General features: G+C 70.7%; 82 protein-coding genes, 2 tRNA genes and 1 pseudogene (1 of these 85 running past the window's edge). 39 read left to right on the plus strand and 46 right to left on the minus strand.

Annotated features, from left to right (window positions below):
- Nucleotides 1-434: 434 nt before the first annotated feature.
- From CSC64_RS02095 to CSC64_RS02110, 4 genes are all read right to left on the minus strand, one after another.
- Nucleotides 435-3,083, minus strand: coding sequence for a TonB-dependent receptor (locus tag CSC64_RS02095; protein WP_238389719.1), 2,649 nt, complete (start codon nucleotides 3,081-3,083; stop codon nucleotides 435-437).
- 205 nt (nucleotides 3,084-3,288) lie between these two features.
- On the minus strand, nucleotides 3,289-4,215 hold the full coding sequence (locus CSC64_RS02100; RefSeq protein WP_425501652.1) for a cation diffusion facilitator family transporter: 927 nt from the start codon (nucleotides 4,213-4,215) through the stop codon (nucleotides 3,289-3,291).
- Between the two features lie 181 nt (nucleotides 4,216-4,396).
- Nucleotides 4,397-5,602 (minus strand): dipeptidase, encoded by a 1,206-nt coding sequence (locus tag CSC64_RS02105; RefSeq protein WP_162433683.1) that lies wholly within the window; start codon nucleotides 5,600-5,602, stop codon nucleotides 4,397-4,399.
- 78 nt (nucleotides 5,603-5,680) lie between these two features.
- The gene (locus CSC64_RS02110; RefSeq protein WP_162433684.1) at nucleotides 5,681-6,640 is read right to left on the minus strand and encodes a DUF6624 domain-containing protein; all 960 of its coding nucleotides are present in this window, start codon (nucleotides 6,638-6,640) and stop codon (nucleotides 5,681-5,683) included.
- 154 nt (nucleotides 6,641-6,794) lie between these two features.
- Here CSC64_RS02110 and mutS point away from each other — a divergent pair, with 154 nt between their 5' ends.
- The 3 genes from mutS to CSC64_RS02125 all read left to right on the plus strand — a co-directional run bounded on the left by mutS (nucleotide 6,795) and on the right by CSC64_RS02125 (nucleotide 11,824).
- A complete protein-coding gene (gene mutS / locus CSC64_RS02115) occupies nucleotides 6,795-9,425 on the plus strand; it encodes a DNA mismatch repair protein MutS (RefSeq protein WP_238389720.1) in 2,631 nt (876 codons plus the stop codon).
- 77 nt (nucleotides 9,426-9,502) lie between these two features.
- Entirely contained in the window at nucleotides 9,503-10,135 is a 633-nt protein-coding gene (locus CSC64_RS02120; protein ID WP_162433685.1) for a DUF937 domain-containing protein, read from the plus strand.
- Nucleotides 10,136-10,315: 180 nt separating this feature from the next.
- The gene (locus CSC64_RS02125; RefSeq protein WP_162433686.1) at nucleotides 10,316-11,824 is read left to right on the plus strand and encodes a catalase; all 1,509 of its coding nucleotides are present in this window, start codon (nucleotides 10,316-10,318) and stop codon (nucleotides 11,822-11,824) included.
- An 89-nt stretch (nucleotides 11,825-11,913) separates the two neighbouring features.
- Here CSC64_RS02125 and CSC64_RS02130 read toward each other — a convergent pair whose 3' ends face one another.
- From CSC64_RS02130 to ffh, 7 genes are all read right to left on the minus strand, one after another.
- Nucleotides 11,914-12,321 carry an RNA-binding S4 domain-containing protein gene (locus CSC64_RS02130; protein ID WP_162433687.1) on the minus strand — a complete coding sequence of 136 codons (408 nt, stop codon included), beginning with the start codon at nucleotides 12,319-12,321 and terminating at the stop codon, nucleotides 11,914-11,916.
- Between the two features lie 127 nt (nucleotides 12,322-12,448).
- A complete protein-coding gene (gene rplS / locus CSC64_RS02135) occupies nucleotides 12,449-12,844 on the minus strand; it encodes a 50S ribosomal protein L19 (RefSeq protein ID WP_162433688.1) in 396 nt (131 codons plus the stop codon).
- A 228-nt stretch (nucleotides 12,845-13,072) separates the two neighbouring features.
- Entirely contained in the window at nucleotides 13,073-13,825 is a 753-nt protein-coding gene (trmD, locus tag CSC64_RS02140; RefSeq protein WP_162433689.1) for a tRNA (guanosine(37)-N1)-methyltransferase TrmD, read from the minus strand.
- Between the two features lie 135 nt (nucleotides 13,826-13,960).
- Nucleotides 13,961-14,491 carry a ribosome maturation factor RimM gene (gene rimM / locus CSC64_RS02145; RefSeq protein ID WP_162433690.1) on the minus strand — a complete coding sequence of 177 codons (531 nt, stop codon included), beginning with the start codon at nucleotides 14,489-14,491 and terminating at the stop codon, nucleotides 13,961-13,963.
- Between the two features lie 41 nt (nucleotides 14,492-14,532).
- Entirely contained in the window at nucleotides 14,533-14,790 is a 258-nt protein-coding gene (gene rpsP / locus CSC64_RS02150) for a 30S ribosomal protein S16 (protein ID WP_162433691.1), read from the minus strand.
- A gap of 152 nt (nucleotides 14,791-14,942) precedes the next feature.
- Nucleotides 14,943-15,764, minus strand: a complete 822-nt coding sequence (locus CSC64_RS02155; RefSeq protein WP_162433692.1) for an aminotransferase class IV — start codon at nucleotides 15,762-15,764, stop codon at nucleotides 14,943-14,945.
- Nucleotides 15,765-15,777: 13 nt separating this feature from the next.
- Nucleotides 15,778-17,163, minus strand: a complete 1,386-nt coding sequence (gene ffh / locus CSC64_RS02160; protein ID WP_162433693.1) for a signal recognition particle protein — start codon at nucleotides 17,161-17,163, stop codon at nucleotides 15,778-15,780.
- A 177-nt stretch (nucleotides 17,164-17,340) separates the two neighbouring features.
- Here ffh and CSC64_RS02165 point away from each other — a divergent pair, with 177 nt between their 5' ends.
- Entirely contained in the window at nucleotides 17,341-18,132 is a 792-nt protein-coding gene (locus CSC64_RS02165) for a cytochrome C assembly family protein (RefSeq protein ID WP_162433694.1), read from the plus strand.
- 36 nt (nucleotides 18,133-18,168) lie between these two features.
- Here the strand turns inward: CSC64_RS02165 and radA are convergent, their stop codons facing one another.
- Entirely contained in the window at nucleotides 18,169-19,566 is a 1,398-nt protein-coding gene (gene radA, locus CSC64_RS02170) for a DNA repair protein RadA (protein WP_162433695.1), read from the minus strand.
- A gap of 111 nt (nucleotides 19,567-19,677) precedes the next feature.
- A tRNA-Thr gene (locus CSC64_RS02175) sits at nucleotides 19,678-19,753 on the minus strand.
- Between the two features lie 141 nt (nucleotides 19,754-19,894).
- Here CSC64_RS02175 and CSC64_RS02180 point away from each other — a divergent pair.
- Nucleotides 19,895-22,252, plus strand: a complete 2,358-nt coding sequence (locus tag CSC64_RS02180) for a DUF3772 domain-containing protein (protein WP_162433696.1) — start codon at nucleotides 19,895-19,897, stop codon at nucleotides 22,250-22,252.
- Nucleotides 22,253-22,254: 2 nt separating this feature from the next.
- On the opposite strand, the gene ispH is transcribed toward CSC64_RS02180, so the two are convergent.
- The 5 genes from ispH to murJ form a co-directional block, all read right to left on the minus strand.
- On the minus strand, nucleotides 22,255-23,205 hold the full coding sequence (ispH, locus tag CSC64_RS02185) for a 4-hydroxy-3-methylbut-2-enyl diphosphate reductase (RefSeq protein ID WP_162433697.1): 951 nt from the start codon (nucleotides 23,203-23,205) through the stop codon (nucleotides 22,255-22,257).
- A gap of 62 nt (nucleotides 23,206-23,267) precedes the next feature.
- Complete coding sequence (gene lspA, locus CSC64_RS02190) at nucleotides 23,268-23,783, minus strand: signal peptidase II (protein WP_162433698.1); 516 nt, start codon at nucleotides 23,781-23,783, stop codon at nucleotides 23,268-23,270.
- A gap of 2 nt (nucleotides 23,784-23,785) precedes the next feature.
- Nucleotides 23,786-26,632, minus strand: a complete 2,847-nt coding sequence (gene ileS / locus CSC64_RS02195; RefSeq protein ID WP_162433699.1) for an isoleucine--tRNA ligase — start codon at nucleotides 26,630-26,632, stop codon at nucleotides 23,786-23,788.
- Complete coding sequence (locus CSC64_RS02200) at nucleotides 26,629-27,588, minus strand: bifunctional riboflavin kinase/FAD synthetase (RefSeq protein ID WP_162433700.1); 960 nt, start codon at nucleotides 27,586-27,588, stop codon at nucleotides 26,629-26,631. Before CSC64_RS02200 ends, ileS begins: the two co-directional genes overlap by 4 nt.
- Nucleotides 27,589-27,716: 128 nt before the next feature.
- Nucleotides 27,717-29,261: a murein biosynthesis integral membrane protein MurJ gene (gene murJ, locus CSC64_RS02205; RefSeq protein ID WP_425501653.1), complete on the minus strand. Its 1,545-nt coding sequence runs from the start codon at nucleotides 29,259-29,261 to the stop codon at nucleotides 27,717-27,719.
- Nucleotides 29,262-29,395: 134 nt separating this feature from the next.
- Between murJ and rpsT the strand changes: the two genes are divergently transcribed.
- Nucleotides 29,396-29,665, plus strand: a complete 270-nt coding sequence (gene rpsT, locus CSC64_RS02210) for a 30S ribosomal protein S20 (RefSeq protein ID WP_162433702.1) — start codon at nucleotides 29,396-29,398, stop codon at nucleotides 29,663-29,665.
- 106 nt (nucleotides 29,666-29,771) lie between these two features.
- On the opposite strand, the gene obgE is transcribed toward rpsT, so the two are convergent.
- The 3 genes from obgE to rplU all read right to left on the minus strand — a co-directional run bounded on the left by obgE (nucleotide 29,772) and on the right by rplU (nucleotide 31,617).
- Complete coding sequence (obgE, locus tag CSC64_RS02215; RefSeq protein WP_162433703.1) at nucleotides 29,772-30,839, minus strand: GTPase ObgE; 1,068 nt, start codon at nucleotides 30,837-30,839, stop codon at nucleotides 29,772-29,774.
- A gap of 187 nt (nucleotides 30,840-31,026) precedes the next feature.
- Nucleotides 31,027-31,287 carry a 50S ribosomal protein L27 gene (gene rpmA, locus CSC64_RS02220; RefSeq protein ID WP_162433704.1) on the minus strand — a complete coding sequence of 87 codons (261 nt, stop codon included), beginning with the start codon at nucleotides 31,285-31,287 and terminating at the stop codon, nucleotides 31,027-31,029.
- 12 nt (nucleotides 31,288-31,299) lie between these two features.
- The gene (gene rplU / locus CSC64_RS02225) at nucleotides 31,300-31,617 is read right to left on the minus strand and encodes a 50S ribosomal protein L21 (protein ID WP_162433705.1); all 318 of its coding nucleotides are present in this window, start codon (nucleotides 31,615-31,617) and stop codon (nucleotides 31,300-31,302) included.
- Between the two features lie 401 nt (nucleotides 31,618-32,018).
- Here rplU and uvrA point away from each other — a divergent pair, with 401 nt between their 5' ends.
- Together uvrA and CSC64_RS02235 are read left to right on the plus strand one after the other, a co-directional pair.
- The gene (gene uvrA / locus CSC64_RS02230) at nucleotides 32,019-34,943 is read left to right on the plus strand and encodes an excinuclease ABC subunit UvrA (RefSeq protein WP_162433706.1); all 2,925 of its coding nucleotides are present in this window, start codon (nucleotides 32,019-32,021) and stop codon (nucleotides 34,941-34,943) included.
- Nucleotides 34,940-35,362, plus strand: coding sequence for an acyl-CoA thioesterase (locus CSC64_RS02235; protein ID WP_162433707.1), 423 nt, complete (start codon nucleotides 34,940-34,942; stop codon nucleotides 35,360-35,362). Before uvrA ends, CSC64_RS02235 begins: the two co-directional genes overlap by 4 nt.
- On the opposite strand, the gene CSC64_RS02240 is transcribed toward CSC64_RS02235, so the two are convergent.
- From CSC64_RS02240 to CSC64_RS02250, 3 genes are all read right to left on the minus strand, one after another.
- The gene (locus CSC64_RS02240; RefSeq protein ID WP_162433708.1) at nucleotides 35,354-36,259 is read right to left on the minus strand and encodes a universal stress protein; all 906 of its coding nucleotides are present in this window, start codon (nucleotides 36,257-36,259) and stop codon (nucleotides 35,354-35,356) included. The two genes, CSC64_RS02235 and CSC64_RS02240, sit on opposite strands and share 9 nt — an antisense overlap.
- Nucleotides 36,256-39,000 carry an HAD-IC family P-type ATPase gene (locus tag CSC64_RS02245; RefSeq protein WP_162433709.1) on the minus strand — a complete coding sequence of 915 codons (2,745 nt, stop codon included), beginning with the start codon at nucleotides 38,998-39,000 and terminating at the stop codon, nucleotides 36,256-36,258. The genes CSC64_RS02240 and CSC64_RS02245 overlap by 4 nt, the downstream gene beginning before the upstream one ends.
- Before the next feature lie 210 nt (nucleotides 39,001-39,210).
- A complete protein-coding gene (locus tag CSC64_RS02250; RefSeq protein ID WP_162433710.1) occupies nucleotides 39,211-39,708 on the minus strand; it encodes a copper chaperone PCu(A)C in 498 nt (165 codons plus the stop codon).
- 44 nt (nucleotides 39,709-39,752) lie between these two features.
- Here CSC64_RS02250 and CSC64_RS02255 point away from each other — a divergent pair, with 44 nt between their 5' ends.
- On the plus strand, nucleotides 39,753-40,529 hold the full coding sequence (locus CSC64_RS02255) for an enoyl-CoA hydratase/isomerase family protein (protein WP_162433711.1): 777 nt from the start codon (nucleotides 39,753-39,755) through the stop codon (nucleotides 40,527-40,529).
- Nucleotides 40,530-40,591: 62 nt separating this feature from the next.
- Here CSC64_RS02255 and CSC64_RS02260 read toward each other — a convergent pair whose 3' ends face one another.
- From CSC64_RS02260 to CSC64_RS02270, 3 genes are all read right to left on the minus strand, one after another.
- On the minus strand, nucleotides 40,592-41,458 hold the full coding sequence (locus CSC64_RS02260) for a sulfurtransferase (protein WP_162433712.1): 867 nt from the start codon (nucleotides 41,456-41,458) through the stop codon (nucleotides 40,592-40,594).
- Nucleotides 41,455-42,267 (minus strand): NUDIX hydrolase, encoded by an 813-nt coding sequence (locus tag CSC64_RS02265; protein WP_162433766.1) that lies wholly within the window; start codon nucleotides 42,265-42,267, stop codon nucleotides 41,455-41,457. The genes CSC64_RS02260 and CSC64_RS02265 overlap by 4 nt, the downstream gene beginning before the upstream one ends.
- 137 nt (nucleotides 42,268-42,404) lie before the next feature.
- Nucleotides 42,405-43,106 carry an FKBP-type peptidyl-prolyl cis-trans isomerase N-terminal domain-containing protein gene (locus CSC64_RS02270; RefSeq protein ID WP_162433713.1) on the minus strand — a complete coding sequence of 234 codons (702 nt, stop codon included), beginning with the start codon at nucleotides 43,104-43,106 and terminating at the stop codon, nucleotides 42,405-42,407.
- A gap of 171 nt (nucleotides 43,107-43,277) precedes the next feature.
- On the opposite strand from CSC64_RS02270, the gene CSC64_RS02275 reads away from it, so the two are divergent.
- The 3 genes from CSC64_RS02275 to nth all read left to right on the plus strand — a co-directional run bounded on the left by CSC64_RS02275 (nucleotide 43,278) and on the right by nth (nucleotide 45,332).
- Nucleotides 43,278-44,060: an enoyl-CoA hydratase/isomerase family protein gene (locus tag CSC64_RS02275; RefSeq protein ID WP_162433714.1), complete on the plus strand. Its 783-nt coding sequence runs from the start codon at nucleotides 43,278-43,280 to the stop codon at nucleotides 44,058-44,060.
- 28 nt (nucleotides 44,061-44,088) lie between these two features.
- On the plus strand, nucleotides 44,089-44,562 hold the full coding sequence (locus CSC64_RS02280; RefSeq protein ID WP_162433715.1) for a hypothetical protein: 474 nt from the start codon (nucleotides 44,089-44,091) through the stop codon (nucleotides 44,560-44,562).
- A 131-nt stretch (nucleotides 44,563-44,693) separates the two neighbouring features.
- Nucleotides 44,694-45,332, plus strand: coding sequence for an endonuclease III (gene nth, locus CSC64_RS02285; protein ID WP_162433716.1), 639 nt, complete (start codon nucleotides 44,694-44,696; stop codon nucleotides 45,330-45,332).
- A 102-nt stretch (nucleotides 45,333-45,434) separates the two neighbouring features.
- On the opposite strand, the gene CSC64_RS02290 is transcribed toward nth, so the two are convergent.
- The gene (locus CSC64_RS02290) at nucleotides 45,435-46,733 is read right to left on the minus strand and encodes an OprO/OprP family phosphate-selective porin (RefSeq protein ID WP_162433717.1); all 1,299 of its coding nucleotides are present in this window, start codon (nucleotides 46,731-46,733) and stop codon (nucleotides 45,435-45,437) included.
- A 279-nt stretch (nucleotides 46,734-47,012) separates the two neighbouring features.
- Between CSC64_RS02290 and pstS (CSC64_RS02295) the strand changes: the two genes are divergently transcribed.
- The 10 genes and pseudogenes from pstS (CSC64_RS02295) (at nucleotide 47,013) to rnt (ending at nucleotide 55,973) form a co-directional block, all read left to right on the plus strand.
- Nucleotides 47,013-48,035, plus strand: coding sequence for a phosphate ABC transporter substrate-binding protein PstS (pstS, locus tag CSC64_RS02295; RefSeq protein WP_162433718.1), 1,023 nt, complete (start codon nucleotides 47,013-47,015; stop codon nucleotides 48,033-48,035).
- Between the two features lie 183 nt (nucleotides 48,036-48,218).
- Nucleotides 48,219-49,313: a phosphate ABC transporter substrate-binding protein PstS gene (gene pstS / locus CSC64_RS02300; RefSeq protein ID WP_162433719.1), complete on the plus strand. Its 1,095-nt coding sequence runs from the start codon at nucleotides 48,219-48,221 to the stop codon at nucleotides 49,311-49,313.
- Between the two features lie 64 nt (nucleotides 49,314-49,377).
- A complete protein-coding gene (pstC, locus tag CSC64_RS02305) occupies nucleotides 49,378-50,352 on the plus strand; it encodes a phosphate ABC transporter permease subunit PstC (protein ID WP_162433720.1) in 975 nt (324 codons plus the stop codon).
- A complete protein-coding gene (gene pstA, locus CSC64_RS02310; protein ID WP_162433721.1) occupies nucleotides 50,352-51,212 on the plus strand; it encodes a phosphate ABC transporter permease PstA in 861 nt (286 codons plus the stop codon). The genes pstC and pstA overlap by 1 nt, the downstream gene beginning before the upstream one ends.
- Nucleotides 51,205-52,068, plus strand: coding sequence for a phosphate ABC transporter ATP-binding protein PstB (gene pstB / locus CSC64_RS02315; protein ID WP_425501650.1), 864 nt, complete (start codon nucleotides 51,205-51,207; stop codon nucleotides 52,066-52,068). The genes pstA and pstB overlap by 8 nt, the downstream gene beginning before the upstream one ends.
- Nucleotides 52,069-52,200: 132 nt before the next feature.
- Nucleotides 52,201-52,908 (plus strand): phosphate signaling complex protein PhoU, encoded by a 708-nt coding sequence (phoU, locus tag CSC64_RS02320; protein ID WP_162433723.1) that lies wholly within the window; start codon nucleotides 52,201-52,203, stop codon nucleotides 52,906-52,908.
- A gap of 266 nt (nucleotides 52,909-53,174) precedes the next feature.
- Nucleotides 53,175-53,456: pseudogene (locus CSC64_RS14035) on the plus strand (HvfA family oxazolone/thioamide-modified RiPP metallophore); the annotation flags it as partial.
- 66 nt (nucleotides 53,457-53,522) lie between these two features.
- On the plus strand, nucleotides 53,523-54,386 hold the full coding sequence (locus CSC64_RS02325) for an HvfB family MNIO-type RiPP peptide maturase (RefSeq protein WP_238389723.1): 864 nt from the start codon (nucleotides 53,523-53,525) through the stop codon (nucleotides 54,384-54,386).
- The gene (locus CSC64_RS02330; RefSeq protein ID WP_162433725.1) at nucleotides 54,379-55,134 is read left to right on the plus strand and encodes an HvfC family RiPP maturation protein; all 756 of its coding nucleotides are present in this window, start codon (nucleotides 54,379-54,381) and stop codon (nucleotides 55,132-55,134) included. The genes CSC64_RS02325 and CSC64_RS02330 overlap by 8 nt, the downstream gene beginning before the upstream one ends.
- A gap of 242 nt (nucleotides 55,135-55,376) precedes the next feature.
- Nucleotides 55,377-55,973, plus strand: coding sequence for a ribonuclease T (gene rnt, locus CSC64_RS02335; RefSeq protein WP_238389724.1), 597 nt, complete (start codon nucleotides 55,377-55,379; stop codon nucleotides 55,971-55,973).
- Here the strand turns inward: rnt and rlmB are convergent.
- Both rlmB and rnr read right to left on the minus strand, forming a co-directional pair.
- Nucleotides 55,970-56,716, minus strand: a complete 747-nt coding sequence (gene rlmB / locus CSC64_RS02340; protein WP_162433727.1) for a 23S rRNA (guanosine(2251)-2'-O)-methyltransferase RlmB — start codon at nucleotides 56,714-56,716, stop codon at nucleotides 55,970-55,972. The genes rnt and rlmB overlap by 4 nt on opposite strands.
- 86 nt (nucleotides 56,717-56,802) lie before the next feature.
- Nucleotides 56,803-59,280 carry a ribonuclease R gene (rnr, locus tag CSC64_RS02345; protein WP_162433728.1) on the minus strand — a complete coding sequence of 826 codons (2,478 nt, stop codon included), beginning with the start codon at nucleotides 59,278-59,280 and terminating at the stop codon, nucleotides 56,803-56,805.
- Nucleotides 59,281-59,375: 95 nt separating this feature from the next.
- Between rnr and CSC64_RS02350 the strand changes: the two genes are divergently transcribed.
- The 4 genes from CSC64_RS02350 to CSC64_RS02365 all read left to right on the plus strand — a co-directional run bounded on the left by CSC64_RS02350 (nucleotide 59,376) and on the right by CSC64_RS02365 (nucleotide 64,435).
- Nucleotides 59,376-59,460, plus strand: a tRNA-Leu gene (locus CSC64_RS02350).
- Nucleotides 59,461-59,625: 165 nt separating this feature from the next.
- Nucleotides 59,626-61,446, plus strand: a complete 1,821-nt coding sequence (locus CSC64_RS02355; protein WP_162433729.1) for an SLC13 family permease — start codon at nucleotides 59,626-59,628, stop codon at nucleotides 61,444-61,446.
- Nucleotides 61,447-61,517: 71 nt separating this feature from the next.
- Nucleotides 61,518-63,764, plus strand: a complete 2,247-nt coding sequence (parC, locus tag CSC64_RS02360) for a DNA topoisomerase IV subunit A (protein ID WP_162433730.1) — start codon at nucleotides 61,518-61,520, stop codon at nucleotides 63,762-63,764.
- Between the two features lie 14 nt (nucleotides 63,765-63,778).
- A complete protein-coding gene (locus CSC64_RS02365; RefSeq protein ID WP_162433731.1) occupies nucleotides 63,779-64,435 on the plus strand; it encodes a thiopurine S-methyltransferase in 657 nt (218 codons plus the stop codon).
- A 90-nt stretch (nucleotides 64,436-64,525) separates the two neighbouring features.
- On the opposite strand, the gene bfr is transcribed toward CSC64_RS02365, so the two are convergent.
- Nucleotides 64,526-65,017, minus strand: coding sequence for a bacterioferritin (gene bfr / locus CSC64_RS02370; protein ID WP_162433732.1), 492 nt, complete (start codon nucleotides 65,015-65,017; stop codon nucleotides 64,526-64,528).
- Between the two features lie 175 nt (nucleotides 65,018-65,192).
- Between bfr and CSC64_RS02375 the strand changes: the two genes are divergently transcribed.
- Together CSC64_RS02375 and CSC64_RS02380 are read left to right on the plus strand one after the other, a co-directional pair.
- The gene (locus CSC64_RS02375) at nucleotides 65,193-67,577 is read left to right on the plus strand and encodes a penicillin acylase family protein (RefSeq protein WP_162433733.1); all 2,385 of its coding nucleotides are present in this window, start codon (nucleotides 65,193-65,195) and stop codon (nucleotides 67,575-67,577) included.
- Nucleotides 67,578-67,672: 95 nt separating this feature from the next.
- Nucleotides 67,673-67,990, plus strand: coding sequence for an I78 family peptidase inhibitor (locus CSC64_RS02380; protein WP_162433734.1), 318 nt, complete (start codon nucleotides 67,673-67,675; stop codon nucleotides 67,988-67,990).
- Nucleotides 67,991-68,044: 54 nt separating this feature from the next.
- On the opposite strand, the gene asnB is transcribed toward CSC64_RS02380, so the two are convergent.
- Nucleotides 68,045-69,760 (minus strand): asparagine synthase B, encoded by a 1,716-nt coding sequence (gene asnB, locus CSC64_RS02385; RefSeq protein WP_162433735.1) that lies wholly within the window; start codon nucleotides 69,758-69,760, stop codon nucleotides 68,045-68,047.
- Between the two features lie 316 nt (nucleotides 69,761-70,076).
- Between asnB and CSC64_RS02390 the strand changes: the two genes are divergently transcribed.
- Complete coding sequence (locus CSC64_RS02390; RefSeq protein ID WP_162433736.1) at nucleotides 70,077-71,789, plus strand: ABC1 kinase family protein; 1,713 nt, start codon at nucleotides 70,077-70,079, stop codon at nucleotides 71,787-71,789.
- 156 nt (nucleotides 71,790-71,945) lie between these two features.
- On the opposite strand, the gene dapE is transcribed toward CSC64_RS02390, so the two are convergent.
- The 5 genes from dapE to map are packed head-to-tail and all read right to left on the minus strand — an operon-like array spanning nucleotide 71,946 to nucleotide 77,833.
- A complete protein-coding gene (gene dapE / locus CSC64_RS02395; protein ID WP_162433737.1) occupies nucleotides 71,946-73,076 on the minus strand; it encodes a succinyl-diaminopimelate desuccinylase in 1,131 nt (376 codons plus the stop codon).
- A gap of 12 nt (nucleotides 73,077-73,088) precedes the next feature.
- Complete coding sequence (locus CSC64_RS02400; RefSeq protein WP_162433738.1) at nucleotides 73,089-73,445, minus strand: Spx/MgsR family RNA polymerase-binding regulatory protein; 357 nt, start codon at nucleotides 73,443-73,445, stop codon at nucleotides 73,089-73,091.
- Between the two features lie 4 nt (nucleotides 73,446-73,449).
- Nucleotides 73,450-74,352 (minus strand): 2,3,4,5-tetrahydropyridine-2,6-dicarboxylate N-succinyltransferase, encoded by a 903-nt coding sequence (gene dapD, locus CSC64_RS02405; RefSeq protein ID WP_162433739.1) that lies wholly within the window; start codon nucleotides 74,350-74,352, stop codon nucleotides 73,450-73,452.
- Nucleotides 74,352-77,006, minus strand: coding sequence for a [protein-PII] uridylyltransferase (gene glnD, locus CSC64_RS02410; RefSeq protein ID WP_162433767.1), 2,655 nt, complete (start codon nucleotides 77,004-77,006; stop codon nucleotides 74,352-74,354). Before glnD ends, dapD begins: the two co-directional genes overlap by 1 nt.
- Before the next feature lie 23 nt (nucleotides 77,007-77,029).
- The gene (gene map / locus CSC64_RS02415) at nucleotides 77,030-77,833 is read right to left on the minus strand and encodes a type I methionyl aminopeptidase (RefSeq protein ID WP_162433740.1); all 804 of its coding nucleotides are present in this window, start codon (nucleotides 77,831-77,833) and stop codon (nucleotides 77,030-77,032) included.
- A gap of 329 nt (nucleotides 77,834-78,162) precedes the next feature.
- On the opposite strand from map, the gene rpsB reads away from it, so the two are divergent.
- From rpsB to bamA, 9 genes are all read left to right on the plus strand, one after another.
- A complete protein-coding gene (gene rpsB / locus CSC64_RS02420) occupies nucleotides 78,163-78,996 on the plus strand; it encodes a 30S ribosomal protein S2 (RefSeq protein ID WP_162433741.1) in 834 nt (277 codons plus the stop codon).
- Nucleotides 78,997-79,162: 166 nt separating this feature from the next.
- Nucleotides 79,163-80,041 (plus strand): translation elongation factor Ts, encoded by an 879-nt coding sequence (tsf, locus tag CSC64_RS02425; protein WP_162433742.1) that lies wholly within the window; start codon nucleotides 79,163-79,165, stop codon nucleotides 80,039-80,041.
- 212 nt (nucleotides 80,042-80,253) lie between these two features.
- Nucleotides 80,254-80,976, plus strand: a complete 723-nt coding sequence (gene pyrH / locus CSC64_RS02430) for a UMP kinase (protein WP_162433743.1) — start codon at nucleotides 80,254-80,256, stop codon at nucleotides 80,974-80,976.
- Between the two features lie 139 nt (nucleotides 80,977-81,115).
- On the plus strand, nucleotides 81,116-81,673 hold the full coding sequence (gene frr, locus CSC64_RS02435) for a ribosome recycling factor (protein ID WP_162433744.1): 558 nt from the start codon (nucleotides 81,116-81,118) through the stop codon (nucleotides 81,671-81,673).
- 16 nt (nucleotides 81,674-81,689) lie between these two features.
- The gene (uppS, locus tag CSC64_RS02440) at nucleotides 81,690-82,445 is read left to right on the plus strand and encodes a polyprenyl diphosphate synthase (RefSeq protein ID WP_162433745.1); all 756 of its coding nucleotides are present in this window, start codon (nucleotides 81,690-81,692) and stop codon (nucleotides 82,443-82,445) included.
- Nucleotides 82,442-83,311 carry a phosphatidate cytidylyltransferase gene (locus CSC64_RS02445; RefSeq protein ID WP_162433746.1) on the plus strand — a complete coding sequence of 290 codons (870 nt, stop codon included), beginning with the start codon at nucleotides 82,442-82,444 and terminating at the stop codon, nucleotides 83,309-83,311. The genes uppS and CSC64_RS02445 overlap by 4 nt, the downstream gene beginning before the upstream one ends.
- A 20-nt stretch (nucleotides 83,312-83,331) precedes the next feature.
- The gene (dxr, locus tag CSC64_RS02450; RefSeq protein ID WP_162433747.1) at nucleotides 83,332-84,534 is read left to right on the plus strand and encodes a 1-deoxy-D-xylulose-5-phosphate reductoisomerase; all 1,203 of its coding nucleotides are present in this window, start codon (nucleotides 83,332-83,334) and stop codon (nucleotides 84,532-84,534) included.
- Between the two features lie 24 nt (nucleotides 84,535-84,558).
- A complete protein-coding gene (rseP, locus tag CSC64_RS02455; RefSeq protein ID WP_162433748.1) occupies nucleotides 84,559-85,917 on the plus strand; it encodes an RIP metalloprotease RseP in 1,359 nt (452 codons plus the stop codon).
- 65 nt (nucleotides 85,918-85,982) lie between these two features.
- Nucleotides 85,983-88,436 (plus strand): outer membrane protein assembly factor BamA, encoded by a 2,454-nt coding sequence (gene bamA, locus CSC64_RS02460; protein ID WP_162433749.1) that lies wholly within the window; start codon nucleotides 85,983-85,985, stop codon nucleotides 88,434-88,436.
- Between the two features lie 125 nt (nucleotides 88,437-88,561).
- On the opposite strand, the gene truD is transcribed toward bamA, so the two are convergent.
- The 7 genes from truD to CSC64_RS02495 all read right to left on the minus strand — a co-directional run bounded on the left by truD (nucleotide 88,562) and on the right by CSC64_RS02495 (nucleotide 94,894).
- Nucleotides 88,562-89,608, minus strand: coding sequence for a tRNA pseudouridine(13) synthase TruD (gene truD, locus CSC64_RS02465; protein ID WP_162433750.1), 1,047 nt, complete (start codon nucleotides 89,606-89,608; stop codon nucleotides 88,562-88,564).
- Nucleotides 89,609-89,651: 43 nt separating this feature from the next.
- A complete protein-coding gene (gene ispF, locus CSC64_RS02470; protein ID WP_162433751.1) occupies nucleotides 89,652-90,143 on the minus strand; it encodes a 2-C-methyl-D-erythritol 2,4-cyclodiphosphate synthase in 492 nt (163 codons plus the stop codon).
- A 122-nt stretch (nucleotides 90,144-90,265) separates the two neighbouring features.
- The gene (gene ispD, locus CSC64_RS02475) at nucleotides 90,266-90,961 is read right to left on the minus strand and encodes a 2-C-methyl-D-erythritol 4-phosphate cytidylyltransferase (protein WP_202922300.1); all 696 of its coding nucleotides are present in this window, start codon (nucleotides 90,959-90,961) and stop codon (nucleotides 90,266-90,268) included.
- Nucleotides 90,958-91,359, minus strand: a complete 402-nt coding sequence (ftsB, locus tag CSC64_RS02480; RefSeq protein ID WP_162433753.1) for a cell division protein FtsB — start codon at nucleotides 91,357-91,359, stop codon at nucleotides 90,958-90,960. The genes ispD and ftsB overlap by 4 nt, the downstream gene beginning before the upstream one ends.
- A gap of 16 nt (nucleotides 91,360-91,375) precedes the next feature.
- Nucleotides 91,376-92,668, minus strand: a complete 1,293-nt coding sequence (gene eno, locus CSC64_RS02485) for a phosphopyruvate hydratase (RefSeq protein WP_162433754.1) — start codon at nucleotides 92,666-92,668, stop codon at nucleotides 91,376-91,378.
- A 138-nt stretch (nucleotides 92,669-92,806) separates the two neighbouring features.
- The gene (gene pyrG, locus CSC64_RS02490; protein WP_162433755.1) at nucleotides 92,807-94,468 is read right to left on the minus strand and encodes a CTP synthase; all 1,662 of its coding nucleotides are present in this window, start codon (nucleotides 94,466-94,468) and stop codon (nucleotides 92,807-92,809) included.
- Between the two features lie 165 nt (nucleotides 94,469-94,633).
- A complete protein-coding gene (locus CSC64_RS02495; protein ID WP_162433756.1) occupies nucleotides 94,634-94,894 on the minus strand; it encodes a hypothetical protein in 261 nt (86 codons plus the stop codon).
- A 242-nt stretch (nucleotides 94,895-95,136) separates the two neighbouring features.
- Here CSC64_RS02495 and parE point away from each other — a divergent pair, with 242 nt between their 5' ends.
- A complete protein-coding gene (gene parE, locus CSC64_RS02500; RefSeq protein ID WP_162433757.1) occupies nucleotides 95,137-97,026 on the plus strand; it encodes a DNA topoisomerase IV subunit B in 1,890 nt (629 codons plus the stop codon).
- Between the two features lie 78 nt (nucleotides 97,027-97,104).
- Here parE and CSC64_RS02505 read toward each other — a convergent pair whose 3' ends face one another.
- Both CSC64_RS02505 and CSC64_RS02510 read right to left on the minus strand, forming a co-directional pair.
- A complete protein-coding gene (locus CSC64_RS02505) occupies nucleotides 97,105-98,718 on the minus strand; it encodes a ShlB/FhaC/HecB family hemolysin secretion/activation protein (RefSeq protein ID WP_162433758.1) in 1,614 nt (537 codons plus the stop codon).
- Between the two features lie 38 nt (nucleotides 98,719-98,756).
- Nucleotides 98,757-115,343: the 3' portion of a leukotoxin LktA family filamentous adhesin gene (locus tag CSC64_RS02510; RefSeq protein WP_162433759.1), read on the minus strand. The gene runs 972 nt beyond the window's last position; only the last 16,587 of its 17,559 coding nucleotides appear in the window; its start codon lies beyond the right edge, outside the window — the gene reads right to left on this strand; the stop codon is at nucleotides 98,757-98,759.

The raw sequence follows: 115,343 nt of genomic DNA on the forward strand, positions 1-115,343 counted from the left end.
CCGGCGGGGGCCGCCGCACCTTGGGTATATGGCCCACCCTTCGGGACGACATCCTGTCTTTACGAAGGGCCGTGGCACATCCATGTGCCACTTGGGCCATATACCCAAGGTACGGCGTCCTTCGCGATCTTTTGGGGCGTGGCTTCTATTGGTCGAACGAAGCCACGAACTCAACGCCGCGAGAGGACGTCGTTCTGCCGCATTGGGGGTCGAGCGGCACATGGATGTGCCGCGCTCGCGAACTGAGGCAGGGACGCCGACGTGAGCGACGACCCCCAGTGCGGCAGAACGGCGGCCCCCACCGGAGCCGGGGCTCCTGCTCCTGCTTCCGCGCTCCTGCCCCTGCTTCGCTCCTGGATCGTGCAGAGTCCAGCCAAGCCTAAAAGAAACGGGGGCCGCCGAAGCAGCCCCCGCGTCATAGATTTCCGGTCCGCTCAGTAGCGGGCGCGGAACGTCACCCCGTACATCCGCGGCGCGCCGAGGAACGCGTTGTAGGTGTTGGCCGGGTCGTTGGGCACCGAGCTGGCGACCTGCAGCGGGCCGTCGAAGCCCACCTGCACGTAGTCGGTGTCGAACAGGTTGGTGCTCCACAGCTCCACCATCCAGCGCTGGTCGCGCGAGCCGAAGCCGATGCGGGCATTGGCCACGGTGAACGCGTCCTGCATCTTCTCCGGGTCCAGGTCCGAGCCGGTGTTGTACTCGGACATGTACTTGGCGCCCACGTTGAAGCGGCCGACCAGGTTGCTGCCGAAATCCCATTCGTAGGTCACCGCGGCCGAGCCGGACCACTTCGGCGCGAAGCTCATCTGCGCCCCCGGCAGCTTGTACAGCGCGCCGGTGGGCTCGATGAAGTCCGAGCCGGGGATGTTGCTGCCGTAGCGGGTATCGGCGTACATCAGGCCGCCCTGCAGCATCAGCCCGTCCATCGCCTGCCACATGAACTCGGTGTCCACGCCCTTGGACACCACCTCGGGGATCGAGCGCACCACGAAGCTGGTGCCGAGGAAGCTGTTGAGCTGGAAGTCGGTGTACTCCTGGTAGAACAGCGCTGCGTTGAACAGCAGGTTGCCGTCGGCCCAGGTGGTCTTGGCGCCGAGCTCGTAGCTGTCGACGAACTCGCCCGGGAACGAGGTGTCGTCGGCCGGGACGATGCCCGGCGCGCCGGCGGAGGTGCCGTCGGCCGACTGCACGCGGTCCAGGTTGAAGCCGCCACCCTTGTAGCCGCGCGCGTAGGACGCGTAGCCCATCACCTCGTCGTTCCAGCGGTAGGCGGCCTTGAGCGTGCCGGACCATTCCTTCTCGTCGTTCTCCTGCGACACCACGCGCCCGTTGTGTAGCACGTTGGTCCACGGCAGGCACATGCGGCCGACCAGCGCCGGCACCGCCGTGGGCAGCAGCTGGGCCATGATCGCCGCCTGGGTCGCCGGCGGCAGCGAGCCGAAGCCGTTGATGCGCTGGGCCAGGGCCGCGCCCACGCGTGCGGTCGGGTTGGCCAGGGTGGCCGCGCAGCCGGCGCTGCCGTTGGGGTTGCTGTAGACCGAATCGAGGGTCTTCTTCTCGTGGGTGTAGCGCAGGCCCAGGGTCAGGTCCAGCGCGTCGGTCGCGTGCCAGGTGTTGTTGGTGAACAGCGCCGTGCTCTTCGCGTTCTGCTGGTGGTGGTCCAGCGCGCCGAGGCCGGCGAAGTTGGTGCCGAACGGACGGCCGCTCACCTGCGACATCAGCAGCGCCGGGTTGGCGGTGTTGACGGTCAGGCCCAGCGGCGCCAGCGCGGCGGCCATCTGCCCCAGCAGCTGCGAGCCGACCAGGGTGGACAGGTAGGGCTCGTAGCCGGCGCCGACGCGGTAGCTCTCGGTGCGGTCCAGGTCCTCGTCCGAATAGAACGCGCCGACCATCCAGTCGACCCGGTCGGTGGAGCCGGTCAGGCGCAGTTCCTGGCTGAAGGTCTCGAAGCCGGTGAACGACTCGTTCGCGTCGGCGTTGCGGTAGATCAGGTCGGCGGTGCTGAAGTCGTAGTCCAGGCCGTTGATCGCCTCCCACTGGCGCCAGGCGGTGATCGAGGTCAGGGTGGCATCGCCCAGCGCGCCGGTATCCCAGTCGACCTGCAGCGCGACGCCCTTGTCCTTGATGTCCTGGGTGGTGGCGCGGTTGCTGTAGGCCTGGCGGTCGAACGGGTCGTCGCCCGGCGCGGCGATCGCCTTGCCGCCGCCGGCCACGCCGTTGATGATCGCCGAGGTGGCGCCGACCGTGGTCTGCACCGCGGTGCAGCAGTTCTCTTCGCGGCTGGTGTAGTCGGTGCTGACCAGGATGTCGAGCGTGTCGGTCGGCTCGAACAGCAGCTTGGCGCGCACGGTGTGGAAGTTCTGGTCGTAGTCGTCGGTCTCGCGGCGCGGGCCGTTGCCGGTTTCCACGTCCATCCAGCCGTCGCGCGAGCGCTTGGCCGCGTAGACGTTGAACGCGGCCGTGTCGCTGAACGCGTCGTTGTAGCTGCCGGCCACGCCCCAGGCGCCGCCGTCGCCGAGGGTGAGCTCGCCCTCCGCGCTCTGGGTGTAGCTGGGGTTGCGGGTGACCACGTTGATCACGCCGGCCGAGGTGTTCTTGCCGAACACCGTGCCCTGCGGGCCCTTGAGCACCTCGATCCGCTCGAGCTGGCCCAGGTCGCCGAAGCCGACGCTGTTGCGCGGCCGGTACACGCCGTCGATGACCACGCCCACCGACGACTCCAGGCCGACGTTGTCGCCGACCGTGCCGATGCCGCGGATGCGCGCGGTGGTGATGGCTTCACTCTGGGTGCTGGTCACGGTCATGCCCGGAACCAGGATCTGCAGGTCCTTGATGTCGCGCACGCCGGTGTCCTGCAGCAGCTGCTCGGAAATGGCCGTGACCGAGATCGGCACGTCCTGCAGCGCTTCCTCGCGCTTCTGCGCGGTCACGGTCAGGCCGGCCAGGGTGGTCGGCTCCTCCTTCTCCGCGGCGGGCTGCGCCGCGGCCTCCTGTGCATGCGCCGAAGGAGCGGCGGCCATGCACGAGAGCGCGGCGACCACCGCGATCGCCAGTCCAGTGTGCTTCAAGGTTGCGCAGGCCATGACTCCCTCCCCAGGTGATTTGATGGCGGACGTTCTTGTTTTTGCTGTGCTGCCGGTACTCGAAAAGGCGGTGGAACGGTTCCATTCGGGGCAGTATCCCCACCCGAAAGTTAAACCGGCTTCACAAATACCGCATTTTGCGCTGCGGCGATACGCCCGGGGTCATTTAAGGATGGAGTGCCGGAAAGGGGTCTCCCCCCTCCCCTCACCCGTGGCCAGGACCGCAATCGCCACCCTCGCAGGGGTCCTCGCCCGCCACCTCCATCTGCAGGGTCACGTGCACGATGCGGTGGCGCTGGTCCAGCATGTGCTCGAGTTCGCGGCGCACGGCCGGCCCTTCCGTCCCGTCGGCCATGACCACGTGCGCGGTCAGCGCCGGGGTGCGCGACGCCAGCGCCCACACATGCAGGTCGTGCACGCCGACCACCTGCGGATGCGCGCCCAGGTCGGCGCGCACCGCGGCCAGGTCCACGCCCTGCGGCACGCCCTCCATCAGCACGTTCAGGGCCTCGCGTACCAGCACCCAGGTGCGTGGCAGCACCCACAGGCCGATCAGCACCGCCAGCAACGGGTCGACCCACAGCCAGCCGGTGAAGCGGATCAGCAACGCCGCCACGATCACCGCCAGCGAGCCGAGCATGTCGCTCCACACTTCCAGGTAGGCGCCCTTGACGTTCAGGCTCTGCCCGCTGCCCGCATGCAGCAGGCGCATCGCCACGAGATTGCACGCGAGCCCGACGACGGCCACCGCCAGCATGCCCAGGCTCGCCACCGGCAAGGGGGTACGGAAGCGCTGCCAGGCTTCCCAGAGGATCCAGCCGGCCAGCGCGAACAGCAGCGCGCCGTTGACCAGCGCGCCCAGCGCCTCGAAACGGACATAGCCGTAGGTCCGCTTCGCATCGGCCGGCAGGCGCGCCAGGCGCACGGCGACCAGGGCGATCGCCAGGGCCAGGGTGTCGGTGGCCATGTGCGCGGCATCGGACAGCAGCGCCAGGCTGTTGGTCAGCCAGGCTCCGACCACCTCGGCCACCAGTACCGTCGCGGTCAGTCCCAGCGCCCACCACAGCGGCTTTTCGAAGCGGATCTCCGACGGCACGTGGGTGTGCCCGCCGGGACCGTGGTGGTGGCCGATGTGACCGTGTGCATGCCCGTGCGCATGCCCGGGCGAGCTGGCAGGGTGGTGGTGGTGGTCGGCGATGTCGCGGGGATCGTGGGCCATGGCCGCTACTATCGCGCCGGGCCCGCGGGGAAACTATTACATCCCGACCCTGCGACTGGCGCGGTCGTGCGCGCCGCGCAACGGCGCCGCACGCTCATTCCCTGGCCTCCGCGGCGCCGGCCTCCACCGCCGACCACACCCGCAGCAGGTTGCCGCCGAGGATCTTCGCCAGGTCCTGGTCGCTGTAACCGCGCGCCTGCAGCGCCGCGACCAGGTTGGGATAGTCGGCGACGCTGCGCAGGCCGTCGGGGAGGTTGCCGGACACGCCGTCGAAGTCCGAGCCCAGGCCGATGTGGTCGATGCCGATCAGCTTCACCCCGTAGTCGACCTGCTCGACCACCGCATCGATCGCGGTGGGCCGCGGCGGATGCGTGCGCTCCCATTCGGCCTCGAACGCGGCCCGGTCCTCCTCCGGACGGCCGGCGGCGCGGGCGGCGGCGTTGCGTTCGTCCAGCGCGGCGCGGGCCTGGAAATAGGCCTGGGTGTCGGCGGCCATCTGCGGATTGACGAAGGCGCTGCCGAAGGTGACCTGGACCACGCCGCCGCGCGCCGCGATCTCCCTGGCCAGGTCGTCGTCCACGTTGCGCTCGAAGCCCGGGGTGAAATGGCGGAAACCGGAATGGCTGGCGATCACCGGTACCCGGCTCAGCTCGATCGCCTGGCGCGCCGCGTCGTCGGACAGGTGCGACACGTCGACCATGATCCCGAGCCGGTTCATTTCCTCCACCACCTTGCGGCCGAACGGGCTCAGTCCGTTCCACTGGCGCTCGAGGCCGTAGGAGGAATCGCTGATGCGGTTGCTCTCGCTGTGGGCCAGGGTGATGTAGCGCACGCCGCGCGCGTGGAAGCGCGCCAGCTCGGCCAGGTCGTCGCCGATCGGTGCGCCGTTCTCCATGCCCAGTGCCAGTAGCACGTGGCCATCGGCCCGCAGGCGCTCGACGTCGCGCGGCGAAACCAGCTTGGCGAAGCGGTCCGGGTGGCGGCCGACCATCGCCTCGACCGCGTCGATCTGCTTGTGGGCGATTTCGCGCGCGGTGCCGGCCCGGTCCTGCCCGGGCGAGGTGTAGATCGACATGAACGCCACGTCCAGCCCGCCCTCGCGCGCACGCGGGTAGTCGAACTCGCGGTCGGGCGTGAGCTCGCCCAGGTCCCTCCATCCGTCCAGCAGCTCGCCGGGTGCATCGATGTGCGTGTCGACCACCACCACGTCGCGGGCCAGCTGGCGCGGATCGGTGGCACCGGCGGCAAGCACGTGGCCGGTGGCGAGCAACAGCAGGAAGGCGGAATGGCGGATGGGCATGGGCGCTCCGGCGCGGTTCGGGATCCGTCGATCGTACGGCCCGGCGGAGGCAGGTCAACAGGCCGGGGCCGGATCGGCCTACTTCACCGGACGCCTGTAGATCTCCGACAACGACTTCCTGTATTCGGCGATCGGGGGCAGGCCCATGGACGCCCGGCGATCATCCAGTCCGTCCGGGTCGGCGGTCGGCTGCATCGACATGCTGCCGTCTTCGTTGAAGGTGAACTGGGTTCCGTAGACCTGCGGCTTTCCCTGCTGGCGCAGGACGCGGTCGGTGAGCAGGGCCAGGTCGCCCGGTTCCGCCTCCTTCCGCTCCACCGCCGCCTCCAGTTCGACCAGCACCTGTTCCTGGAACGCCTGGTCGAAGCTGGCGTGCTGCGCGATCAGGAACGCCGCCTGTGCCCCGTCATGGCCCACGGTCGCCAGGGTCGGCCAGCCCTTTTCCGCGACGACACCCTTCAGCCAGGCCGCGTTGTCCCGGTCCACGGCGGCCGTCTGCTCCCAGGCCCTGGCATCGCCACCTTCGTCGATGGCCTGCTGTCGCACGGCCTGGTCCTTCGCGCCCCGGGCAACCAGCTCATCGCGCAGGGGCTGGTCGATCTTCGCCTGCCGGTCGGCTTCCAGCTTCGCGGCTTCGGCCAGGGCAGGCGCCCACCCGGCCGACGCGCGCAACCGGTTGAGTCCGGGACGGTCCTTGGACTTCAGCTCGGCCAGGTCGATCCGCCCGTTGGGCAATTCCCTGCGCACGTATGCGAACGCTTCATCGATGCGCCCGGCGGCGGCAAGGCACTCGACGTAGAACAGGTCGACACCCTGCGGCAGAACCGGTACCTGGCCCTGCATGGCGGTGAGCGTGTCGGCGCACTTGGCGTAATCCCCTGCCTGATACGCTTCCAGCGCAGCGTCCACGGTCGCGGAAGCGGCTAGGGCATGGAACGGCGCGAGGACCGCCAGGGCCACGGCGGCAACGTTCGCGAAGTGGGTCTTCATGATCGGCAACGCTCCCTGTCGGCTCGACCGGGGGATGTCCCCGTGCATAACCACAGCCTACTCCCGGACCGGGCAACTTCCCCCGGGTCATCCGATAATCTCTCCATCGTCGGCGTGCGCGCCCGCGGTGCACCCCGGACAAAACGACAATCGCGAACGGCCGGCACAAGGGCGGCCACTGATGAAGCGGCCCTGATAACAGATGAATCAACAGGTTAAGACCGAACACACGCCGCTGATGAAGCAGTTCTTCGCAGCCAAGTCCGACTACCCGGACCTGCTGCTGTTCTTCCGCATGGGCGACTTCTACGAGCTGTTCTACGACGACGCGCGCAAGGCCGCGCGGCTGCTCGACATCACCCTGACCCAGCGCGGCAGCTCCGGCGGCGCGCCGATCCCGATGGCCGGCGTTCCGGTGCATGCCTACGAAGGCTACCTGGCGCGGCTGGTGGCGCTGGGCGAGTCGGTGGCGATCTGCGAGCAGATCGGCGACCCGGCGCAGGCCAAGGGCCTGGTCGAACGCAAGGTGGTACGCATCGTCACTCCCGGCACGGTCACCGACGAGGCGCTGCTGGACGAGCGCCGCGACACCCTGCTGATGGCGGTGGCGCGCGGGCGCAGCGGCTACGGCCTGGCCTGGGCCGACCTGGCCGGTGGCCGCTTCATGGTCAACCAGGTCGACAACGACGACCAGCTGCTGGCCGAACTGGCGCGGCTGGAGCCGGCCGAGCTGCTGGTGCCCGACGAGGAAGGCCTGCCGCCGATGAGCGCCGGTGCGCTGCGCCGGCGCCCGCCGTGGCTGTTCGATCCGGACAGCGGCCGGCGCCAGCCGCTGCGCTTCTTCGGCCTGCACGACCTCACCGGCTTCGGCATCGAGGACAAGCCGCTGGCGGTGGCCGCTGCCGGCGCGCTGCTGGGCTACGTCGAGGAAACGCAGAAGCAGCAGCTGCCGCACCTGACCTCGATCGCGGTGGAAACCGCGGGCGACGCGATCGCGATGAACGCCGCCACCCGCCGCCACCTGGAACTGGACACGCGGGTGGATGGCGACAGCCGCCACACCCTGCTCGGCGTGCTCGACTCCACCATCACCCCGATGGGCGGGCGCCTGCTGCGGCGCTGGCTGCACCGGCCGCTGCGCGACCGCGACGTGCTCGGCCAGCGCCACCACGCGGTGGCCACGCTGTCCGAAGGCGGCGCCGACGCCGACCTGCGCGATGCCTTCCGCGGCCTGGGCGACCTCGAACGCATCCTCACCCGCGTCGCATTGCGCTCGGCGCGGCCGCGCGACCTGTCCACCCTGCGCGACGGCCTGGCGATGCTGCCGGCGCTGCGCGCGCAACTGGCGCCGCTGGATTCGCCGCGGCTGGCGGCGCTGGCCGGCGCGCTCGGCGGCGGTGACGACGAACTGGACGAAGCCGCGCACCTGCTCGCCTCCGCCGTCGCCCCGCAGCCACCGCTGAAACTGGTCGACGGCGGCGTGATCGCCGAGGGCCACGACGCCGAACTGGACGAGCTGCGCCGCCTCTCCACCCACGCCGACCAGTTCCTGGTCGACCTGGAGGCGCGCGAGCGCGAGAGCAGCGGCATCGCCACGCTCAAGGTCGGCTACAACCGCGTCCACGGCTACTACATCGAGATCAGCAAGGGCCAGGCCGCGCGCGCGCCGGTGCACTACACCCGCCGCCAGACCCTCACCGGCGCCGAGCGCTACATCACCGAGGAACTGAAGGCGTTCGAGGACAAGGTGCTGTCGGCGCGCGAGCGCGCGCTTGGCCGCGAGAAGTTCCTGTACGAGGCCCTGCTCGATTCGCTCAACGCGCTGCTGGAACTGCTCAAGCGCTGCGCCGCCGCGCTCAGCGAGCTGGACGTGCTGGCCGGCTTCGCCGAGCGCGCGCAGGCGCTGGACTGGTCGCGCCCGGAACTGGTCGATGCGCCCTGCCTGCGGATCGAGCGCGGCCGCCATCCGGTGGTGGAAGCGGTGCGCACCGAGCCGTTCGAGCCGAACGACCTGGTCCTGCACGTCGACGGCGACGACAACCCTGACGTCCCGCCGCGGCGGATGCTGGTGATCACCGGCCCGAACATGGGCGGCAAGAGCACCTACATGCGCCAGAACGCGCTGATCGTGCTGCTCGCCCACATCGGCAGCTTCGTGCCCGCCGCGCGCGCGCAGATCGGCCCGATCGACCGCATCCTCACCCGGATCGGCGCCGGCGACGACCTCGCCCGCGGGCAATCGACTTTCATGGTCGAGATGGCCGAGACCAGCTACATCCTCCACCACGCCACCGCGCAGTCGCTGGTGCTGATGGACGAGATCGGCCGCGGCACCTCGACCTACGACGGCCTGGCCCTGGCCGACGCGGTGGCGCGCCACCTGGCCACCGCCAACCGCTGCTGGACCCTGTTCGCCACGCACTATTTCGAACTGACCGCGCTGGCCACCGAGCCCGGCGACCACGGCATCGCCAACGTGCACCTGGACGCGGTGGAGCACCGCGACCGGGATGGAAGCGAGACCCTGGTGTTCATGCACGCGGTCAAGGACGGCGCGGCCGACCGCAGCTTCGGCCTGCAGGTGGCGGCGCTGGCCGGCCTGCCGAAGGCCGCCCTGCAGCAGGCCCGGCGAAGGCTGGCAGAACTCGAACAGCGCGGCCGCGAGACCCACGCCTCGCAGATGGCGCCACAGGCGCTGGACGCGCCCCAGCAGTTCGGCCTGTTCGCCGCCGCACCGTCGGCCGCGCAGGAAGCGCTGGCGGCAATCGATCCCGACGAGCTGACGCCCAAGCAGGCGCTGGAAGCGCTATACCGCCTCAAGTCGCTCCTGTAGAGCCGGGCTCGCCCGGCTGCACTGCGCTACATTGACCCTCCCACAGGCCCCATCCTCGCCCCCCGAAGGAGTGCCGTATGAGCAACACCCTGACCGACCAGCTGTTCTCCCAGTTGTCCGGCGCACCGCTGCAGCAGATCTCGCAGCAGCTCGGCGTGGGCCAGGCCCAGCCCGCCGGCGCCATCGGTGCGGCACTGCCGCTGCTGCTCGGCGCGATGGGCCGCAACGCCAGCCAGCCGCAGGGCGCCGAAGCCCTGTTCGGCGCGCTGCAGAACGATTTCGCCGGCGGCCCGGATCTTGGCGGCCTGCTCGGCGCGGTGCTGGGCGGAACCCAGAGCCGGCAGACCAACGGCGCCGGCATCCTCGGCCACGTGCTCGGCGGCCAGCAGCCGCGCGCCGAAGCCGCGCTGGGCCAGGCCACGGGCCTGGGCGGCGACAAGGCCGGGCAACTGCTGAAGATCCTCGCCCCGATCGTGCTCGCGTTCCTGGCCAAACAGATGTTCCAGGGCCAGGGCAACGCCGCCGGCGCCAGTCCCGATGCCAGCCTGCTCGGTTCGATCCTGGACCAGGAGCAGCAGCAGGTCCGCCAGCAGGGTGGCCTGGGTGGCGGCCTGCTCGGCGCGGTGCTCGATCAGGACGGCGATGGCCAGCTCGGCATCGGCGATCTGCTGAAGATCGGTGGCGGCCTGTTCGGCGGCGGCCGCACCTGAGCTGTTCCCGGCGGCAGCCGGCGATGCCCTGGCTTGCCTTTCGCCATCGGCCCGGCCGATGATCGTGCGGCCGTCAAATCAATAGTCTGAACCTATACATCAGTTTCTTTTATTCGATTTAATCAATCGTCTGCCGGCCGATATGCTGACCCGGCCATCACATGCGCAGGAGCGCCAGCCATGAGCACGCCATCCGACAAGAAGTGCCCGGTCACCCACCTGACCACCCAGTTCGGCGCCCCGGTGCCGGACAACCAGAACAGCTTCACCGCCGGCCCGCGCGGCCCGCTGCTGTCGCAGGACGTGTGGCTCAACGAGAAGCTGGCCAACTTCGTGCGCGAGGTGATCCCGGAGCGGCGCATGCACGCCAAGGGCTCGGGCGCCTTCGGTACCTTCACGGTGACGAACGACATCACGAAGTACACCCGCGCGGCGATCTTCTCCCAGGTCGGCAAGAAGACCGAGATGTTCGCGCGCTTCACCACCGTGGCCGGCGAGCGCGGCGCGGCCGACGCCGAGCGCGACATCCGCGGCTTCGCGCTGAAGTTCTACACCGAGGAAGGCAACTGGGACATGGTGGGCAACAACACCCCCGTGTTCTTCATCCGTGATCCGCGCAAGTTCCCGGACCTCAACAAGGCGGTCAAGCGCGACCCGCACACCAACATGCGTTCGGCCACCAACAACTGGGACTGGTGGACCCTGCTGCCCGAGGCGCTGCACCAGGTCACGATCGTGATGAGCGATCGCGGCATCCCGGCCAGCTACCGCCACATGCACGGCTTCGGCTCGCATACCTACAGCTTCTGGAACGAGAAGGGCGAGCGCTACTGGGTCAAGTTCCACTTCCGCACCCAGCAGGGCATCAAGAACCTGACCGATGCCGAAGCGGCCGAGGCCGTCGGCAACGACCGTGAAACCCACCAGCGCGACCTGTTCGAGGCGATCGAGCGCGGCGATTTCCCGAAGTGGAAGATGTACATCCAGGTGATGCCGGAGACCGACGCGGAGAAGGTGCCCTACCACCCGTTCGACCTGACCAAGGTGTGGCCGAAGGGCGACTATCCGCTGATCGAAGTCGGCGAGTTCGAGCTCAACCGCAACCCGGAGAACTTCTTCGCCGACGTCGAGCAGAGCGCGTTCGCGCCGGGCAACCTGGTCCCGGGCATCGCGCCGTCGCCGGACAAGATGCTGCAGGCGCGCCTGTTCAACTACGCCGATGCGCAGCGCTACCGCCTGGGCGTGAACTACCACCAGATCCCGGTCAACGCCGCGCGCTGCCCGGTCAACAGCAACCACCGCGACGGCTACGGGCGCATGGACGGCAACTACGGCCGCCTGCCGCACTACGAGCCCAACAGCTTCAACCAGTGGCAGGAGCAGCCGCAGTTCCGCGAGCCGCCGCTGAAGATCAACGGCAATGCCGACTGGTGGGATTTCCGCGACAACGACTCCAACTACTACAAGCAGCCAGGCGACCTGTTCCGGCTGATGAAGCCCGAACAGCAGCAGGCGCTGTTCGACAACACCGCCCGCGCGATGGGCGATGCACCGGACTTCATCAAGCGCCGCCACGTGGAGAACTGCACCAAGGCCGATCCGGCCTACGGCGCCGGCGTGGAGGCGGCGCTGCGCAAGCTAGGCGCGTTTGCTGCGGAGCAGTCGCCGAACAGCCTGGGCAAGGAGTAAGCGCCGTTCTCCGGCCCGGGGTTTCCGGGCCGGAGGATCGGCGGTGTTCAAACGACGGCCGCCTGTGATGGGCGGCCGTTTTTTCTGCCTCAGCTGGCGTCGATGTCGCCGAGGGCCTGGATCAGGCGGCGGGCGCGCTTGTCGGGGCGGTGTTCCGGCGGGCGGTAGCCGTCGCGCATCGCCGCGCGCTGCAGGCGCTGATCCTCGCGGCGCGCCTTCGACGCCTCCGTTTCCCGGTACAGCGCCTGCGCCACCGGCGCCGGGCCGCGCGTATCGCTGAGCCCGAGCACGACCAGCTCGTATGTTTCCCCGCCGCGCACCACGCTCAGCGCATCGCCGCCGCGGATCGAGCGCGAGGCCTTGGCGCGCTGGCCACCAACCTCGACCTTGCCGGTGTCCACCGCCTGCCGCGCCAGGCTGCGGGTGCGGAAGAAGCGCGCGGCCCACAGCCACACGTCGAGGCGGACGGAATCCTGCGAAGGGTTGGAATCGTGCATCAGCGCCTGCCCGGGGTCGTCCCGGTTACATGCGGCATCGCCCGCAGCGGTTCAAGCCCCGCGCCGGCATCAACGCAAACGGCCGCCCTGCGGCGGCCGTTGCGATGACACCAGGGATGCGCGGCGATCAGCCGGCGGCCTTCTCGGCCTTGGCCTTGGCCACGGCGGCCAGGTCTTCCTTGATGCGGGCGGCCTTGCCTTCCAGGCCACGCAGGTAGTACAGCTTGCCGGCGCGGACGCGACCGATGCGCTTCACTTCGACCGAGTCGATGGTGGCGCTGTGGGTCTGGAACACGCGCTCGACGCCGTAGCCGTGCGAGATCTTGCGCACGGTGAACGAAGAGTTCAGGCCGGCGTTCTTGGTGCCGATGACCACGCCTTCATAGGCCTGGACGCGCTCGCGGTTGCCTTCCTTGACCTTGACGTTCACCACGACGGTGTCGCCTTGGCTGAACTTCGGCAGTTCGCGGGTGATCTGGGCGGATTCGAATTCCGCGACGATGGACTTGTTCAGCTTGCTCATGGTGACCGACTCTGGGTTCGGGTGGGCGTGTCGTATCCGACAACTCGGAATGACGCAGTCGCAGGATTACGCTGCGCGTCTTGTTGTTCTGGGTCCTGCCGCCGGAGCCCGGCCGGGCGCTCGGCCCACAGGAACCCGGCATTGTAGCCGCTCCGCCGGGGCCGTGGCTACCTGCCCCCCTCTCGGCCCTCCGGGCGCCCATCCGGGGCATCCACGGGGCCACGGGCCTCAGGGGCTGCCCGGCTCGCCGCGCTCGCGGCGCCAGGCGTCGAGCAGGGCCTGGTCGGCCTTGGACAGGGTCCGGCCCTGCAGCAGGTCCGGGCGCCGTTCCCAGGTCCGGCCCAGGGCCTGCTGCCGGCGCCAGCGGGCGATGGCCGCGTGGTTGCCCGAGCGCAGCACTTCCGGGACCGTGCCGTACGCGTGCTCGACCGGGTGGCTGTAGTGCGGGCAGTCCAGCAGGCCGTCTTCGAAGCTGTCCTGCTCGGCCGAGCCGGCGTCGTTCAGGGCGCCGTCCTGGAGCCGCGCCACCGCATCGACCACCACCGCCGCGGCCAGCTCGCCGCCGGACAGGACGTAGTCGCCGATGGAAACCTCCTCGTCCACCTCGGCCTGCACCAGGCGCTCGTCCACGCCTTCGTAGCGCCCGCACAGCAGGGCCAGGCGCGGCAGCGCGGCCAGTCCGCGGACCCGGGCCTGGTCCAGCGGACGGCCCTGCGGACTCAGGTAGACCACGTGCGGCGGCACCGGGTCGGCCGCGCGCATCGCCTGCAGGCAGCGGCGCAGCGGCTCGACCAGCATCACCATGCCGGGGCCGCCGCCGAAGGTGCGGTCGTCGACCTTGCGGTAGTTGCCCTCGGCGTGGTCGCGCGGGTTCCAGCCATGCAGCGACAGCAGGCCGCGCTCGCGCGCACGCCCGGTCACGCCGAAACCGGCGCACTGGTCGACGAACTCTGGAAACAGGCTGACGATGTCGATGCGCATGGGTGGTCCGTCGCTGTTACGCCGCCATCCCCGCGGATATGCGGGTTTCGGCAGCCGGAAGACTGGTGCCGCCGGCCGCCAGAGTCGCTGGATCCCCGCCTGCGCGGCGATGACGCAAGGGCGGCGGCGATCCGCTCAGAACTCCGGATCCCAGTCCACGGTGATGGTGCCGCTGTCGAAATCCACCGCGGTCACGTAGTCGGGCTGCACGAACGGCAGCATCCGCTCGCGCTCGCCGCGCACCACCATCACGTCGTTGGCGCCGGTGGACAGCAGGTGCGAGACCTCGCCCAGCGCCACGCCCTCGACGGTGACCACGCGCAGGCCTTCCAGGTCGACCCAGTAGTACTCGCCGGGCGCCGGCGGCGGCAGCGCCTCGCGCGGGACCCAGACCTCGGTGCCGCGCAGGGCCTCGGCGGCATCGCGGTCGTCGATCCCGGGAAGGGTGGCGACCACGCCCTTGCCGGCGTCGCGGCCGCGGGCGCCGGTCAGTTCGCGCTGGGCGCCACTGGCCGTGCGCAGGATCCACGGCTGGTAGCGGAAGATCTGCGCGCGCGGCTCGGTCCAGGACTCGAGCTTGACGTCGCCACGCACGCCGAAGGCGCCCGTCACCCGGCCCAGCAGAACCAGCTTCTGCGGTGGAGTGGGACGCCCTGCGTCGTTCATGTCGGGGGCGGCCACCGGGAATGCCCCGGCGGCCTGCCGGCTCAGGCGGCCGCCTGGGCCTTGGCCGCTTCCTTGTACAGGCTGCGGACCTTGTCGGTCAGCTGGGCGCCATTGCCGACCCAGTGGTCGACGCGGGCGATGTCCAGCACCACGCGCGGCTCGGCGCCGGCGGCGACCGGATTGTAGTAACCGACGCGCTCGATGTTGCGGCCGTCGCGGGCGCTGCGCGAGTCGGTGACGATGATGTGGTAGAAGGGACGCTTCTTCGCGCCGCCGCGGGTGAGACGGATCTTGACCATGGTGTCTTCGTGTTGCCCAGTCGCCAGGATGGCGAGGTAAGCCGGCAATTCTAGCCGATCGGGCTGGTCGGGGGAACCTGTGCCCGCGGCGCCGGGGTTCCGGCGCTGAACGGCCCCTGACGCCCCCGTCCTCAGCCCCCTGAAGTGGGCTCCTACAGGGGCTGCCAAGGGGGCTGGGCGGCTGCGGCCGCGAGCAGGTCCAGCAGTTCCGGCGCCGCGGCATATTCCACCGCATCGATCGCGGCGATCGGCTGCACCCCATTGGCATTGGCCGCGAAGGCGGCGCGGAAGGACGCGGCCTCGGCCAGCGCCACCGGGCGCACGGCCTGGGCCACGCCGATCGCATCCAGGCCGGCCTGCAGCAGGCGCTCGGTGGTCCCGCGCAGCGCGGGTGCCTGCGGCCAGACCACGCCGGCGCCATCCCAGAAGCCGATGTTCCACACCGTGCCTTCGACCACGCGCGCGCCCTCGCCCTCGCCGTCCACGAACAGCGCGTCGTCCCACCCGGCCAGCAGCGCCTGCCGGCGGTGGTGGTGCAAGGGGAAGGTGCCGGTGTGCTTGAGGTGCGGCACCGGTCGCAGGAACCGGCAGCTGCGCACGCGCAGCGCACGCAGCGGCGACGGCGACGACGCGGCCGCGGTCACCAGCACGTCCACTGCCACCTCGCGCGCCGGCTGGCGATGGTCGAACCCGCGCGCGAACAGCACCACCCGCATCGCGCAATCACGACCGGCCGCTTCGGCGGCCTGGCGCATCCAGCCGCGCACCGCCGCCTCGTCCAGTGCGGCGCCGAACAGCTCGGCGTTGCCTTGGCGCAGGCGTTCGAAATGCAGGTCCAGGCCCTGCGCGGCGCCGTCGCGCACGCGCAGCGCGGTGAAGTGGCCGTAGTTGGATTGCGCCAGCGCGCGCAGCGCCGCCGGCTCGGCGTCGGCGGGCGCGCCGTTGAGCAGGGCCACCGGCAGGCTCGCGCTCACGGCCCGGTGCCGCTCAGCGGAACGGCAGGCCGCCGCGGCCGCCCATGCCACCGCCGCCCATCATCCCCTGCAGGCCGCGCATCATTCCCTTCATGCCGCCGCGGCCCAGCTTGCCCATCATCTTTTCCATCTGCTGGTACTGCTTGAGCAGCTTGTTGACGTCGGCCGGGGTGGTGCCGGAGCCGCGGGCGATGCGCGCGCGGCGCGAGCCGTTGAGCAGGTCCGGGTTGCGCCGTTCCTTGGGCGTCATCGAACCGATGATCGCCATCATCCGCGGCACTTCGCGGCTCTGCGAGACCTGCGCCTTCAGGTGCTCGGGCACCTGGCCCAGGCCGGGCAGCTTGTCCATCAGGCCGGCAATACCGCCCATGTTCTGCATCTGCTCGAGCTGGTCGCGCATGTCGTTGAGGTCGAACTTCTTGCCCTTGGCGACCTTGGCGGCGAGCTTGGCGGCCTTCTCCTGGTCCACGTTCTGCTCGACCTGCTCGACCAGCGACAGCACGTCGCCCATGTCGAGGATGCGCGCGGCGACGCGGTCGGGGTGGAACACGTCCAGGCCGTCGAGCTTCTCGCCGGTACCGGTGAACTTGACCGGCTTGCCGGTGATGTAGCGCACGCTCAACGCCGCACCGCCGCGCGCGTCGCCGTCGGTCTTGGTCAGGACCACGCCGGTCAGCGGCAGCGCCTCGGCAAAAGCCTTGGCGGTGTTGGCCGCGTCCTGGCCAGTCATCGCGTCGACCACGAACAGGGTTTCGGTCGGGCTCACCGCCGCGTGCAGGGCCTTGATCTCGGCCATCATCGCCGCGTCGATGGCCAGGCGGCCGGCGGTATCGACGATCAGCACGTCGGCGAAGGACTTGCGCGCGTCGGCAATCGCGGCGCGGACGATGTCCTCCGGCTTCTGCCCGGCGTCGGAGGGGAAGAACAGCACGCCGGCCTGTTCGGCCAGGGTCTTGAGCTGCTCGATCGCGGCCGGACGGTAGACGTCGGCGCTGACCACCATCACCTTCTTCTTGCGCTTTTCCTTCAGGTGCTTGGCCAGCTTGCCCACGGTGGTGGTCTTGCCGGCGCCCTGCAGGCCGGCCATCAGGATGATGGCGGGGGCCGGGACATTGAGGTTCAGGTCGTTGGCCTGCGAACCCATCACCGCGGTCAGCTCGTCGCGCACGACCTTGATCAGGGCCTGGCCGGGGGTGAGCGAGCGCAGCACTTCCTGGCCAACCGCGCGCACCTTGATCCGCTGCACCAGGGCCTGGACCACCGGCAGGGCGACGTCGGCCTCCAGCAGTGCGATGCGCACCTCGCGCACGGCCTCGCTGATGTTGGACTCGGTCAGCCGGCCACGGCCGCGCAGGCGCTCCATGGTGCCGGACAGGCGCTGGGTCAGGGATTCGAACATGGACGGACCGGGAGACGGGAAGCGGCCGCCGATTATAGCCGCCCCCCGCATCCGTCCCCCTGCGGGCGTAAAGAGGACGCGTAAGGGGACGGAGGCCCCCGCTTTCGGGGGCTTAATTCCCTCCGTCCCCTTTACGCTCCTTTACGCTGACTCTGCCGCTTATGCGAAACTCATCCGATGACAATTATTCTCATCGCCGTTCTCGCCTATCTGGTCGCGACTGCGCTGCTGCTGCGCTCGGTGTCGCGCGACCGGCCGGACGGCGGCGCGGGCTGGTTCTGGGTGGCGCTGGCAGCGGTGCTCCTGCATGCCGGCTACCACGCGCAGGTTGCCTGGCGCACCGCCGGCGGCGCGGACCTGCACTTCTATTCGGCGCTGTCGCTGGTCGGGCTGGGCATGGCAGCGATGACGGTGCTGGTCGGTCTGCGCGGGCGTACCGCGGCGGTGGGCGTGGTGGTGTTCCCGCTGGCCTCCACCCTGCTGCTGGTCTACCACGGCCACGGCCATGCACCCTCGCCCGCGCTGGACTGGCGCCTGCAGTTGCATGCCTGGCTGGCGCTGCTGGCCTACGCCACCCTGGCCATCGCCGCGCTGCTGGCGGGCATGCTCTGGCTGCAGGAGCGCGCGTTGCGCCGGCGCGAATTCCACGCCTGGCTGCGCGCACTGCCGCCGCTGACCCAGCTGGAAACCGTGCTGTTCCGCACGATCACCGTCGGCTTCGCCCTGCTGACCCTGACCCTGCTCACCGGCGTGCTGTTCGTCGAGGACCTGTTCTCGCAGCACCTGGTGCACAAGACCGTGCTCAGCGTGCTGTCGTGGCTGGTGTTCGGCGGCCTGCTGCTGGGCCGCTGGCGCTACGGCTGGCGCGGCGCGCGCGCCGTGCACTGGACCCTGACCGCGATGGCGCTGCTGCTGCTGGCGTTCTTCGGCAGCAAGTTCGTGCTGGAGCAGGTGCTGCAGCGCAGTTGAAGCCCCGCTCTACGGGGGAGCAGCGCGGCGGCGGGCTTACGCCTGTTCCAGCGCGTCGGACAGCCGCTCCACCGCGATCACTTCCATGTCCTTGTAGCGGGCGGTCTTGGGCACGTTGGCCTTCGGCACGATCGCGCGGCGGAAGCCGTGCGTGGCCGCCTCGCGCAACCGCTCCTCGCCGTTGGGTACCGGCCGGATCTCGCCGGACAGGCCGACTTCGCCGAAAGCCACGGTCTTGTCGGCCAATGGCCGGTCGCGCAGCGAGGACAGCACCGCCAGCAGCACCGGCAGGTCGGCCGCGGTTTCCTGCACGCGGATGCCGCCCACCACATTCACGAACACGTCCTGGTCGCCGACCACCACCCCGCCGTGCCGGTGCAGCACCGCCAGCAGCATCGCCAGCCGGTTCTGCTCCAGGCCCACCGCCACGCGGCGCGGGTTGGACAGCGGCGAGGCATCGACCAGCGCCTGCACTTCCACCAGCAACGGGCGGGTACCTTCGCGGGTGACCATCACGCAGCTGCCCGGCTGCTGCGAACTGCCGGAGAGGAAGATCGCCGACGGATTCGGCACTTCCTTCAGCCCCTTGTCGCCCATCGCGAACACGCCCAGCTCGTTGACCGCGCCAAAGCGGTTCTTGAACGCGCGCAGCACGCGGAAGCGCGAACCGGATTCGCCCTCGAAGTACAGCACCGCATCGACCATGTGCTCGAGCACGCGCGGGCCGGCGATGCCACCCTCCTTGGTCACGTGGCCGACCAGGAACACCGCGGTGCCGGTCTCCTTGGCGTAGCGCACCAGCCGCGCCGCGCTCTCGCGCACCTGGCTGACCGAACCGGGCGCGGCGGTGAGCGATTCGGTCCACAGGGTCTGCACCGAGTCGGCGACGATCAGCTTCGGCTGCGCTTGCGCGGCGTGCTGCAGGATCGATTCGATCCCGGTCTCGGCCAGGCCCTGCAGGTTGTCCAGCGGCAGGTCCAGGCGCACCGCGCGGCCGGCGACCTGGGCCAGCGATTCCTCGCCGGTGACGTACAGCGCCGGCAGCTGCCCGGCCATCTTCGCCAGCGCCTGCAGCAGCAGGGTCGACTTGCCGATGCCCGGGTCGCCGCCGACCAGCACCACCGCGCCCTCGACCAGGCCGCCACCGAGCACCCGGTCCAGTTCGCCGATGCCGGTGGATACGCGCACCTCGGCGGCCTGGCTGACGTCCTTGAGCGCGGTGACCTTGGGCGGGTCGACCTTGCCGGCCCAGCCCGAGCGCCGCGCCACCGCAGGCCCCGCGCCGGCGCCGGAGGCCGGCTCGAGCACGATCTGCGACAACGTGTTCCAGGCCCCGCACTCGCCGCACTGGCCCTGCCACTTGCTGTATTCGGCGCCGCAGTCGCCGCAGACGAAGGCGATGCGGGCGCTGGACTTGCTGGAGGGCTTGGCCACGGCGTGTGAAGTGGTGGGAACGGGAGGCCAATGTAGCCGCGCCCGGTCTCCGCTGGCGAGACGCGATGCCGTGAACGACAAGGCCCCGCCGGAGCGGGGCCTGTCGGAGTCTGGTGCCGGAAACAGGAGTCGAACCTGCGACCTACGCATTACGAATGCGCCGCTCTACCAACTGAGCTATTCCGGCGATGTCCCGGCCGCGCAGGCGCGACCGGGGGCGGAATTCTAACGGTTCGACGCCGGGCAGGCCAGCACGGCAACCATCGCGCAGACAGGGCCTCCACTCCGTGGTGTTAACTTGGCACCCTGCCCACGCCTCCCCCACCGCATGCCTCTGCGCTCCCCGTCCCGCCTTGCCGTCGTCCTGGTCCTGTTCGCCGCCCTGCTGGCTGCCTGGCCGGCGCTGGCACAGGCGCCGGCACCGTCACCGGCACCGGACAAGGTCCGCCAGCAGCTGGAGCGGATCGGCGCGCAGCTGGACGGGCAGCAGGACGCCGCCGCGCTGCAGTCCTCGCGCGAAGCGACCCTGAAGATCCAGGCCCAGCTCGAGAAGTCCGTCGCCGAACTCACCCCGCAGCTGGAAAGGCTGGACGCGCGCCTGGCCGAGCTGGGCGACAGCCCCGCCGCGAAGGGCCAGGAAGCACCCGAGGTCACGCGCGAACGCCGCGACCTGCAGCAGCAGCGCAACGACATCGACGCCACGCTGCGCCAGGCCAGGCTGGCGCAGGTGGAAAGCGGACAGCTGCTGGACCGGATCGCCGCCGCGCGCCAGGACACCTTCCACCGGACCCTGTCCGAACGCACCACCCCGCCGTGGAGCCCGCGCTTCTGGCGCGACCTGGCGGCGAACCGGGACCGCGATTCGGTGCGCCTGCGCGGGCTGTGGCAGGACACGCGCGACGCGGTCACCGAGCGCTGGCAAGCCGCTCCGCTGCGCTCGGCGATCTACCTGGCGCTGGCGCTGCTGGTGGCGGTCTTCGTCGGCTGGTTCGGTGCGCGCAGCGTGCCGAAGCTGGTCGGCCGCCACATCCCGCCGGGGCGGCTGCGCCGCTCGGCGCCGGCGGTGGCGCGGGTGCTGCTGTCCACGCTGGCGGCGATCTGGATCGCCGGCCTGGTGCACGCGGCGCTGTTGCCGGCCAACCCGCCGGCGGCGGTCGACCAGTTGGCCAGCCTTGCCGGCGGCCTGCTGGTGTTCGGCACCTTCATCACCACCCTGGGCGCGGTGCTGCTGGCCGTGCGCCACCCGTCGTGGCGACTGCCGGCGATCTCCGACGCCGGCGCGCGCGCGCTGCGCCCGCTGCCGCTGGCCGCGGCACTGGCGATCGTGACGGCCACCCTGCCGCAGCAGGTCGGTGCACTGGTCAACGCCAGCCTGCCGCTGGTGGTGGCGCTGACCGCCCTGGCCGCGCTGGTCTCCACCGCGGTGGTGCTGTGGACGCTGCTGCGCGTGCGCCGGCTGCAGGCCAAGACCTCGCAGGCGGAAGCCGAAGCCGCCGCGGCCGGCACCGGCACGGCTCCGGGCAAGCCGCATTTCAAGCCATGGATGAACATCGCCACCAGCATCGGCTGGGTCGCCGTGTCGCTCTGCCTGCTCGGGCTGCTGACCGGGCACGTGGCGCTGTCGGGCTTCATCGCCATGCAGGTGCTGTGGACCGGCGTGGTCGTCGCCACGCTGTACCTGGGCATGCGTTTCGTCGACGACCTGGTCTGCGCGGTGCTGGGCGCCGGCGGCGTGGCCGGGCGCCGGATCAATGGCCGCTTCGGCCTTGACCCGCTCCATGTCGAACGGCTGGCCGTGGTGCTCTCGGCGGTGCTGCGCACGCTGCTCGCGCTGGTGGGACTGATCGCCCTGGCCATGCCCTACGGTGCCAGCGGCGAAGACCTCGTCGACCAGGCCACGGGCCTGGCCCACGACGGCATCACCATCGGCCAGCTGGTGCTCAGCCCGGCCAGCCTGGTCCGCGCGATCGCGGTGTTCCTGCTGGCCAGCGGCGTGTTCCACCTGCTCAAGCGCTGGCTGGCGCGTCGCTACCTGCCGACCACGCGCATGGACGAAGGCATGCGCGCCTCGGTGGTCACCCTGTTCGGCTATGCCGGCGTGGTCGCCGCGATCGCGATGGCGCTGGCCGCGATCGGCGTCGGCCTGGAGCGGATCGCGTGGATCGCCAGCGCGCTGTCGGTCGGTATCGGTTTTGGCCTGCAGGCGATCGTGCAGAACTTCATCTCCGGCCTGATCCTGCTCGCGGAGCGGCCGGTGAAGGTCGGCGACTGGGTGGTGGTCGGCGATGCCGAGGGCGACATCCGCCGGATCAACGTGCGCGCCACCGAGATCCAGACCGGCGACCGCACCACGGTGCTGGTGCCCAACTCCGAACTGATCACCAAGACGGTGCGCAACCGCACCTTCTCCAATGCCGAGGGCCTGGTGAAGATCGTGCTGCCGATGCCGATCGCCACCGATTCGGACCTGGTCCGCGAGCTGCTGCTGGAAGCGTTCCACGCGCATCCGGGGATCCTGGAGGCGCCGGCGCCGTCGGTACTGATCGACGGCATCTCCGACAAGGGCCAGGTGCTGTTCAGCGCGACCGGCTTCGTCTCCACGCCACGGCAGGCGGCAACCACGCGCAGCGCCCTGCTGTTCGAGATCCTGCGCCGGCTGCGGCAGCTGGACATCCGGATGGTCTGAACTCAACCCACCAGACGCAGGCGCAGTTCCTTCGGCAGGGCGAAGACCATGCTTTCCGGTTCGCCGTCCAGTTCGCTGACGCCGGCGGCGCCCAGTTCGCGCAGGCGCGCGATCACGCCGTCGACCAGCACCTGAGGCGCCGAGGCGCCGGCGGTGAGGCCGATGTGGCGCTTGCCGCGCACCCATTCCGGGTCGATCTCGTGGGCGCCGTCGATCAGGTACGACTCCACGCCCTCGCGCCGCGCCAGTTCGGCCAGGCGGTTGGAATTGGAGCTGTTGGGCGAACCGACCACCAGCACCAGGTCGCAGCGGCCGGCCAGTTCGCGCACCGCGTCCTGGCGGTTCTGGGTGGCGTAGCAGATGTCGTCGTGGCGCGGCCCCTGGATCGCCGGGAACCGGGCCTGCAGCGCCTCGATGATGCCGCGGGTGTCGTCCACCGACAGCGTGGTCTGGGTGGTGTAGGCCAGGTTCTGCGGCTGGCCTACCTGCAGGGTGGCGACGCCATCGATGTCCTCGACCAGGTGGATGCTGCCCGTCGCACCCTCGCGGGCCCACTGGCCCATGGTGCCTTCGACCTCCGGGTGGCCGGCATGCCCGATCAGGACCACGTCGCGGCCGGCGCGGCAATGGCGCGAGACCTCCAGGTGGACCTTGGTCACCAGCGGACAGGTCGCGTCGAATACCTTCAACCCGCGCCGCTCGGCTTCCTCGCGCACCGCGCGCGACACGCCGTGGGCGCTGAAGATCACCGTGGAATCGTCCGGCACCTCGTCCAGCTCCTCGACGAACACCGCGCCGCGCGCCTTGAGGTCGTCGACCACGAAGCGGTTGTGCACCACCTCGTGGCGCACGTAGATCGGTGCGCCGAGGGTCTCGATCGCGCGCTTGACGATCTCGATCGCGCGGTCGACGCCGGCGCAGAAACCGCGGGGATTGGCGAGGATGACGTCCATGGATGAAGTCTACCGGAGAGACATGCCCGTGGAGGCTGAACGCGCGGAACGAAGTCGGCGGTCTATTCTTCCGCCGGCCCCTTGTTTTTCCGCTTACCGTCGAACACGCCGAACAGCGCGATCCCTACCGCCCCGCCCACGATCGCCGCGTCCGCCAGGTTGAACGCCGGCCAGTAATGCCCCCGCCAGTACCACTGGATGAAATCCACCACGTGGCCGTGGACCAGCCTGTCGATCACGTTGCCCAGCGCGCCGCCGATCACCAGCGCGTACGGCATCGCCTGGCGCCAGTCGCCGCGCGGGGTGCGCCACAGCCACCAGCCCAGCAGGCCGCAGATGGCGAACGCCAGCGCGGTGAAGAACAGCGCCTGCCAGCCGCCGGCATCGGCCAGGAAACTGAAGGCCGCGCCGGTGTTGTAGGTGCGGTACCAGTTCCAGAACCCGTCGACCACCGGCACGGCGGTGAACTCGGGCAGGCTGGACAGCACCCACGCCTTGCTCCACTGGTCCAGCACGATGACCGCCACCGACAGCAGCAGCCAGGCCATCGCGTTGGGACGGGGACGGGTTGTCGCCATACTCAGAACCACCTGCGCTCCTCACCCGGGCCTTCGACGTTGGACACGCAGCGGCCGCACAGCTCCGGATGCGTCGCGTCGCTGCCGACGTCGGCGCGGTGGTGCCAGCAGCGCACGCACTTGGCCCGGGTCGTCGGCTGCGCGCTGACGAAGATGTCCTCGGTCTGCGCCGGCACCACCGTCACGTCGCCGCTGATGAACAGGAAGCGCAGCTCATCGGCCAGCGGCTGCAGGTGCGCGGCGGTGTCGGCGCCGGCGGTCAAGGTGATCTCCGCTTCCAGCGCCGCACCGATCTGGCCGCTGGCGCGCAGCGGCTCGAGCACCTTGGCGACCTGTTCGCGCAGCGCCAGCAGGCGCTCGAAGTCGGCCGCGTCCAGCTCGGCGCCTTCCGGCAGCGGTGCCAGGCCGTCGTACCAGGTCGCGAACAGGACGTTGCCCGCGCGCTCGCCGTCGCCGGTGGCCCGCGGCAGGTAGCCCCACAGCTCGTCGGCGGTGAAGCTGAGCACCGGCGCGATCCAGCGCACGAAGGCTTCGGCGATGCGGTACATCGCGCCCTGCGCGCTGCGCCGGCCGCGCGAATCCTCGCCCATCGTGTACAGGCGGTCCTTGGTCACGTCCAGGTACAGCGATCCCAGATCCACGCTGCAGAAGTTCAGCAGCGCCTGCACGATGGCGGCGAAGTCGTAGCGCTCGTAGGCGTCCTTGATCTTCTCCTGCACCTCGAAGGCGCGGTGCACGATCCAGCGGTCCAGCGCGACCATCGCGTCGAGCGGGAGCAGGTCGCGCGCCGGATCGAAACCGTCGAGGTTGGCCAGCAGGAAGCGCGCGGTGTTGCGCAGCCGCCGGTAGGCATCGGCATTGCGCTTGAGGATCTCCTGCGACAGCGACATCTCGTTGCTGTAGTCGGCCGAGGCGATCCACAGGCGCAGGATGTCCGCGCCCAGGGTCTTCATGATGTCCTGCGGCTCGATGCCGTTGCCGAGCGACTTGGACATCTTGCGGCCGTGCTCGTCCACGGTGAAGCCGTGGGTCAGGCACTGCCGGTACGGGGCGGCCCTGTCGATGGCGATGCCGGTGAGCAGCGAGGACTGGAACCAGCCGCGGTGCTGGTCGCTGCCTTCCAGGTACAGGTCGGCCGGCTTGCCCAGGCCGCGCTCCAGCAGCACGCCCTCGTGGGTCACGCCCGAGTCGAACCAGACGTCGAGGATGTCGGTGATCTTCTCGTAGTCGGCCGCCTCGGCACCGAGCAGTTCCGCCGCATCGAGGGTGTACCAGACGTCGACGCCATCCTGCTCCACCCGGTCGGCGACCTGGCGCATCAGTTCGCTGCTGCGCGGATGCGGCTCGCCGGTCTCGCGGTGCACGAACAGCGCGATCGGCACGCCCCAGGTGCGCTGGCGCGAGATCGTCCAGTCCGGGCGTCCTTCGATCATGCCGGCGATGCGCGCCTGGCCCCACTCCGGATACCACTTCACCGTCTCGATCGCGGCCAGCGCGTCGGCGCGCAGGTTGGCCTGCTCCATCGAGATGAACCACTGCGGCGTGGCCCGGAACGCGATCGGGGTCTTGTGCCGCCAGCAGTGCGGGTAGCTGTGTTCCATCTTCGTCGCCGCCAGCAGCGCACCGCTGCCGCGCAGCAGCTCGACGATGGCGTCGTTGGCCTTCCAGATGTGCTGGCCAGCCAGTTCGACGCCGTGCGCGGCGGGCGTGGACGGCAGGTACACGCCGCGCCCGTCGACCGGGTTGAGCTGGGCCGCGGTGTACCTGTCGATCAGCCCGTAGGCCTTGCCGACCACGTAGTCGTCCTGGCCGTGGCCGGGCGCGGTGTGCACCGCGCCGGTGCCGTCCTCGGCCGAAACGTGGTCGCCGAGGATCGCCGGGATGTCGCGTCCGTCGTAGAACGGATGGGCGAACAGCAGGTGTTCCAGCGCCGCGCCCTGCACACGTCCGTGCACGGTCACGCCGGCCACGCCGTAGCGCTGCAGCGCGCGTTCGGCCAGCGCGTCGGCCAGCACCAGCCAGCGGCGGCGTCCGTCGTGCGCAGGGCCTTCGACCAGCGCGTATTCCAGGTCCGGACCCAGCGACACCGCCAGCGAGGCCGGCAGCGTCCACGGTGTGGTGGTCCAGATCGGGATCGCGACCTCCACGTCCGCCGGCACGTCCACGCCGAACGCCTTGCCCACCGCCTGCGCGTCGCGCGCGGCGTAGGCCACGTCCACCGCCGGCGAGACCTTGTCCTGGTACTCGATCTCCGCCTCGGCCAGCGCCGAGCCGCAGTCGAAGCACCAGTGCACGGGCTTCACGCCACGGCTGACGTGGCCGTTGTCGTAGATCTTGGCCAGCGCGCGGATCTCGTTGGCCTCGAAATGGAAGTCCAGGGTCCGGTACGGGTTCTCCCAGTCACCGATCACGCCCAGGCGCTTGAAGTCCTTGCGCTGGATCTCGATCTGCGACTGCGCGTACTCGCGGCACTTCTGCCGGAACTCGGTCGCGTCGAGCTTGACCCCGACCTTGCCGAACTTCTTCTCGATCGCGATCTCGATCGGCAGGCCGTGGCAGTCCCAGCCCGGGATGTACGGCGCGTCGTAGCCGGCCAGGTACTTGGACTTGACGATGATGTCCTTGAGGATCTTGTTGACCGCGTGCCCCAGGTGGATCGCACCGTTGGCGTACGGCGGGCCGTCGTGCAGCACGAACAGCGGCCGTCCCTTGGCATTGGCGCGCAGCTGCGCGTACAGGTGCTCCGCCTCCCAGCGCGCCAGGGTGTCGGGCTCGCGCTTCGGCAGGTCGCCCCGCATCGGGAAATCGGTGGCGGGCAGGCGCAGGGTGGCTTTGTAGTCTCGGGTCACGGATCTACCATTGCGGTTTCTTGCGAGGGACTCGCGTTCAATATCCGACGGGCCCCGTCCGCGTCGCGATGCATCTGCGCGGTCAGTGCCGGAAGGTCTGGGAACTTCTCTTCGTCGCGCAGCCTGGCGACGAACTCGACTTCGATATGGCGCCCGTACAGGTCGCCGTCGAAGTCGAACAGGTGCGCTTCCAGCAGCGGCTCCACGCCATCGACCGTGGGCCGGGTGCCGAAGCTGGACACCGACGGCCACGGCTGCGCGCCGATGCCGTGCACGCGGGTGGCGTAGATGCCCGACAGCGCCGGTGTCTTCGGGAAGCGCAGGTTGGCGGTGGGATAGCCCAGGGTGCGGCCGAGCTGGCGCCCGCGCACCACCCGCCCGCCGATCGTGTACGGCCGCCCGAGCAGTGCCGCCGCCTGCACGAAATCGCCGGCGCGCAGCGCCTCGCGGATCCGCGTGCTCGACACCCGTTCGCCGCCCACGTGCACCGGCTCGATCTCGCCGGCGGCGAAACCCAGTTCCTCGCCCATCGCCTGCAGCAGGGCCAGGTCGCCGCCGCGGCGGTTGCCGAAGCGGAACTCCGGCCCGATCCAGACTTCGCGCGCACCCAGCCGCCCGGCCCGCACGCGGCGGGCGAAATCCCGCGCCCGCACCGCCGCCAGCGCCGCGCCGAAGCGCAGCAGGCCGAGCTGGTCCAGGCCGAGCCCGAACAGGCCTTCGATGCGGTCGCGCGGCAGGGTCAGCCGCGGCGGCGGGTTGCCGCGGGCGAAGAACTCGCGCGGCAGCGGCTCGAAGCTCAACGCCACCGCGGGCAGCCCGAGCGCCTGCGCGCGCGCCACCGCGTGGCGCACCAGCGCCCGGTGGCCCAGGTGGAGGCCGTCGAAGGCGCCGATGCAGACCACGCTGCCGCGCGGGCACAACGACCCGCCATCGACGTCACGGAACAGCCTGCTCATCTACTCGTCTGGTGCTCGCCGGAACGCCCCGCGGCGCCCCGTGGCGCCGGCCCGGGGCCGAACGCGGAAGTATAGCCGGCGCACCCGCCCGCCGGCGCCGCCTCGGCTTCACCGTCGCCGGCCGACGCTCAGTGCCGCAGGTCGCGCGGACGCAGGCCCAGCGCCAGCAGCACCAGGCCGTAGCTCGCCGCCCCCAGCGCGATCACCAGCAGCAGCCAGGCCACCCGCAGCGAAGCACCACCGATCCCGGTCCACTCGCCGATCCATCCGCGCGCGGCCAGCACCACCGCGGCCATCGCCACGCAGGCCGCCAGCAGCCGCAGTGCGAACCGGCCCCAGCCCGGCTGCGGCCGGTACAGCCCGGACCTGCGCAGCACCCGCCACAGCAGCGCGGCGTTGACCATGCCGGCCAGCGCCGTGGCCAGGGCGATGCCGGCATGGCCGCCCTCCACGTCGCCTCGCCACAGCGGGGTCACGATCGCCACGGTCAGGGCGACGTTGGCGGCCACCGTCCAGATCGCCGCGCGCATCGGCGTACGCGTGTCCTGGCGGGAGAAGAAGGCCGGTGCCAGCACCTTGCTCAGCATGAAGGCCGGCACGCCCAGGCTCATCGCCGACAGGCTCATCGCCGCCATCCGCGTGTCGAAGGCGCTGAACTGGCCGTAGTTGTAGACCGTGGCGGTGATCGGTTCGGCCAGCAGCAGCAGGCCCAGGCCCGCCGGCACGCCGGCCAGCAGGGCCATGCGCAGGCCCCAGTCCAGCGAAGCGTTGTAGCCCTCGGCATCGGCGGCCGCATGCCGGCGCGACAGGTGCGGCAGGATCACCGTGCCCAGCGCCACGCCGAACAGGCCCAGCGGGAACTCGATCAGGCGGTCCGAGTAGTACAGCCAGTCGACGCTGCCGGCCGCCAGCAGCGAGGCGAACGCGGTGCCGACGATCAGGTTGATCTGCGCCACCGAGGAGGAGAATAGGGTCGGCAGCATCAGCCGGGCGACCTTGCGCACTTCGGCGTGGTTGAAGCCCGGGCGCAGCCGCGGCCGCAGCCCCAGCCGCCCGAGCGCGCCCCACAGCAGCACCAGCTGCAGCACCCCGGCCACCAGCACGCCCCAGGCCAGGCCCTGCGGCGGCACGTCGAAGCGCGGCGCCAGCCACAGCATCGCCGCGATCATGGTCAGGTTGTGCAGCACCGGGGTGAACGCCGGCAACGCGAAGCGGCCGTGGCTGTTGAGGATCGATGCGGCCAGCGACATCATCGAAATGAACAGCAGGTACGGGAAGGTGACCCGCAGCATCTGCGCGGTCTGCGCCAGCAGCTCCGGCTCCCCTGCCCAGCCCGGCGCGAACAGGCGCGCGACCAGCGGCGCGGCGAGCATGCCGAGCGCGCAGACCACCAGCACCACCGCGCACAGCGCGCCGGCCATGTGGTCGATGAACGACTTCAACGCGGCCTTGTCGCCGCGCTCCTTGATCTCGTTGAGCACCGGCACGAAGGCCATCGCCATCGAGCCCTCGGCGAACACCCGGCGCAGGAAGTTGGGCACCCGGTAGGCGACGATGAACGCACTCATCGCCCCGCCGGTGCCGAACAGGGTGGCCTGGAGCATGTCGCGGGCGAAGCCGGCCAGGCGCGAGAGCAGGGTCATCGCGCTGAACACGGCGGTGGAACGCAGCAGCCGCGGGCCGCTCATCGGCCGGTCCCCGCCGCGTTCAGGGGGTAGTTGACCCAAGTCGTTGAATCCGCCATAATTTCGCGTTCGCTGTACCCCACCATACCGTTTCCGCACCCGTTTTCCAGGAATCCACTGCCGTGGCCAACATCAAGTCCGCCAAAAAGCGCGCCAAGCAGACCGTCGTGCGCAATGCCCGCAACGCTGCCCAGCGTTCGCAGCTCCGTACCGCCGTCAAGAAGGTCCTCAAGGCGCTGGACGCCAACGACGCCCCCGGCGCCGAGGCTGCCTTCGCCACCGCCCAGCCGATCCTGGATCGCTTCAGCGCCCGTGGCCTGATCCACAAGAACAAGGCCGCCCGCCACAAGGCCCGCCTGAACGCCCGCATCAAGGCGATCAAGGCCGCCTGATCCCGGCATCCCGGCGCGCGGCACGGCCGCCGCGCCGGCACGCTGCCAGGCACGCACAACGAAAAACCCGGCTCCGGCCGGGTTTTTTGCCGTCTGCCGCACGGGCTCAGCGCCCGGCATCGCGGGCATCTTCCGCCGCTTCGGCCTCGGCCAGGCGCTGCCGGTCGAGGAACGCCATCACCTCGAGCATGATCGGCCAGGTGCCCTCGCGGCCCAGCGCCGAGACCAGGAACCAAGGCTGCTCCCAGCCCAGTTCGGCCACCACCTGCGCGGCGCGCTCGGCGGCCTCGTCCTCGAACATCAGGTCGGCCTTGTTCAGCACCAGCCAGCGCGGCTTGGCCAGCAGCTCCGGATCGTGCTTGCCCAGCTCGTGCTCGATCGCGCGGACCTGCTCGGCGGGCGAGACGCCCTCGACGCCACCCTCCATTGGCGCCAGGTCGACCAGGTGCAGCAGCAGCCGGGTGCGCTGCAGATGGCGCAGGAACTGCGCGCCCAGGCCGGCGCCCTCGGCCGCGCCCTCGATCAGCCCCGGGATGTCGGCGATGACGAAGCTGCGGTGCGCCTCGACGCTGACCACGCCCAGGTTCGGGTAGAGCGTGGTGAACGGATAGTCGGCCACCTTCGGCGTCGCCGCGGAGACCGCGCGGATGAAGGTGCTCTTGCCGGCGTTGGGGAAGCCGAGCAGGCCGACGTCGGCCAGCAGTTTCAGCTCCAGCTTCAGCAGGCGCTGCTCACCCTGCTCGCCCGGCGTCGCCTGGCGCGGCGAGCGGTTCACCGAGCTCTTGAAGTGCATGTTGCCGAGTCCGCCCTTGCCGCCGCGGGCCACCAGCAGGCGGTCGCCATGGCGGGTCAGGTCGCCGATCACCTCGTCGGTGTCGACGTTGGTGATGACGGTGCCGACCGGCACGGTGACGACCTTGTCCTCGCCGCCCTTGCCGTACATCTGCCGGCCCATGCCGTTCTCGCCGCGCTGGGCGCGGAAGCTGCGCTCGTGGCGGAAGTCGACCAGGGTGTTGAGGTTCTCGTCGGCCAGCAGCCAGACGCTGCCGCCGTTGCCGCCATCACCGCCGTCCGGCCCGCCGAGCGGGATGAACTTCTCGCGGCGGAAACCAATACAGCCGTTGCCGCCGTTGCCGGCGGACACTTCGATTTCAGCTTCGTCTACGAGCTTCATGGGATCGGGGTTGGAACGGGAAATTGGAACCGGGGAAGCGTAACCGCATTCCGTCGTTCCCGCCTTCGCGGGAACGATGATCGGCGGAAACGACGACCCGGAGAAACGGAAAGCCCCGCCGAAGCGGGGCTTTCGCGGCGACATCGCGGAGCCTGGGCGTGCCGCGCACAAGGCGCGGCGCGCGGGATCAGGCTTCGCTGACGACGCTGACGGTGCGGCGCTTGGCCGCGCCCTTGGTGCCGAACTGGACCTTGCCGTCGACCAGCGCGAACAGGGTGTGGTCGCGGCCCAGGCCGACGCCGGCGCCCGGGTGGAACTGGGTGCCACGCTGGCGGACGATGATGTTGCCGGCTTCGACGGCCTGGCCGCCGAACAGCTTCACGCCCAGGTACTTCGGGTTGGAGTCGCGGCCATTACGGGTCGAACCACCAGCCTTTTTATGTGCCATGACTGCTTCTCCTTACTTGTTGCCACCGGCAATGCCGGTGATCTCGATTTCGGTGTAGTACTGGCGGTGGCCCTGCCGCTTCATGTGGTGCTTGCGGCGGCGGAACTTGATGATGCGGACCTTGTCGGCGCGGCCATGGGCCACGACCTTGGCGGTCACGCTGGCGCCCTGGAGCGCGTCACCGACCTTGATCCCGTCGCTGTCACCCAGCAGCAGGACGTTGTCGAACTTGATCTCGCTGCCGGCATCGGCCTCGAGCTTCTCGACGCGGAGCGTTTCGCCCTGCGCCACGCGGTATTGCTTACCGCCGGTTACCAGTACTGCGTACATGTCTAGCCTCTTGGTTCTGTAGTTATTCTTGGTATCTGCCGCCGTCGAGGGCGGACAGAAGCGGGATTATAGAGAATTCAGTCGGTTACGCGCAACCGCCGCCCACTCCGCCCGCCGGGCCGTTCAGCCACTGCCCCCCTGGGGCCTCGCGGGGGGTGCGGCGGCGGCCTTCAGGCCCGGCTACCCGCGGAAACGGCCGCCCGCCGCCGCCGCAGTGCCCGCCCGGGGCGAGTGCCCCGGGCGCCCGCCGGGAGGCCACCTGACCGGCGGCCAACGGCGGGCGCGGCGCGGCCCGCCGCCGCTGGCAATACGGCGCATTGCCCCCAAATCGGGAGGCCGGTAGGCTGATCGATTGGTCGTCCCCGGCCTCCCCCACAGCCCACCAACGGACCCCCTGCCCGATGGCGATGGACACGATCCGCATCCGCGGCGCCCGTACCCACAACCTCAAGAACATCGATCTCGACCTGCCGCGCGACAAGCTGATCGTGATCACCGGCCTGTCCGGCTCCGGCAAGTCCTCGCTGGCCTTCGACACGATCTACGCCGAGGGCCAGCGCCGCTACGTCGAGTCGCTGTCGGCCTACGCCCGGCAGTTCCTCAGCGTGATGGAGAAGCCCGACGTCGACCATATCGAGGGCCTGTCGCCGGCGATCTCGATCGAGCAGAAGTCGACCTCGCACAACCCGCGCTCGACCGTCGGCACGATCACCGAGATCTACGACTACCTGCGCCTGCTCTACGCGCGCGTGGGCACCCCGCGCTGCCCGGACCACGGCTACCCGCTGGAAGCGCAGACCGTCGGCCAGATGGTCGACCAGGTGCTGGCGCTGGACCCCGAGCAGCGCTGGATGCTGCTGGCGCCGGTGGTGCGCGACCGCAAGGGCGAGCATGCGCAGGTGTTCGAGCAGCTGCGCGCGCAGGGCTACGTGCGGGTGCGGGTGAACGGCGAGCTGCACGAGATCGATGCGGTGCCGGCGCTGGCGCTGCGCCAGAAGCACACCATCGAGGCGGTGATCGACCGCTTCCGCCCGCGCGAGGACATCAAGCAGCGCCTGGCCGAGTCGTTCGAGACCGCGCTCAAGCTCGGCGACGGCATGGCCATGGTCATGTCGCTGGACAATGCCGACGCGCCGCCGCAGCTGTTTTCCTCGAAGTACTCCTGCCCGGTCTGCGACTACTCGCTGCCCGGGCTCGAGCCACGGCTGTTCTCGTTCAACGCGCCGATGGGCGCCTGCCCGGAATGCGACGGCCTGGGCATCGCCGAGTTCTTCGACCCGGCGCGCGTGGTCGCGCACCCGGAACTGTCGCTGGCCGCCGGCGCGGTGCGCGGCTGGGACCGGCGCAACGCCTACTATTTCCAGCTGGTCAACTCGCTGGCCCGGCATTACCGCTTCGACGTCGACACGCCCTGGCAGCAGCTGCCCGAAGAAGCGCGGCAGGCGGTGCTGTACGGCAGCGGCGAGGAGGCGATCGCCTTCACCTACCTCACCGAGAGCGGCGGGCGCAGCCAGCGCAAGCACCGCTTCGAGGGCATCATCAACAACCTGCAGCGCCGCTACAGCGAGACCGAATCGGCGGCGGTGCAGGAGGAACTGGGCAAGTACATCAGCGAGCGCGCCTGCCCGGAGTGCGGCGGCGCGCGCCTGAACCGCTCCGCGCGCAACGTATTCGTCGCCGACAAGCCGCTGCCGTCGCTGGTGGTGTTGCCGATCGACGAGGCACTGACCTTCTTCCGCTCGCTCAACCTCAGCGGCTGGCGCGGCGAGATCGCGGCCAAGATCGTCAAGGAGATCAACGAGCGGCTGGGCTTCCTGGTCGACGTGGGCCTGGACTACCTCACCCTGGAGCGCAAAGCCGACACCCTGTCCGGCGGCGAGGCCCAGCGCATCCGCCTGGCCAGCCAGATCGGCGCCGGCCTGGTCGGCGTCATGTACGTGCTCGACGAGCCGTCGATCGGCCTGCACCAGCGCGACAACGAGCGCCTGCTCGGCACCCTCACCCGCCTGCGCGACCTGGGCAACACCGTGATCGTGGTCGAGCACGACGAGGACGCGATCCGCGCCGCCGACCACATCCTCGACATCGGCCCGGGCGCGGGCGTGCATGGCGGCGAGATCGTCGGCGAAGGCTCGCTGCAGGACATCCTCCGGTCGCCGCGCTCGATCACCGGCCAGTACCTGTCCGGCAAGCGCGAGATCGAGGTGCCCAGCAAGCGGCACAAGCCGAACCCGAAGATGACCCTGCACCTGCGCGGCGCCTCGGGCAACAACCTCAAGGACGTGGACCTGGAGATCGCCGCGGGATTGATGACCTGCATCACCGGCGTCTCCGGTTCGGGCAAGTCGACCCTGGTCAACGACACCCTGTACGCGCTGGCCGCCAACGAGATCAACGGCGCCTCGCACGCGCCGGCGCCGTACCGCGAGATCGACGGCCTGGACCTGTTCGACAAGGTCGTGGACATCGACCAGTCGCCGATCGGGCGCACGCCGCGCTCCAACCCGGCCACCTACACCGGCCTGTTCACCCCGTTGCGCGAGCTGTACGCGCAGGTGCCGGAAGCGCGCGCGCGCGGCTACTCGCCGGGCCGCTTCAGCTTCAACGTCCGCGGCGGCCGCTGCGAGGCCTGCCAGGGCGACGGCCTGATCAAGGTCGAGATGCACTTCCTGCCCGACGTGTACGTGCCCTGCGACGTCTGCCACGGCAAGCGCTACAACCGCGAGACCCTGGACATCCTGTACAAGGGCCACAGCATCCACGACGTGCTGGAGATGACCGTCGAGGACGCGTTGACGCTGTTCGAGCCGGTGCCGGCGATCGCGCGCAAGCTCGAGACCCTGGTCGACGTGGGCCTGAGCTACGTCAAGCTCGGCCAGAGCGCGACCACGCTGTCCGGCGGCGAGGCGCAGCGGGTCAAGCTGTCCAAGGAACTGTCGCGGCGCGACACCGGACGCACGCTGTACATCCTCGACGAGCCGACCACCGGCCTGCACTTCCACGACATCGAGCACCTGCTCGGCGTGCTGCACCGGCTGCGCGACGAGGGCAACACGGTGGTGGTGATCGAGCACAACCTGGACGTGATCAAGACCGCCGACCGGGTCGTCGACCTGGGCCCGGAGGGCGGCCACCGCGGTGGCCAGATCATCGCCACCGGCACGCCGGAAGAGATCGCGGCCAATCCCGCCTCGCACACCGGCCGCTTCCTGTCCAAGCTGCTGCCATCCGCGAAGGCGGCCAGGGGCAGCAAGCCGGCGGCGGTCGCAAGGCCCGACGTGCTGCCACCACGCAAGTCCGCGACGAAGAAGAAGGCGACACGATGAGCGACACCCCCGCGCAGGCCTCGCCGAAGCAGCTGGCCCGGATCCCGATGAGCGTGCGCTGGCGCGACATGGACGCGATGGGCCACGTCAACAACGCCAAGTACGTCTCCTACCTTGAGGAGGCGCGCGTGCGCTGGATGCTGGGCGTGCCCGGCGCGACGATGACCGGCCGCATCGCCCCGGTCGTCGCCGCGACCAACGTCAACTACCGCGCGCCGATCGTGTGGCCGAACGACATCGTGGTGGAACTGTTCGTCGAGCGGCTGGGCAACAGCAGCGTGACCATCGGCCACCGCATCGTCGACCAGAAGGACGAGAGCGTGCTGTATTCGGACGGGAACGTGGTCGTGGTCTGGATGGATACGCAGACCGGCCGGAGTGCGCCACTGCCCGAGGCGATCCGCGCCGCGTCAAGCTGAGCGCACCCGCGGATCCGGCACCACCAGCGTGTCCACCGGCGACTCCTCGAGCACCCTCCGGGCGACGCTGCCGAGCATCACCCCGGACAACGCGCTGCGGCCATGCGTGCCGACCACCGCCAGGTCGACCGGGAACTGCCCGGCATAGAGCCGCAGCAGCGTCGCCGGATCGCTCCGCTCCACCACCAGGCTGACGCTGCCCGCACCGCTCGCCGGACGGCAGCGTTCGACGAAGGCACGACCCTCGGCCATGGCCTCGTCGCGCACGCGGGCGATGGTCTCGTCGCGCGCGGTGTCGAGCAGGCCCACCATCGGCACCTCGAAGCCATGCAGCACGCTGGTCGCCGCATCCGGGAACAGCGACGTCGCCGCCTGGAACGCGCGTTCGGCCGATGCGGACCAGTCGCTGGCCACCACCATGCGCCGGTACGGCGCATGCGCGCGGTTGCGCACGACCAGCACCGGCACCGGCGATCGCCGCGCCAACCGGTCCACCGTCGAGCCCAGCACCATCCGGCCCAGCGCCTCGTGGCGCGCCACGCCGGTGACGACCAGGCCACAGCCCTCCTCGGCCGCCACCTGCAGCAGGCACTCGGCGGGCTGGCCACGCTCGACCCGCAGCGATACCTGCACGCCCCGCGCGGAAACATCCTCGAGCAATCGCCGCTCGGCCGCATGCGCCGGGTCCTCGGCGCGGTACCAGCCGGGCGGATCGCGCAACAGCATCGCGCGCTCCTCCTCGGCCGTATGTTCGACCACCGTGGCCACCACCAGCCGCGCATCCCAGTCGCGCGCCAGGCGGATCGCCCGGTCCAGCGCGCGGTCGCTGCGCGGACCCAGGTCGCTGGCCAGCAGGATGGCGCGCGGTTTGCCGCCCGTGTCCTCGTTCGTGTTCATTCCCGCCTCCTCCCGTCCAAGCCGCCCCCCAGTTCCTCGAACCAGCGCAGCCGGCGCAACAGCGCCTTCTCCGTCTCCAGCACCAGCATAAGCGCCACCCCGACCAGGATCGCCAGCAGCCCGTCCTGCCAGGCCACCGGCCGCGTGTCGAACAGGCGCTGCATGAACGGCGCATAGGTGAAGGCCAGCTGCGCCAGCACCACCGCGCCGACCGCCCACAGTACCGCCGGCGTGCCGCGCGCGCCGCGCCAGGTGAAGGAGGTCATGTGCAGGTAGCGCACGCTGAACAGGTAGAAGATCTCCATCACGCAGATGGTGTTCACCACCAGGGTGCGCGCGGTGGCCACGTCCTGGCCGCGATGCATGGCCCAGGCGAAGACGCCCAGCGCGCCCGCGGTGAACAGCACCGACACCAGCAGGATGCGCCAGAGCATGAATGGCGATACCAGGGTCGCATCCACGCGCCGCGGTGCACGCCGCATCACCCCCGGCTCGGGCGGCTCGAACGCCAGCACCAGGCCCAGGGTGATGGTCAGGACCATGTTGATCCAGAGGATCTGCACCGGCGTCATCGGCAGGGTCAGGCCGAGGAACAGCGCGACCACGATCGCCAGGACCTCGCCGCCATTGGTCGGCAACGTCCACGCCACCACCTTGCGGATGTTGTCGTAGACCGTACGCCCTTCGTTCACCGCGGCCACGATCGAGGCGAAGTTGTCGTCGGACAGCACGATTTCCGCGGCCTCCTTGGCCGCCTCGGTGCCCTTGCGTCCCATCGCGATGCCGACGTTTGCCTGCTTCAGCGAGGGCGCGTCGTTGACCCCGTCGCCGGTCATCGCCACTACCGCGCCGCGCGACTGCAGCGCGCGCACCACCCGCAGCTTGTGCTCGGGGCTGGCGCGTGCAAAAACGTCGGCCTGCAGTGCCAGGGTCGGCAACTCGGCGTCGTCGACCGCATCCAGGGCGCGGCCCTCCACCACCATCGGCGCATCGGCAAGCCCCAGCTGGCGCGCGATCGCCGCGGCGGTGGCGGCGTGGTCGCCGGTGATCATCTTCACCGCGATGCCCGCGTCGCGGCAATCGGCCACCGCGGCCATCGCCTCGTCGCGCGGCGGATCGATGAAGCCGATGACGCCGAGGAACAGCAGCCCGGACACGTCGGCCTGGCGCAACGGCGCCGGCGCCTGCGCGAAATGGCGCATGGCGAAGCCGAGCACGCGCTCGCCGCGCGAGGCGGCCGCGGCGATGGCCGCTTCCCAGAACGCCGGGTCCAGCGGCTCGGCCACGCCGGACGCGCCGAGTTGCCGCGACGACAGCGCCAGCAACTGCTCGGGCGCGCCCTTGACGTACAGCTCGATGGCCTCGCCCGCGCCCCGGTGCAGGGTGGCCATGTAGCGGTAGCTGGCGTCGAACGGGATCGCGTCCAGGCGCGGGCGGTCGGACGCGGCAACCGCCGTCTCGAAGCCCGCCTTCGCCGCCAGCGCCAGCAGCGCGCCTTCCATCGGATCGCCATCCACGCGCCAGTGGCCGCCGCTCTGGCGCAGCTCGGCGTCGTTGCAGAGCAGCCCGCACAGCAGCAGCCGGCGCATGCCGGCGTCGGGCTCGGTGCCCTGCTGCATGCCCAGCTCGCCCGTGGGGTCGTAGCCGCCGCCGCTGGCGGTCGCCGCGGCGGTGGCGGTGACGACATGGCGCGCGGTCATCTCGTTGCGGGTCAGGGTGCCGGTCTTGTCCGAACAGATCACCGAGGTGGCGCCCAGCGTCTCCACCGCCGGCAGCCGGCGCACGATGGCGTGGCGCGCGGCCATGCGCCGCACGCCGATCGCCAGGGTGATGGTGATCACCGCCGGCAGGCCTTCCGGGACCACGCCCACCGCCAGGGCGACCACCACCATCAGCGCGTCCAGCCAGGCGAAACCGCGCGCCAGCACCGCAAACACGAACAGTGCCGCGGCGGCGGCGATGGCCAGTGCGGTGAAGCGGCGGCCGAAGCGGTCGATCTGGCGCAGCAGCGGCGTGGCCAGCGCATCGACCGAGCCGATCAGTGTGTTGATCCGGCCGATCTCGGTGCCCGTGCCTGTAGCCACCACCAGTCCCAGGGCCTGGCCCGCGGCGACCAGGGTGCCCGAATAGGCCATGCCGGTGCGGTCGCCGAGCGGCGCATCGGCGGCCACGGCGGCGACGCCCTTCTCCGCCGCGACCGATTCGCCGGTCAACGCGGCCTCGTCGAGCAGCAGGCCGCGCGCCCGCAGCAGGCGCAGGTCGGCCGGCACGCGGTCGCCGGCCTCGAGCAGGACGATGTCGCCGGGCACCAGTCGGGCCACGTCGACCACCCGCCGGGCGTTCCCGCGCAGCACGCGCGCGGTCGGCGCGAGCATCGCCTGCAGCGCCGCCAGCGCCTGCTCGGCCTTGCCTTCCTGGACGAAGCCGACCACTGCGTTGACCAGCACCACGGCGGCGATCACCGCCGCGTCGATGCGATGGCCCAGCAGCGCGGCCACAACGGCGGCGGAGAGCAGGAACAGGATCAGCGCGTTGTTGAACTGCCCGAGGAAGCGCCGCAGCGGCGAACGCACCGGCGGCGGCGGCAACGCATTGGGGCCGAAGACGGCGAGGCGGTTGCCGGCATCGGCATCGGACAACCCTTCCGGCGTGGACTGCAGCCGGTCCAGGGCCGAGTCGGCCGGGAGCGCATGCCAGGCGGTCGCCGCGTCGACCGGCGACGGTGGGGGCGCGACGGACATGGGGCGGGCAACTCCTCGCGGCGTCGTTGCCCGGCAACCATACCGTCAAAGGGCGGCGGCTGGCTTGCGCTGGATCAAGAGGCTCGAGCTGCGCGCCATTGCGTGGCAGGGGGAGCAAGCCCGGCTCGATGTTGCGTTGGGGACCCTTGCGTGGGCAGCCGGGCAAGCCCGGCTCTACGTAAAGCGGGGGCTTGCCCCGCTGCGCCTCCGTTACTCGCCGCCGGTCCGCTGCGGAGCCTGCCCGGCGACCACCAGGATGGCATCGACCTCGTGTCCACCCTCCAGCACCAGCACCAGTGGCACGCGTTCGCCATTGGCGAGCGCGGCATCGGGCTGCATCAGCATCAGGTGCAGGCCGCCGGGCTGCAGCAGTGCCTCGCCCGCGGGCGCGACCACCAGCCGCTCCAGTTCGCGCATGCGGCTGACGCCGTCGACCACACGCGTCTCGTGCAGCGACACCTCGCCGAAGCGCGCGCTGCGCGCCGCCACCACCACCTGGACTTCGCTGCAGCGGTTGGCGATGCGACCGAAGCCGGCGAGCATGGGACGCGGCGCCGGCGGCAGGCGGATCCAGCCATCCTCGACGGACAGGCAGGCCGCGGCTTTCGCGGCAGGCGGCGCCACCGGGCCGGCGGCGGTCGCGCGCGGCGCCGGCAGGAGCACGGCGGCCAGCAGCACGGAAACGGAGAAGATCGGAAGCGTGCGCATGCGCCTATGATACCGGCACGCCCGATCGCCCGGATGGACCGTCCATGACCAGCCACGTGCAGACCTTCGACCACGGCCGCATCCGCGAACTGCGGCTGGCGCGGCCGCCGGTCAACGCACTGGATCCTGCGCTGTGCCGCGCGCTGATCGCCGCGCTGGACGCGGCCGTGGCCGGCGATGCCGATGCGGTGGTGCTGTCGGGCTCGCCGGGGATCTTTTCCGCCGGCCTGGACGTGCCGCACCTGATGTCGCTGGGCGAGGACCGGCACGCGCTACGCGCGGCGTGGGGCACGTTCTTCGGCGCGGCGCGCGCGCTGGCCGGGCTGCGCATCCCGGTGGTGGCCGCTATCACCGGCCACGCCCCGGCCGGCGGCTGCGTGCTGTCGCTGTGCTGCGACTACCGGGTGATGGCGCGCTCGCAGGATCCGCAGAAGCCCTATGCGATCGGCATGAACGAGACCCAGGTCGGCCTGGCCGTGCCGGACGGCGCGCAGCAGCTGATGCGGCGCGTGGTCGGCCGCCACCGCGCCGAGCGGCTGCTGGTCGCCGGCAGCATGGTCCCGGCCGAGGAGGCGCTGCGGATCGGCCTGGTCGACGAACTGGCCGAAATCGAGCACGTGCTGCCGCGCGCGATCGCCTGGCTGGAAAGCCTGCTGCGGCTGCCGCGCTCGCCGATGCTGCAGACCCGCGCGCTGGCCCGCGCCGACCTGGTCCAGGCGCTGGACCCGGAGCACCTGCACCTGGACCGCTTCGCCGACGACTGGTACGACCCGGACACGCAGGCCGGCCTGCGCGCGCTGCTGGCCAGGCTGGGCAAGTAGAGCGGGGCTTGCCCCGCTCTACGGAAGCGGCGGCGTCGGGTGGGGCGTTATGTCCGCAGGGATTATGCGGCGCCGGTGGCCACCGGCCGCGACGGATCCGAGATCCAGCCGCTCCAGGAGCCGGCATACACCTTCGCGCCGGGCAGGCCGGCGTGTTCCATCGCCAGCAGCAGGTGGCAGGCGGTGACGCCCGAGCCGCACATCAGCACCGTGTCCTGTGGCACGCGGCCATGCAGCAGCGGCTGCAGTTCGCCGCGCAGTTCCTCCGCCGGGCGGAAGCGGCCCTCGCGCAGGTTCAGCGCGAACGGACGGTTGAGCGCACCGGGCACGTGTCCCGCGACCGGATCGATCGGCTCCACTTCGCCGCGGTAGCGTTCGGCTCCGCGCGCGTCGAGCAGCCAGCCTGGCGCTTGGCCGAGACGCGCGGCGACGTCGGCCGCATCGGCGATCCGCGAACGGTCGAAGCCCGAGGACGGCCAGGCCGGCAGCGGCACGGGCGACGCGGCCTCCGCCGTTTCCGGCAGGCCTGCCGTGCGCCACGCGGCGAGCCCACCATCGAGCACCGCGACGCGCTGGTGACCGAGCAGCTTCAACAGCCACCATGCGCGCGCGGCGGCCATGCTGCCGTCGCCGGCGTCGTACACCACCACCTGGTGCGCCGGGCCGATGCCCCACTCGCCGACGCGATGGGCGAACGCCGCGGCATCGGGCAGCGGATGCCGGCCCTGGCCCCGGGCCGCGTGGTCGGACAGGTCACGGTCCAGGTCGGCGTGCACCGCGCCGGGCAGGTGCGAGGCCGCATGCGCGGCGCGGCCGGCGGACGGGTCGCCGAGCACGGCGCGTGCGTCGAGCAGGCGCAGGGCCGGCTCGCCCAGCGCCGCGGCCAGGTCTTCCACGGAAACCAGGGGGGTCCAGCTGCCGATGCTCATGCGCCCTCCTCGAGCCTGCGCCGAAGGTTGTACAGGATCGCCGCGGTCGCGCCCCAGATGCGCTGCCCCGGCCAGTCGTATTCGAGCACGCTGCGCGGGCGGCCGCGGAATTCCATCTCGACCTTGCGCAGGTGTGCGGCCGACATCAGGTACTCGAACGGTACTTCGAAGACCTCGGCCACCTCGCCCGGATGCGGCTGCGGCACGTAGTCCGGATCGATCGCCGCCACCACTGGGGTGACGCGGAAGCCACTGACGGTGAGGAACGGATCGAGGTAACCCAGCGGCGCCACCTGGCGTTCGCCCAGCGCGATCTCCTCGTGGCTCTCGCGCAACGCGGCGCCGAGCACGCCGGCGTCGTCGGCCTCCACCCGGCCGCCGGGGAAGCTGACCTGCCCGCCATGGTGGCGCAGCGCGTCGGTGCGGCGGGTCAGCAGCACCTGGGTGCCGGTGCCAGCGCGCGGCACCAGCCCGACCAGCACCGCGGCCTCGGCCAGGCGTGCGGTCGCCGGCAGCAGGTCGTCCAGTTCGGAACGGTTCCAGCCTTCGCCGGCCGGTGGTTGGCGCAACGGATAGAGCACGCCGCGCAGGCGCTCGCGCTCGCCCAGCCGTTCGAGGAAGGCGAAGCGCTCGCGCCCGCGTTTGGCCAGCACGCCCTCCATCATCTGCCTGCGCCCGTCTTCGCCCAGCCCCGCCCAGCCGGCGATCTCCGCGCGCGTGCGCAGGCAGCCCGTGCACAGGCCATCTCCGGGCTCGATCCGGCACACGCGGATGCACGGGCTCGACGCGGCGCCGGTGGCAGCATCGATGGCGGCATAAGCGGACGGGAAGCGGAGCGGCAGCACGATGGTTCAGGCATGGGATGGAGCGTAGCGCGATGTGCGCGCCGCAGAAACGCCTGCGCCGGCACGAGGCCGGCGCAGCAGCGGAAAACTGGCGGGGACGGTTACTTGACCGAGGCCAGCTTGATCTCGAACCCCACCGCCACGTTCGGCGGGAAACCGGTGCGCGGGTCGGCGCCGTAGGCCTTCTCCGACGGCAGCGCCACTTCCCACTTCGAGCCGGCCGGCATCTGCAGCAGCACTTCGCGCATGGCGGCCATCTCGACTTCGCTGAGCTTGATCGAGGGGATCTGCTGGGCCGGGCGCGCCTGCTCCGGACGCTGGCCGAACGGGAACGGGCCGGCGACTTCCAGCGCGACGGTGCTGGCCTGGGTCGGCTTGGCGCCCTTGCCGGCCTCGATCACGCGGTACTGCACGCCGCTGGGCAGGGTCTGCACGCCGGCCTTGGCCTTGTTCTGCGCCAGGAACTGGTCGGACTTGGCCTTGTTCTCGGCGGCGACCTTGTCGAACTGGGCCTTGGCCTGCTGGGCACGGGCCTGCTCGCGCTTCTGGAAGGCTTCCAGCGCCGGCTTCAGCTGCTCGGCGGTGAGCGCCGGCTGCTTCTTGGCCATCGCGTCCTGCAGGCCCTTGACGACGGAGTTGACGTCGACCTGTTCGCCACGCTCGGCCAGCTCGGCCAGGTTGTTGCCGTAGTCATAGCCGAAGTAGTAGCTCAGCTTGCCCTTCTCGGACGTGACGTCCTGGGCGAAAGCGTTGCCGGCCAGTGCCAGGGCGGCGACGGCGACGGCGATCGGGCGAAACTTCATCTGGGTCGTTCTCCGGGAAGGTGGTGGCGCCGGGCGGGAGTTCCGGCCGTAGCGGACGCGCTAGGATAGCCGCCGCACCGGCGGCCCGCCAGCGCGGATCGGGGGCTCTGACTGGCCTTCAGGGCCGGAAGTTCCCGCCGCCGCCTTCACATTCCCGACCAGGAGCCCGACATGACGGCCAGCCCCGTCCTCAGCCGCGATGCCGATGGCGTCCGCACCCTCACCGTCGACCGGCCCGACAAGCTGAACGCGCTGGACCGCAACACCCTGCAGGCCCTGGACCAGGCCTTCGCGGCGGCCGCGGCCGACCCGGCCGTGCGCGTGGTGGTGCTCACCGGCAGCGGCGCCAAGGCCTTCGTCGCCGGCGCCGACATCGCCGAGATGAACACGCTGACGGCGATCGAGGCGCGTGAGTTCTCCCTGCTCGGCCAGGGCCTGATGCGCCGGATCGAGCGCATGCCCAAGCCCGTGATCGCCATGGTGAACGGCTACGCACTGGGCGGCGGCCTGGAACTGGCGATGGCCTGCCACCTGCGCATCGCCGCCGACAGCGCCCGGCTCGGCCAACCGGAGGTGAACCTGGGCCTGGTCCCGGGCTTCGGCGGCACCCAGCGCCTGCTGCGCCTGGCCGGCCGTGCCGCGGCGCTGGAACTGTGCCTGGGCGGGGCGCCGGTGGACGCTGCCCGCGCGCTGCAACTGGGACTGGTGAACCGCGTGGTGCCGGTGGCGGAGCTGGAGGCGGAAACGATGAAGCTGGCCGCGCAGCTGGCCAACGCGGCGCCGCTGGCGCTGCGCGGCGTACTCGACGCGGTGGTGCTGGGCGGCGAATGCGGGATGGAGGAAGGCCTGCAGTTCGAGACCGCGCAGTTCGCCCTGCTGTTCGCGAGCGAGGACATGCGCGAGGGCACCGCCGCCTTCCTCGGCAAGCGCAAGCCGCAGTTCCGCAACCGCTGACCTGCCCTTGCATCCGCCGGTAGCGACGATGACGCGCACGCCCGACTCCAGCGCCGCCGATGCCGGCCTGCAGGCACGGCTGCTGGCGCTGCTGGGCGATGGCGACGTCGATGCCGCTCTGCAGGCGGGGCTGATGGAGTACCCGGTTTCGGCGGCGGCGGCTGACGCGCCGATCCGCGCCGCGCAGGAGCGCCTGCGCACCGCCTGGGACGCGCGCGCGCGCCATCGCGCACGCGACGCGCGGTTGGCGCGGCAGGCGGCGGAACTCAAAGAGCGCCGGGCCGCGCCCCTGGCTTCCGCCGCTGACGTGCCGGCCGCGTCCGCGACGCCTGCGACCGCGCCGGCATCCGGCGCTGATGCACCTGCATCGTCTGTGTCGCCTGCATCGTCCATGTCGCCCATGTCGCCTGCGACTCCGGCACGAGCACCGGCGCTGCCAGCCGCCGCCGCGGCCGCCCTCGCCCGCGCGCGCGCCAGGGCCGCGGGGAAGCCACGGGAATGAGTCCTCCACGCCCGTCGAAAGTGGCGAAGAAAGCCGCAGCGGCAAAGCCGGTCGCGAAGAAACGCGCGCCGCAATCCAACAAGGCCGCAGCCCCGCCCCCGCCTTCGCCGGTCCTGCGCCAGGGCCGGCCAATGCCCCGCGCCGACGTGCAGGAAATGTTCACCCGCCTGCGCGAGCTCGATCCACATCCGACCACCGAACTCGAGTACTCGAGCCCGTTCGAGCTGCTGGTCGCGGTGATCCTCTCGGCGCAGGCCACCGATGTCGGCGTGAACAAGGCCACCCGGCGGCTGTACCCGCTCGCCAACACCGCGCAGGCGATCCTCGACCTGGGCGAGGAAGGGCTGAAGAAACACATCTCCACCATCGGCCTGTTCAACGCCAAGGCGAAGAACGTGATCGCCACCTGCCGGATCCTGGTCGAACAGCATGCCGGCGAGGTCCCGCGCGAACGCGCCGCACTGGAAGCGCTGCCGGGCGTCGGCCGCAAGACCGCCAACGTGGTCCTCAACACCGCCTTCGGCGAGCCGACCATGGCGGTGGACACCCACATCTTCCGCGTCGCCAACCGCACCGGGCTGGCACCGGGCAAGGACGTGCGCGCGGTCGAGGAAGGCCTGCTGCGACGCGTGCCGGCGGAGTTCCTGCACGACGCCCACCACTGGCTGATCCTGCACGGCCGCTACGTCTGCAAGGCGCGCCGGCCCGATTGCCCGCAATGCGTTATCCGCGACCTGTGCCGCTACCCGGCCAAGACGCCGCCACAGTAGCGCCGGGCTCGCCGGCTGCCCCACCCTCGCCGGGCCGGCACCCGGCACCGGAAAAGACGACGCCCCGCGGTGTGGGGCGTCGGTTCGGTTGCTGCAGGCGGCTTACCAGGAGAACTGCGTACGCAGCGCGTACTGGCCGGTCTCGTCGCCGTTGACCTCGTTCTCGCCCTGCGTGTAGTTGAACATGAAGCGCAGGTTCGGGTTGACGTAGTAGTTCACGCCCAGGATCACGCTGGTCGCCTCGCGGTTGGCGATGTCCTTGTTCTCGATGGTGTCGTAGCGGGCAGTCAGCTCCCACAGGCCCTTGCCCGCGACCTTCGGCGCGGCGAACACGCCGGTGCCCGACTTGTACGCCTTGTGCCCGCCGTTGAGCAGCCAGCTGCCCTGCAGGTACCAGGTGGTCACGTCCTGGTCGCTGCCCAGCGGCTGGCCGAAGGTCGCGTTGACGTACTCGCCCTGGAAGAACAGCGGGCCGAACGAGCCGGCAGCTTCCAGTCCGTACGAGGTGACCTGGTTGCGACTGGCGCCGGTGGTGGTGGCGATGGCCTGCGCCGGGCCGCGGCGGCCGGCGTAGGTGGCGGTGGCGGTCAGGTCGGACGAACCCTGGTTGGCGTTCTCCTGGCTGGCCCAGCCGCCGAAATGCAGGGTGTTGTTGTCGTTGTTGATGGGCGCGTACGTCACGCGGCCGGCCGCGCCCATGCCCTCGTTGCGGCTGCCCGAGGCGCCGCGCAGGTTGAACACGGTGAAGCCGGCGGTGTAGTTGGCACCGGCGCGCTGGTAGCCCACGCCCTGCTGGAACTGGCGGCCGCTGAACAGGCCGGTGGCCGAGGCGAACGGACGCTCCATCATCAGGATCTCGTTGGAGCTGGTCAGCTCCTCCATCGAGCGGTACGGCTTGAAGTGGCCGATGGTGGCCTTGCCGCCCCACAGCGCGTGGGCGATGTAGGCGTCACGCAGGCCGTCCAGGTTGGTGCCGGCGGCGAAGTCCTGCTCGAGCTTGTAGTCCCAGCCCAGCGCCTTGCCGGCCAGGGTCAGGCGCGCGCGGCGGAACTCGCTGGTGCCGGTGGTGGCGGCGATATCGCGGTCGAAGGCATAGGCGTCGAAGTGGATGCGGCCACCAAGCGAGGCCTCGAACTTCTTGTCCGGCGAGGTGACCTTGATCCCGCCCTTGGTCTCGACCTTGGGCGTGGTCGCGGCGATGTTCTCGATGCTCTGCTGGGTGCCGACGTTGATGTCCGACTGCGCGTCGGTGCGCGTCTCCAGCTCGGTCACCTTGGCCTGCAGCGCGGCCAGCTGCGCCTTCAGCTCGGCCAGTTCGGCGCTGTTGTCGGCGGCGGCGGCGTCGAAGGTCGCGGTGCCAAGGGCCGCGGCCAGCGCGACGGCGAGGAGGGAATAACGCATGGAGGACTCCGTTGAGTGGTTGGTAGCCAGGTGGCGGATGCGCCTCCCGATGTGGAAGGTGAAGCACCCGTTAAACGCCGCGCAGCTTGCTACCCCGGTCTGACAGAAGCGCGACCGCCACATGACAGGACGATGAAGGAGGTCCGCCGCGCCCCGTCATGCCCCTGTCACATGCGCTACGCGCTGTTGTCATCGACCCGTTATGGAATGGCGGCCGATGGAAGCGGGTGCTGCCCGCGTCCCGCCACCACCCTTCCACCGCTTAACGGAGCCTTTCCCGTGAACTCCAGGTTCAAGTTCCGCCTTGCCGCCGCGCTGATCGCGGTGTCCTCCTCGATTTCCCTCGCCCACGCCAACGACGTGACCGGCGCCGGCGCCTCCTTCATCTATCCGGTGATGTCCAAGTGGTCGGCCGACTACAAGGGCGCGACCGGCAAGCAGGTCAACTACCAGTCGATCGGTTCCGGCGGCGGCATCGCCCAGATCAAGGCGGCCACGGTGGACTTCGGTTCCTCCGACGCCCCGCTCAAGCCGGAAGAGCTTGCCAAGTACGGCCTGGCGCAGTTCCCCTCGGTGATCGGCGGCGTGGTGCCGATCGTCAACGTCGCCGGCATCGCCCCCGGCGCGCTCAAGCTCGACGGCCCGACCCTGGCCAACATCTTCCTGGGCAAGATCAGCAAGTGGAACGACCCGGCGATCGCCGCGCTGAACCCGGGCCTGGCGCTGCCGGACCAGAAGATCACCGTCGTGCACCGCTCCGACGGCTCGGGCACCACCTTCAACTTCGTCAACTACCTGTCCAAGGTCAGCCCGGAGTGGAAGCAGAAGGTCGGCGAAGGCACCTCGGTGCAGTGGCCGGCCGGCATCGGCGGCAAGGGCAACGAGGGCGTGACCGCCTACGTCAAGCAGATCAAGGGCGGCATCGGCTACGTCGAGCTTTCCTACGCCCTGCAGAACAAACTGTCCCACGCCGCGCTGAAGAACGCCGCCGGCAAGTTCGTGCAGCCCAGCGAGGAATCCTTCGCCGCTGCCGCCGCCAGCGCCGACTGGGCCAAGTCCAAGGACTTCTTCCTGGTGATGACCAATGCGCCGGGCGAGGCCTCCTGGCCGATCACCGCGACCAACTTCATCCTGATGTACAAGCAGCCGAAGAACGTGGCCGGCGCGAAGAACGCCCGCGACTACTTCAAGTGGGTCTACGCCAACGGCGACGCCCAGGCCCGCCAGCTGGACTACGTGCCGCTGCCGGACGCCCTGGTCAAGCAGATCGAGGCCTACTGGGCGCAGAACCTGAAGTTCTGAGCGACGGGACTCTCTCCCCCCGTCTGTTCAGTGGAGCGCGGACCCCTGGTCCGCGCTCCATTTTCTGTTTCCGGAGCGCACCCGGCGCGGCAATCCAGCGGGGCCGGCGTCATACGCCTGTCACAAAAACATCATTTCATGTAGCGACCCGCCGGCACCCCCGGCCCGACGCAGCTGAGAGCCATGAACCCCTCCCCGGTCCGCCTCCTCGCCCTGTCCCTCGCCGCCACCGTGGTCCTCGCGGCCTGCAAGCCTGCCGGCGACGCCAACACCAGCGCCACCCCCACGACTGCCCAGGGCGAAGCCGCCCCCGCCACCGGCGAGCAGGTCGCCGCGCAGATCTCCGGCGCCGGCGCCTCCTTCATCTTCCCGCTGGTGTCGAAGTGGTCGGCCGACTACAACGCCGCCACCGGCAACAAGGTCAACTACCAGTCGATCGGTTCGGGCGGCGGCATCGCCCAGATCAAGGCCGGCACGGTCGATTTCGGCTCTACCGACAAGCCGCTGCCCAGCGACGAGCTGGCCGCCGCAGGCCTGGGCCAGTTCCCGTCCGCGATCGGCGGCGTGGTGCCGGTGTTCAACCTTGATGGCGTGGAGCCGGGCGCGCTGCGCCTGACCGGCCCGCTGCTGGCCGACATCTTCCTCGGCAAGGTCGGCAAGTGGAACGATCCGGCGATCGCCGCGGCCAACCCGGGCGTAACGCTGCCGGACGAGAAGATCACCATCGTCCACCGCTCCGACGGCTCGGGCACCACCTTCAACTTCAGCAACTACCTGTCCAAGGTCAGCCCGGAGTGGAAGGACAAGGTCGGCGAAGGCACCTCGCTGCAGTGGCCGTCCGGCGTGGGCGGCAAGGGCAACGAGGGCGTGGCCGCCTACGTCAAGCAGATCAAGGGCGGCATCGGCTACGTGGAGCTGGCCTACGCGCTGCAGAACGCGATGCCCTATGCCTCGATGCGCAACGCTGCCGGGCAGTGGGTGAAGCCGGACGCGGCCAGCTTCGCCGCCGCCGCGGCCAGCGCCGACTGGGCCAATGCCAGCGACTTCAACCTGGTGATCACCGACGCGCCCGGCGCGCAGGCCTGGCCGATCACCGCGACCAACTTCATGCTGATGCACAAGCATCCGCAGGACCCGGCGCGCAGCCAGGCCGCGCTGGAGTTCTTCAAGTGGGCCTTCGAGCAGGGCCAGCCGCAGGCCGAGGAGCTGCACTACGTGCCGCTGCCGCCGGAGCTGGTGCAGCAGATCGAGGCGTACTGGGCGGCCGAGTTCAAGTGATGCAGCGGTGCGGGCGCCACGCGCCCGCATTTGCCGCTGCGCCATCCCCCACTGGATTCCCGCGATGAATACCACCACCACCGTGCACGCACTGCCCGCCCCCGGCGGCCACGACCTGCGCGACGCGCGCAACGACCGCCTGTTCCGCTACGCGCTGGTCGCCTGCGTGGCCTTCGTCCTGGTCGCCCTGGCCGGCGCGGCGCTGTCCATGCTTTGGGGCGGCCGCGAGGCGCTGCAGAGCCAGGGCCTGGACTTCTTCCTTTCGGCCGAATGGAACCCGGTGGAGAACAGGTTCGGCGCGCTGGCGCCGATCTACGGCACCCTGGTCACCGCGCTGATCGCGATGCTGATCGCGGTGCCGGTGAGCTTCGGCATCGCCTTCTTCCTCACCGAGGTGGCGCCGCGCTGGCTGCGCGGGCCGGTCGGCACCGCCATCGAGCTGCTCGCCGGCATCCCCTCGATCATCTACGGCATGTGGGGCCTGTTCGTGCTGGTGCCGGTGATGACCGAGCACGTGACCCCGTTCCTCAACGACACGCTCGGCGAATGGCCGGTGATCGGCCCGCTGTTCCAGGGCCCGCCGCTGGGCATCGGCATGCTCACGGCCGGCTTCGTGCTGTCGATCATGGTCATCCCCTTCATCTCCTCGGTGATGCGCGAGGTGTTCCTGACCGTGCCGACCCGGCTGAAGGAATCGGCCTACGCGCTGGGCTCGACCCGCTGGGAAGTGAGCTGGGACATCGTCCTGCCCTACACCCGCTCGGCAGTGATCGGCGGCATCTTCCTCGGCCTGGGCCGCGCCCTGGGCGAGACCATGGCGGTGGCCTTCGTGATCGGCAACTCGGTGCGGCTGACGCCGTCGCTGCTGGAGCCGGGCACCACCATCGCCGCGCTGATCGCCAACGACTTCGGCGAGGCCACCGAGACCTACCGCTCGGCGCTGCTGCTGCTGGGCTTCGTGCTGTTCATCGTCACCTTCGTGGTGCTCGCCATCGCCCGCTTCATGCTGATGCGGCTGTCGCGCAAGGAGGGCAACTGATGGCCGCCGCCGACCGCCTCTACACCCGTCGCAGGGTCACCAACGCGGTGGCCGTGCTGCTGGCCTGCATCACCGCCCTGTTCGGCCTGTTCTTCCTCGGCTGGATCCTGTGGACCCTGGTCGCCAAGGGCGTGTCCGGCATCAACCCGGACCTGTTCACCCGGATGACCCCGCCGCCGATGGAAGAAGGCGGCCTGGCCAACGCCTTCTTCGGCAGCATGGTGATGTGCCTGATGGCGATCGCCATCGGCACCCCGCTGGGAGTCGCCGCCGGCACCTGGCTGGCCGAGTACGGCAATGCGCGCAAGGCCGGCACCGTGGTGCGCTTCGTCAACGACATCCTGCTGTCGGCGCCGTCGATCGTGCTGGGCCTGTTCGTCTACACCCTGTACGTGATGCAGACCGGCGGCAACTTCTCGGCCTTCGCCGGCGCCCTGGCCCTGGCCTTCATCGTCCTGCCGGTGGTGGTGCGCACCACCGACGAGATGCTGCGCCTGGTCCCGGTGCAGATGCGCGAGGCCGCGCTGTCGCTGGGCATCCCGCAGTGGAAGGTGACCGTGCAGGTGCTGTACCGCAGCGCCAGCGCCGGCATCGTCACCGGCGTGCTGCTGTCGCTGGCGCGCATCTCCGGCGAGACCGCGCCGCTGCTGTTCACCGCGTTCGGCAACCAGTACTGGAACGCCAACATCTTCCAGCCGATGGCCTCGGTGCCGGTGGTGATGTACCAGTTCGCCGGCAGCCCGTACGAGTCCTGGCAGGTGCTGGCCTGGGCCGGCGCCCTGGTGCTGACCGTGTTCGTGCTGCTGGTGAGCCTGGCCGCGCGCGCCCTGCTCCTGCGCAACAAGATCTCCCATGACTGACTTTTCCCGGAACCTGGCCATGAACGAGCTCCACTCCGCAGCCACGCCCATGCAGCGCATCGCCGTGCCGGCGGCGCCGGCCGCGGCCACCGCCGCCCAGGCGCCGGTCAAGCTGTCCGCGCGCGGCCTGGATTTCTACTACGACCGGTTCCACGCGCTGAAGAACATCAGCCTGGACATCCCCGAGAGGCAGGTCACCGCGCTGATCGGCCCGTCCGGTTGCGGCAAGTCGACCCTGTTGCGCGTGTTCAACCGCATCTACGCGCTGTACCCGAAGCTGGAGGCCCGCGGCGAAGTGCTGCTGGACGGCGAGGACATCCTCTCGCCGAAGTACCCGATGAACCGCCTGCGCAGCAAGGTCGGCATGGTGTTCCAGAAGCCGGTGCCGTTCCCGATGACGATCTTCGAGAACGTGGCCTACGGCATCCGCCACCACGAGAAGCTGTCCAGGGCCGAGATGGACGTGCGGGTGGAGCAGGCGCTGCGCCAGGCCGCGCTGTGGGACGAGGTCAAGGACAAGCTCGGGCAGTCCGCGCTGGGCCTGTCCGGCGGCCAGCAGCAGCGCCTGTGCATCGCCCGCGCCGTGGCCCTGCGCCCGGACGTGCTGCTGCTGGACGAGCCGACCTCGGCGCTGGACCCGATCTCCACCAGCCGCATCGAGCAACTGGTGGAGGAACTGAAGAAGGACTACACCATCGCCATCGTCACCCACAACATGCAGCAGGCCGCGCGCGTGTCCGACTACACCGCGTTCATGTACCTGGGCGACCTGGTCGAGCACGACCGCACCCAGGTCATCTTCTCCAGCCCCTCGAAGCAGCAGACCGAGGACTACATCACCGGGAGGTTCGGGTGAGGCAGGCTGCTTGCGCGGCACTGCCGCGCAGCCTGCCGAACGCCCGGCCATGGATGGCCGGGCCGGGCTCTCCGGAGCCAGCGCCGTGACGCCAGGGACGGCCACCACTCGCATCACTATTCGGGAACCGCAATGACCACCCAACACGGACACATCGTCAAGAGCTACGACGAAGAGCAGCGCCAGCTGGTCGAGGAGATCGTGCACATGGGCCAGACCGCGGTGGCGCAGCTGGAAGCGGCGCTGGACGTGGTCGAGCGCCGCGACGACAACGCCGCGCGCCGGATCGTGGCCAACGACGAATCGATCGACGAGGCCGAGCGCCGGATCAGCCACGACGTGATGCTGCTGGCGTTGCGCGGGCCGATGGCGCGCGACCTGCGCGAAATCCTGGCCGGGCTGCGCATCCCGGCCGACATCGAACGCATCGGCGACTACGCCGCCAACGTCGCCAAGCGCTCGATCGCGCTCAATGCCGCGCCGCCGATGCCGCACGTTTCCGGCCTGCGCGCCCTGGGGCTGCTCGCCGCCGGCCAGGTCCGCCAGGCCCTGCGCGCCTACAGCGACGGCGATGGCGAGCTGGCCCTGCAGGTGCGCGAGAACGATGCCCGGCTTGACCAGCAGCACACCGCGCTGTTCCGCGAGCTGTTGACCTACATGATGGAAGACCCGCGCAACATCACCCCGTGCACGCACCTGCTGTTCATGGCCAAGAACCTGGAGCGGATCGGCGACCACGCCACCAACATCGCCGAGAACGTCTGGTTCCTGCTGCACGGCGACCAGGCGCTGCCACCGCGCGACAAGCGCGACGAGACCAGCACCACCAGCGTGACCTGAAGCGGGGCGGCGACGCCCGCCGCCGACGGCACGGCGGCGCCCCGTACGGGGCCCGCCGTCGCCCTTCCACGCAGCGATAACGAGCCCCGGAGCGGGCGGCGTTAGACTGGCGTCCCCACGACGGCCGGCGCGCCGCTTCGCGCCCCCATTCCGGAGCAATCGCCATGTCCAAGCAGAAACCCGCCGCCATCGCACTCGGCACCGCCCTGGCAGGCCTGGCCCTGGGCGGCGGCGCGTTCGCCATGGAGCCGCTGGCCCAGGGCTACATGCTCGCCGCCGGCGAAGCCGCCAAGGCCCAGGAGGGCAAGTGCGGCGAAGGCAAGTGCGGCATCGAGAAGGTCGATACCGACAAGGACGGGCGCATCTCGCAGGCCGAGTTCGCCGCCGCCCATCCCGACAAGGCCGACCAGTTCGCGAAGATCGACGCCAACGCCGACGGCTTCATCGACGAGGCCGAGCGCAAGGCGCACCACGCGGCCAAGGGCAGCGAGGGCAAGTGCGGCGAGCAGACCGGCAAGGCCAGCGAGGGCAAGTGCGGGGAAGGCAAGTGCGGCGAGGGCAAGTGCGGCGGGACGGTGGGAATTTTCCCGGTTGGAGTTTCTCACCGACTGCCGATGACTTTGCCTGACGCCAGCGCCGGACTGGGACTGCGGCGCGCGATGCTCGACGAGCTGCGCGCCGCGCCCGCCGGTGCCTTCGATTTCCTCGAATGCGCGCCGGACAACTGGATCGGCGTGGGCGGGCGGCTGGGCGAGGCACTGGACGACCTGTCGGCGCGGCATCCACTGACCTGCCACGGCCTGTCGCTCTCGCTCGGCGGCCCCGCGCCGCTGGACGAGGTGTTCCTGGCCAAGACCCGCCGCTTCCTCGACCGCCACCGGGTGTCGCTGTACAGCGAGCACCTGAGCGCCTGCAGCGACGCGACAGGCCACCTGTACGACCTGATGCCGGTGCCGTTCACCGAAGCGGCCGTGCGCCACGTCGCCACGCGCATCGGCCGGGTGCAGGACCTGCTCGGCCGCCGCATCGCGGTGGAGAACGTCTCCTACTACGCCGCCCTGCCGGTGGCGCCTGCGCAGGCGCTGGAGGAGGCGGACTTCGTCAACGCGGTGCTGGCCGAGGCCGACTGTGACCTGCTGCTGGACGTGAACAACGTCTACGTCAACGCGGTCAACCACGGCTACGACGCGCGCGTCTTCCTGGCGCGGATGCCGTGCGCGCGCATCGCCTCGTACCATATCGCCGGCCACTACGACGAAGCCGACGACCTGAAGGTCGACACCCACGGCGCGCCGGTGAAGGACGCCGTCTGGAGCCTGCTCGCCGAGGCCTACCGCCTGCACGGCGTTCGCCCCACCCTGCTCGAGCGCGACTTCAATCTGCCGCCTCTTCCGGTGCTGCTGGACGAGGTCGAGCGCATCCGCCAGCTGCAGCGCGAGGCCGCCGGCGTGGCGCCGGCGGGCGTGGCCCATGCCTGAGCCGGCGGACCCGCCGGCGGCGTTCGCCGCGCCCCTGCGCGATCCGCAGGGGCATCCGGCGCCGCCGGGCATCGAGCCACGGCGGATGGCGGTGTACCGCGAGCTGTTCTTCAACAACATCACCGGCCTGCTCGGTGGCAATTTCCCGGTGATCCGCCGGACCCTGGGTGAGGACGCCTGGCGGGCGCTGGTGCGGCGCTTCTACGCCGGGCACGCGGCACGCACGCCGCTGTTCCCGGAACTGGCGCGCGAGTTCATCCGCTTCCTGGAAGCCTGCGGCGACGACGCCGGGCCGCCCTGGCTGCTGGAGCTGGCGCACTACGAGTGGATCGAACTGGCGGTGCAGGTCGACGACAGCCCGTTGCCAGCGCACGATCCCGGCGGCGACCTGCTCGAAGGCGTGCCGGTGGTGTCGCCCTGGATCCGCGCCCTGGCCTACCGCTGGCCCGTCCACACGATCGGGCCGCAGCACCGGCCCGATGAAGCGCCGGCGACACCGACCCTGCTGCTGGTCCGCCGCGACCACGATGGCCAGGCCCGTTTCGCGGCGATCTCGCCATTGGTCTACCGGCTGCTGGAGCTGCTGGGCGAAGGCGGGCGCAGCGGCCGCGCGCACCTGGCCGCACTGGCGGAGGAAGCGGGCGTGCCGGCCGACACCGGCTTCATCGACCAGGGCGCGGCGATGCTAGAACGCATGCGCGGCGAAGCCACCCTCCTCGGCACCCTCCCCCGCAGCAGCCCCCTGTAGGAGCCCACTTCAGGGGGCGACCCGATGCGGCCGGGATACGCGGTGTCCAACGCGCAGCCTCCGGAGCGGCCGCGTGCAACACCGCTGCGTCCGCCCCCGTCGGGTCGCCCCCTGAAGTGGGCTCCTACAAAAGGCATCGCGGCGGGCGGCCGGGCCGGCCGCTCTGCTAACCTTTCCGCATGAGCGAAACCGACCTGGAAACTCCTGCCGAGATCGAGGCGCCGACCGGCCCGCCGGGCGCGATGGCGCGCCGTTTCCGTGGTTTCCTGCCGGTGGTGGTGGACGTGGAGACCGGCGGCTTCGACTGGAACCGGCACGCGCTGCTGGAAATGGCCGCGGTGCCGATCGAGCTGGACGAACAGGGCCTGTTCGTTCCCGGCAAGACCGCCAGCGCGCATTTCATCCCCGCGCCGGGCACCGAGATCGACCCCAAATCGCTGGAAGTCACCGGCATCGTCCTGGACCACCCGTTCCGCCTGGCCAAGCCCGAACGCGACGGCCTGGGCTACGTGTTCAACCACGTGCGCGCCGCGGTGCGCCGGCACGGCTGCCAGCGCGCGATCCTGGTCGGGCACAACGCCCACTTCGACCTGAACTTCGTCAACGCCGCGGTCGCGCGCAGCGGGCACAAGCGCAACCCGTTCCATCCCTTCAGCGTGTTCGACACGGTGACCCTGGCCGGAATCGCCTACGGCCAGACCGTGCTGGCGCGCGCGATGCAGGCCGCCGGCTTCGACTGGAACGCGGACGACGCGCACTCGGCGGTGTACGACGCCGAGCAGACCGCGAAGCTGTTCTGCCGCATCGCCAACGCCTGGCCGTCGCCGCTGCCGGGCTAGCCGCGCTGCCGCACCGCCTCGAACAGGCACACGCCGGCGGCCACCGAGACGTTGAGACTCTCGATCTCGCCCGGCATCGGGATCCGCACCAGGCCGTCGCAGTGCTCGCGGGTGAGCCGGCGCAGGCCTTCGGCCTCGCCGCCCAGCACCAGCGCGACATTGCCCTTGAGGTCCAGCGAATACAGGTCCGGCTCGGCCTCGCCGGCCAGGCCGTAGATCCACACGCCCAGCTTCTGCAGCTCGCGCAGCGTGCGCGAGAGGTTGGTCACCGACACCACCGGCAGGCGGTCGGCGGCGCCGGCCGAGGTCTTGCGCACGGTGGCGTTCACCGGCGCCGACTTGTCCTTGGGGATCACCACCGCGGTGGCGCCGGCCGCCGCCGCGCTGCGCAGGCAGGCGCCGAGGTTGTGCGGGTCCTGCACGCCGTCGAGCACCAGCAGCAGCGCCCGGCCTTCGGCCGCTTCGACCAGGCCAGCCAGCTCGTGCTCGTCCCAGGTCTTCGCCGCGGCGTAGCGCGCGGCCACGCCCTGGTGGCGGACGTTGCCGCCGATCCCGTCCAGCGCCTGGGTGGCGACCCTGCGCACCTCGATCCCGCGGCGCCGCGCCTGCTCCTCGATCTCGACCAGGCGCGGGTTGCGCCCACCGGACTCGACCAGCACCTCACGCACGTGTTCGGCGTCGTGCTCGACGGCCGAAGCCACGGCGTTGACGCCGACGATCCACTGGTTCTGCTTGCTGCTCATGCTGCGCGTGCCGCCGGGGGAAGGCCGGCATTATCGCACCGGCCGCGCATCCCGACGCTACGGCCGCAGAACCGGACGCCCCGCGCTCAGTATTTCTGCTTGGCCCGCTTCGCCGGCTGGCCGCGGGGTGGCAGCGGCGGCAGCCCGCCACCGTCCTTTTCCTTGTCCTCGACCAGGCGGAAATCGATCTTTCGGTCCTCCATGCTCGCCTTGAGCACGATGATCCGGACCCGGTCGCCAAGCCGGAACTGCATCCCACGGCGCTCGCCCGACAGCGTCTTGCGCACCGCGTCGAAGTGGTAATAGTCGTGCGGCAGCTGGGTCACGTGGACCAGGCCGTTGACCTTGGACTGGTCCAGCTCGACGAACAGGCCAAAGCTGGTCACCCCGCTGATCACCCCGTCGAACTGCCCGCCGACGTGCTTTTCCATCCACGCGGCGCGGTAGCGCTCGTCGACCTCGCGCTCGGCCTCGTCGGCGCGGCGCTCGCGCTCGGAGCACTGCAGCGCCAGCGCGGCCATGTCGCGCGCCGAATAGCGGAACGCCTCCGGCTTCTGCTTCGACAGGCCGTGCTTGATCGCGCGGTGGACCAGCAGGTCCGGGTAGCGGCGGATCGGCGAGGTGAAGTGGGCATACGCCTCCAGCGCCAGGCCGAAGTGGCCGGCGTTGTCCGGCGAATACACCGCCAGGCTCTGGCTGCGCAGCAGCACCGACTCGAGCAGGGTCGCGTCGGCGCGGTCACGGACCTTCTTCAGCAACCGGGTGAAATCGCCCGGGGTGACCTTGCTCCACGCCGGCATCGACAGCTTGAATTCCTTGAGGAACTCGAGCAGGTCGGCGTACTTGGCCTCCGGCGGCTTCTCGTGGATGCGGTACGGCGCCGGGATGTGCGCCTTCAGCAGGAACCGCGCCGCCTCGACGTTGGCCGCGATCATGCATTCCTCGATCAGCTTGTGCGCGTCGTTGCGCAGCAGCATCCCGGCCTGGGTGACCTCGCCACGGTTGTCCAGGACGAAGCGCACCTCGGAGGATTCGAATTCGATCGCACCGCGCCGCGCGCGCGCCTTGGCCAGCACCTGGTAGAGCTGGTGCAGCCGCTGCACGTGCGGCAGCAGCGCGCCGACCTGCGCCTGGGCCTCGGCGTCGTCCTCGCCCACCGCCTTCCACACCTGGGTGTAGGTCAGGCGCGCGTGCGAGTTCATCACCGCCTCGTAGAACTTCGAGCGGGTCACCTCGCCGTCGTGGTCCACCTGCATGTCGCAGACGAAGCACATGCGGTCGACCTTCGGGTTCAGCGAGCAGATGCCGTTGGACAGGGTCTCCGGCAGCATCGGCACCACGAAGCCGGGGAAGTACACCGAAGTGGCGCGCTTCTGCGCCTCCTCATCCAGCGGCGCGCCGGGGCGCACGTAGTGGGAGACGTCGGCGATGGCCACGACCAGGCGGAAGCCGGCCTTGTTGACCTCGCAGTACACCGCGTCGTCGAAGTCCTTGGCGTCCTCTCCGTCGATCGTCACCAGCGGGGTGGCGCGCAGGTCGACGCGGTCGCCGATCATGTCCGGCTCGACCGTGAGCGGCACCGCGGTGGCCTCGTCCAGCACCTGCGGCGGGAATTCGTGCGGCAGGTCGTGGCCGTGGATCGCCGCCTCGACCACCAGCGAAGGAGTGAGGCTGTCGCCCAGCACCGCCACCACCTTGCCGATCGGCGGGCGCCGCGCATCCGGCGCCTGGACCAGTTCGCACACCACCAGTTGGCCTTCGCGCGCGCCGCCGGTGCCGTCCGGCGGCACCTGCACGTTGCGCTGCATGCGGCGGTCGTCGGGGACCACGAAGCTGATCCCGGCCTCGCTGCCGAAGCGGCCGATCAGGCGCGAGACGCGGCGCTCAAGCACGCGGGCGATGCTGCCCTCGCGGCGGCCGCGGCGGTCGATGCCGGTGACGTTGGCCAGCGCGCGGTCGCCGTGCATGACCTTGCGCATCTCGTACGGCGGCAGGAACAGGTCGTCGCCGCCACCGGCGTCCGGGCGCAGGAAGCCGAAGCCTTCCGGGTTGGCGATCACCGTGCCGGCGATCAGGTCGGTGGCCTCGACCGGGGCGAAGCCGCCGCGCCGGTTCTGGATCAGCTGGCCGTCGCGGACCATCGCGCCCAGGCGCTTGCCGAGGGCATCGAAGCGATCGGCCTCGGTGAGGCCGAGCAGCCGCGCCAGGTCCTCGGCCGTCTGCGGGCCTTCGGCCTGGTCGAGCGTGGCCAGGATGGCCTCGCGGCTGGCGATGGGATTGGCGTAGCGGTCGGCTTCGCGCGCAGCGTGCGGGTCGTGGAAGCGGCCGCGCGGCTGCGACGGTGCGCGTGGCGGTGGCGCGGTCTTCGCCGTGCGTCCGGAGCCCGCGCCAGGCGGCGGTTCCGGCATCCACGGGGGCAGCTTTGGCGCCGCCTGGCGCTTGCCCGCCGCCTTGCCGGCCTTCGCTGCACCCTTGCCTGCGCCCTTGCCCGTGCCCGTGGCGCCGGCGCCCTTGCGGCCGGAGCCGCCCGCGGCCTTCCCGCCGCGATTGCCGTTGTTCTTCATGCCACGATCCTACACCCCCGCTCCGCCTCCGCCGCGCGCAGCCGCCGAGGCGTTGACAAGATTTCGCCGACCCCCCAGAATGCGCGGCCTCACCTGCCCAGGTGGCGGAATTGGTAGACGCACTAGTTTCAGGTACTAGCGGGTAAAACCGTGGAGGTTCGAGTCCTCTCCTGGGCACCAAGACAGAGTTCCGGAACGTCCCGAGGGACAGCACGGAACAGCAGGAACCCCGCTCCGGCGGGGTTTTTTCGTTTCCGGGACCGGCATTCCCGCGCCAGCGGCGCCACGGCGACCGCCACGGCCGGCTACGATGTCCGGTTCCAGCCCCGTGTCCCGCGACCACGCATGGATCCACAGCAGATCGTCTTCCTCCTCATCCTGGGCACCGCGCTGGCGCTGTTCGTCAGCGGCCGCCTGCGCGTGGACGTGGTGGCGATGCTGACCCTGCTGGCGCTGGCGCTCACCGGCATCCTCGATGCGAAGCAGGCGCTGGCCGGCTTCTCCAGCGAGCCGGCGATCATCGTGGCGGCGGTGTTCGTGCTCTCGGCCGGGCTGTCGGCGACCGGGATCAACGACCGCATCGGCGCCGCGATCGGCCGCGCCGCCGGCGGCAGCGAGTGGCGCACCATCGCGGTGGTGATGCCGGCCACCGCGCTGCTGGCCGCGTTCTCGCACCACGTGATGGTCACCGCGATGATGCTGCCGATCCTGATGCGGCTGGCACGCGAGCAGAAGCTGGCCGCCTCGCGGCTGCTGATGCCGATGTCGCTGGCCGCCTCGCTCGGCACCACCCTGACCCTGTTCAGCGCGCCGGCCTTCCTGCTCGCCGGCGACCTGCTCAAGCGCGCCGACGGCTCCGGCCTGGGCATCTTCGCCATCACCCCGATCGGCCTCGTGCTGGTGCTGCTGGGCACGGCCTACATGCTGCTGGGCCGCTGGCTGCTGCCGCGGCGCATGGGCGAAGCCACCCCGTCCGACCCACTGCGCCTGGACCGCTACTACACCGAACTGCTGGTCGAGCCGGGTTCGCCGTGGATCGGCCGCACCCGCGAAGCGTTCGAGACGACCTTCGCCGGGCGCCTGCAGGTGGTGGACTGGCTGCGCCACGGCGTGCGCCGCCAGCGCCAGGAAGCCGGCAGCCCGCTGGAAGACGGCGACGTGCTGCTGGTGCGCGCCTCGCCCGACGGCATCGCCTCGATCAGCGGCGAACCCGGGCTGGCCCTGTACGCGGTGGCCAAGTACGGCGACAAGCCCAGCGACGACCGCCGCACCGAAGTGCTCGGCGAGGAACAGCTGGTGCAGGCGGTGGTCGCGCCGAACTCCGAATTCATCGGCCGCAGCGTGGCCGACATCGACTTCCTGCGCACACTGGGCGTGGTCGTGGTCGGCCTGTGGCGGCGCGAGGGCTGGCTGCACGGCGAACTTTCCGGTGTGCGCCTGGCCGAAGGCGACCTGCTGGTGCTGTGGGGCCGGCAGCTGGACTTCGCGCCGCTGGCCACGCACCACGGCTTCCTGATGCTGCTGCCGTTCGAAGGCGAGCAGAAGCCGCGCCGGCGCGCGCCGGTGGCGCTGGCGATCATGGCCGCCACCGTGGCCGCCGCCGCCACCGGGCTGCTGCCGCCGCAGATCGCCTTCCTCGCCGGCGCGGTGGCGATGGTCCTGAGCCGCTGCGTGCCGATCGAGCGCGCCTACCAGCAGATCGACGTGCGCATCTTCGTGATGATCGCCGGCGTGATCCCGCTGGGCATCGCCATGGAACAGACCGGCACGGCGAAGCTGGTGGCCGACCTGCTGCAGGGGCACGCGGCCGGGTGGCCGGTGTTCGTGCTGCTGCTGGTGATGTTCGGCGCCGCCGCGCTGCTGACCCAGGTCCTGTCCGACGCGGCCACCACCGTGCTGCTGGCGCCGATCGCCCTGGCCCTGGCGCAGGGCCTGGGCCTGCCGCCGACCCCGTTCGTGGTCTGCACCGCGATGGGCGCGGTGGCCTCGTTCCTGACCCCGATCGGCCACCACGGCAACCTGCTGATCCTGGACCCGGGGCAGTACACCTTCGGCGACTTCCTGCGCGTGGGCGTGCCGCTGACCACCGCCATCGCCCTGGCCACGGCCTGGATGGCGCGCTGGCTGTGGCTGGGCGGCCCGCTGCTGCCGGGCGCGGCCGGCTGAGAGCGGCGGGCGGCAAGGCGGACGGGCAGGACGGGTAGAATCGACGCCCTGTCCCGCCGCTTCGCCCTGCAATGACCGAAACCATCCGCCCCACCTTCCACGGCTTCGAACAGATCCCGCTGCGCGAGTACGCCGAACGCGCCTACCTGGACTATTCGATGTACGTGGTCCTGGACCGCGCCCTGCCCTTCGTCGGCGACGGGCTCAAGCCGGTGCAGCGGCGCATCATCTATTCGATGAGCGAACTGGGACTCAACGCCGCGGCCAAGCCGAAGAAGTCCGCGCGCACCGTCGGCGACGTGATCGGCAAGTACCACCCGCACGGCGACTCGGCCTGCTACGAAGCGCTGGTGCTGATGGCCCAGCCGTTTTCCTACCGCTACCCGCTGATCGAAGGCCAGGGCAACTTCGGCTCCACCGAGGACCCCAAGTCGTTCGCGGCGATGCGCTACACCGAATCCAAGCTGACCCCGATCGCCGAGGTGCTGCTGGGCGAGCTGGGCCAGGGTACGGTGGACTGGGTGCCGAACTTCGACGGCACCCTGGAGGAGCCGAGCTGGATGCCGGCGCGGCTGCCGCACCTGCTGCTCAACGGCACCACCGGCATTGCAGTCGGCATGGCCACCGACGTGCCGCCGCACAACCTCAACGAAGTGGTCAGCGCCTGCGTGCGCCTGCTCGACGACCCCGACGCCAGCGTCGCCGACCTGTGCGAACACGTGCGCGGCCCGGACTACCCGACCAGCGCCGAGATCATCACCCCGGCCGCCGACCTGCGCGCGATGTACGAGAGCGGCAACGGCAGCGTGCGCGCCCGCGCCACCTGGACCAAGGAAGCCAGCGGCAACTTCGTGGTCACCGCCCTGCCCTACCAGGTCTCGCCATCGAAGGTGATCGAGCAGATCGCCGCGCAGATGCGCGCCAAGAAGCTGCCGTGGCTGGAGGACATCCGCGACGAGTCCGACCACGCCAACCCGGTGCGGGTGGTGCTGGTGCCGCGCTCCAACCGGGTCGACGCCGGGCAGCTGATGGGCCACCTGTTCGCCACCACCGACCTGGAGCGCAGCTACCGGGTCAACCTCAACGTGATCGGGCTGGACGGCAAGCCGGCGGTCAAGAACCTGCGCACGCTGCTGGACGAATGGCTGGCCTTCCGCACCGACACCGTGGTGCGCCGGCTCAAGCACCGCCAGGAACGCGTCGAGCGCCGCCTGCACCTGCTGCAAGGCCTGCTGGTGGCGTTCCTCAACCTGGACGAGGTGATCCGGATCATCCGCACCGAGGACGAGCCGAAGGCGGCGCTGATCGCGCGCTTCGGGCTGTCCGAGGAACAGGCCGACTACATCCTCGAGACGAAGCTGAAGCAGCTCGCCCGCCTGGAGGAGATGAAGATCCGCGGCGAGCAGGACGAACTGGCGAAGGAGCTGGAGCGCATCGTCGCCCTCCTCGACAGCAAGGCGAAGCTGAAGAAGCTGGTCAAGGACGAACTGCTGGCCGACGCGAAGAAGTTCGGCGACGGGCGTCGTTCGCCGCTGGTGCAGCGCGACGCGGCCCAGGCGATCGACGAGACCGAGCTGGTGCCGAGCGAGCCGATGACCGTGGTGCTGTCGGAGAAGGGCTGGATCCGCGCGGCCAAGGGCCACGACGTCGATGCGGCCGGGCTGTCGTACCGCGAAGGCGATTCGCTGCTGGCCGCGGTGAAGAGCCGCAGCACCCAGCAGGTGGCCTTCCTCGACTCGCAGGGCCGCAGCTATTCCACCGCGGTGCACACCCTGCCCTCGGCGCGCGGCAACGGCGAACCGCTCACCGGCCGCTTCTCGCCGGCCGCCGGTGCCGGCTTCCAGGCCATGGCCAGCGGCGACAACGACACCCGCTTCGTGCTCGCGTCCTCGCACGGCTACGGCTTCGTGACCCGCTTCGAGAACCTCACCGGCCGCAACAAGGCTGGCAAGGCCATGCTCAACCTCACCCCGAACGCGAAGGTGCTGCAGCCGGCCGCGGTGGCCAGCATGGAGCGCGACCGGATCGTGGCGGTGACCAGCGCCGGCCACCTGCTGGCGATCCCCGCCGGCGAGCTGCCGGAGCTGGACAAGGGCAAGGGCAACAAGCTGATCGACATCCCCAAGGCCAAGCTCGGCACCGAGCGCGTGGTCGCGGTGGCCGCGGTGGCGCCGGGCCAGACCCTGCAGGTGCGCAGCGGGCAGCGGACGATGTCGCTCTCGTTCAAGGACCTGGACGAATACCTGGGCACGCGCGCGACGCGTGGCGGGCTGCTGCCGCGGGGATGGCAGAAGGTGGACGGCCTGGCCGTCGACTGACGCGAGGAACCGCGATGGAATCCGATTTCTGGTTGCAGCGCTGGAACGAGGGCCGCATCGGCTTCCACCTCGACCAGGTGATGCCGCTGCTGCGGAAGCACTGGGCCAGCCTCGGCGTGCCCGCCGGCGGCCGCGTGTTCGTGCCGCTGGCCGGCAAGACCCTGGACATGCACTGGCTGGCGGCGCAGGGGCACGAAGTGCTGGGCGCGGAGTTGTCGCCGCTGGCGGTGCAGGCGTTCTTCGCCGAGGCGGGGCTGCAGCCTGCCATCCACGCGGACGCCGAAGGAGTGCACCATCGCGCCGGCACGCTCGACCTGGTCGCGGGCGACGTGTTCGCACTGTCCGCGGACCTGCTGGGCACGATGGACGCGGTCTACGACCGCGCCGCGCTCGTCGCCCTGCCAGCTGAAATGCGCCGGCGCTACGTGGCCGAGGTGTACGCGCGGCTGCCACGCGGCTGCCGCGGGCTGCTGGTCACCCTGGAGTATCCGCAGGCGGAAATCGAAGGCCCGCCGTTCTCGGTGGAAGAAGCGGAAGTGCGCGACCTGTTCGCGCGGGACTGGGAGGTCGAACTGCTGGAACGGCGCGACATCCTCGCCCAGGAGCCGCGCTTCCGCGAAGGCGGCGCCAGCGCGCTGACGACCGCGGTGTACAACTTGCGGCGGCGCTGAACGCAGATCGCACCACCCGGTCTACCGCACCGTCCGCAACCGCCCCCCGTAGAGCGGGGCTTGCCCCGCCGTTCCCCTGCCCGGTTGCAGTCAGCCGTGCGCCGGCCCGCCGTCGCCGTCGATCTTCGACAGCTGGTAGTTCTCCAGGCCGATGCGCTTGATCAGGCCCAGCTGCTGCTCCAGCCACCAGGCGTGGTCTTCCTCGGTGTCCTTCAGCTGGGCCAGCAGCATGTCGCGGCTGACGTAGTCCTGCTCCTGCTCGCACAGCTTCATGCCGGCGGCGAGGTTGGCGCGGACCTGGTATTCGACCTGCAGATCGGCCTCGAGCATCTCGACCACGGTCTTCCCCGGCGTGAACGCATGCGGACGCATGTCCGGGTCGCCTTCCAGGAACAGGATCCGGCGCAGGATCGCGTCGGCGTGTTCGGTCTCTTCCTGCATCTCGTGGCTGATGCGCTCGTACAGGGCTTTCAGGCCCAGGTCCTCGTAACGGCGCGAATGCAGGAAATACTGGTCGCGTGCGGCCAGTTCGCCGCGCAGCAGTTCCTTCAGGCAGTCGATGACTTCGGGATGGCCTTTCATGGTCGCCGGCTCCGGGTATGCACGGCGCGCAGTGTGCCGCAAAGCGCGGTCCGGTGTTTCAATCGGAATCACTCGCAACTGGCCGCGGGCGGGCGCGCCGGCGTGGCCCGCGCACGCCGTGGAATAATCCACGGCAGCGGAGCCCGCCGGCCCGCGGCCATGCAAAGGGGAAACCATGCTCCGCTGGATCCGACGCCTCGTCGTGTTGTCGCTGCTGCTCGTCCTGCTCCTGGCGCTGCTGGCCTGGGGCCTGCTGCGTGGCAGCCTGCCCGCGCTGGACGGCGATCGCGCGCTGGAAGGACTGGCCGGGCCGGTGTCCGTGCAGCGCGACGCGCTGGGCGTGGTGACCATCGAGGCCGGCAGCCATGCCGACGCGGTGCGTGCGCTGGGCTACGTGCATGCGCAGGAGCGCTACTTCGAGATGGACCTGATGCGGCGCAGCGCCGCAGGCGAGTTGTCGGCGCTGTTCGGGCCGGTCGCGCTTAAGCACGATCGGCGCCAGCGCATGCACCGGATGCGGGCCCGCGCCGAGGCGCAGATCGACGCCTTCGCCGGCGAGCGCCTGCCGCTGCTGCAGGCCTATACAGACGGTGTCAACGCCGGGCTCGGCGCACTGCAGGTGCGGCCCTGGGCCTACCTGCTGCTGCGCCAGCAGCCGCGCGGCTGGGAAGCCACCGATTCGGCACTGGCCGGGTATGCGATGTACTTCGACCTGCAGGATGCCGGGAACAAGCGCGAACTGGCCCTGTGGAAACTGCGGCAACACGTGCCGCCGGCGCTGTACGACCTGCTCGCGCACGACGGCAGCGAATGGGACGCGCCGCTGTCCGGCGAGGCGCGCGGCAACGCGGCCCTGCCGGCGGCCACGCAGGTGGACCTGCGCACCCTGGCGATGCCTGCCGGCGATACGCCGCACCGGCTCGCCGACAAGGGCACGCCCGGCAGCAACAACTGGGCCGTGTCCGGCGCGCTCACCGGCGACGGCCGCGCGATCGTCGCCGACGACATGCACCTGGGCCTGCGCGCGCCCAACATCTGGTTCCGGGTACGCCTGCGCTATCCGAACCCGGACGCGCCAGGCGGGCACGTAGACGTGTCCGGCTTCAGCCTGCCAGGCCTGCCGGCAGTGATCGTCGGCAGCAACGGGCACGTGGCCTGGGGCTTCACCAACAGCTACGCCGACACCGCCGACTGGCACCCGGTGCGTCCCTGTGCGGCGGAGCCGCAAGCTGGCTGCGAAGCGGTGCTGGAGCACCGCGAAACCATCGAGGTCGCCGGAGCGGACGCCGAGACCCTGGTCGTGGCGGAAACCCGCTTCGGCCCGATCCTGCACCCGGCCGATGCAGACCACCCGGCGCTGGCATTGCGCTGGGTCGCGCACCAGCCCGGCGCGCTCAACTTCCGCCTGGCCGATTTCGCCGTGGCCGCCGACCTGGACGCCGCGCTGGCGGTGGCCACGCAGGCGGCCACGCCCGCGCAGAACCTGGTGATCGGCGACCGCAACGGCCGCATCGCCTGGCGCATCCTCGGACCGTTGCCGCAACGCGGCGGCGCCTGCCCAGCGCCGCTGCAGGCGATGGCGGAGACGGTGGCGGCGGTAGACGACTGCGCACCGTGGACGATCAGCACCACGCTGTCGCCGGTGCTCGCCGATCCGCCGCAACACCGGCTGTGGACCGCGAACGCGCGCGTGCTCGACGGCGAGGCCCTGGCCGTGGCCGGCGATGGCGGCTACGCGCTCGGCGCTCGCGCCCACCAGATCCGCGACGGACTGCAGGCGAAGGAGCGTTTCGACGAACGCGACCTGCTGGCGATCCAGCTCGACGACCGCGCCCTGTTCCTGCAGCGCTGGTGGCAGCTGCTGCAGGACGAAGCGGGGCGGCAGCCGCCCGGTTCGGCGCTGCGCGCGCTGGCCGAAGCGGGTGCGACCTGGGAAGGCCGTGCCGCGGTCGAATCGGTCAGCTACCGCCTGGTGCGCGCCTGGCGCCTGGCCGTGCACGCGCGCATCGCCGACGGCCTGACCGCACCGGCGCAGGCCGCGCTGGGCGAGGACTTCGCCATGCCGGACCTGCCGCAGCTGGAAGGCGTGGCCTGGCCGCTGCTGCAGCAACGCCCGGCGCACCTGCTGTCGCGCCGCTACCCCAGCTGGGATGCGCTGCTGGAAGACGCCGCGCGCGAGGTGCGCGACGACCTGGCCGGGAAAGGACCGCTGTCCGCACGCCGCTGGGGCGAACGCAACGTGGCGCGGATCTGCCATCCGCTGGCCAACGCGCTGCCCGGCTTCCTCGCCGCGCGGCTGTGCATGCCGGCCGACGCGCTGCCCGGCGACAGCGCGATGCCGCGCGTGCAGGGCCCGGCCTTCGGCGCCTCCGAACGCATGGTGGTGTCGCCCGGGCACGAAGCCGACGGCATCGTGCACATGCCCGGCGGGCAGAGCGGGCATCCGCTGTCGCCGTTCTGGGGCGCCGGCCACGACGACTGGGTGCACGGCCGGCCGACACCATTCCTGCCCGGAACGGCGAGGCATACACTCACCCTGGAACCCGCGCGCGGACGATGACCGCGGCACCGCGCCCCGCCGGCGGGGCCGTCCAGCGCGAGCCTTCCGCACGCCGCCCACCGTTTTGCCGGCGCACGCCACCAAGGAGCCACGCGATGTCCGCACGCACCGTTGTTGTTTCCGCTTTCTTCCTGGCCTCCGGCCTGCTCGCCGCCTGCAGCTCGGTCCAGCCCGATCCCGGCGTGCCGGGCCGCGCCGGCGCCGCCGCGGGCGCGTGCAACGCCGACGCGGTGGCCTGGGCGGTCGGCCAGCCGGCCAACGAAGAGGTCTTCGCCCGGGTCTGGCGCGAAAGCGGCGCCGGCCTGATCCGGCCGATCGCCCCCGGCCAGGCGGTCACCCGCGACCTGCGGCCGGACCGGGTGAACGTGCATATCGGCGCGGACAACAAGATCACCGCAGTCAGCTGCGGCTGAGCCGAGATCATCGGCGCACGACGGTTTTCCGGAACGCCTGCTCGCGCGGCGCTTCTACCCGGCCAGCGCCTGCTCGTGCACGCCGGCCACCGCACGCCCGGACGGATCGGCCATCTTCGCGAAGCTCGCATCCCAGGCGATCGCCGCCGGCGAGGAGCAGGCGATCGACTTGCCGCCGGGCACCGTCTCCGCCGCCGCCGGCGTGGGGTAGAAGCGTTCGAACAGCGAACGGTAGAAGTACGCCTCCTTGGTCTGCGGCGGGTTCACCGGGAAGCGCCTGTCCGCCGCGGCCAGCTCGCGGTCGCTGACCTGGGCCTCGGCGTGCGCCTTGAGCCCGTCGATCCAGCCGTAGCCGACGCCGTCGCTGAACTGCTCCTTCTGCCGCCAAAGGATCTCCTGCGGCAGGTAGCCGTCGAAGGCCTGGCGCAGCACGCCCTTTTCCATCCGCTGCGGGCCGTCGCTGCCCTTGTGCACCATCTTGTACTTCGCATCCATGCGCATGGCCACGTCGAGGAACTCGCGGTCCAAGAACGGCACCCGTGGCTCCACGCCCCAGGCCATCATCGACTTGTTCGCGCGCAGGCAGTCGTAGTTGCTGAGCGCGTCGAGCTTGCGCACCAGCTCCTCGTGGAACTCGCGCGCGTCGGGCGCCTTGTGGAAATACAGGTAGCCGCCGAACACCTCGTCGCTGCCCTCGCCCGAGAGCACCATCTTCACGCCCATGGCCTTGATCCTGCGCGCCAGCAGGAACATCGGCGTCGATGCGCGGATGGTGGTGACATCGTAGGTCTCGATGTGGCGGATCACCTCCGGCAGCGCATCCAGGCCTTCCTCGAAGGTGTATTCGAAGCCGTGGTGCACCGTGCCCAGCGCCTCGGCGGCGATCTTCGCCGCGGCCAGGTCGGGCGAGCCCTGCAGGCCGATGGCGAACGAATGCAGGCGCGGCCACCAGGCCTCGGTCCTGTCGCCGTCCTCGATGCGGTGGCGGGCGTAGCGCGCCGCCACCGCGGCCACCAGCGAGGAATCCAGCCCGCCCGACAGCAGCACGCCATAGGGCACGTCGGTCATCAGCTGGCGGTGCACCGCGGCCTCGAACGCTTCGCGCAGTTCGGTCGGGGTGACTTCCACGCCTTCGACCGCGGCGTAGTCGCGCCACGGCCGCCGGTAGTACTGGCGCAGCGCCGAGCCCGCCCCGCTGCCGTCATCCAGCCCGCTGTCGTAGTAGTGCCCCGGCGGGAACTGGGCGACGTCGGCGCACTCGTCCACCAGCGACTTCATTTCCGAGGCGACGCGCAGGCGACCTTCGCGGTCGTGGCCCCAGTACAGCGGCACCACCCCGATCGGGTCGCGGGCGATGATTGTCCGGCCACGGGCCTGGTCCCACAGGGCGAAGGCGAAAATGCCGTTGAGGCGCTCGAGGAAGCTGGCCGGTTCGTCCTCGAGGTACAGCGCGTTGATCACCTCGCAGTCCGACTCGGTCTGGAAGGCGTAGGCGCCGGTCAGCTCGCCCTTGAGCGGCTTGTGGTTGTAGATCTCGCCGTTGACCGCCAGCGCCAGGCGGCCGTCCTCCGACAGCAGCGGCTGCGAGCCGCCAGCCGGGTCGACGATGGCCAGTCGTTCGTGCACCAGGATCGCGCCGTCGCCCACGTAGACCCCGCTCCAGTCCGGCCCGCGGTGGCGCTGGCGCTGGGACAGGTCCAGCGACTGCCGCCGCAGGTCCTGCAGGTCGTCGCCCGGCTGCAGGCCGAAGATGCCGAAGATCGAACACATGGGAAAGCTCCTGGGTACTGGTGTGGAGTTACGGATTCGGTCCCGGGCCGCGGCCACAAAAAAACCCGCATCAGGCGGATGCGGGTTTCGTGGTGACCGGGCCGGGTCGGGTGTTCTAGGCCGGGTCGCGCTCCCGCATCGGTCGCGCACGGTTATTGACCGCATTGTTGTTGCGGTTCGAATCGGCCCGGTTGGCGCGCTGCAGGGAATGCATGGGCCGACGGTAACCCGCCCCGCCAGTGCACCGCAACCGTTGCGCGGGCAACTGACAAGGCGCTCACGGCGGCCGGCGAATACTCCGCGGGTGCAGCGGCGGATGTCTCGCCCCGCGCTCCGACGTCACCGGAGAACCGCCTTGCCCGACACCACCCAACGCCTCACCCGTACCGCGCAGGTGGTCGCCCGCCTGGCCCGCCACCGGCGCATCCTCACCGGGCTGGACTGGAGCCACGCGCCCACGCCGGAGCCGACCATCGCCGACGCATCCGGGATCGCCGGCGCGCAGGCCTTCGCCGCCGACCTGGAATCGCTGGGCCCGGCCTTCATCAAGCTCGGGCAGTCGCTGTCCACGCGCCCGGACCTGGTGCCGGCGGCGTACATCGATGCGCTGGACCGCATCCAGGACGAGGTCGGGCCGGTGGAAACCGCGGTGGTCGAGAACATCATCGAGGACGAGCTGGGCGCGAAGATCAGCCGCCTGTTCGAGTCGTTCGATCCGGTGCCGCTGGCGGCCGCGTCGCTGGCGCAGGTGCATCGGGCGGTCCTGCGCGACGGACGCGAGGTCGCGGTGAAGGTGCAGCGCCCGGGCATGGAAGCCGCCATCCGCCTGGACCTGGAAGTGCTGTCCGGCCTGGCCGGCACCGCCGACGCGTTGACCGAGACCGGGCGGCGCATGCATTTCGCCGGCTGGATCGCCGAGTTCCGCAAGGTGCTGCTGCTCGAGCTCGACTACCGGCGCGAAGCGGAGAACCTGGAGCGCTTCCGCGAGCGCCTGTCGGCGTATCCGCAGCTGCTGGTGCCGGCACCGGTGTGGGGGCTGTGTACCTCACGCGTGCTGACCATGGAACTGGTGCACGGCAGCAAGGTCACCACCATTTCCGGCCTGCGCCGCACCGAGGCCGACCTGGCCACGCCGGCCGCCGAGCTGATGCGCGCCTACCTGGACCAGGTGTTCGTGCACGGCGACATCCACGCCGATCCGCATCCGGGCAACGTGCTGCTGTGCGACGACGGGCGGCTGGCGCTGATCGACCTGGGCATGGTCGCGCAGGTGCCGCCGCGCATGCGCGAGCGGCTGCTCAAGCTGCTGTTCGCCGCCGTCGATGCACGCGGCGAGGACGTCGCCCGCGAGCTGGTGGCGATCGGCACGCGGCTGGAGCAGTTCGACGATGCCGCGTTCAACCGCGACACCGGGCAACTGGTGGCGCGCTACGCCACCGGCGGACGGCGCACCTCGGAGGGACGGCTGCTGCTGGAACTGGTGGGCATCGCGGCCGAGCACGGGCTGCGGGTGCCGGCGGAGATCAGCCTGCTGGGCAAGACCCTGCTCAACCTGGAGCGGGTGGCCGGCGCGCTGGACCCGGAGATGGACGTGCGTTCGCTGGTGGAATCGCACCTGGAATCGATCATGCGCGCGCAGCTGCGGCGCTCGTTCTCCAGCGCGAACCTGGCCAGCGAGCTGCTGGAGGTGCAGGGCCTGCTGCGCGACGCGCCGCGAAAGATCTCCGATGCGCTGTCGCTGATCGCCGAGAACCGGCTGCAGGTGCGCCTGGACGGGCTGGAGCACTCGCGGCTGATGGAGAACATGCAGAAGATCGCCAACCGGATCGCCGCGGCGGTGGTGACGGCGGCGCTGCTGCTGTCCTCGGCGATGCTGATGCGGGTGGAGACCAAGGTGCAGCTGTTCGGCTACCCGGCGCTGGCGGTCGTGCTGTTCCTGGTCGCGGCGGTACTCGGGCTGACGATCGCACTGAGTGCGCTGCTGTACGACCGCAAGGCAAAACCGAACGAGCGGCACGGGCCGCACTGACCCCCCGCGGGCTCCCCAACGCTCCCCTGTAGGAGCCCACTTCAGGGGGCGACCCGATGCCGCATGAAGGCGCTGCATTCAACGCGGCCTCTCCGGATGCCGTGCGTTGAACACCGCGTGTTCCAACCCCATCGGGTCGCCCCCTGAAGTGGGCTCCTACAACAGCAGCAGGCGTTCGATGAGGCGCTGGTACAGGCCGGGGAGCGCTTCGAGGTCGGCGACGGAGACGTGTTCGTCGACCTGGTGGATGCTTGCGTTCACCGGGCCGACCTCGATGCATTGCGCGCCGAGCGGGGCGATGAAGCGCGCATCGGAGGTACCGCCGCCGGTGCTCTCCTCCGGCGGCGCGCCGGCGGTTTCGGCCAGCACTTCCCGCGCCACCGCACGCAGGCGGCCCTCGGGGGTATGGAAGGGTTCGCCGCTGCGGTGCCAGTGCAGCGCGTAGTCCAGGCCATGGCGGTCGAGCAGCGAAGCGATCTCCGCCTCCAGCCGCGGCGCGTCCCAGTGCGGGTTGTAGCGCAGGTTGAACAGGACCTGCAGCTCGCCGGGGATGACGTTGTTGGCGCCGGTGCCGGCGTGGATGTTGGAGACCTGCAGGCTGGTTGGCGGGAAGCTTTCGTAGCCGTCGTCCCAGCGGCGCGCGGCGAGTTCGGCCAGCGCCGGGGCGGCCTGGTGGATCGGATTGCGTGCCTTGTCCGGGTAGGCGACGTGGCCCTGCACGCCCTTCACGGTGAGGGTGCCGGAAAGGCTGCCGCGGCGGCCCACGCGCAGCAGGTCGCCGAGCCGGGCGGTGGAGGACGGTTCGCCGGTGATGCACCAGTCGATGCGCTGGCCACGTTCCTGGAAGACCCGGGCGACGCGGCGCACGCCGTCGATGGCGTCGCCCTCCTCGTCGGAGGTGAGCAGCACGGCGAGGGTGCCGGCGTGGCCGGGATGGGCGGCGACGAACCGTTCTGCGGCCACGGCGAAGGCGGCGACGCTGCCCTTCATGTCGGCCGCGCCGCGGCCGTACAGGACGCCGTCGCGCACCTCCGGCGCGAACGGGTCGCTGGACCAGGCCTCGCGCGGGCCCGGCGGGACCACGTCGGTGTGGCCGAGCAGGACCAGCACCGGCGCGCCGCTGCCGTGGGTCGCCCACAGGTTGTCGACCTCGCCGAAGCGCAGGCGCTCGATGGCGAAGCCGGCGCGTTGCAACCGCGCGGCGACCAGCTCCTGGCAGCCGGCGTCGTCCGGAGTCACCGAGGCGCGCGCGATCAGCTCGCAGGCCAGGCCAAGCACTTCGCTCATCGCGCCTGCTCCTCAGCCGATACCGAACAGCTTCTTGAAGCCGTTGTCGGAGAAGCCCTGGCTGAAGCTGCCGTCGTCCTTCACCACCACCGGCCGGCGTACCAGCTGCGGGTGCTCGCGCAGCAGCAGCTTCCACTCCGCCTCGCTGCCGGGCGACTTGCGGTTGTCGGGCAGCTGCCGCCAGGTGGTCGAGGACTTGTTGACCAGCGCGTCGAAGCCGCCGGCCTTGCCGGCCCACTCCAGCAGCTTCTCCGGCGAGGGCTTGTTCTCGCGGTAGTCGACGAATTCATGCGCCACGCCGAAGCGGTCCAGCCACTTCGTCGCCTTCCTGCAGGTATCGCAGTTCTTCAGGCCGTAGATCGTGGTCATGCCCTCAGCCCCGGAGCAGGTCGTTGATGCTGGTCTTGGCGCGTGTCTTCGCGTCGACCTGCTTGACGATCACCGCGCAGTACAGCGAATGCGAGCCGTCGGCGGCCGGCAGCGAGCCGGACACCACCACGCTGCCCGGCGGCACGTAGCCGTAGCTCACCTCGCCGGTGGCGCGGTTGTAGATGCGGGTGGACTGGCCGATGAACACACCCATGCCGATCACGCTGTGGTGGCCGACCACCACGCCCTCGACCACTTCCGAGCGCGCGCCGATGAAGCAGTGGTCCTCGACGATCGTCGGGCTGGCCTGCAGCGGTTCGAGCACGCCGCCGATGCCGGCGCCGCCGGAGATGTGGCAGTGCTTGCCGACCTGCGCGCACGAACCCACCGTGGCCCAGGTATCGACCATGGTGCCCTCGCCCACGTGCGCGCCGATGTTGATGAAGCTGGGCATCAGCACCACGTCCTTGCCCAGGTGCGCGCCACGCCTGGCGATCGTGCCCGGCACCACACGCACGCCGAGCTTGCGGAACTCGGCTTCGCCGTAGTTGCCGAAACGCGCAGGCACCTTGTCCCAGAACGGCGCCGGCTGGCCCTCCATGACCACCATGTCGTTGACCCGGAAGTACAGCAGCACCGCCTTCTTCAGCCACTCGTTGACCTGCCAGCCGCCCTTGCCGTCAGGCTCGGCGACGCGGAACTCGCCGCTTTCCAGGCCGCCGATCACCCGTTCCACCAATGGCCGGGTCGAGCCGTCGATCTCGTCGATGGTCAGCGCGGCGCGGCGCGCGAACGCGCTCTCGATCGAGAACTTCAGTTCCTCCAGGCCGGGGCCTGCGGGCACGGCGGCGCGCTTGCGCGCGGTCTTGCGGGTGGCGGTCTTCTTCTTCGGCGGCTGGGCGGCCATCAGCGGGGGGCTCCGGTCGGTGTGCTGTCGGGTTCCAGCCGCTCGCGCAGCTCGGCGCGCAGGGTTTCCTGCGCCGCGGCGTCCAGCGGCTGGTCGTGTTCATCGGTGATCTGGAACAGGTCCTCGACCCGCTCGCCGAAGGTGGCGATGCGCGCATCGTGGACCCGCAGGCGGCTGGCGCGCAGGGCCTGGGCCACGTCGGCCAGCAGCCCGGGGCGGTCCGGGCAGACCAGCCCGAACACGCTGCGGCGGCCGTCGGTGGTGGCGCCGAAATCCACCTGCGGCGGGAAGCGGAAATGGCGCAGCTGCCGCGGCGCGGCGCGGCGCGGGGCGCGCACTTCGTCCAGGTTGGCGGTGGCCAGCGCCTGCCGCAGCGCCGCCTCCAGCTGGCGCGGGTCGCCGCTCGCGTAGCTGTCGGCCGGCAGCACCTCGAAGGTGTCGAACACCGTGCCGTGCGGGCCGATCAGGATCCGCGCCTGGTGCACGCCGTAGCCGTGGCGGTCCAGCGTGGCCACGATCGCGGAGAACAGGCCGTCACGGTCGGGCGAGTGCACGAACACCTCGAGCGCCCCGCCCTGCCCGGCGCCGCCGACCGGCCGCACGGCGACCCCGGTGTCGCCCATGCGCAGGTCCACCAGCGCCCGCGCCTGCCAGGCCAGCTGTTCGGGGCGGTAGCGCAGGAAGCTTTCTTCCGGCATCTCGGCGAACTGGCGGTCGATGGTGACGTCGTCCAGGCCGTGCGCGCGCACCAGTTCGCGCGTGGACTCGCGCGCCTCGGCGACGCGCGCCTCGACGTCGACCGGTGCCTCAAGCCCCTCGCGCAGCACGCGCCGGGTGGACAGGTACAGGTCGGCCAGCAAACGGTCCTTCCACGCGTTCCACAGCTTGGGGCTGGTGCCGGCGATGTCGGCGCAGGTGAGCAGGTACAGGTAGTCCAGGCGTTCGCGGTCGCCGACCAGGGCGGCGAAGGCGCGGATCACGCCCGGATCGGAGATGTCCTGCTTCTGTGCGGTCACCGACATGCGCAGGTGCTGCTCGACCAGCCAGGCCACCAGGCTGGTGTCGGACTCGCTGAGGCCGTGCGCGGCGCAGAATTCGCGCGCATCCACCGCGCCCAGTTCAGAATGGTCGCCGCCGCGGCCCTTGGCGATGTCGTGGAACAGGCCGGCCAGCAGCAGCAGTTCGGGCTTGCGCAGCCGCGGCCACACTTCGTGGGCGATGGAAAAGCGCTCGTCGGGCTGGCCGCTGGCGAAGGCGGCGAGGTTCTTCAGCACCATCAGCGTGTGCTGGTCGACGGTGTAGGCGTGGAACAGGTCGAACTGCATGCGCCCGGACACCTGCGCGAACGCCGGCAGGTACTGGCCCAGCACGCCCAGCCGCGCCATCCGGGTCAGCGTCTCCACCGGCCGCGGGCCGCGCAGCAGGGCCATGAAGCGCGCGCGCGCCGCGGGGCCGGCGTCGGCATAGGCCGGCAGGTGGCGCAGCGACTCGGCCAGCGCGCGCGCCGTGCGCGAATGCAGGCCACGCACCTGCGCATGCTCGGCCCAGGTCGAGAACAGCGCCAGCACCTCGCGCAGGTCGCCATCGGGCCACCACGACGCGGTCGCGGCCAGGTAGCCGCGGCGCAGGACGAAGCCCGGATCCAGCGGCTCGGCCTCGGCCTCGCCGTCGAAGGTCTCCTCGAAGCGCTGCAGCAGCCGGTCGCTGATCCGGCGCACGATCGCCGCGCTGCGGTAGAAGCCCTGCATCATCTGCTCGACGCCCAGGCTGTGCGCGTCGTCCTCGTAGCCCAGGCGCCCGGCCAGCGCCTTCTGGTAATCGAAGCCCAGCCGTTCCTCCGGCCGCCCCGCGACCAGGTGCAGGCCGAAGCGCAGCCGTCCCAGCGCCTGCCGTTCGCGGACCAGCGCGGCCGCTTCATCCTGGCCGAGCTGGCCGAGGCTGACCAGCGCCTCCAGGTCGCGTACGCCGAAGGCGCGCTGCGCCATCCACGACAGCGTGTGCAGGTCGCGCAGGCCGCCGGGGCCTTCCTTGATGTTCGGCTCCAGGTTGTCGGAAGTGTCGCCGTGGCGCCGGTGGCGCTGTTCCAGTTCCTCGCGCTTGGCCTGGAAGAATTCGCGCGGCGGCCAGATCCGCTCCGGCGCGATCGCCGCCTCCAGCGCCTCCATCGCCGCGGCGGTGGCCACCACCGGGCGTGCCTCGAGCAGCGCGGTCATCACCGTCTGGTCGGCCGCCGCGGCGGTGCATTCGGCCGGCGAACGCACCGCGTGGCCGACCGGCAGGCCGATGTCCCACAGCAGCGCGAAGAACGCCGAAAGTCCGGTCTGGTACTGCTGCTGCGCCTGCGGCTCGGCCAGCACCAGCAGGTCGATGTCCGAGCGCGGGAACAGTTCGCCGCGGCCGTAGCCGCCGACCGCAATCAGCGACAGCGGCGCGCCGGCGGGCAGGCAGTCGTGCCAGGCGCGCTGCAGGATGTCGTCGACCAGGCGCGCGCGCAGCGCCAGCAGCCGGTCGATGTCGACCTCGCGGCCGTAGCGCCTGAGCAGGCGGGCATCGCCCTGTGCCAGCAGTTCGCGGGCCTGCGCGGCCCATTGCGCCGGGGACGGGCCCAGCGTGGACGTGCCCGGGGATGCGGCGTGCGCGGGAACGGTCTCCATGCCGGTGCCCACGTCCGCGCCGCTCACGCCGGGGGGGACGTCTGGCCGGAGGCCAGCAGGGACGCGTCGCCGGCACCCAGCGTCAGCACGTCGACGCCGTCCTCGGTCACCGCGACCATGTGCTCCCACTGCGCCGAGAGCTTGCGGTCCTTGGTCACCACGGTCCAGCCGTCGGGCAGCACCCTGGTGTAGCGGGTGCCCTCGTTGATCATCGGCTCGATGGTGAAGGTCATGCCCGGGCGCAGCACCAGGCCCTCGCCGGGGCGGCCGTAGTGCAGCACCTGCGGCTCGTCGTGGTAGACCTTGCCGATGCCATGGCCGCAGTACTCGCGCACCACCGAGAAGCGCTCGGCTTCGGCGTACTGCTGGATCGCATGGCCGACGTCGCCCAGGGTCGCGCCCGGCCGCACCGCGCGGATGCCGCGCCACATCGCCTCGAAGGTGGTCTCCACCAGCCGCTTCGCCATCACCGACGGGGTGCCGACGTAGTACATGCGGCTGGTGTCGCCGTGCCAGCCGTCCTTGATGACGGTGACGTCGATGTTGAGGATGTCGCCGTCCTTGAGCACCTTGCCCGGGCCGGGGATGCCATGGCAGATCACGTTGTTGACCGAGGTGCACAGGGTCTTCGGATAGCCGCGGTAGCCGACGTTGGCCGGGGTCGCGCCCTGCACGTTGACGATGTGGTCGTGGCAGATCCGGTCGAGCTCCTCGGTGGATACGCCGGGCTTCACGTGCGCGGCGATCATTTCCAGCACTTCGGCGGCCAGGCGGCCGGCGATGCGCATCTGCTCGATTTCCCCGGGGGTCTTGATGTGCATGGTCATGCGGGGATTATCGCCGATCGGGGGCGATTCCTGAACGCCGCGTCCGCGGCGTCGCCGGCAGGCTGTACCGGATCCGGCGGCCCCCCCTCGATAGCCCCCGGATGGCCGCATCCCGCGGTTTGCCCCGGAAGCGGCCGCGGGCTATACTCCCGCGGCTTCCTTCCGCGCCCGTCCCCGACGGGGCCGCCCACGCCGGGCGGGGAAGCGCCAGGGAGGCCCAACCCCGGAATCGTTGGTGCGAGTCCTTCGCAAGGGCCCGCACATCCATGTGCGGACTGTCCAGAAAAAGCCGCACCTGCGACGCGATTCCACTGCCAGGAGTTCCAGCAATGCCCCAGATCACCATGCGCCAGATGCTCGAAGCCGGCGTCCACTTCGGCCACCAGACCCGTTACTGGAACCCGAAGATGGCCCCGTACATCTTCGGCGCCCGCGGCAAGATCCACATCATCAACCTCGAGAAGACCGTCCCGCTCTTCTCCGACGCGATGAACTTCATCTCGGCCATCGCCCAGAAGCGCGGCACCATCCTGTTCGTCGGCACCAAGCGCAGCGCGCGCGAGGCGATCAAGGAAGAGGCCGAGCGTTGCGGCCAGCCGTACATGACCCAGCGCTGGCTGGGCGGCACCCTGACCAACTTCCGCACCGTGAAGCAGTCCGTTTCGCGCCTGAAGGAGCTGGAAGCGGCCGAGACCGACGGCACCTTCGACAAGCTGGTCAAGCACGAAGTGCTGGGCCTGCGCCGCGAGCGCGAGAAGCTGCTGGCCTCGCTGGGCGGCATCAAGGAGATGAACCGCCTGCCCGACGCCCTGTTCGTGATCGACATCGGCCACGAGGACATCGCGATCAAGGAAGCCAGGAAGCTCGGCATCCCGGTCATCGCCGTGGTCGACACCAACTACGACCCGGCCCTGGTCGACTACGCGATCCCGGGCAACGATGACGCCATCCGCGCCGTGCAGCTGTACGCCCGCGCCGCCGCCGACGCCGTGCTGGAAGGCAAGGCCGCCGCCCCGCACGCGGCCCACGTCACCGAAAGCGACTTCACCGACGCCACCGAAGGCGACGGCAAGGCCCCGCGCCGCGCCCCGGCGAAGAAGGGCCCGGCCCGCAAGAACGGCAAGTCCGAGGACGGCGACACGGCTGCTGCCGCCGCCGAGTAAGACGCACCACAGGCGGCCGCCCCGCGGTCGCCGCCTGGCCGGAGGCAGGCGCAACGCGCCCGCCTCCGTGCCACCGGGCCGGATGGCCGGGCCTGCGCCCGCCGCGACCGCCACCAGCCCGCCCCGCCCGCGCGGGGCCACATTCATCACATAACGAGGTAATCCCGTGGAAATCACCGCTTCCCTGGTCAAGGAACTGCGCGAGCGCACCGGCGCCGGCATGATGGAGTGCAAGAAGGCGCTCACCGAGAACAACGGCGACATCAACGCCGCCGCCGAGGCGCTGCGCAAGTCCGGCGCCGCCAAGGCCGACAAGAAGGCCGACCGCGTCACCGCCGAGGGCCGGATTGGTGTTGCCCAGGCCGGCGGCAAGGCCGTGCTGGTCGAGGTCAACTCCGAGACCGACTTCGTCGCCAAGGACGCCAACTTCATCGCCTTCGTCGACGCGGTGGCCAAGGCCGCGCTGGCTGCCGGCACCACCGACATCGAGGCCCTCAAGGCCGCGAAGCTCGCCTCCGGCGAGTCGGTCGAGGAAGCCCGCGCCGCCGCCATCCAGAAGCTGGGCGAGAACATCCAGGTCCGTCGCCTGGCCCTGGTCGACGGCGGCAACAACGTCGGCGCCTACGTGCACACCAACGGCAAGATCGGCGTGCTGGTCGACCTGGCCGGCGGCAACGCCGAGCTGGCCAATGGCCTGGCGATGCACGTGGCGGCGATGAACCCGCCGTACAACAAGGCCGCCGACGTGCCGGCCGACTTCGTCGCCAAGGAGAAGGAGATCGAGCTGGCCAAGATGAGCGAGAAGGACAAGGCCAAGCCGGCCGAGATCCTCGAGAAGATCATCAGCGGCAAGATCAACAAGATCGTCAACGAAGTGACCCTGTACGGCCAGAGCTACGTGCTGGACGGCGACAAGACGGTCGAGCAGGCGGTCAAGGCGGCCGGCGGCGACGTCGCCGGTTTCCAGCGCCTGGTGGTCGGCGAGGGCATCGAAAAGGTGGTCGAGGACTACGCCGCCGAAGTCGCCAAGGCGATGCAGGTCTGATCCCCGCTCCATCGCTGCACCGGAAAAAGCCGCGGCCCTCCGCGGCTTTTTCTTTGGTTTTTCTCGTGGGCGCCCGACGGTTCGTCGGTTCGTCGGCAAGGGCGTCGGCTCCGGTGGGGCAGAACGGCGGCCCCCGCCGGAGCCGACGCCCCACTGCACTATGCATCGATGCGCTAGAATTCACGCGCCCCCACCCCTGCCCCGAGACCGCCATGTCCGAGCTCGCCTACCGCCGTGTCCTGCTGAAACTCTCGGGCGAGGCGCTGATGGGAGCGGAAGACTACGGCATCGACCCGGTGGTGATCGGCCGCATCGCCCAGGAGATCATCGAAGTACGCGAGGCCGGGGCCGAGATCGGCCTGGTCATCGGCGGCGGCAACATCTTCCGCGGCGCCGGCCTGGCCGCCGGCGGCATGGACCGGGTCACCGGCGACCAGATGGGCATGCTGGCCACGGTGATCAACGCCCTGGCCATGCAGGACGCGCTGGAGAAGCTCGGCGGCAAGGTCCGGGTGATGAGCGCGCTGAAGATCAACGACGTGTGCGAGGACTACATCCGCCGCCGCGCCGTGCGCCACCTGGAGAAGGGCCGCATCGGCATCTTCGCCGCCGGCACCGGCAACCCGTTCTTCACCACCGACTCGGCCGCCGCCCTGCGCGCGATCGAGATCAACGCCGACCTGCTGCTGAAGGCGACCAAGGTCGACGGCGTCTACGACCGCGACCCGAAGAAGCACGCCGACGCGGTCCGCTTCGAGGAACTGGACCACGACGAGGTGATCGCCCGCGACCTGCAGGTGATGGATACCGCCGCCTTCGCCCTGTGCCGCGACCACGGCATCCCGCTGCGGGTCTACGACATCTCCGTCCCCGGCAGCCTGATGCGCATCCTCAAGGGCGAGGGCGTCGGCACCCTGGTCCGCGCCCGCCGCTGAGCCCCGCTCCGGTCCGTCCGGCCGCTATCGCAGGCCTCCCCGCGGAAGGCGCCGTTGCGCCCGCCCCCGCCGCCGCGCGGGCCATCCGGGCCATTACCCGTATAATCGGCCGATTCGGCATTTTCGACGGAATACGGCGATGCTCAACCAGATCAAGCAAGACGCACAGAACCGCATGGCGAAGAGCATCGACGCCCTGCGCCACAACCTGGTCAAGGTCCGCACCGGGCGCGCCTCCACCGGCCTGGTCGACACCATCAAGGTCAGCGCCTACGGCAGCGACGTGCCGCTGTCCCAGGTCGCTGCGGTGTCGGTCTCCGACGCCCGCTCGCTGGTGATCACCCCCTGGGACAAGGGCATGGTCGGCGCGGTCGAGAAGGCGATCCTCGCCTCCGACCTGGGCCTGACCCCGAACACCGCCGGCACCACCATCCGCCTCAACCTCCCGGCCCTCACCGAGGAGCGCCGCCGCGAGCTGACCAAGGTCGTGCACGGCGAGGGCGAGGACACCAAGGTCGCCGTCCGCAACATCCGCCGCGACGCCAACCAGCAGGTCAAGGACCTGCTCAAGGAAAAGCAGGTCACCGAGGACGAGGTCCGGCGCGCCGAGGAGGAGATCCAGAAGATCACCGACAAGGCAATCAAGGATGTCGACGAGGTGGTCAAGGGCAAGGAACAGGAACTGATGGCGGTCTGAGCGGTCTGCTTCCCGCATGACTGCAGATCCCGCCACCGCCGACGCGCCGGTCCCCCGCCACCTGGCGATCATCATGGACGGCAACGGCCGCTGGGCCCAGCGCCGGCGCCGGCCGCGCGTGATCGGCCACCGTGCCGGCGCGCGCGCGGTCAACCTGGTCATCGACTTCTGCCTGCAGCGCGGGATCGGCGCGCTGACCCTGTTCGCCTTCTCCAGCGAGAACTGGGGCCGGCCGGAAGAGGAAGTCGGCGCGCTGATGAAGCTGTTCCTCAACGCGCTGGAGCGCGAGGTCGACGAACTGCACCGGCGCGGCGTACGCGGGCGCTTCATCGGCGAGCGCGCCCTGTTCGCCGACGCGATCCGCGCGCGCATGGCCGCGGCCGAGGCGCAGACCGCCGGCAACGATCGCCTGCAGCTGGCCATCGCCGCCAGCTACGGCGGCCGCCAGGACATCGCCGCCGCCGCCCGCGCGCTGGCCACGGATGTCGCCGCCGGCCGGCTGCGCCCGGAAGAGATCGACGAAGCGGCGGTCGGTGCGCGCATGGCACTGGCCGACCTGCCGGCGCCTGACCTGTTCATCCGCACCGGCGGCGACCACCGCGTCAGCAACTTCCTGCTGTGGCAGCTTGCGTACACCGAACTGTGGTTCACCGAAACCCTGTGGCCGGACGTGGACGCCGGCGTGCTGCAGCAGGCCCTGGACGACTACGCCCGGCGCGAACGCCGCTTCGGGCTGACCAGCGCCCAGCTCGGCGCGGAGGCCACCGCATGACCCGTACCCGCGTCATCGCCGCGCTGGTGATGGCCCCGCTGGCCATCGCCGCGATCCTGCTGCTGCCCACGCCGTGGATGGCCGCGCTGGCCGCGCTGGTGGTGCTCGCCGGCCTGTGGGAGTGGCTGAAACTGGCCGGGATCGACGACACCCTGCCACGCACCGTGCTGGTGGGCCTGAACCTGCTGCTGATGGTGCTGCTGGTCTGGGCCTCGCGCGGCGACGGCGGCTTCTCGCCTGTGCTGTTCCAGCTGGCCTCCCTGGCCGGCGTGGCCGGCTGGCTGCTGGCGCTGCTGTGGCTGTGGCGCCCGGGCTTCACCGCCGGCGACGCGGCCTGGACCCGCGCCTTCAAGCTCGCCGCCGGCACCCTGGCGGTGGTACCGGCCTGGTGCGCGCTGTGCCTGGTGCACTCGGACAACTTCACCGCGCTGGCCGCCTCGCCCGCGCTGCAGGCCAGCGGCCACCGCTGGCTGCTGGCGGCGCTGGCGCTGGTCTGGGCGGCCGATTCGGGCGCCTACTTCGCCGGCCGCACCTTCGGCCGGCGCAAGCTGGCGCCGACCATCAGCCCGAACAAGACCGTCGAGGGCGCGGTCGGCGGCGTGGTCGCCGGCGTGGCCGTGGCCCTGGCCTTCGGCAGCTTCGCCGGCGCCACCGCGGCGCAGCTGCCGGCGCTGGCGCTGGTGGCGCTGGCGGCGGTGCTGGCCTCGATCGTCGGCGACCTGGTGGAAAGCCTGCTCAAGCGCCAGGCCGGGGTGAAGGATTCCGGCCACCTGATCCCCGGCCACGGCGGCGTGCTCGACCGCATCGACGGCGTGCTCGCCGCGCTGCCGGTGTTCGCGCTGGGCAAGGACATCCTCGGTTTCTGAGCCCGGCCCGGATCGCAGCCATGTCCCCTGCCCCGCACCTGCGCCAGGTTGCCGTCCTCGGCGCCACCGGCTCGATCGGCGCCTCGGCGCTGGACGTGATCGCGCGCCATCCGCAGCGGATGCGCGCCAGCGTGCTGGCCGCCGGCTGCAAGGTCGACGCCCTGCTACGGCTGTGCGTGGAGCACCGGCCCGACCACGCGGTGATCGCCGACCCGGCCGGCTACGCCGCGCTGCGCGACGGCCTGCGCGAGGCCGGCCTCACCACCGTCGCCCATGCCGGCGACGCGGCGCTGGAGGCGCTGGCCGCGGGCCCGGCATGCGACACCGTGGTCGCCGCGATCGTCGGTGCCGCCGGGCTGGGCTCGACCCTGGCCGCCGCGCGCGCCGGCAAGCGCCTGCTGCTGGCCAACAAGGAATCACTGGTGCTGGCCGGCGAACTGGTGATCGCTGCCGCCCGCTCTTCCGGGGCGGAAATCGTGCCGATCGACAGCGAACACAGCGCGGTGTTCCAGTGCCTGCGTTCGTGCCGCGCCGAAGGCGTGCGCCGGATCGTGCTCACCGCTTCGGGTGGCCCGTTCCGCGGCTGGGACCGCGCGCGCCTGGCCGCGGTGACGCCGGCGCAGGCGGTGGCGCACCCGAAGTGGTCGATGGGGCCGAAGATCTCGGTCGATTCGGCCACGCTGATGAACAAGGGCCTGGAAGTGATCGAGGCCCACCACCTGTTCGGCCTGCCGGCCGACAGGATCGGGGTGATGGTGCACCCGCAGAGCCTGGTCCATGCGCTGGTCGAATACGTCGACGGTTCCACCCTGGCCCAGCTCGGCCTGCCGGACATGCGCACCGCGCTGGCGGTGGGCCTGGGCTGGCCGGAGCGGGTCGACTCGGGCGTGGCCGGGCTGGACCTGCTGGCCCAGGGCCGGCTCGATTTCGAGGCGCCGGACCTGGACGCTTTCCCCTGCCTGCGCCTGGCCGGCGAGGCCATGGCCGCCGGCGGCACCGCGCCCGCGGTGCTCAATGCGGCCAACGAAGAAGCCGTTTCAGCCTTTCTTCAGGGCCGGATCGGTTTCCTAGACATCCCCGCGCTGGTCGAGGACGCCCTCGCCGCACTGCCCGCGGCGCCGGCCGGTTCGCTGCAGGCGCTGCTGGCAGCCGACGCGGACGCGCGCCGACTCACCCGCCAACGGATCGATGCAATGCCCCACGCCGGGACCACGCCCGCATGAGCGCCACCTGCCTGGAGCCCCGCCATGGGTGATTTCTTCGGCTCGGTCTGGTGGCTGGTGGTCAGCCTCGGCCTGCTGGTGACCTTCCACGAGTTCGGCCATTACTGGGTGGCGCGCCGCTGCGGCGTGGACGTGCTGCGCTTCTCGGTCGGCTTCGGCAAGCCGCTGTGGTCGCGCTTCGACCGCCACGGCACCGAGTTCGCGATCGCCGCGATCCCGCTGGGCGGTTACGTGAAGATGCTCGACGAGCGCGAGGCCGACGTGCCGGTCGAGCGCCAGGCGCATGCGTTCAACCGCCAGGGCGTGTGGCGCCGCATCGCGATCGTGGCCGCGGGCCCGGCCGCCAACCTGCTGCTGTGCGTGGCCCTGCTGTGGCTGATGTTCATGGTCGGCCGCCAGGACTACGCGCCGGTGGTCGGCCAGGCCGGCGGGATCGCCGCCGCGGCCGGCTTCCAGCCCGGCGACCGCCTGGTCGAGGTCGACGGACGCCAGGTCGGCACCTGGACCGAGGCGGCGATGGCCCTGGCCGTCCCCGCGCTGGACCGGCGCGACATCGAGGTCCGCGCCGAGGATGCGGCCGGCGGCGAAACCGTGCGCACCCTGCGCCTGTCGCAGCTGCCCGCAGCGCTGGACGAACACCGCATTCCCGAACAGGCCGGGTTCATCTGGCGCTTCCTGCTGGCCCCGGCCCGGATCGACGCGGTCCGCGAGGACGGCGCGGCCGCCGGCGTGCTGCTGCCGGGCGACCTGGTCCTGGCCGTGGACGGCAACCGGATCGATTCGGCCGACCAGGTCGGGCCGCGGGTGCAGGCGCTGGGCGAGCGTGGTGGCCCGGGCATGGTCGAAGTGGAACGCAACGGCGAGCGGCTGGCCCTGGACCTGGCCCCACGCGCCAGCAGCGACCCGCAGCGCGCCGGCCGCTGGGAACTGGGCATCGTCCTCGCCGCGCCGCAGGCGCCGGCCTACGACGCGGTCCAGCGCCACGGCCCGCTGGCGGCCATCCCGATGGCCCTGCGCGAGACCGGCCGCCTGGCCAGCGACTCGCTGGGGATGATGCGGCGGATGCTGACCGGCGAGGCCTCGGTGAAGAACCTGTCCGGCCCGGTCACCATCGCCCGCGCCGCCAACGCCTCGGCCAAGCGCGGCGCCGACTGGTTCCTGTACTTCCTCGCCCTGCTCTCGCTGAGCCTGGCGATCATCAACCTGCTGCCGATCCCGATCTTGGACGGCGGTCACCTGCTGTATTACCTTATCGAGTTGGTCAAAGGCAGCCCATTGAGCGAACGCGCGATGGCTGCCGGCCAGTACCTGGGTCTGGCGTTGCTGGCCGGGCTGATGGGGCTGGCCTTCTACAACGACATTCTGGGCCTGATGCCGCGATGACCGACCGCAATCCCGGATTCCTGCCGCGGTTCCTGCCCGAATACCCGCTTTCCACCGGATGTGACATGACGCGATACCCCGTGCGCCGCCTGCTCGCCCTCGCCCTCGCCGCTTCGCTGAGCCTCCCGGCGATGGCGCAGTCGGTCGAACCGTTCACCGTGCGCGACATCCGCATCGACGGCCTGCAACGGATCGCGGCCGGCACCGTGTTCACCTACCTGCCGGTGGAACGCGGCGAGACCCTGGACCAGGCCGGCGCCGGCGAGACCATCCGCGCGCTGTACAAGACCGGTTTCTTCGAAGACGTGCGCGTGGACCGCCAGGGCGACATCCTGGTGATCACCGTGCAGGAGCGGCCGGCGATCAACCGGCTGACCCTGGAAGGCAACAAGGACATCAAGACCGAGGACCTGACCAAGGGCCTGGCGGACATCGGCCTGGCCGAGGGCGAGACCTTCGACCGCCTCGCCCTGGACCGCGTGGTCCAGGAACTGACCCGGCAGTACAACAACCGCGGCAAGTACAACGTCTCGATCACGCCGACGGTGAGCCAGCTGGACCGCAACCGCGTCGACGTCACGATCACGGTCAAGGAGGGCAAGGCGGCCAAGATCCGCCACGTCAACCTGATCGGCACCGATACCTTCGCCAACGAGGAGATCCTCGACAACTGGGAGTCGCGCGAGAGCAGCTGGCTGTCCTGGTATCGCCGCGACGACCAGTATTCGCGCGAGAAGCTCTCCGGTGACATGGAGAAGCTCAATTCCTGGTACCTGGACCGCGGCTACATCGATTTCAACATCGACTCCACCCAGGTCTCGATCAGCCCCGACAAGCGCGACATGTACCTCACCGCCAGCGTCACCGAAGGCGAGGTGCATACGATTTCCGAGATCAAGGTCACCGGCGACACCGTCCTGCCGCAGGACCAGATCGAGCGCCTGGTCATTCCCCAGGCCGGCGACACCTTCTCCCGCGTGCTGCTGGAACTGTCGTCCGATTCGATCACCAACACCCTGAGCAACATCGGCTACGCCTTTGCCCGCGTGAACCCGGTGCCGACCACCAACCGCGAGGACCGCTCGGTCGCGATCAACCTGCAGGTGATGCCGGGCCCGCGCGTGAACGTGCGCAGGATCGTGTTCAAGGGCAACACCCGCACCTCCGACGAGGTGCTGCGCCGCGAGATGCGCCAGTTCGAGAACGCCTGGTTCTCGCAGGCGGCGGTCGACCGCTCCAAGATCCGCCTGCAGCGCCTGGGCTACTTCGAGACCGTCGAGGTCGAGACCACGCCGGTGCCGGGCACCGCCGACCAGGTCGACGTGGTGTTCAACGTCAAGGAAACCACCTCGGGCAGCTTCGTGTTCGGCCTGGGCTACTCGCAGCTGGCCGGCCTGACCGCCTCGATCCAGCTGTCGCAGAACAACTTCCTCGGCGGCGGCAACCGGGTCTCGGTGGAGGCGCAGCGCAGCGACTACATGCAGCGCTACTCGTTCTCCTACCTCAACCCGTTCTTCACCGACGAAGGCCTGTCGCTCGGCTACAACCTGTGGTGGCGCGAGCTGGACTACTCCGACTTCAACACCGCCCAGTACAACAGCACCAACGCCGCCGCGCAGGCCGTGCTGGGCCTGCCGATCACCGAGACCAGCTCCATCACGATGCTGTTCGGCATCGACAGCAACCAGATCCAGACCTACTCCGGCAGCACACCGCAGGCGATCATCGACTACATCAACGCGATCGGGCAGAACACCTTCCACGCCTGGCGCACCGAACTGGGCTGGGCGCGCGACACCCGCAACGACTATTTCATGCCGACCCGCGGCATGTACCAGCGCGTAGCCCTGGAAACCACCCTGCCCGGCTCGACCGCCGAGTACTACAAGCTCAGCTACGAGTTCTCCAAGTACTGGATGCTGCATCCGGCCTTCGTGCTGCGCACCGGCCTGGACCTGGGCTTCGGCGACAGCTACGGCGACGACGTGGTGCGCAACCTCTGCTACACCCCCGGCACCTACGTGGACAGCGACGGCGATGGCTTCGTGGACACCTACGTGCCCGGCCCGGACCCCAGCGAGCCCTGCCTGCCCACCTCGCCGGACTACGACAAGACCGTCACCGCGACGGGGCTGCCGTTCTTCGAGAACTTCTACGCCGGCGGCACCCGCTCGGTGCGCGGCTTCCGCGACAACACCCTGGGCCCGCGCTCGGAGCCGATCAACGGCTACATCGGCCAGCCGATGGGCGGTTCGCTCAAGACGGTCGGCCAGGTCGAGATGGTGTTCCCGCGCCTGTTCGACAGCAAGGCCGCGCGCGTGTCGGCGTTCGTCGACTTCGGCAACGTGTACGACGGCTGGGACAACTTCGACGCCAACGAACTGCGTGCGTCGGCGGGCGTGGCCCTGCTGTGGCGCGCGCCGGTCGGCCCGATCTCGATCAGCTACGCCTACCCGTTCAAGAAGAAGGACGGCGACGAGATCGAGCGGCTGCAGTTCACCTTCGGCGGCGGCTTCTGAGCCGCCGGCGCACCCTCGCGGGGCGCCGCTCCTGCAGCAAGGCGACGACGGCCCCGGACGGGGCCGTCGTCGTTTCCGGGTACTTCCCGTAGAGCCGGGCGCGACAGGGCAGCGCGGCAACTGCCCTACGAAGCGTCGGCGATGGCGCCGAGCTGGGCGAGGACCGCGGTTGCGTAGCTTCCAGGCGGCAGCGAGAACGACAGCCGCAGCGCGGAGGCATCCAGCCACTCCCATTCCAGTCCCTCCGCCTGCACGCGCAGCGCGCGCCGCTCCTGCTCCAGCCCGGCCCGCTCCAGGCCGTCACGCAGCGCCAGCGATTCCGCGTCGTCCAGCGCGGCCAGTTCCAGCGCGCGGCAGGCGCCTTCGCTGCGCAGGTTGCCGCGGCCCCACAGCGGGCCGCTGGGATGGATGTCGAACGCTTCCAGCCGCTGCGCCAGCGCTTCGCTCCACGGCTCCGGCCCGAACACGCTGCGGCTGCCCGCCAGCATCCAGACCTCGCCTTCCATGCCGCGGTTCCAGCTGCCGTCGGCCACGCGCGCGGCCAGGGCGCGGTTGAACAGTGCCGAGCGCGCCGCCGACAGCAGCATGGCGCGCTGCTCGCGGCCCATGCGCGCGCCGCGCGCGCCCTTCGCGAACATCGCCAACGCCTTGCCGACGTTGCCGCCGCCATGGCCGAAACGCTGTTCGCCGAAGGCATTGGGCACGCCGTGTGCGGCGACCTGCGCCAGCCGCGATTCGATCGCCCCGCGCTGGCCGGTGACCTCGCGCAGCACCAGCACGAAGCGGTTCCCCGCCAGCGCGCCCCGCGACAGCTTGCGCCGGTGCCGCGCCTGCACCAGCACGCGCAGGCCATCGCGCTCGAGCAGCGCCAGGTCCGGCGCCTCGCGGCCGGGCAACTGCACGCTGAAGCGCTGCACGGTGACCGCGTGCCGGTCCTTCTGCCCGGCGAAGCCGACCGCGTGCTCGGCCACGCCGGCCCAGCGCGCGAGTTCGCGGGCGACGAAGCCGGTGTTCATGCCACGCTTCTCGATCGTCAGCAGCAGGTGCTCGCCCTCGCCGCTGGCCTCGAACGCGGGCAGTTCCTCGACGAAGAAGTCTTCCGGTGCCGTCCGGATCCGCGCAGTGAGGACAGCATCGCCGAACGCGCGGGATTCAGGGGAAATATCGGTCATCTCTGCTCCGATGCGGCTTCCGTACAGCGCGGCAAGCCCCGCTCTAGCGGCGGACGATCAACACCGCCGCCTGCGCGGCGATGCCTTCGCCGCGGCCGGTGAAGCCCAGCTTCTCGCTGGTGGTGGCCTTGACGCTGACCGCGTCCAGCGCCACCCCGCAGGCCGCGGCGATGCGTTCGCGCATCAGCGGCGCATGCGGGCCGATCCTCGGCCGCTCGCAGACCACGGTGATGTCGGCATTGCCCAGCTTCCAGCCGCGCTCCGCGGCCAGGGCCACGCAGTGGCGCAGCAGGCCCAGGCTGTCGGCGCCGCGCCAGCGTTCGTCGCTGGGCGGGAAATGCACGCCGATATCACCCAGCGCCAGCGCGCCGAGCAGCGCGTCGCACAGCGCATGCAGCACCACGTCGCCGTCGCTGTGCGCAACCACGCCACGTTCGTGCGGCACGCGCACGCCGCCGAGCATGACGTGGTCGCCTTCGCCGAACACGTGCACGTCGTAGCCCTGGCCGATGCGGAAGGGAGGGAGCTCTGACATGGCGATCCTTGGCTGGAAATGCCCCTATTGTGTAGGAGCCCACTTCAGTGGGCGACCGCCGCGCGCGGGATGGTCCCGGTGGCGCCCGTTCATGCCGGGCGGCCGCCCACTGAAGCGGGCTCCTACAGGCGGCGGGAGAGTTCGAATTCGAAGCGGGCCAGGTCCGCGGGGGTGGTGACCTTGAAGTTGTCCTCGCGGCCTTCGACCAGCAGCGGACGCAGGCCCTGCCGCTCCAGGGCCATCGCTTCGTCGGTGACCTCGATGCCGGCCGCCGCGGCCGCTTCCAGCGCGCGGGTCAACTGCAGGCGGCGGAACAACTGCGGGGTCAGCGCGCGCCACAGGCGTTCGCGCGGCTCGGTGGCGTCGATGCCGCCGTCATCGCCGGCGCGCTTGAGCGTGTCGCGCACCGGCGCGGCCAGGATCGCACCGACCGGGTCGGCGCGGCCGCGTTCCAGCAGCCGCTCCAGGTCGGCCAAGGCCAGGTTCGGCCGCGCCGCGTCGTGGACCAGGACGAAGTCGTCGGCGCGCACCGATTCCGGCAAGGCCGCCAACGCGGCGAGCACCGAACCGGCGCGGCTGTCGCCACCGGTGCAGGTGAGCAGCGGCTTGCCCGCGAACTCGCCCCAGCCCGGCCACCACGGATCGCCGTCGGCCAGCGCCAGCACCGCGCCGGCCACCGCCGGATGCGCCAGCAGCGCCTCCAGGGTGTGCGCCAGCAGCGGACGCCCGCCCACCTGCAGATACTGCTTGGGCAATTCGCCGCCGAAACGGCTGCCGCGGCCGGCGGCCGGTACCACCGCCCAGATCGCGGCCATCAGCCGTGGTTCCCTTCGGTTGCAGGCTCGGGGCCGGTCGTGGTTTCCGGCACGGCCGCGGGCATCGCCGGTGCGGTGGTGGCAGGCGCAGGTGCAGGTAACGGCGTGGCGCGCTGCAAAGGGTCCTCGACCACCCGGTAGAACACCTCGCCCGGCCTGATCATGCCCAGCTCGCTGCGCGCGCGCTCCTCGACCGCGGCCACGCCTTCCTTGAGGTCGCGGACCTCGGCGGCCAGTGCGGCGTTGCGCTCCTCCAGGCCACCGTTCTCGCGGCGCTGGTGTTCGACCTGCGCCTCCAGCGCGGCGACCTCGCCGGCGCTGCCGATGCCGAACCAGAGCCGGTACTGCAGCCATCCCAGCAGCAGCACCAGCCCCAGCAGCACCCAGCGCAGCACGCGCATCGGCGGATTTCCCCGGTCAGCGCTTCAGCGAGACGAACGCATCGCGGCCGGCGTAGCGGGCCGAGGCCCCCAGCGCTTCCTCGATGCGCAGCAGCTGGTTGTACTTGGCCACGCGGTCGCTGCGGCACAGCGAGCCGGTCTTGATCTGGGTCGCGGTGGTGGCGACCGCTATATCCGAGATCGTGGTGTCCTCGGTCTCGCCGGAACGGTGCGAGACAATCGCCGCGTACTTCGCGTGGTGGGCCATGGCGATGGCTTCCAGGGTCTCGGTCAGGGTGCCGATCTGGTTGACCTTGATCAGGATCGCGTTGGCGGTGCCCGAATCGATGCCCTGCTTCAGGATCTTCGGGTTGGTCACGAACAGGTCGTCGCCGACCAGCTGCACCTTCGAACCGATGCGCTCGGTGAGCAGCTTCCAGCCGGCCCAGTCGTCCTCGGCCAGGCCGTCCTCGATGGTGACGATCGGGTACTGCGCGGCCCAGCCGGCGAGGAAGTCGACGAACTGCTCGGACGACAGGCGCTTGCCCTCGCCCACCAGGTGGTACTTGCCGTTGTCGTAGAACTCGCTGGAGGCCACGTCCAGGCCCAGCAGCACGTCCTCGCCGGCGGTGTAGCCGGCCTTGCCGATCGCCTCGAGGATGGTGTCCAGCGCCTCGACATTGCTGCGGAAGTCCGGGGCGAAACCGCCCTCGTCGCCGACCGCCGTGCTCAGGCCGTGGCCCTTCAGCACCGACTTGAGCGAATGGAAGATCTCGGTGCCCGCGCGCAGCGCCTCGGAGAACGAGGCCGCGCCGACCGGCAGGACCATGAACTCCTGGAAGTCGACGTTGTTGTCGGCGTGGGCGCCGCCGTTGATGATGTTCATCATCGGCACCGGCAGCGACACGTCGGACTCGGTGATCGTCGACAGGTACTGCCACAGCGGCTGCTTCTTCGACGCGGCCACGGCATGGGCGTTGGCCAGCGACACGCCGAGCAGGGCGTTGGCGCCGAGGCGGCCCTTGTTCTCCGTGCCGTCGAGGTCGACCAGGCGGCGGTCCAGGCCCTGCTGGTCGGCGGCATCGGAGCCGGCCAGAGCAGTGGCGATCGCACCGTTGACGTTGGCGACCGCGTCCTTGACGCCCTTGCCCAGGTAACGGGTCCTGTCGCCGTCGCGCAGTTCCACCGCCTCCTTGGTGCCGGTCGAGGCGCCGGACGGCACGGCGGCGCGGCCGAAGGAGCCATCGGCCAGGGTGACTTCGGCCTCGAGGGTCGGGTTGCCGCGGCTGTCGAGGATCTCGCGGGCGTGGATCTTGGCGATGCTGGTCATGGGCGGGGCATGCGTGGGGTGGATGGAGTCGGTCCGGAGTTTAACGGAGCCCGGGCAGCCATGCCGAGGAGCAAAAGGGGACGGAGGCAATTAAGCCAGCAGGCTTAATTGCCTCCGTCCCCTTTTGCTCACTTTTGCTCAGGCGCGCGCTTCCTTGAGCAGCTTGCCACCGGCCTTCTTCTCGCGCGCGGCGCGGATGAAGCCGACGAACAGCGGGTGGCCGTCGCGCGGCGTGGACAGGAATTCCGGGTGCGCCTGGCAAGCCAGGTACCACGGGTGCACGGCGCGCGGCAGCTCGACCATCTCCACCAGCAGGTCGTCCATCGACTTGGCCGCGATGACCAGGCCGGCGTCCTCCAGCTGGGTGCGGTAACGGTTGTTGAACTCGTAGCGGTGGCGATGGCGCTCGGCGACCACGTCCTTGCCGTACAGCTCGCGCGCCAGCGTGCCCGGCTTGAGCCGCTGCTCCTGCAGGCCCAGGCGCATGCTGCCGCCCAGGTCCGACTTCTCGTCGCGCTTCTCGATCTCGCCGCTGCTGGTGCGCCACTCGGTGATCAGGCCGATCACCGGATGCTCGCACTGCTTGTCGTTCTCGGTGCTGTTGGCGCCTTCCAGCCCGGCCTTGTGCCGCGCGTACTCGACCACCGCGGCCTGCATGCCGTAGCAGATGCCGAAGTACGGCACGCCATGCTCGCGCGCGTACTGCGCGGCCAGTACCTTGCCCTCGAAGCCACGGTCGCCGAAACCGCCGGGCACCAGGATGCCGTCGACGTCGCCGAGCAGCGCCCCGGCGCCCTCCTCCACGTCCTGCGATTCCAGCCACTTCAGGTTGACCCGCGTGCGCTGGCGCAGGCCGCCGTGCCTGAGCGCCTCGCCCACCGACTTGTAGGCGTCCTTGTGGTCGACGTACTTGCCGACGACGGCGATCGTGACCTCGTCCACCGGGTTCAAGGTCGCGTCGACCGCGGCCTCCCACTCGGACAGGTCGGCCGGACCCGCCACCGGCAGGCGCAGGCGCTCGGCGACCAGCGCGTCCAGGCCCTGCGCATGCAGCTCGATCGGCAGCTTGTAGAGGACATCCACGTCCTCGACCGAGATGACCGCGCGCTCGGGAACGTTGGTGAACAGCGCGATCTTGCGCCGCTCGCCATCCGGCAGCGGCTGCTCGCTGCGGCACAGCAGCACGTCGGGCTGGATGCCGATCGAGCGCAGTTCCTTGACCGAGTGCTGGGTCGGCTTGGTCTTCAGTTCGCCGGCGGCGGCGATGTACGGCACCAGGGTCAGGTGCATGAACAGCGCCTTGTCCGGGCCGCGCTCGGCGCGGATCTGGCGGATCGCCTCCAGGAACGGCAGCGACTCGATGTCGCCGACGGTGCCGCCGATCTCGACCAGGGCCACGTCGTGGCCGGCGGTGGCCTCGTCGATGCAGCGCCTGATCTCGTCGGGGATGTGCGGGATCACCTGCACGGTCGCGCCGAGGTAGTCGCCGCGGCGTTCCTGGCGGATCACGCTCTCGTAGATCCGGCCGGTGGTGACCGAGTTCTTCCGGCTCAGGCGGGTGCGGACGAAGCGCTCGTAATGGCCCAGGTCCAGGTCGGTCTCGGCGCCGTCGTCGGTGACGTACACCTCGCCGTGCTGGAACGGGCTCATGGTGCCCGGGTCGACGTTGATGTAGGGGTCCAGCTTCATCATCGTGACCTTCAGGCCACGCGCTTCGAGGATGGACGCAAGCGAAGCGGCGGCGATGCCCTTGCCTAGCGAGGACACGACGCCGCCGGTAACGAAAATGAGGGGAGTCATTGGCGGGGCTCCGGAAAGCCGGAGTCTACCGGCTCGACCGCCATCGCCCCAGCCGGGGGCCGCCCGTGGCCGCGCCCCCCCGCGGCCCGGGCCGGGAAAACAGGCCCCGGAAAGCCCCCCCGGAGCGGCCTGCCGGGCGTGCCGGCAGGCCAGGTCGCACGGGGCTCAGCGCGGGTCGCGCTGCTCCTCTTCCTCTTCCTTCTGCGGCTTGTCCTTGCCGCGGGTGTCCTGGCCGGCGCGGGCGGCCTCGCGGCGCTTGGCGCGCTCGGCGGCGGCATCGCGCTCGCGCTGCTCCTGCGCCTTGTGCTCGGCCAGCGCGGCCTTCTCCGCGGACTTGCCGGCCCGGGTGTCCTGCGCCAGCAGCGGGGTGGCCACGCCCACGGCCACCAGGGCCGCCACGGCGCTCCACAACAGACGTCGGTTCATGCGTTTGCCTCCTGTCGCGGGCGGAAGGATGAGCCGCGGCTCTCCGCCCTTCTCTACGGCCGGACATGGGGGCAAATACAGGGATTTCGAGCATTTGCATCCCGTTTCCGCGACCTGGCGCCGTTATACGACAGGCCGGCCTGCGCCTCCCTGAACAGGCCTGCGGCGTGCGCCGCGGGGGTGCAAAAAACCGGCCCAGGCCGCACACTTCCGCGTCGCATCCGCGCCCCACGCAAGGTTCCATGAGCAGCCGCTACAACGCCGCCGACATCGAAGTCCTCTCCGGCCTGGACCCGGTCAAGCGCCGCCCGGGCATGTATACCGACACCACCCGGCCGAACCACCTGGCCCAGGAAGTGATCGACAACGCGGTGGACGAGGCGCTGGCCGGGCACGCGCGGGAGATCGAGGTCGTCCTGTTCAAGGACGGCAGCTGCGAGGTCGCCGACGATGGCCGCGGCATGCCGGTGGACATCCACCCCGAGGAGAAGATCCCCGGCGTGGAGCTGATCCTCACCCGCCTGCACGCGGGCGGAAAATTCAACAACCGCAACTACACCTTCTCCGGCGGCCTGCATGGCGTCGGCGTGAGCGTGGTCAACGCGCTGTCCACGCTGGTGGAGGTGCACATCAAGCGCGAGGGCAGCGAGCACCGCATCACCTTCCGCGACGGCGACCGCGCCACCCCGCTGGAAACGGTCGGCACGGTGGGCAAGAAGAACACCGGCACCCGCGTGCGCTTCTGGCCGGACCCGAAGTACTTCGATTCGCCGAAGATCAGCGTGCGCGCCCTGCGCCACCTGCTGCGGGCCAAGGCGGTGCTGTGCCCGGGCCTGACCGTGACCCTGTTCGACGAGGCCAGCGGCGAACGCGACCGCTGGTTCTACGAGGACGGCTTGCGGGATTACCTCAAGGGCGAACTGGCCGGCCGCGAACTGCTGCCACCCGAGCTGTTCACCGGCGCGCTGAAGAAGGACACCGAGGTGGTGGACTGGGCCGTGGCCTGGATCCCCGAGGGCGAGCTGGTCCAGGAGAGCTACGTCAACCTGATCCCGACCGCACAGCACGGCACCCACGTCAACGGCCTTCGCTCGGGCCTGACCGACGCGCTGCGCGAGTTCTGCGACTTCCGCAACCTGCTGCCGCGCGGGGTGAAGCTGGCGCCGGAGGACGTGTGGGACCGCGTCGCCTTCGTGCTGTCGCTGAAGATGACCGACCCGCAGTTCAGCGGCCAGACCAAGGAGCGGCTGAGCTCGCGCCAGGCCGCCGGATTCATCGAGGGCGCCGCGCACGACGCCTTCAGCCTGTGGCTGAACCAGCACGTGGAGCTGGGCGAAAAGATCGCGCAGCTGGCGATCGAGCGCGCCAGCGCGCGGCTGAAGACCGAGAAGCAGGTGGTGCGCAAGAAGGTCACCCAGGGCCCGGCGCTGCCGGGCAAGCTGGCCGACTGCATCAGCCAGGACCTGTCACGCACCGAGCTGTTCCTGGTCGAGGGCGACTCGGCCGGCGGCAGCGCGCGGCAGGCGCGCGACAAGGATTTCCAGGCGATCCTTCCGCTGCGCGGCAAGATCCTCAACACTTGGGAAGTGGCCAGCGGCACCGTGCTGGCCTCCGAGGAAGTGCACAACCTGGCCGTGGCCATCGGTTGCGACCCGGGCAAGGACGACCTCTCCGGGCTGCGCTACGGCAAGGTGATCATCCTCGCCGACGCCGACTCCGACGGACTGCACATCGCCACCCTGCTGGCGGCGCTGTTCCTGCGCCACTTCCCGGCACTGGTCTCGGCCGGCCACGTGTTCGTGGCGATGCCGCCGCTGTTCCGCGTGGACGTGGGCAAGCAGGTGTTCTACGCGCTGGACGAGGAGGAGAAGCGCCTGCTGCTGGAAAAGATCGCGCGCGAAAAGATCCGCGGCCAGGTCAACGTGACCCGCTTCAAGGGCTTGGGCGAGATGAACCCGGAGCAGCTGCGCGAGTCGGCGATCCACCCCGATACGCGCCGGCTGGTGCAGCTGACGGTGGACGACGGCGAGCAGACCCGGGCGCTGATGGACATGCTGCTGGCGAAGAAGCGCGCGGCCGACCGCAAGGCGTGGCTGGAGACGAAGGGCGACCTGGCTTCGCTGGAGGTTTGAGCGTCGCACTTCGACCTGGGCTGGGCCGTAGCGACGGCCCCGGCGGCGGGCACACGACGCCCGCCACCCCTCGACGCACTACCAGGTCGCCGCCAGGCGGAAATCCGCGCGCACGCTGTCCTGGTCGCCCAACACCCGGTCGAAGGCATGGCCCACGTCCAGGCTGTAGGAGAGCCGGCCGGACCAGCGCCCACTCAGGCCCACGCCGGCACCGGTGATGTCCTGGGTGCGCGGATAGTCGCTCTGCACCGAACCGTGGTCCACGAACAGATAGACATCGTGGTTCTGGCGGTAGGGCCGGTGCAGTTCCGCATTGGCGTAGTACCCACGCGGGCCCGCCAGGATGCCGCGCCCGTAGCCACGCACGGTGCCCACACCACCGACCTGGAACAGGTTCCCCGACGGCACGAAATCGCTGGAGCTGTACTGCCAGCCGAGGTTGAGCCGGGTCAGCAGGCCACTGCCGCCCAGCCGCTGCAGCCAGTTGAAGCTGCCGGGGGCGATGGTGAACTTGTCGGTATTGCGCAGCGGCTCGTCGATGTCCACCCGCGACACGGCCTGGGTGAACGACCATTCCGTGCCCGTCGCGCGGTAGCCGGCGCTGAACGCGAGCGTGGCCATGTTGGATTCGGTGCTGGATATCTCCTCGCCGCTTATCTCGGTGCTCGATTCCACCCGCGACAACGAGGCCGCGCCGGCGAGCAGCCATTTCTGCGTCGCCATGAGCGGCTGGCGCAGGTCCAGCGCATACGAGGTCGACTCACCGGTGATGTCCAGGTCGCGGTAGGCACCGTCGATGATGTTGATCTGGTTGCGCGACACGCTGCCCCCGAGCCGTCCGTTGCGCCGGTTGATGATGCCGCTGTAAGCGAGCCGTCCCTCCAGGCCGCCGCGGGCATAGGCCATCGAGCCGGCGAGCAGGTCGCTGATGCCGAGCATGCCCCAGATGTGCCCCTGGGCGCCGATGCGCTCTTGCCCGGTGCTTTCGATGCCCGCGTTGTCGACGAATACGCCGAAGCTGCGCCGGGCCGGCTCCTGCGCCTGCAGCAGGATGTCGGTCTGACCAAGCTCGCTGCCGGGTTGCAGCAGGGCGCGCAGCTGCAGGTCCGTGGTCCGGTTGATGTAGACCAGGTCATCGCGCAGGCCTTCGCTGTCGACCAGTTCACCCGGCTGCTGGTGGATGCGGCGCAGGATGAACGCATCGCCGACATGCTCGTTGCCTGCCACCCGAAGCTCACCCAGGCGGCCTTCGACCAGGTCGACCCGGACCACGCCGCCTTCGATCGCCTGCGCCGCCAGCACCGCCTGGGCGGTGTTGATGCCGCGCGCACGATAGGCGTCGTTCACCGAATGGACCAGCGCAGCCAGGTCGTCCATGCCGACCTCGCGGCCGACATAGGGCGCGGCCAGTGCGTCGAGCTCCGCGGCCGACAGCAGCTCCGACGGACCGAAGATCACTTTCGCCAGCTCGAAGCGCACGGCCTCGGCGTCCGCCGGTGGTGTGGGTGCGGGCGCTTCCCCTGGCTGCAGCGGATCGCCCTCCGGCGCACGCGGCTCCAGGGTCGTGCGCGAATCGTAATAGCTGTCGATCCGCTGCGCCGGCGCCTGCTGGGACACCGGGTCGGGCGGGACCGGCTGCGCCTGCGCCAGCGGTGCGACGATTGCAGCCGCACAGGCGAACCAGCACGCCATTCCCCACCGGCCGGTATTCCCTTCCATTCCAGCGCCCATCACTGCGAAATCCCCACGTTGACGGCGCCTTGCGCCGGCACGCCGACCGGATCCTCGTCCTCCTTGGCGTTCTGGCCGGCGACGAAGGCCTGCAACGCGCCGGTTTCCTCGTCCCAGGAGTGGTCTTCCAGCGAGCGGAAGGTGAAGCGCAGGGCGCTTTCGGCGTAGTAGTCCACGTCGGTCCAGGCGTGCGGCGCCAGGTGGTTCGGGGCCTGCACCCAGTAGCCCTCGCCGTAGCGCACCGCGTAGGCGTCGGTGAAGGTGTGCTGCGCCAGCTGGCGCATCGTGAAGCCGAACTCCGGCTGGGTCAGCTGCACGTCGACCGGCCTGAGCGTGGTGCCCCGGTTGTTCATCCAGGTCCGTGTCCGGGGAGTGGTCAGTTGCATGCTTTCCTCGATCCAGCCGTCGGTGATGGTGACATCGGTCACCGTGGTATCCAGCTCTGCCTGCAGCGAGGCGAGGCGGTCGATGATCCAGGCATCGCGCGCATCCACGCTCACCACGATGCGGCGGGCCACGCCATCGCGGTAGCCGGTCAGCACCATCGCCAGCGGGCCGGTGCCCGCTTCGCCCTGCTCCACCCGGGCCTGCACGTCGGCGGCGGCCAGGTTGAGACGGCTGTCGATGCGCGCCATGTCCAGGCCGATCCGGTCGCGCGCGGAAAGGTAAGCATCGGGTGCTTCCAGTTCCGCGCCTTCGATCGCACCACCGCTGGCCTCCATGGTGACCGAGGCATGGCCGGCGATGCGATCGAAGCCGATGCCGCCGCCGGCGGTCAGCGACTGGGTACCGCCGCCTTCGCCCTGGCCGATCCCGATGTCGCCACCGACATCGATCCGCGTCGTCGCGCCCACCGCGTAGCGGCCGATACCCGCGTCGCCGCCGGCAGCCAGTTGCAGGTCGCCGCCGACATCCGCCTCGCCGAGCGTGACCGAACCGGCCGCCTCCAGCACCGCGTCGTTGCCGGTGCGCAGGTGGTCGCCATCGATGTCCCCGCCCGAGGCCAGCGACAGGTCGCGGACCACGTCCAGGCTGCCGAAGTCGATGTCGCGTCCGGCACGGGCGGTGAGGTCGCGCCCGGCCTCCAACGTGCCCAGGCGCAGGGTCCGGCCGACGACGAGCCGGATGTCGCGTCCGGCTTCGATGGCATCGATGGCGATGTCGCGTCCGGCTTCGACGTCCACGTCACCCCCCGCGGCCAGGCTGCCGCCGGTCACGTCCAGGTCCGCGAGCAGCTCGATCCCGGTTCCGGCACGGAGTCCGTCGAAGCGGATCACACCCGGGGCCCGGAACACGATGCGACCGGCGGCCTGCGCCGAGCCGCCGATGATGTCGCGTGTTTCCGAGGTGCCGAAGATGTCGGCACCGCCCTGCAACTGCGCGAAGACGATGTCGCGGTGCGCGCGCATGTCGAGGATGCCGCCGGTGGCGGCATCGCCGAGGAGGATGTCGCTCCCGGCCAGCAGTGTGGCCTGGCCATCGACCTCCAGCGTGGTGGCCGCCAGGTCCGTACCCGCTTCGGCATCGAAGTCACCCAGCACGCGCATGCTGCCCAGCGTCGCGGCGGCACCGGATTGCAGTGCCGCGTTGCCGCCCACCTCGGAGGCATCCAGCACCAGGCCGGTGCCGGCCGTGGCCGACAGGTCGCCGGCCACCGTCAGTATGTCGATGTCCGTGGAGGCGCCGCTGACCAGCACCGCATCGCCGCCGCCCGACAGTTCATGTGCGGCCAGTGCGGCGCCGGCGTGGACTTCCAGGTTCCCCAGCACTGCCACCACACCGAGCTGCGTCGACTCCACCGACACCAGACTCGCATCGCTGCCCAGCCGGCCCTGGTCGATCCGCAACGTGCGGCCTTCGATGCCAGTCAGGCCACCCACTGCCAGGTCGCCAGCCTCGAACGCGCCGCCGGACCAGGCCGACAATGCGCCGTCGATCGTTGCCGTACCCAGCCTCGTGGCCGCGTCCGAACGCAGCGTCGCATCGCCACCCACTTCCAGCGTGGTCGCCGCCAGGTCCGTGCCGGCGTCCGCCTCCAGGCCGCCCTGCACCTGCACGCTGCCCAACGTTGTGGCGGCACCGGACTGCAGCGCCACATTGCCGCCCACCGAGGCCGCGTCCAGCGCAAGGTCGGTGCCGGCCGTGGCCGACAGGTCCCCGACCACCGTCAGCGTGTCGATGCCAGTGGAAGCACCGCTGGCCAGTCGTGCGTCGCCGCCGACCGACAGTTCGTGCGCTGCCAGGTCCGTACCCGCGTCCGCATCCAGGTCGCCCTGCACCGACACCGCACCCAGCTGCGTCGACTCCACCGACACCAGGTTCGCATCGCCGCCCAGGCGGCCCTGGTCGATCCGCAGCGTGCGGCCTTCGATTCCACTCAGGCCACCCACCGCCAGGTCGCCGGCCTCGAACGCGCCACCGGCCCAGGCCGACAATGCGCCGCCGATCGTTGCCGTGCCCAGCCTCGTGGCCGCGTCCGAACGCAGCGTCGCATCCCCCCCCACTTCCAGCGTGGTCGCCACCAGGTCCGTGCCGGCGTCCGCGTGCAGGTCGCCCTGCACCTGCGCATCGCCCAGCATCGTGGCGGCACCGGACTGCAGCGCCGCATTGCCGCCCACCGAGGCCGCGTCCAGCGCAAGGTCGGTGCCGGCCGTGGCCGACAGGACCCCGGCCACCGTCAGCGTGTCGACCCCGATGGACGTCCCGCTGGCCAGCCGCGCGTCGCCCTCCGACGCGGCCTCCACGACCGCGATCGAGCCGGTCGCCTCGACATCCAGCCCTTCCTTGCCGGACTTCAGCTGATCACCGGACACGTCGGTACCCGTGATCGCCAGCGCACGCGCCGCCTCGATCCGCGCGAACGACAGCGCGTCGTCCGCATCGATCGACACGTTGCCCGCGCCGGCCAGCAACTGGCCGATGCGGCCGCCATCAGGCAGGTGCAGATGGATGTCGCCGGCGGCGCTGTGTCCATCCAGCAGGCCGATCGACACGCGCAAAGGCTGCGCCTGGCTGCCGATGCCGGTACCGGCGTCGAGGTCGGCGGCGGCCAGCGCACCTCCCGCGATGTGGACCACGTCGTCGCCGTTGCCGGCGATGTGGCCACCGGCGGCGAGGCGGACGCCGGAACCGGCCGTGGTTCCCGCGACCTGCATTTGCCCAAGGTCCATGTCGCCGGTTGTGGCGACGTCGATCCGCTGCTGCGCGGCGATCACGCTGCCGCTGCCCATCGCCAGTGCGGCGGCATCGACCACCACCGTGCCGGCGTCGATCCGGCCCGCCGGGAGGATCCGCAGCACGCCGTCGGCGTCGACCGACAGGACGCCGTCGACTGTCGCATCGGTGAGCGTCGCATCGCCACCGGCCAGCAGTTCGGCATGCGCCGCGGCCAGGTCGACGACCTCCAGATCGCCGGTCGTCGCCAGGCGCGCCAGGTCGGCCGCCCGCCCCTGCCCGGCCCAGGTATCGCCGTCGGCCGAGGTCCGCACCGATCCCCCGGTCGATTCCAGGTCCGCGGCATGCAGATCGCCGCTTTCGACGGCAAGGTCCAGGTCCGCGCCGGCCTGCAGCCGGCCGACCCCGAGGCTGCCTGGGCTGGAGGTCCAGATCCGGCCACCGGCCTGGCCATCGAGCAGGCCCGAGCCGGCGACGTGGACCTTCAACGGCCCACCCAGGCCGGTGCCCGAGCCCTGCTGGCCGATGTCGTCCCGCGCCAGAAACTCGACGCGCTGCCCGTCCACCGCCACGCCGTCGCCATGCGCCAGCAGGCTGCCGTCCCGCGCATCCAGCAGCACCCGCCCGTTGGCGAACACACTGTCGAACACGAAGTCGCCACCGATCTCCCGCACCAGCACATGCTGGCCGGCCGTGGCCGACAGCAACCGGCCGCCGATCGACACTTCCAGCGGCGCCTCCGCCACGCTGTCGGTGCCGGGCGTGCCGATGCTGCCGCTGCCAGCGGCCAGCACCAGGTCGCCGCCGGCGGCCACCGCCGCACCATTACCCGGGTCGGCATCGACCAGGTTGCCGCTGGCGGCCAGGCGCGCATCGCCACCGGCGACCAGCTGGCCGACGCGCAGGTCGCCACTGGCCTGCACGTAGGCGTTGGTGCCGGCAGCTCCGTCCACGCGCCCGCTCGCTTCGATGAACAGCGGCGAGGTGCGCTTGACCCGGACGTAGGCGATGGCGCCGTTGCGGATGTCGTCGTCGTCCAGCGCCAGCAGCTGGTCGCGGGGGAGTACTTCGCCATCCGGACCGACCATCTGCACGTCGCCCGGGGTATTGGCCAGGGCCAGCGCCAGGGCTTCCTCGCTGTCCAGGTCGCCCGCCACCAGGCGCACGTACTCCAGGTCCAGGTCGCTGGCCAGGCGGCCGATGCCGGTATCGGCCAGCAATGTGATGTTGCGTCCGGACACCGTCGGGCTGGCCGCGCCGACCGTACCGCCCGAGGGCTCCAGCGCGTTGGCGTTGATCGCGTAGCGCAGCTGCTCGTCGGTCCACACCGAATTGCGCGACAGGTCGGCGTACTGCTGCGAACCGGCCTGCACCTGGTAGGCGAAGCCGGCGTCGTAGCCGGCGAACTCCGCCAGCGACTGCCAGCCACCGCCGTACACACCATCGAAATAATCGACCAGTGCCTGGTAGCGGCCGGCGATGTAGGCGCCCACCTGCGCGTCGTCCAGCCCGGTGGTGCCAGCCGCAGCCTCGGCCAGGCCGCGGAACAGCGCGATCGCGCCGGCATCCGCCACGAAGGCACCGCCGGACACCGTACCCAGCCCGAGCAGGCGCCAGTACTCTTCATAGCGTGCCTTGACCTGGCCTTCGAACACGGCGACCGAATCGGCCACGCCGCTGCCGTCCAGCTGCAGGTTCTGCCGGATACGGCGGATCTGCTCCTCGGTCAACCCGTCGGTGGAAGTGCGCAGGGTCGCGTCGAGCAGCGCGCCGCTGGTCGACTCCAGGCGCACGTCGCCCGCCTCCGAATGCGCCCCGGCCAGCCAGAAATCACCGGACTGGTCGCTCAGCGCGATGTCGTTCAGCGCGTTGGCCGAGACCACGCCGCCGTCGATGCTGTTGTCGCTGCGGGTTATCTCGTGCGCGCGCAGCTGCAACGGATCGGCCAGGCTGCCGATGGCGCCGTAGCGGCTCTCCAGGTCGATGTCGCGGCCTTCGATGTCGGCGGCGTATCCGGCCAGGCCGCTGATGTTGCCGTTGGCGACCAGGCTCACGTCGCCGTAGCCGCCGGTCGCATCGCCGGACACGATGTTCACCGCCGCATCCGACCACACGTCCAGGGCCACGCCGGTCGCGCTGGCGCTGGCCACCAGCGAGCCGCCGGGCGTCAGCGTGGCCAGCATGTCGCCCAGGCCGCCGATGCCGATGCCGCCGGCGGCATCCATCTCCAGCCGCTGGGTGGTGATCATCGCCGTCTCGCCGGCACGGACGATGTCGCCCGGGCCGCCGGCGGCGGTCGCCGTGGTGGTCAGCTGGGTGAGACCACCCGGGTTCCAGATGCGCCCGCCCAGCAGCAGGTCACCGCGCGCGTCGACGTCGACCAGGCCGCTGTCGGCGCCGGAGAAGTCGATGGCGATGGCGTTGTCGGCCTTGACGTTGGCATCCAGCCGCACGTAGCCGGCAAGCATGTACTGGTACTGCCACCAGGTCTCGTACTCGCCGTCGTCGCCACGGTCCGGGTTCCAGTTGCCACCATTGGGCGGCGTCGGGAAACCGAAGTTGCATTTCCCGTCGTCACAGGCGCCGTAGCTGACCCCCTGCGTGGTCCAATCGGTGAATCCGCCGGTGACGGTCTGCGAAAACACCGGCCCACCCGCGGCCCCGCGGTAGAAGCCCGCGTTGCTCGTGGCCCACTGCTGGCCATCGTCGAGCACGTTGCCCCAGGCGTCCACCCAGTACCAGCCGCTGGCGCGGTAGTTGCGCTTGATGTAGGCGGTTTCGCTCCAGCGGTAGCGCATTCCGCTCGTCGGGTTGTAGACCGAAGCGTCGTCGATCCGGTACGCATTGGCATCGTCGTAGGCGGTGGCGCCGTTGCGGTTGTCGTAGGCCACGGCATCCTGGCCCTGCCTGCTGACGTACCAGGTGACGTAGGGCGACGTGGGGCTGCCCTTCTCGCGGTCGACGACCTCGATCACGCCCACCGCGCCATTGCCGACGTTGATGTCCTGCAGCTGCACCTCGCGGTCGATCCCGCTGTCGATGCGGACCTGGCCGAAGCCGCTGCTGACCTTGATCTTTCCGTGTGGCGTGGTGCTCACGATGCGGCCGTCCAGGTAGACGTAGCCGCCACCGGAAGCATTGACGTTGTCGACGACGATCCGTTGCTCGCCGCTGTCGTACCAGGCCTTGATCAGTCGCGAATCGGCGCCGATGGTGGTGACGTACTGCGGCGGGATTTCATAGCGGCCAGCCGGGCCAGCGTCCTTGCCGGCCAGCCAGGCCGACAGGCCGGTGTCGTCGAGCACCTTCAGCGACCAGTCGGTGCCCGCGCCGGCGTCGATCGTGCTGTTGACGTCGATGTAGCGCGCGCGGACGTAGATCTGCTGGCCGGTGAAGGAACTGCTTCCCGCGTTGTTTGCGACCGCGAGGTTGTCGTCGTAGCTGTTGATGACCTTGCTCAGCGTGCGCCCGGGCACCACCGGCATCGTGGTCTGGTAGAAGCCCGTGCCGCCGTAGGGGCCGTTTCCGCATCCGTTGTAGCTCGTATGCGGCGCACAGTAGCCGTAGACGACGATGCTGGAGCCGGCGTAGCGGTTGTCGGGGCCGCCACGGTACAGCAGGCTCTGCCCCCCGTAGACGACGCTGGTGATGTACGCCGCCGCATCATCGGGATTGGCCGGCCGCAGCATCAGGTTGCGCCAGTCCGACTGCGGGTTGCTGCCGCTGAACCAGTCGGCATTGATGTTGCTGAAGGTGACGATGCCGTTGGGCGCCTCGACGATCTGCTGTTGCGCGTACACGGTGCCGAACTGGCCCAGCGAGCCCTGGTCGTTGCGCAGGTGGACCAGGCCGCCGATGTTGCGGATGTCCTCCATGGCGAAGATCGCCGGGCCGTCGCTGCCCTGCCAGGCGTTGTGGATGAACACGCTGGGCGTGGCGTCGTCCGGCTCCTCGGTGATGGCCACGCCGCCGGCGCTGCCGGCCACGCCGGTGAAGCGCACGTTGCCTCCGGAGTAGTCCGGCACCTCGACCTCGTCCAGCAGCAGGTAGTAGTTGCTGTTGTTGACCACGCTGATGGTCGGCGCGCCCTGGGCGGTGGCCGAACCGCTGCCGGAGACGCTGTCGCCATGCAGGAACACGTCGCCGCCGGCGGCGTACATCGGCCCCAGCTGCCAGGCGTTGACCGGGCCGGCCGCGACCGAGCCCTGCAGCGCGGTGAGCGCCTTGCAGCCGTCGCTGCCGGCATCGCTCTGGCACAGGTTGGCCAGGAAGTCGCGCGGGCGGAAGCCGGAAACCCGGCTCGCCTGGACCGGCAGGCCTTCGGCCTGCGAGTAGTTGCCCGACGCGTCGATGGTGATCGAAAGCCTGTTGTAGCGGCCGGCAAGCAGGTCGCCGTCGAGGACGACGTTGCCGCGGGTCGTGCTGTCGCTTTCGCTGTCGCGCTGGGTGACCGGGATGAAGCCGAGCTGGTAGCCGTGGCCGACGCCGCTGACGCCGAACGCCAGCGCGCCGGTGTAGGCGCCGGCGGTGACGTTGCTGGCGCTCAGGACCTGGCTGCCGGCGCCGATCACGGTGTCGGCGTAGCTCTCGATCGTGCCGTCGGCCGAGGCATCCGGGATCGCGATCAGGCCGCGGACGTAGCCTTCGGCCACGCTGCCGACGGAGATCGCGGTGTCGTGCAGCCCGACCGCGTCGCGGCCGGCGGTGACGTAGGTGTTGCGCAGCGACTCCAGCAGCGCGCCGGTACCGACCGTGACCGACTGCGTGTTGTCGACATCCACGTCGCTGCTGGCCACGCCGACGGCCGCCAGGCCCCAGGTGTTGACCAGGGCCTGCGAATTGATCGTGGCGCGCGTGTAGGGGCCTAGGTTGATGTAGCCCAGGCTGTTGAGCCAGGCGTCCGTGCCGACGACCACCGTGTTGCTGAAATCGGCGCTCGCCGCGGCCTTGACCGCGGCCACGTCGATGGCGCCGCCGGTGCTCAGGCTGGCGTTGTCCTGGGTGTTGGCGAGGGTCGCCGCGACCACGCTGATGTTGCCCGGCATCGCCAGGCTCGCATCCAGGCCCGACACCAGGCTGGTCCGGTCGCCCACGTCCGCCCTCGCGGTGCCGCCGAGGCGGGTCTCGATGCTGGCCGCGCTGCCGCTGATCACGCCACCGGCGGCGCCGCGCACCGCGTCGTCGCCCGGATCCAGTGCGCTGCTGAAGCGGTTGGTCGCCTCCACATCGATGCCGTTGCCGCTGACCAGCGCGCTGTCGGAACCGATGCCGGCATGCACGTCCGCGTGCGCCCTGTTGGCGGCATGCGAACCGCTGCCGCCGACCACTGCCGCATTGGTCGAATCCGACTGCGCCGCATAGCGCGCCTCGTGGTCGGCGGCAACCCGGATGTCGTCGGCCACCAGCTCCACCCCATCGCCAGTGGTCGCCTCCACCGTGGCCCGGCTGTCGGTGTCCACGCTGGTCGCGTTGCCGGCGATCAGGCCGCCGCTGCCGGCCACGCCCCTGGCCGCGTTGTCGTCGACGCCGGTCGCGGTGACCGCGACGCGGCCGACCATCCCGTCCGGATCGCTGTGGCGGGCGCCATCGCCCAGGGAGGCACGGGTGGTGGTGTCGGAGACCGCGTCCACCACCACTGCGCCAGCGGCGATGCCACCGACGGACACACCCAGGGCTTCGGCTTCCTGGCGGGTCAGGTTGGTCGCCTCGACGGTCACGTCGCCGTCGCCCAAGCGCAGGTCCGTGCCGGTCTGTGCGACCACGCGCGAGGTGGTGCCGGCCTTGGCGGTCGCGGCATTCGCGCTGAAGAACACGCCGCCGGTGCCCGCCGTCGACTTGGCGCGCACGTTGCGGCCGCCGGCGGCATGGTCCAGCCGCGCCGAGACGCGCAGGCCACCGGCGCCGTCCAGCGCCACGTCGTCGCCCAGCTGCGCGGGGACCCGGTTGTCGCTGGCCGCCTCGACAATCACCGCACCCACCGCCGCATAGCCGGCCACGGCCGCGCCCAGGCCCTCGGCCGAGACGTCCGGTCGCACGCTGGCCTGCACCGCCAGGCCGCTGGCGCCGGTGTTGACCGACGCGCCATTGCCGACGCTGGCGGTGACCGGGGTCTCGTCCTTGGCGGTGACGCCGACGCCGGTGCCGGCGGCCAGCAGGCCGCCGGCGGCGCCGAGTCCGTACACCGATACCCCGCCCGTGCCCGCGGCGTCGACCAGGACGCCATTGAAGCCGGATACGTCGGCCGAGCCGGCCAGGGCCGCGGACACCTCGCTGTCGCGGCGCGCATCGGCCACCACGATGCCGACCGCCGCCGCGCCGGCAGCGGCGCCGATCGCGTCGACGTCGATGCTGCCGCTGTCCACCGCTTCGATCTTCAGGCTTCCGCCCGCGCCGTCGAGCTCGCCGGCCGCACTGGCCGCCACCTCCTGCTCCACCCGCGCGACGGCGACGGCCGCGCCGATGCCGACGATGCCCGCCCCGCCGGCATAGGCCTCCAGCCGGGCCGCCGCGCCGTTGCCGTCGCGGTTCTCGGCCCTCACCGTCACGTCGCCCGCTTCGATGCGTGATGTCTTGTCCGCCGCGGTCCGTTCGATCGCGGCGGTGGGGCTGCCGTACAGGCCTGTGAACGCGAAGGCGCCACCGACGCCAACGCCGCCCACGCCGGCGCCGCCGGCCAGGTTGCTCGTCGCCAGCACGTTCCCGGCGATCACCGACACGCTGTCGGCGGCGACGGTGCTGTCGCTGACCACGGCAATCACCCGGTCCTCGCGCCCGTCCATCGCACCGGTCAGGTCGTAGTCCGAATCGGATTCCAGCTTGTCCAGGCGGTTCTGGTCCAGGCTGCCGCCCACGATCGTGGCGTCGAACTTGTCGCCGCTGCCCAGCTCGGCCAGCTTGGAGAAGGTGGTGCCCAGTTCGCCGCCGCTGTCGCCGATGCTGCCCACGCCCGACAACAGCAGGCCGGCGGCGCCGCCGATGCCGGTGCTGCTGCCCACGCCCGCGGTCAGGGTCAGCATTTCCACGTCGCGATCGGCACCGGCGGTCACTGCCACGTCGCCGCCCGCGTCCACGTCGCTGTCGACCACCGCCGAACGGACCTTGCTGCCGAGCACCGATACGTTGGCGCCGGCGCCGACGCCGTGGCCCTGGCCGATGGCCAGCGCGCCGGAATAGGCGCGCAACGCCAGGTCTTCCTGCGCATCCACGTCGACGTCGCCGCCGGCGTCCACGTCGGCGCGGACCAGCTGCGCCTCGGTGGTGTTGCCGATCACGTTGACCTGGGCCATGCCGGCGATCGCCAGCCCGCCGCCACCGGCGCCACTGACCGCGATCCCCTGGAATCCGGTGTCGGTATGCGCGCGCACCGCGACCCCGGCATCGGTGTCGACGCCGGTATCCACGCCGGCTTCGCCGAGGCTGGCGCGCGTGCTGGTCTCGCTGACGTTCACCAGGAAGGTACCGGCGATCGCCCCGGCACCGGCCGCCACCGCGCCGCCGACCAGGCTGGCGGCGTTGCGGTTGGCCGCGTCGATCGCCAGTGCGCCGGCGTCGAGGTCGCCGCCGCGCAGGTAGGCTTCGGTCGACGCCTGGAATACGTTGCCCACGCCGGTGCCCGCGCCACCGGCCAGGCCCGCGGCCAGGCCCGCAGCGACCGCCAGCGAGTTCTGCGACGCGTTGGCATGGACGTTGACGGCGCCTTCGGCCGACAGCGTCGCCCCGTCGATGCCCGCTTCGGTGGACGCATCGAACACGTGGGTGGCCAGCGCACCGGCACCGGAGAATCCGCCGCCGCCGGCGATGCCGGCGATGAACCTGGTGCCGACGCTGTGGCTGGAGGCGCGCACGTCGACCTGCTGGCCGGCACCCGCGGTGAATCCGCCGTGCTGGTTGATGCTGGCGTCCTCGATCAGTGCGCGGGTCTCCCCGCCCACCACGCTGACCCCGGCCATCGCCGCCACTGCGGCGCTGCCGATCGGATTGAACGACACCGCACCACTGGCGCCGATGCTGGTCACGTGCTGGCGGCTGGAGGCGTTCACCGCCAGGCCGGTCACCTCGAGGCGGGAGCCGGACAGGTCCGGCGCGACGTAGTCTTCGAGCGCCTGCACTTGGCTCACGTCGGCGGCGTCCGGATCGGCCAGGTCGCCAGCGTCCACCGCGAGCCGGTCGCCCGCTGCCTTGCCCAGCGCGCTGACCCGGGTGTCGGCGCCCTGCACCAGCGCCTCGGTGGTCCCGTCCATCACGTTGACCGTGGTACCCAGGCCGATGCCGGCGGTGCCGCCCACGCCGAGGCGGCCGGCGAACCCGTTGATGCCCTGCTCGCGCGCGGCGGTGACGCCAACATTGTGCTCGGCGACCACGTCGGCGCCATCGGCGATCTTCGCCGTCACGCTGCCGTCGATCACGTTGACCGCCACCGAGGCGGCGCCACCCACCGTGCCGCCGCCGCCGATGCCGGCTGCGATGGTGTTGATGTTGGCGTCGCCGATCGCGCCGTCGCCGTTGCTCTCCGCGCGCACCTCCACGTTGCGGCCGTGGTAGCGGCGGTTCTTGTCGCCGCCCAGCACTTCGGCCGAGACCTGGTTGCTGATCACGTTGACCGCGACCGCGGCGCCGACGCCGACGTTGCTGGCGAAACCCAGGCTGCCGGCCAATGAATTGACCTGGCTGGAATCGACTGCCGACACCAGCGTGTCGGTGGTGGTGGTGGTGTCCAGGCCGACGTCGACCAGGCGGGCGCCGGTAGTGGAGGTGATCACGTTGGTGGTGGCCGCGCCGGCGATGCCAACGTTGCCCGAGGCCGCGCCGGTGCCGGCCAGCGTGTTGATCGTCGCCCTGGAAACGGCCTCGACCACGACCTCGTCGGTCACCGCCAACACCGAATCGGACAGCTCGGCGGACGTTTCCCCACCGATCAGGTTGACGCTGAGCGCACCGCCCACTGCGGCCGAACTGCCGCCGCTGACAGCGCCGGCCAGCGAATCGGCCTCGCCGGTGTTCTCCGCGCGCACGCTCAGGCTTCCGGCGCGCACCCCGCTGCCGGCGGCCATGCCCGACAGGCCCGAAGCGCGCGCGGCGATGGTGTTGTCGACGATGCTGTTGCTGCTGGCCCCGGCGACCGAGACGTTGCCCGACACGGTGCCGGCGACCGCCAGCGAGCGCGCGGTCCCGGTGCCGGTGGCCGCCACCTCGATGCCGCCATCGATGTCCAGGCGGGTGTCCGCCAGTTCGGCTTCGGTGCGGTCCTCGACCAGGGCGATGTTGATCGCCGCGCCGATCGCCGCGGTGTTGGACGCAGCGACCGAGCCGGACAGGGTGAAGATGTCCGAGCCGCTGGCGGCGCCGACCGACAGGCTGGACGCGTCCACCCGGCTGTCGCCGACCGATGCCAGGGTGTGGTTGCCGGTCTCGCTCCAGGCGAACGAGCCGGAGATGGCCACACTGTTGCCGGCGGTGCCGGCGATGGCCGCCGACACGATCTGCGCGTCGTTGGTCGCCGCGACATCGACCGCGCCACTGCTGGTGAGGCTGGCGTTGGTGGCTTCCACCCCGGTCTCGTTGCCGATGTCGTTGTAGGTCACCGCGGCGCCGACCGCCGCCTTGGAACCGATCGCCACGTTGCCGGCCCCGCTGCCGATGAAGCTGGCGTTGCGCGCGCTGGCGTCGATCGCGCCGGCGCTGATGTCCGTGTCCACGCCGTCGGCGCCGATCAGCACCCGGGTGTTGTTGCCGATCATGTTCGCGGTGGCATTGCCCATGCCGGCGAACTTGCTGGTGGCCACGCCTCCGCCGATGCTGAAGCCGAGGATGGTGGTGCTGTCTGCGGCCGCCAGCCCGGCGGTCCCGCCGACGTCCAGGGTGGCGTCGGCCACCTCGACCACGTGAGAGTTGTTCACCTCGCTGCCGACGAAGGACAGGCCGACGTTGTTCTTGCCGGCCTGGAACAGCCCGGCCACGGCGATGATGGAACTGCCCGGGTCGTCGTAGTGGACGCCGTCGACGTCCAGCTGCAGCGCGTCGCCGCGGTAGTCCACGCCCTCGCCCGGGGTGGTGCCGACGGCATGCAGCCGGTCCTCGAACACCTGCACCGCCGACGTGCTGCTCGCCTGCGCCAGCAGGTCACCGTCCACGTCCACCACGGCGCCGCCGCCGATCGAGGCGCGGGTGACGTTGTCGACGTTGTTGTAGATCACCGCGCCGGCCAGGCCGTTGCTGTCCGAGCCGCCGCCGCCCATCGCCGCGCCGGCGACGATCCGCGCCGCGTCCAGCGCGCGCAGCTTGACTTCGTCGTAGCCGGAGACGCTGCCGCCATCGATGCCGGCTTCGGTATGGTCGGCGATCTCGGCGTGGGTGAACGCGCCGCCGATGCCGGCGCGACCGCCGAAATACAGGCTGCCGGCACCGACGTTGACGTAGGTGCGGCCGTAGGCGCTCACGTCCAGGCCGTTGTCGCCGTCCAGGGTGCTGCCGGCCAGCCAGGCACGGGTGTCGTTGCTCGAGCGCCCGATCGAGAACGATCCGACCACCGAGGCGGCGGTGGACTGGTCGGTCGACTTGTTGACCGACACGCCCAGCGCCACGTTGGTCTGCTCGCCGCCGCTGAGCGCGTGCACGGCGACATCGTTGGCGTGCTGCAGGTCCGCTGCGGACAGGTACGCCTCGGTGTCGTTGTCGACCATGCTGTAGGACACCGCGCCGCCGATTGCCGCGCTGAACTTGCTGCTGTCGGCCTTGGCCAAGGTGATCGCCGCCGAGCCGCTGGCGCTGGCCAGCACGGTGTCGTTCACCGACTCCACGCCGACGCTGACACCGTCGGCCGGGGTGCGGCCGCCGACCTGTGCGCCGTCCAGGTAGGCGCGGGTGCCCTGCTTGACCAGGTTCACGCTGGAACTGCCGGACACGCTGATGCCGAACTTGGGTTCGGCCGGCTTCTCATCGCCACCTCCGGCACCCTGCTCGCCGCGGACCTTGTCGGCCACCTTGTCCAGCAGCGGCAGCTGGGCGAACTTGTCGGCCGCCGCGCCGCGCAGCGAATCGACCTTGGACTGCGCCGAATCCTTCAGCTTCTTGACGAAGCCGGGCTTTGCATCGGCCGGCGGCGGGTTGGAGCTCTTGGCCACCGCGCCGGCCACCGCGACCGCGCCGGACATGCCCTTGCTCTCGGCCTGGACCGACAGGTCGTCTACGCGGATGGCACCGCTGCCGGCGGTGTCCCCGATCGCCACGGTGCCGTCGGCGGCATCGGGCGCATCGGTGGCATTGTCGCCCACGTACGCGCGGGTATCGGTATCCAGGTTGTGCACCGCCACGCCCAGCCCGACCGACAGGCTGTTGCTCATCGCCAGCGCGCCGGACACCGACCAGGTGAACAGGTCCTGCAGCGCGTCCACGTCCAGGCGTTGCGCCTCGATCGTGGCGTCGCGGCTGACCGAAGCCAGCGTGGTGCTGGACAGGTCCAGCAGGGCCATGGTGCCGTCCACGCCGATGCTGGACCCACCGCCGCCCATCAGCGCCAGCGAGACCACGTGGTCGCGGGTCTGCGCGTCCACAACCACGTCCGCGTCGGTGGTCACCTCCACGCCGGCGGCGATGCCGGCCACGGTGGTGGTGTCGTAGACCACGTTGTTGAAGCTGCCACCGATCGCGGCGCCGTCCTTGCCCGCGCCGACCCGTTCCAGTTTCAGCGCCAGGTCGCCGACCGAGTGCATCGAACGCGAATCGGTGAGCGCGGCCACGGCGACCGATCCGGCCCAGTCCGCCTTGCGGTCGTCGCCGGCCAGCGCGGTCTCCCATGCGCCGTCGTTGGCATCGGCGCGGCTGGTCAGGGAGGCGCCGTCGCCGACCCAGGCACGGCTGTTGTTGGTCACGTGGTAGTGGCTGACCGCGCCGCCCAGGGCCAGGTCGTCGGCCTTGCTGCTGGCGCTGACATAGCTGGTGAACAGTTCCTCGGGATTGCCCACCAGGCTCTTGGCGGCACTGAGCGAATCGAGCAGCGCATCGAAGCTACTGAAGTCGGGCACCGCGCCCTGCAGCCTGGAGAAATCCATCGGCAGCACGACTTCCGAGCCCACGCCGATATGCTCGGCCTCGACCGTGGCGCCGTCGCCGATCTCGGCCACCGCGTCGTGTTCCAGGTTGGTGATGGCCACCGCCGCCGACAGCGCGAAGGTGCTGCCCGGGTTGTCGTCGTCCGGCGCCGAACCGTCGATCTCGCTGCCTGCGGTCATGCCGATGCCGGCGTCGACCACGCCGGCATGGACCACCACGTCGCCGCCGGCGTCGATCGTGGTGCCGTCGGCCAGGTGCGCATCGGCCGAATGCCGGCCGTCGGTGTAGATCACCGCGGCGCCGAGCTTGAACGGCGCGACCTGTGCGGTCGCATCGTCGCCCTGATCGCCAAGCTGGCCTTTGAGCTTGCCCAGGCCCTGTCCCATCAGGTCGCGCATGGCCGCCGTGGCATCGGCGTCGCTGGCGAGCTGCTTGACCGTGGCGCTGGTCGACGGCGGCTCGGCGATCGTCGCATTGGTGTAGTTGCCGTCGACCAGCGAGGCGGCCTGCACCACCACGTCGCCGCCGGTGTCCACGTCGGCGCCGTTGACCGCGTTGGCCGAGACGTCCTGCAGGCTGACCGCTGCGGCCAGGCCCACCGCACCCTCGCTGTCGGCGTACGCCACCGCCGAGGTCGAGAAGTCGGACTGGTTGAGCGCGCCGACCTGCACGCCGCCCACGTCCAGCGTGGCGCCTGCGGCGATGGAGGCGTCCGCGGCCGCATCGACGGTGGAAACGGCGACCGTGGTGGCCACCATCGTGCCTTCGGTGGCGAACGAGGTCACCGACACGTCCAGGGTGTTCCGGGTGGCCGCTCCGACCGAGAGCGTGCCCCCGGCCTGGATGTCCGCACCGGAGGCGACGGTGGCGGCGGCGGCGGTGTCCAGGTCGGCATAGAGCGCACCGATGCTGAGTGCGTTCTGCAACTGCGCGCTGCCATGCAGGCCGGTGACCACGGTCTCGATCGCCTGCTCGGTACTCGCGGACAGGTCGACATCACCGCGGGCTTCGATGCGGGCGCTGCCGCCGAGCGCGACCGCAGCCGAGGTGTCCGTGGCCAGGTAGCCGATGGTGCCGCCGATGATGCTGCCAGCCAGCTGCGCCAGGTCGGTCATGGCGCTGCCGGCGATGGTCGCCAGGCCGGCATCCGGATCGTCCCAGGCCGAGTCGGCCACGCTGGTCGCGCTCAAGGCGATGTCGCCGCCGCGCAGGCGGCCGTCCACCTGCACCCGGCTGTGCGCCTCGGCCAGCCCGGTCTGCACCTTGGCACGCGCGGCCGCGTCGATGGCGATGTCGCCAGCCTCGTGGGCACCGGTGGCCCCGGCATCGAGCATCGCCCCGCCGGCCACGGCGATGTCGCGGCC

The sequence above is a fragment of the Pseudoxanthomonas koreensis genome, from assembly GCF_010093225.1.
Taxonomy (GTDB): domain Bacteria; phylum Pseudomonadota; class Gammaproteobacteria; order Xanthomonadales; family Xanthomonadaceae; genus Pseudoxanthomonas; species Pseudoxanthomonas koreensis.

Excerpts from the sequence above, each read along its gene's own strand:
- CSC64_RS02095 (WP_238389719.1), bottom strand. The coding sequence starts at position 3,083 with ATGGCCTGCGCAACCTTGAAGCACACTGGACTGGCGATCGCGGTGGTC.
- CSC64_RS02105 (WP_162433683.1), bottom strand. The coding sequence starts at position 5,602 with ATGCCCATCCGCCATTCCGCCTTCCTGCTGTTGCTCGCCACCGGCCAC.
- CSC64_RS02110 (WP_162433684.1), bottom strand. The coding sequence starts at position 6,640 with ATGCACGGGGACATCCCCCGGTCGAGCCGACAGGGAGCGTTGCCGATC.
- mutS (WP_238389720.1), top strand. The coding sequence starts at position 6,795 with ATGAATCAACAGGTTAAGACCGAACACACGCCGCTGATGAAGCAGTTC.
- CSC64_RS02120 (WP_162433685.1), top strand. The coding sequence starts at position 9,503 with ATGAGCAACACCCTGACCGACCAGCTGTTCTCCCAGTTGTCCGGCGCA.
- CSC64_RS02125 (WP_162433686.1), top strand. The coding sequence starts at position 10,316 with ATGAGCACGCCATCCGACAAGAAGTGCCCGGTCACCCACCTGACCACC.
- CSC64_RS02130 (WP_162433687.1), bottom strand. The coding sequence starts at position 12,321 with ATGCACGATTCCAACCCTTCGCAGGATTCCGTCCGCCTCGACGTGTGG.
- rplS (WP_162433688.1), bottom strand. The coding sequence starts at position 12,844 with ATGAGCAAGCTGAACAAGTCCATCGTCGCGGAATTCGAATCCGCCCAG.
- trmD (WP_162433689.1), bottom strand. The coding sequence starts at position 13,825 with ATGCGCATCGACATCGTCAGCCTGTTTCCAGAGTTCGTCGACCAGTGC.
- rimM (WP_162433690.1), bottom strand. The coding sequence starts at position 14,491 with ATGAACGACGCAGGGCGTCCCACTCCACCGCAGAAGCTGGTTCTGCTG.
- rpsP (WP_162433691.1), bottom strand. The coding sequence starts at position 14,790 with ATGGTCAAGATCCGTCTCACCCGCGGCGGCGCGAAGAAGCGTCCCTTC.
- ffh (WP_162433693.1), bottom strand. The coding sequence starts at position 17,163 with ATGTTCGAATCCCTGACCCAGCGCCTGTCCGGCACCATGGAGCGCCTG.
- CSC64_RS02165 (WP_162433694.1), top strand. The coding sequence starts at position 17,341 with ATGACAATTATTCTCATCGCCGTTCTCGCCTATCTGGTCGCGACTGCG.
- CSC64_RS02180 (WP_162433696.1), top strand. The coding sequence starts at position 19,895 with ATGCCTCTGCGCTCCCCGTCCCGCCTTGCCGTCGTCCTGGTCCTGTTC.
- ispH (WP_162433697.1), bottom strand. The coding sequence starts at position 23,205 with ATGGACGTCATCCTCGCCAATCCCCGCGGTTTCTGCGCCGGCGTCGAC.
- lspA (WP_162433698.1), bottom strand. The coding sequence starts at position 23,783 with ATGGCGACAACCCGTCCCCGTCCCAACGCGATGGCCTGGCTGCTGCTG.
- CSC64_RS02200 (WP_162433700.1), bottom strand. The coding sequence starts at position 27,588 with ATGAGCAGGCTGTTCCGTGACGTCGATGGCGGGTCGTTGTGCCCGCGC.
- obgE (WP_162433703.1), bottom strand. The coding sequence starts at position 30,839 with ATGAAGCTCGTAGACGAAGCTGAAATCGAAGTGTCCGCCGGCAACGGC.
- rpmA (WP_162433704.1), bottom strand. The coding sequence starts at position 31,287 with ATGGCACATAAAAAGGCTGGTGGTTCGACCCGTAATGGCCGCGACTCC.
- rplU (WP_162433705.1), bottom strand. The coding sequence starts at position 31,617 with ATGTACGCAGTACTGGTAACCGGCGGTAAGCAATACCGCGTGGCGCAG.
- uvrA (WP_162433706.1), top strand. The coding sequence starts at position 32,019 with ATGGCGATGGACACGATCCGCATCCGCGGCGCCCGTACCCACAACCTC.
- CSC64_RS02235 (WP_162433707.1), top strand. The coding sequence starts at position 34,940 with ATGAGCGACACCCCCGCGCAGGCCTCGCCGAAGCAGCTGGCCCGGATC.
- CSC64_RS02240 (WP_162433708.1), bottom strand. The coding sequence starts at position 36,259 with ATGAACACGAACGAGGACACGGGCGGCAAACCGCGCGCCATCCTGCTG.
- CSC64_RS02245 (WP_162433709.1), bottom strand. The coding sequence starts at position 39,000 with ATGTCCGTCGCGCCCCCACCGTCGCCGGTCGACGCGGCGACCGCCTGG.
- CSC64_RS02250 (WP_162433710.1), bottom strand. The coding sequence starts at position 39,708 with ATGCGCACGCTTCCGATCTTCTCCGTTTCCGTGCTGCTGGCCGCCGTG.
- CSC64_RS02255 (WP_162433711.1), top strand. The coding sequence starts at position 39,753 with ATGACCAGCCACGTGCAGACCTTCGACCACGGCCGCATCCGCGAACTG.
- CSC64_RS02260 (WP_162433712.1), bottom strand. The coding sequence starts at position 41,458 with ATGAGCATCGGCAGCTGGACCCCCCTGGTTTCCGTGGAAGACCTGGCC.
- CSC64_RS02270 (WP_162433713.1), bottom strand. The coding sequence starts at position 43,106 with ATGAAGTTTCGCCCGATCGCCGTCGCCGTCGCCGCCCTGGCACTGGCC.
- CSC64_RS02275 (WP_162433714.1), top strand. The coding sequence starts at position 43,278 with ATGACGGCCAGCCCCGTCCTCAGCCGCGATGCCGATGGCGTCCGCACC.
- CSC64_RS02280 (WP_162433715.1), top strand. The coding sequence starts at position 44,089 with ATGACGCGCACGCCCGACTCCAGCGCCGCCGATGCCGGCCTGCAGGCA.
- nth (WP_162433716.1), top strand. The coding sequence starts at position 44,694 with ATGCCCCGCGCCGACGTGCAGGAAATGTTCACCCGCCTGCGCGAGCTC.
- CSC64_RS02290 (WP_162433717.1), bottom strand. The coding sequence starts at position 46,733 with ATGCGTTATTCCCTCCTCGCCGTCGCGCTGGCCGCGGCCCTTGGCACC.
- pstS (WP_162433719.1), top strand. The coding sequence starts at position 48,219 with ATGAACCCCTCCCCGGTCCGCCTCCTCGCCCTGTCCCTCGCCGCCACC.
- pstC (WP_162433720.1), top strand. The coding sequence starts at position 49,378 with ATGAATACCACCACCACCGTGCACGCACTGCCCGCCCCCGGCGGCCAC.
- pstA (WP_162433721.1), top strand. The coding sequence starts at position 50,352 with ATGGCCGCCGCCGACCGCCTCTACACCCGTCGCAGGGTCACCAACGCG.
- pstB (WP_425501650.1), top strand. The coding sequence starts at position 51,205 with ATGACTGACTTTTCCCGGAACCTGGCCATGAACGAGCTCCACTCCGCA.
- phoU (WP_162433723.1), top strand. The coding sequence starts at position 52,201 with ATGACCACCCAACACGGACACATCGTCAAGAGCTACGACGAAGAGCAG.
- CSC64_RS02325 (WP_238389723.1), top strand. The coding sequence starts at position 53,523 with ATGACTTTGCCTGACGCCAGCGCCGGACTGGGACTGCGGCGCGCGATG.
- CSC64_RS02330 (WP_162433725.1), top strand. The coding sequence starts at position 54,379 with ATGCCTGAGCCGGCGGACCCGCCGGCGGCGTTCGCCGCGCCCCTGCGC.
- rnt (WP_238389724.1), top strand. The coding sequence starts at position 55,377 with ATGGCGCGCCGTTTCCGTGGTTTCCTGCCGGTGGTGGTGGACGTGGAG.
- rlmB (WP_162433727.1), bottom strand. The coding sequence starts at position 56,716 with ATGAGCAGCAAGCAGAACCAGTGGATCGTCGGCGTCAACGCCGTGGCT.
- rnr (WP_162433728.1), bottom strand. The coding sequence starts at position 59,280 with ATGAAGAACAACGGCAATCGCGGCGGGAAGGCCGCGGGCGGCTCCGGC.
- CSC64_RS02355 (WP_162433729.1), top strand. The coding sequence starts at position 59,626 with ATGGATCCACAGCAGATCGTCTTCCTCCTCATCCTGGGCACCGCGCTG.
- parC (WP_162433730.1), top strand. The coding sequence starts at position 61,518 with ATGACCGAAACCATCCGCCCCACCTTCCACGGCTTCGAACAGATCCCG.
- CSC64_RS02365 (WP_162433731.1), top strand. The coding sequence starts at position 63,779 with ATGGAATCCGATTTCTGGTTGCAGCGCTGGAACGAGGGCCGCATCGGC.
- bfr (WP_162433732.1), bottom strand. The coding sequence starts at position 65,017 with ATGAAAGGCCATCCCGAAGTCATCGACTGCCTGAAGGAACTGCTGCGC.
- CSC64_RS02375 (WP_162433733.1), top strand. The coding sequence starts at position 65,193 with ATGCTCCGCTGGATCCGACGCCTCGTCGTGTTGTCGCTGCTGCTCGTC.
- CSC64_RS02380 (WP_162433734.1), top strand. The coding sequence starts at position 67,673 with ATGTCCGCACGCACCGTTGTTGTTTCCGCTTTCTTCCTGGCCTCCGGC.
- asnB (WP_162433735.1), bottom strand. The coding sequence starts at position 69,760 with ATGTGTTCGATCTTCGGCATCTTCGGCCTGCAGCCGGGCGACGACCTG.
- CSC64_RS02390 (WP_162433736.1), top strand. The coding sequence starts at position 70,077 with ATGTCTCGCCCCGCGCTCCGACGTCACCGGAGAACCGCCTTGCCCGAC.
- dapE (WP_162433737.1), bottom strand. The coding sequence starts at position 73,076 with ATGAGCGAAGTGCTTGGCCTGGCCTGCGAGCTGATCGCGCGCGCCTCG.
- CSC64_RS02400 (WP_162433738.1), bottom strand. The coding sequence starts at position 73,445 with ATGACCACGATCTACGGCCTGAAGAACTGCGATACCTGCAGGAAGGCG.
- dapD (WP_162433739.1), bottom strand. The coding sequence starts at position 74,352 with ATGGCCGCCCAGCCGCCGAAGAAGAAGACCGCCACCCGCAAGACCGCG.
- glnD (WP_162433767.1), bottom strand. The coding sequence starts at position 77,006 with ATGGAGACCGTTCCCGCGCACGCCGCATCCCCGGGCACGTCCACGCTG.
- map (WP_162433740.1), bottom strand. The coding sequence starts at position 77,833 with ATGACCATGCACATCAAGACCCCCGGGGAAATCGAGCAGATGCGCATC.
- rpsB (WP_162433741.1), top strand. The coding sequence starts at position 78,163 with ATGCCCCAGATCACCATGCGCCAGATGCTCGAAGCCGGCGTCCACTTC.
- pyrH (WP_162433743.1), top strand. The coding sequence starts at position 80,254 with ATGTCCGAGCTCGCCTACCGCCGTGTCCTGCTGAAACTCTCGGGCGAG.
- frr (WP_162433744.1), top strand. The coding sequence starts at position 81,116 with ATGCTCAACCAGATCAAGCAAGACGCACAGAACCGCATGGCGAAGAGC.
- uppS (WP_162433745.1), top strand. The coding sequence starts at position 81,690 with ATGACTGCAGATCCCGCCACCGCCGACGCGCCGGTCCCCCGCCACCTG.
- CSC64_RS02445 (WP_162433746.1), top strand. The coding sequence starts at position 82,442 with ATGACCCGTACCCGCGTCATCGCCGCGCTGGTGATGGCCCCGCTGGCC.
- dxr (WP_162433747.1), top strand. The coding sequence starts at position 83,332 with ATGTCCCCTGCCCCGCACCTGCGCCAGGTTGCCGTCCTCGGCGCCACC.
- rseP (WP_162433748.1), top strand. The coding sequence starts at position 84,559 with ATGGGTGATTTCTTCGGCTCGGTCTGGTGGCTGGTGGTCAGCCTCGGC.
- bamA (WP_162433749.1), top strand. The coding sequence starts at position 85,983 with ATGACGCGATACCCCGTGCGCCGCCTGCTCGCCCTCGCCCTCGCCGCT.
- truD (WP_162433750.1), bottom strand. The coding sequence starts at position 89,608 with ATGACCGATATTTCCCCTGAATCCCGCGCGTTCGGCGATGCTGTCCTC.
- ispF (WP_162433751.1), bottom strand. The coding sequence starts at position 90,143 with ATGTCAGAGCTCCCTCCCTTCCGCATCGGCCAGGGCTACGACGTGCAC.
- ftsB (WP_162433753.1), bottom strand. The coding sequence starts at position 91,359 with ATGCGCGTGCTGCGCTGGGTGCTGCTGGGGCTGGTGCTGCTGCTGGGA.
- eno (WP_162433754.1), bottom strand. The coding sequence starts at position 92,668 with ATGACCAGCATCGCCAAGATCCACGCCCGCGAGATCCTCGACAGCCGC.
- pyrG (WP_162433755.1), bottom strand. The coding sequence starts at position 94,468 with ATGACTCCCCTCATTTTCGTTACCGGCGGCGTCGTGTCCTCGCTAGGC.
- CSC64_RS02495 (WP_162433756.1), bottom strand. The coding sequence starts at position 94,894 with ATGAACCGACGTCTGTTGTGGAGCGCCGTGGCGGCCCTGGTGGCCGTG.
- parE (WP_162433757.1), top strand. The coding sequence starts at position 95,137 with ATGAGCAGCCGCTACAACGCCGCCGACATCGAAGTCCTCTCCGGCCTG.
- CSC64_RS02505 (WP_162433758.1), bottom strand. The coding sequence starts at position 98,718 with ATGGCGTGCTGGTTCGCCTGTGCGGCTGCAATCGTCGCACCGCTGGCG.